This window comes from Sulfitobacter sp. THAF37, from assembly GCF_009363555.1.
GTDB lineage: Bacteria > Pseudomonadota > Alphaproteobacteria > Rhodobacterales > Rhodobacteraceae > Sulfitobacter.
The window spans coordinates 952225-1065904 of record NZ_CP045372.1; the positions used below are offsets into that span (position 1 = coordinate 952225).

Annotated in this window: 112 protein-coding genes (2 of these 112 running past the window's edge); 54 read left to right on the forward strand and 58 right to left on the reverse strand. The window is 61.5% G+C overall.

Annotated features, from left to right (window positions below; genetic code table 11):
- Positions 1-68, forward strand: partial view of a cupin domain-containing protein gene (locus FIU94_RS04740; RefSeq protein ID WP_152464680.1) — the 3' end only. It extends 484 nt beyond the left edge of the window; only the last 68 of its 552 coding nucleotides appear in the window; its start codon lies beyond the left edge, outside the window; the stop codon is at positions 66-68.
- A gap of 73 nt (positions 69-141) precedes the next feature.
- Here the strand turns inward: FIU94_RS04740 and FIU94_RS20850 are convergent, their stop codons facing one another.
- The 4 genes from FIU94_RS20850 to FIU94_RS04755 form a co-directional block, all read right to left on the reverse strand.
- A complete protein-coding gene (locus FIU94_RS20850) occupies positions 142-279 on the reverse strand; it encodes a hypothetical protein (protein WP_172975852.1) in 138 nt (45 codons plus the stop codon).
- A 376-nt stretch (positions 280-655) separates the two neighbouring features.
- Positions 656-2374, reverse strand: a complete 1719-nt coding sequence (locus tag FIU94_RS04745) for a sensor histidine kinase (RefSeq protein ID WP_152464681.1) — start codon at positions 2372-2374, stop codon at positions 656-658.
- A gap of 2 nt (positions 2375-2376) precedes the next feature.
- Positions 2377-2934, reverse strand: coding sequence for an RNA polymerase sigma factor (locus FIU94_RS04750; RefSeq protein ID WP_152464682.1), 558 nt, complete (start codon positions 2932-2934; stop codon positions 2377-2379).
- A complete protein-coding gene (locus tag FIU94_RS04755) occupies positions 2927-3091 on the reverse strand; it encodes a NepR family anti-sigma factor (protein WP_172975853.1) in 165 nt (54 codons plus the stop codon). The genes FIU94_RS04750 and FIU94_RS04755 overlap by 8 nt, the downstream gene beginning before the upstream one ends.
- Before the next feature lie 107 nt (positions 3092-3198).
- Here FIU94_RS04755 and FIU94_RS04760 point away from each other — a divergent pair, with 107 nt between their 5' ends.
- From FIU94_RS04760 to FIU94_RS04770, 3 genes are all read left to right on the forward strand, one after another.
- Positions 3199-4008, forward strand: coding sequence for a response regulator (locus FIU94_RS04760; RefSeq protein ID WP_152464683.1), 810 nt, complete (start codon positions 3199-3201; stop codon positions 4006-4008).
- Between the two features lie 146 nt (positions 4009-4154).
- Positions 4155-4490 (forward strand): YqjD family protein, encoded by a 336-nt coding sequence (locus tag FIU94_RS04765; RefSeq protein ID WP_254702614.1) that lies wholly within the window; start codon positions 4155-4157, stop codon positions 4488-4490.
- The gene (locus tag FIU94_RS04770) at positions 4490-4855 is read left to right on the forward strand and encodes a hypothetical protein (RefSeq protein WP_152464684.1); all 366 of its coding nucleotides are present in this window, start codon (positions 4490-4492) and stop codon (positions 4853-4855) included. Before FIU94_RS04765 ends, FIU94_RS04770 begins: the two co-directional genes overlap by 1 nt.
- Here the strand turns inward: FIU94_RS04770 and FIU94_RS04775 are convergent.
- Complete coding sequence (locus tag FIU94_RS04775) at positions 4824-5183, reverse strand: hypothetical protein (protein ID WP_152464685.1); 360 nt, start codon at positions 5181-5183, stop codon at positions 4824-4826. The genes FIU94_RS04770 and FIU94_RS04775 overlap by 32 nt on opposite strands.
- An 87-nt stretch (positions 5184-5270) precedes the next feature.
- On the opposite strand from FIU94_RS04775, the gene FIU94_RS04780 reads away from it, so the two are divergent.
- Complete coding sequence (locus FIU94_RS04780; RefSeq protein ID WP_152464686.1) at positions 5271-5999, forward strand: Crp/Fnr family transcriptional regulator; 729 nt, start codon at positions 5271-5273, stop codon at positions 5997-5999.
- Positions 6000-6015: 16 nt separating this feature from the next.
- On the opposite strand, the gene FIU94_RS04785 is transcribed toward FIU94_RS04780, so the two are convergent.
- On the reverse strand, positions 6016-6987 hold the full coding sequence (locus FIU94_RS04785; protein WP_368407143.1) for a YihY/virulence factor BrkB family protein: 972 nt from the start codon (positions 6985-6987) through the stop codon (positions 6016-6018).
- Positions 6951-7796: a formate/nitrite transporter family protein gene (locus FIU94_RS04790; RefSeq protein WP_152464688.1), complete on the reverse strand. Its 846-nt coding sequence runs from the start codon at positions 7794-7796 to the stop codon at positions 6951-6953. The genes FIU94_RS04785 and FIU94_RS04790 overlap by 37 nt, the downstream gene beginning before the upstream one ends.
- A 131-nt stretch (positions 7797-7927) precedes the next feature.
- On the opposite strand from FIU94_RS04790, the gene FIU94_RS04795 reads away from it, so the two are divergent.
- Both FIU94_RS04795 and FIU94_RS04800 read left to right on the forward strand, forming a co-directional pair.
- Complete coding sequence (locus tag FIU94_RS04795; protein ID WP_152464689.1) at positions 7928-9199, forward strand: aminotransferase class V-fold PLP-dependent enzyme; 1272 nt, start codon at positions 7928-7930, stop codon at positions 9197-9199.
- Positions 9200-9210: 11 nt separating this feature from the next.
- Positions 9211-10488, forward strand: a complete 1278-nt coding sequence (locus tag FIU94_RS04800) for an acetylornithine deacetylase/succinyl-diaminopimelate desuccinylase family protein (RefSeq protein ID WP_152464690.1) — start codon at positions 9211-9213, stop codon at positions 10486-10488.
- Between the two features lie 39 nt (positions 10489-10527).
- Here the strand turns inward: FIU94_RS04800 and FIU94_RS04805 are convergent, their stop codons facing one another.
- Positions 10528-11796 carry an Hsp70 family protein gene (locus FIU94_RS04805; protein ID WP_254702615.1) on the reverse strand — a complete coding sequence of 423 codons (1269 nt, stop codon included), beginning with the start codon at positions 11794-11796 and terminating at the stop codon, positions 10528-10530.
- Between the two features lie 123 nt (positions 11797-11919).
- Here FIU94_RS04805 and FIU94_RS04810 point away from each other — a divergent pair, with 123 nt between their 5' ends.
- The gene (locus FIU94_RS04810) at positions 11920-13398 is read left to right on the forward strand and encodes an ABC transporter substrate-binding protein (protein WP_152464691.1); all 1479 of its coding nucleotides are present in this window, start codon (positions 11920-11922) and stop codon (positions 13396-13398) included.
- A gap of 69 nt (positions 13399-13467) precedes the next feature.
- On the opposite strand, the gene FIU94_RS04815 is transcribed toward FIU94_RS04810, so the two are convergent.
- The 3 genes from FIU94_RS04815 to ubiE are packed head-to-tail and all read right to left on the reverse strand — an operon-like array spanning position 13468 to position 16675.
- Complete coding sequence (locus FIU94_RS04815; RefSeq protein WP_152464692.1) at positions 13468-14358, reverse strand: cation diffusion facilitator family transporter; 891 nt, start codon at positions 14356-14358, stop codon at positions 13468-13470.
- A 40-nt stretch (positions 14359-14398) separates the two neighbouring features.
- Positions 14399-15931 carry a 2-polyprenylphenol 6-hydroxylase gene (gene ubiB / locus FIU94_RS04820; protein ID WP_152464693.1) on the reverse strand — a complete coding sequence of 511 codons (1533 nt, stop codon included), beginning with the start codon at positions 15929-15931 and terminating at the stop codon, positions 14399-14401.
- Positions 15932-16675, reverse strand: coding sequence for a bifunctional demethylmenaquinone methyltransferase/2-methoxy-6-polyprenyl-1,4-benzoquinol methylase UbiE (ubiE, locus tag FIU94_RS04825; RefSeq protein WP_152464694.1), 744 nt, complete (start codon positions 16673-16675; stop codon positions 15932-15934).
- Between the two features lie 101 nt (positions 16676-16776).
- On the opposite strand from ubiE, the gene mutM reads away from it, so the two are divergent.
- From mutM to FIU94_RS04940, 23 genes are all read left to right on the forward strand, one after another.
- Positions 16777-17628, forward strand: a complete 852-nt coding sequence (gene mutM, locus FIU94_RS04830) for a bifunctional DNA-formamidopyrimidine glycosylase/DNA-(apurinic or apyrimidinic site) lyase (protein ID WP_152464695.1) — start codon at positions 16777-16779, stop codon at positions 17626-17628.
- 64 nt (positions 17629-17692) lie between these two features.
- Complete coding sequence (locus tag FIU94_RS04835; protein WP_152464696.1) at positions 17693-18469, forward strand: enoyl-CoA hydratase; 777 nt, start codon at positions 17693-17695, stop codon at positions 18467-18469.
- A gap of 186 nt (positions 18470-18655) precedes the next feature.
- On the forward strand, positions 18656-18919 hold the full coding sequence (rpsT, locus tag FIU94_RS04840) for a 30S ribosomal protein S20 (RefSeq protein ID WP_152464697.1): 264 nt from the start codon (positions 18656-18658) through the stop codon (positions 18917-18919).
- Between the two features lie 515 nt (positions 18920-19434).
- Positions 19435-20796, forward strand: a complete 1362-nt coding sequence (gene dnaA / locus FIU94_RS04845) for a chromosomal replication initiator protein DnaA (RefSeq protein WP_152464698.1) — start codon at positions 19435-19437, stop codon at positions 20794-20796.
- 146 nt (positions 20797-20942) lie between these two features.
- Positions 20943-22061 (forward strand): DNA polymerase III subunit beta, encoded by a 1119-nt coding sequence (dnaN, locus tag FIU94_RS04850; protein WP_152464699.1) that lies wholly within the window; start codon positions 20943-20945, stop codon positions 22059-22061.
- Positions 22062-22119: 58 nt separating this feature from the next.
- Positions 22120-23217 carry a DNA replication/repair protein RecF gene (gene recF / locus FIU94_RS04855; RefSeq protein WP_152464700.1) on the forward strand — a complete coding sequence of 366 codons (1098 nt, stop codon included), beginning with the start codon at positions 22120-22122 and terminating at the stop codon, positions 23215-23217.
- A complete protein-coding gene (locus FIU94_RS04860) occupies positions 23214-23834 on the forward strand; it encodes a LysE family translocator (RefSeq protein WP_152464701.1) in 621 nt (206 codons plus the stop codon). The genes recF and FIU94_RS04860 overlap by 4 nt, the downstream gene beginning before the upstream one ends.
- A gap of 78 nt (positions 23835-23912) precedes the next feature.
- Positions 23913-26327, forward strand: coding sequence for a DNA topoisomerase (ATP-hydrolyzing) subunit B (gene gyrB, locus FIU94_RS04865; protein WP_152464702.1), 2415 nt, complete (start codon positions 23913-23915; stop codon positions 26325-26327).
- Positions 26328-26729: 402 nt separating this feature from the next.
- On the forward strand, positions 26730-27935 hold the full coding sequence (gene pcaF, locus FIU94_RS04870; RefSeq protein WP_152464703.1) for a 3-oxoadipyl-CoA thiolase: 1206 nt from the start codon (positions 26730-26732) through the stop codon (positions 27933-27935).
- A gap of 25 nt (positions 27936-27960) precedes the next feature.
- Entirely contained in the window at positions 27961-28959 is a 999-nt protein-coding gene (gene paaA / locus FIU94_RS04875) for a 1,2-phenylacetyl-CoA epoxidase subunit PaaA (protein ID WP_152464704.1), read from the forward strand.
- Between the two features lie 69 nt (positions 28960-29028).
- Complete coding sequence (paaB, locus tag FIU94_RS04880; RefSeq protein ID WP_082899434.1) at positions 29029-29373, forward strand: 1,2-phenylacetyl-CoA epoxidase subunit PaaB; 345 nt, start codon at positions 29029-29031, stop codon at positions 29371-29373.
- A 29-nt stretch (positions 29374-29402) separates the two neighbouring features.
- Positions 29403-30125 carry a 1,2-phenylacetyl-CoA epoxidase subunit PaaC gene (paaC, locus tag FIU94_RS04885; protein ID WP_152466950.1) on the forward strand — a complete coding sequence of 241 codons (723 nt, stop codon included), beginning with the start codon at positions 29403-29405 and terminating at the stop codon, positions 30123-30125.
- Positions 30119-30586, forward strand: a complete 468-nt coding sequence (paaD, locus tag FIU94_RS04890; protein WP_152464705.1) for a 1,2-phenylacetyl-CoA epoxidase subunit PaaD — start codon at positions 30119-30121, stop codon at positions 30584-30586. The genes paaC and paaD overlap by 7 nt, the downstream gene beginning before the upstream one ends.
- 9 nt (positions 30587-30595) lie before the next feature.
- Positions 30596-31660: a 2Fe-2S iron-sulfur cluster-binding protein gene (locus FIU94_RS04895; RefSeq protein ID WP_152464706.1), complete on the forward strand. Its 1065-nt coding sequence runs from the start codon at positions 30596-30598 to the stop codon at positions 31658-31660.
- Between the two features lie 9 nt (positions 31661-31669).
- Positions 31670-33694 (forward strand): phenylacetic acid degradation bifunctional protein PaaZ, encoded by a 2025-nt coding sequence (gene paaZ, locus FIU94_RS04900; protein WP_152464707.1) that lies wholly within the window; start codon positions 31670-31672, stop codon positions 33692-33694.
- 7 nt (positions 33695-33701) lie between these two features.
- Positions 33702-34472 carry a PaaX family transcriptional regulator C-terminal domain-containing protein gene (locus tag FIU94_RS04905; protein ID WP_254702616.1) on the forward strand — a complete coding sequence of 257 codons (771 nt, stop codon included), beginning with the start codon at positions 33702-33704 and terminating at the stop codon, positions 34470-34472.
- Positions 34473-34525: 53 nt separating this feature from the next.
- On the forward strand, positions 34526-35140 hold the full coding sequence (locus FIU94_RS04910; RefSeq protein ID WP_152464709.1) for a ribonuclease D: 615 nt from the start codon (positions 34526-34528) through the stop codon (positions 35138-35140).
- Complete coding sequence (locus tag FIU94_RS04915; RefSeq protein ID WP_152464710.1) at positions 35137-36099, forward strand: SIS domain-containing protein; 963 nt, start codon at positions 35137-35139, stop codon at positions 36097-36099. The genes FIU94_RS04910 and FIU94_RS04915 overlap by 4 nt, the downstream gene beginning before the upstream one ends.
- Before the next feature lie 5 nt (positions 36100-36104).
- Entirely contained in the window at positions 36105-36713 is a 609-nt protein-coding gene (gene lptC / locus FIU94_RS04920; protein ID WP_152464711.1) for an LPS export ABC transporter periplasmic protein LptC, read from the forward strand.
- A 5-nt stretch (positions 36714-36718) separates the two neighbouring features.
- On the forward strand, positions 36719-37213 hold the full coding sequence (lptA, locus tag FIU94_RS04925) for a lipopolysaccharide transport periplasmic protein LptA (RefSeq protein WP_152464712.1): 495 nt from the start codon (positions 36719-36721) through the stop codon (positions 37211-37213).
- The gene (lptB, locus tag FIU94_RS04930) at positions 37213-37971 is read left to right on the forward strand and encodes an LPS export ABC transporter ATP-binding protein (RefSeq protein WP_152464713.1); all 759 of its coding nucleotides are present in this window, start codon (positions 37213-37215) and stop codon (positions 37969-37971) included. The genes lptA and lptB overlap by 1 nt, the downstream gene beginning before the upstream one ends.
- 250 nt (positions 37972-38221) lie before the next feature.
- Positions 38222-38785: a ribosome-associated translation inhibitor RaiA gene (gene raiA, locus FIU94_RS04935; protein ID WP_152464714.1), complete on the forward strand. Its 564-nt coding sequence runs from the start codon at positions 38222-38224 to the stop codon at positions 38783-38785.
- 45 nt (positions 38786-38830) lie between these two features.
- Positions 38831-39295, forward strand: coding sequence for a PTS sugar transporter subunit IIA (locus FIU94_RS04940; RefSeq protein WP_152464715.1), 465 nt, complete (start codon positions 38831-38833; stop codon positions 39293-39295).
- Between the two features lie 7 nt (positions 39296-39302).
- Here the strand turns inward: FIU94_RS04940 and FIU94_RS04945 are convergent, their stop codons facing one another.
- The 9 genes from FIU94_RS04945 to cysQ form a co-directional block, all read right to left on the reverse strand.
- On the reverse strand, positions 39303-40730 hold the full coding sequence (locus tag FIU94_RS04945; protein ID WP_152464716.1) for a nodulation protein NodH: 1428 nt from the start codon (positions 40728-40730) through the stop codon (positions 39303-39305).
- Between the two features lie 3 nt (positions 40731-40733).
- Complete coding sequence (locus tag FIU94_RS04950) at positions 40734-42431, reverse strand: beta-1,6-N-acetylglucosaminyltransferase (protein ID WP_152464717.1); 1698 nt, start codon at positions 42429-42431, stop codon at positions 40734-40736.
- Entirely contained in the window at positions 42428-43438 is a 1011-nt protein-coding gene (locus FIU94_RS04955; RefSeq protein ID WP_152464718.1) for a glycosyltransferase family 2 protein, read from the reverse strand. The genes FIU94_RS04950 and FIU94_RS04955 overlap by 4 nt, the downstream gene beginning before the upstream one ends.
- Positions 43439-43480: 42 nt before the next feature.
- On the reverse strand, positions 43481-44722 hold the full coding sequence (locus FIU94_RS04960; protein ID WP_152464719.1) for a glycosyltransferase: 1242 nt from the start codon (positions 44720-44722) through the stop codon (positions 43481-43483).
- On the reverse strand, positions 44682-45665 hold the full coding sequence (galE, locus tag FIU94_RS04965; protein ID WP_152464720.1) for a UDP-glucose 4-epimerase GalE: 984 nt from the start codon (positions 45663-45665) through the stop codon (positions 44682-44684). The genes FIU94_RS04960 and galE overlap by 41 nt, the downstream gene beginning before the upstream one ends.
- A gap of 20 nt (positions 45666-45685) precedes the next feature.
- Positions 45686-46579, reverse strand: a complete 894-nt coding sequence (gene galU, locus FIU94_RS04970; RefSeq protein WP_152464721.1) for a UTP--glucose-1-phosphate uridylyltransferase GalU — start codon at positions 46577-46579, stop codon at positions 45686-45688.
- Positions 46580-46695: 116 nt separating this feature from the next.
- The gene (locus tag FIU94_RS04975; protein ID WP_152464722.1) at positions 46696-47931 is read right to left on the reverse strand and encodes a glycosyltransferase family 2 protein; all 1236 of its coding nucleotides are present in this window, start codon (positions 47929-47931) and stop codon (positions 46696-46698) included.
- Entirely contained in the window at positions 47928-48728 is an 801-nt protein-coding gene (locus tag FIU94_RS04980; RefSeq protein WP_152464723.1) for a 3-deoxy-manno-octulosonate cytidylyltransferase, read from the reverse strand. The genes FIU94_RS04975 and FIU94_RS04980 overlap by 4 nt, the downstream gene beginning before the upstream one ends.
- Positions 48728-49525: a 3'(2'),5'-bisphosphate nucleotidase CysQ gene (cysQ, locus tag FIU94_RS04985; RefSeq protein WP_152464724.1), complete on the reverse strand. Its 798-nt coding sequence runs from the start codon at positions 49523-49525 to the stop codon at positions 48728-48730. The genes FIU94_RS04980 and cysQ overlap by 1 nt, the downstream gene beginning before the upstream one ends.
- A gap of 114 nt (positions 49526-49639) precedes the next feature.
- Here cysQ and FIU94_RS04990 point away from each other — a divergent pair, with 114 nt between their 5' ends.
- The 4 genes from FIU94_RS04990 (at position 49640) to radC (ending at position 54744) form a co-directional block, all read left to right on the forward strand.
- On the forward strand, positions 49640-50464 hold the full coding sequence (locus FIU94_RS04990) for an ABC transporter permease (RefSeq protein WP_152464725.1): 825 nt from the start codon (positions 49640-49642) through the stop codon (positions 50462-50464).
- Positions 50465-50735: 271 nt separating this feature from the next.
- Positions 50736-52655 (forward strand): molecular chaperone DnaK, encoded by a 1920-nt coding sequence (dnaK, locus tag FIU94_RS04995; RefSeq protein WP_152464726.1) that lies wholly within the window; start codon positions 50736-50738, stop codon positions 52653-52655.
- Between the two features lie 81 nt (positions 52656-52736).
- Complete coding sequence (gene dnaJ / locus FIU94_RS05000; RefSeq protein ID WP_152464727.1) at positions 52737-53900, forward strand: molecular chaperone DnaJ; 1164 nt, start codon at positions 52737-52739, stop codon at positions 53898-53900.
- A 94-nt stretch (positions 53901-53994) separates the two neighbouring features.
- Complete coding sequence (radC, locus tag FIU94_RS05005) at positions 53995-54744, forward strand: DNA repair protein RadC (protein ID WP_152464728.1); 750 nt, start codon at positions 53995-53997, stop codon at positions 54742-54744.
- A 20-nt stretch (positions 54745-54764) separates the two neighbouring features.
- Here radC and FIU94_RS05010 read toward each other — a convergent pair whose 3' ends face one another.
- From FIU94_RS05010 to secA, 3 genes are all read right to left on the reverse strand, one after another.
- A complete protein-coding gene (locus FIU94_RS05010; protein WP_152464729.1) occupies positions 54765-56327 on the reverse strand; it encodes a substrate-binding domain-containing protein in 1563 nt (520 codons plus the stop codon).
- Positions 56328-56346: 19 nt separating this feature from the next.
- The gene (locus FIU94_RS05015) at positions 56347-57357 is read right to left on the reverse strand and encodes a hypothetical protein (protein WP_152464730.1); all 1011 of its coding nucleotides are present in this window, start codon (positions 57355-57357) and stop codon (positions 56347-56349) included.
- Between the two features lie 115 nt (positions 57358-57472).
- Entirely contained in the window at positions 57473-60184 is a 2712-nt protein-coding gene (gene secA, locus FIU94_RS05020) for a preprotein translocase subunit SecA (protein WP_152464731.1), read from the reverse strand.
- A gap of 170 nt (positions 60185-60354) precedes the next feature.
- On the opposite strand from secA, the gene FIU94_RS05025 reads away from it, so the two are divergent.
- The 5 genes from FIU94_RS05025 (at position 60355) to FIU94_RS05045 (ending at position 64910) form a co-directional block, all read left to right on the forward strand.
- On the forward strand, positions 60355-61203 hold the full coding sequence (locus FIU94_RS05025; RefSeq protein WP_152464732.1) for a peptidylprolyl isomerase: 849 nt from the start codon (positions 60355-60357) through the stop codon (positions 61201-61203).
- A gap of 3 nt (positions 61204-61206) precedes the next feature.
- Positions 61207-62433: a bifunctional glutamate N-acetyltransferase/amino-acid acetyltransferase ArgJ gene (gene argJ, locus FIU94_RS05030; RefSeq protein ID WP_152464733.1), complete on the forward strand. Its 1227-nt coding sequence runs from the start codon at positions 61207-61209 to the stop codon at positions 62431-62433.
- Between the two features lie 18 nt (positions 62434-62451).
- Positions 62452-62850 (forward strand): 8-oxo-dGTP diphosphatase MutT, encoded by a 399-nt coding sequence (gene mutT / locus FIU94_RS05035; protein ID WP_152464734.1) that lies wholly within the window; start codon positions 62452-62454, stop codon positions 62848-62850.
- A gap of 339 nt (positions 62851-63189) precedes the next feature.
- A complete protein-coding gene (locus FIU94_RS05040) occupies positions 63190-64107 on the forward strand; it encodes a diacylglycerol kinase family protein (protein WP_152464735.1) in 918 nt (305 codons plus the stop codon).
- A complete protein-coding gene (locus FIU94_RS05045) occupies positions 64104-64910 on the forward strand; it encodes a metallophosphoesterase (RefSeq protein WP_152464736.1) in 807 nt (268 codons plus the stop codon). Before FIU94_RS05040 ends, FIU94_RS05045 begins: the two co-directional genes overlap by 4 nt.
- 6 nt (positions 64911-64916) lie before the next feature.
- Here FIU94_RS05045 and infB read toward each other — a convergent pair whose 3' ends face one another.
- The 6 genes from infB to pip all read right to left on the reverse strand — a co-directional run bounded on the left by infB (position 64917) and on the right by pip (position 72202).
- Entirely contained in the window at positions 64917-67388 is a 2472-nt protein-coding gene (infB, locus tag FIU94_RS05050) for a translation initiation factor IF-2 (RefSeq protein ID WP_152464737.1), read from the reverse strand.
- 9 nt (positions 67389-67397) lie between these two features.
- Complete coding sequence (locus FIU94_RS05055) at positions 67398-68018, reverse strand: RNA-binding protein (RefSeq protein ID WP_152464738.1); 621 nt, start codon at positions 68016-68018, stop codon at positions 67398-67400.
- A gap of 22 nt (positions 68019-68040) precedes the next feature.
- Entirely contained in the window at positions 68041-69657 is a 1617-nt protein-coding gene (gene nusA, locus FIU94_RS05060; RefSeq protein ID WP_152464739.1) for a transcription termination factor NusA, read from the reverse strand.
- Complete coding sequence (rimP, locus tag FIU94_RS05065) at positions 69657-70238, reverse strand: ribosome maturation factor RimP (protein WP_152464740.1); 582 nt, start codon at positions 70236-70238, stop codon at positions 69657-69659. The genes nusA and rimP overlap by 1 nt, the downstream gene beginning before the upstream one ends.
- Positions 70239-70373: 135 nt before the next feature.
- On the reverse strand, positions 70374-71234 hold the full coding sequence (locus tag FIU94_RS05070) for an ABC transporter substrate-binding protein (protein ID WP_152464741.1): 861 nt from the start codon (positions 71232-71234) through the stop codon (positions 70374-70376).
- A complete protein-coding gene (pip, locus tag FIU94_RS05075; protein ID WP_152464742.1) occupies positions 71231-72202 on the reverse strand; it encodes a prolyl aminopeptidase in 972 nt (323 codons plus the stop codon). The genes FIU94_RS05070 and pip overlap by 4 nt, the downstream gene beginning before the upstream one ends.
- Before the next feature lie 48 nt (positions 72203-72250).
- Here pip and ubiG point away from each other — a divergent pair, with 48 nt between their 5' ends.
- On the forward strand, positions 72251-72997 hold the full coding sequence (gene ubiG / locus FIU94_RS05080) for a bifunctional 2-polyprenyl-6-hydroxyphenol methylase/3-demethylubiquinol 3-O-methyltransferase UbiG (RefSeq protein WP_152464743.1): 747 nt from the start codon (positions 72251-72253) through the stop codon (positions 72995-72997).
- Here ubiG and FIU94_RS05085 read toward each other — a convergent pair.
- Genes FIU94_RS05085 through FIU94_RS05100 form a run of 4 tightly spaced genes read right to left on the reverse strand, consistent with a single transcriptional unit; the run spans position 72984 to position 75305 of the window.
- The gene (locus tag FIU94_RS05085; protein ID WP_152464744.1) at positions 72984-73418 is read right to left on the reverse strand and encodes a MarR family winged helix-turn-helix transcriptional regulator; all 435 of its coding nucleotides are present in this window, start codon (positions 73416-73418) and stop codon (positions 72984-72986) included. The genes ubiG and FIU94_RS05085 overlap by 14 nt on opposite strands.
- Before the next feature lie 12 nt (positions 73419-73430).
- On the reverse strand, positions 73431-74273 hold the full coding sequence (locus FIU94_RS05090) for a carbon-nitrogen hydrolase family protein (RefSeq protein WP_152466951.1): 843 nt from the start codon (positions 74271-74273) through the stop codon (positions 73431-73433).
- Positions 74273-74530 carry a glutaredoxin 3 gene (gene grxC, locus FIU94_RS05095; RefSeq protein WP_152464745.1) on the reverse strand — a complete coding sequence of 86 codons (258 nt, stop codon included), beginning with the start codon at positions 74528-74530 and terminating at the stop codon, positions 74273-74275. The genes FIU94_RS05090 and grxC overlap by 1 nt, the downstream gene beginning before the upstream one ends.
- 40 nt (positions 74531-74570) lie before the next feature.
- Complete coding sequence (locus tag FIU94_RS05100) at positions 74571-75305, reverse strand: ComF family protein (RefSeq protein ID WP_152464746.1); 735 nt, start codon at positions 75303-75305, stop codon at positions 74571-74573.
- Between the two features lie 11 nt (positions 75306-75316).
- On the opposite strand from FIU94_RS05100, the gene FIU94_RS05105 reads away from it, so the two are divergent.
- A complete protein-coding gene (locus tag FIU94_RS05105) occupies positions 75317-76135 on the forward strand; it encodes a methyltransferase domain-containing protein (RefSeq protein WP_152464747.1) in 819 nt (272 codons plus the stop codon).
- A 52-nt stretch (positions 76136-76187) separates the two neighbouring features.
- The gene (gene hemH, locus FIU94_RS05110; protein WP_152464748.1) at positions 76188-77234 is read left to right on the forward strand and encodes a ferrochelatase; all 1047 of its coding nucleotides are present in this window, start codon (positions 76188-76190) and stop codon (positions 77232-77234) included.
- Between the two features lie 101 nt (positions 77235-77335).
- On the opposite strand, the gene FIU94_RS05115 is transcribed toward hemH, so the two are convergent.
- Together FIU94_RS05115 and FIU94_RS05120 are read right to left on the reverse strand one after the other, a co-directional pair.
- A complete protein-coding gene (locus FIU94_RS05115) occupies positions 77336-77518 on the reverse strand; it encodes a hypothetical protein (RefSeq protein WP_152464749.1) in 183 nt (60 codons plus the stop codon).
- Positions 77519-77659: 141 nt separating this feature from the next.
- Positions 77660-78271 carry a L,D-transpeptidase gene (locus tag FIU94_RS05120; RefSeq protein ID WP_152464750.1) on the reverse strand — a complete coding sequence of 204 codons (612 nt, stop codon included), beginning with the start codon at positions 78269-78271 and terminating at the stop codon, positions 77660-77662.
- 169 nt (positions 78272-78440) lie between these two features.
- Here FIU94_RS05120 and FIU94_RS05125 point away from each other — a divergent pair, with 169 nt between their 5' ends.
- A complete protein-coding gene (locus FIU94_RS05125) occupies positions 78441-78950 on the forward strand; it encodes a CAP domain-containing protein (protein ID WP_152464751.1) in 510 nt (169 codons plus the stop codon).
- 19 nt (positions 78951-78969) lie between these two features.
- On the opposite strand, the gene FIU94_RS05130 is transcribed toward FIU94_RS05125, so the two are convergent.
- From FIU94_RS05130 to FIU94_RS05160, 7 genes are all read right to left on the reverse strand, one after another.
- The gene (locus tag FIU94_RS05130; protein ID WP_152464752.1) at positions 78970-79467 is read right to left on the reverse strand and encodes a murein L,D-transpeptidase family protein; all 498 of its coding nucleotides are present in this window, start codon (positions 79465-79467) and stop codon (positions 78970-78972) included.
- Between the two features lie 114 nt (positions 79468-79581).
- The gene (locus FIU94_RS05135) at positions 79582-80802 is read right to left on the reverse strand and encodes a class I SAM-dependent RNA methyltransferase (protein WP_152464753.1); all 1221 of its coding nucleotides are present in this window, start codon (positions 80800-80802) and stop codon (positions 79582-79584) included.
- A 39-nt stretch (positions 80803-80841) separates the two neighbouring features.
- Positions 80842-82671, reverse strand: a complete 1830-nt coding sequence (locus tag FIU94_RS05140) for an ABC transporter ATP-binding protein (protein WP_152464754.1) — start codon at positions 82669-82671, stop codon at positions 80842-80844.
- The gene (locus tag FIU94_RS05145) at positions 82668-84515 is read right to left on the reverse strand and encodes an ABC transporter ATP-binding protein (protein ID WP_152464755.1); all 1848 of its coding nucleotides are present in this window, start codon (positions 84513-84515) and stop codon (positions 82668-82670) included. Before FIU94_RS05145 ends, FIU94_RS05140 begins: the two co-directional genes overlap by 4 nt.
- Before the next feature lie 164 nt (positions 84516-84679).
- Positions 84680-85858: a CCA tRNA nucleotidyltransferase gene (locus tag FIU94_RS05150; RefSeq protein WP_152464756.1), complete on the reverse strand. Its 1179-nt coding sequence runs from the start codon at positions 85856-85858 to the stop codon at positions 84680-84682.
- On the reverse strand, positions 85834-86433 hold the full coding sequence (locus FIU94_RS05155) for a CoA pyrophosphatase (RefSeq protein ID WP_152464757.1): 600 nt from the start codon (positions 86431-86433) through the stop codon (positions 85834-85836). Before FIU94_RS05155 ends, FIU94_RS05150 begins: the two co-directional genes overlap by 25 nt.
- Positions 86423-87421, reverse strand: coding sequence for an Hsp33 family molecular chaperone HslO (locus FIU94_RS05160; RefSeq protein ID WP_152464758.1), 999 nt, complete (start codon positions 87419-87421; stop codon positions 86423-86425). The genes FIU94_RS05155 and FIU94_RS05160 overlap by 11 nt, the downstream gene beginning before the upstream one ends.
- A gap of 76 nt (positions 87422-87497) precedes the next feature.
- On the opposite strand from FIU94_RS05160, the gene FIU94_RS05165 reads away from it, so the two are divergent.
- Entirely contained in the window at positions 87498-87944 is a 447-nt protein-coding gene (locus FIU94_RS05165) for an NUDIX domain-containing protein (protein WP_152464759.1), read from the forward strand.
- A 7-nt stretch (positions 87945-87951) separates the two neighbouring features.
- Here the strand turns inward: FIU94_RS05165 and FIU94_RS05170 are convergent, their stop codons facing one another.
- Positions 87952-89232 (reverse strand): PP2C family protein-serine/threonine phosphatase, encoded by a 1281-nt coding sequence (locus FIU94_RS05170; RefSeq protein ID WP_152464760.1) that lies wholly within the window; start codon positions 89230-89232, stop codon positions 87952-87954.
- A gap of 150 nt (positions 89233-89382) precedes the next feature.
- Here FIU94_RS05170 and FIU94_RS05175 point away from each other — a divergent pair, with 150 nt between their 5' ends.
- On the forward strand, positions 89383-89727 hold the full coding sequence (locus FIU94_RS05175; protein WP_152464761.1) for an Hpt domain-containing protein: 345 nt from the start codon (positions 89383-89385) through the stop codon (positions 89725-89727).
- Between the two features lie 11 nt (positions 89728-89738).
- Here the strand turns inward: FIU94_RS05175 and ilvA are convergent, their stop codons facing one another.
- Entirely contained in the window at positions 89739-90971 is a 1233-nt protein-coding gene (ilvA, locus tag FIU94_RS05180; RefSeq protein WP_152464762.1) for a threonine ammonia-lyase IlvA, read from the reverse strand.
- Positions 90972-91099: 128 nt separating this feature from the next.
- Here ilvA and FIU94_RS05185 point away from each other — a divergent pair, with 128 nt between their 5' ends.
- Positions 91100-92326, forward strand: coding sequence for an argininosuccinate synthase (locus FIU94_RS05185; RefSeq protein ID WP_152464763.1), 1227 nt, complete (start codon positions 91100-91102; stop codon positions 92324-92326).
- Positions 92327-92473: 147 nt separating this feature from the next.
- On the opposite strand, the gene FIU94_RS05190 is transcribed toward FIU94_RS05185, so the two are convergent.
- The 9 genes from FIU94_RS05190 to FIU94_RS05230 all read right to left on the reverse strand — a co-directional run bounded on the left by FIU94_RS05190 (position 92474) and on the right by FIU94_RS05230 (position 101524).
- Positions 92474-92887 carry a hypothetical protein gene (locus FIU94_RS05190; RefSeq protein ID WP_152464764.1) on the reverse strand — a complete coding sequence of 138 codons (414 nt, stop codon included), beginning with the start codon at positions 92885-92887 and terminating at the stop codon, positions 92474-92476.
- A gap of 71 nt (positions 92888-92958) precedes the next feature.
- Positions 92959-93654: an HAD family hydrolase gene (locus tag FIU94_RS05195; protein WP_152464765.1), complete on the reverse strand. Its 696-nt coding sequence runs from the start codon at positions 93652-93654 to the stop codon at positions 92959-92961.
- A 15-nt stretch (positions 93655-93669) separates the two neighbouring features.
- A complete protein-coding gene (locus tag FIU94_RS05200) occupies positions 93670-94788 on the reverse strand; it encodes an aminotransferase class V-fold PLP-dependent enzyme (protein WP_152464766.1) in 1119 nt (372 codons plus the stop codon).
- Between the two features lie 38 nt (positions 94789-94826).
- A complete protein-coding gene (locus FIU94_RS05205) occupies positions 94827-95621 on the reverse strand; it encodes an ATP-binding cassette domain-containing protein (RefSeq protein WP_152464767.1) in 795 nt (264 codons plus the stop codon).
- The gene (locus FIU94_RS05210) at positions 95618-96487 is read right to left on the reverse strand and encodes an ABC transporter ATP-binding protein (protein WP_152464768.1); all 870 of its coding nucleotides are present in this window, start codon (positions 96485-96487) and stop codon (positions 95618-95620) included. The genes FIU94_RS05205 and FIU94_RS05210 overlap by 4 nt, the downstream gene beginning before the upstream one ends.
- Complete coding sequence (locus FIU94_RS05215) at positions 96484-97335, reverse strand: ABC transporter permease (RefSeq protein WP_152464769.1); 852 nt, start codon at positions 97333-97335, stop codon at positions 96484-96486. Before FIU94_RS05215 ends, FIU94_RS05210 begins: the two co-directional genes overlap by 4 nt.
- Entirely contained in the window at positions 97328-98338 is a 1011-nt protein-coding gene (locus tag FIU94_RS05220) for an ABC transporter permease (protein WP_152464770.1), read from the reverse strand. Before FIU94_RS05220 ends, FIU94_RS05215 begins: the two co-directional genes overlap by 8 nt.
- 58 nt (positions 98339-98396) lie before the next feature.
- Entirely contained in the window at positions 98397-99902 is a 1506-nt protein-coding gene (locus FIU94_RS05225) for an ABC transporter substrate-binding protein (protein WP_254702617.1), read from the reverse strand.
- A 53-nt stretch (positions 99903-99955) separates the two neighbouring features.
- Positions 99956-101524: an NAD(P)/FAD-dependent oxidoreductase gene (locus FIU94_RS05230; RefSeq protein WP_152464772.1), complete on the reverse strand. Its 1569-nt coding sequence runs from the start codon at positions 101522-101524 to the stop codon at positions 99956-99958.
- Positions 101525-101634: 110 nt separating this feature from the next.
- On the opposite strand from FIU94_RS05230, the gene FIU94_RS05235 reads away from it, so the two are divergent.
- From FIU94_RS05235 to FIU94_RS05260, 6 genes are all read left to right on the forward strand, one after another.
- Positions 101635-102426 (forward strand): cyclase family protein, encoded by a 792-nt coding sequence (locus FIU94_RS05235; protein ID WP_152464773.1) that lies wholly within the window; start codon positions 101635-101637, stop codon positions 102424-102426.
- Between the two features lie 3 nt (positions 102427-102429).
- The gene (locus FIU94_RS05240; RefSeq protein WP_152464774.1) at positions 102430-103992 is read left to right on the forward strand and encodes an NAD(P)/FAD-dependent oxidoreductase; all 1563 of its coding nucleotides are present in this window, start codon (positions 102430-102432) and stop codon (positions 103990-103992) included.
- Entirely contained in the window at positions 103989-104465 is a 477-nt protein-coding gene (locus FIU94_RS05245; protein WP_152464775.1) for a MarR family winged helix-turn-helix transcriptional regulator, read from the forward strand. Before FIU94_RS05240 ends, FIU94_RS05245 begins: the two co-directional genes overlap by 4 nt.
- A 12-nt stretch (positions 104466-104477) precedes the next feature.
- On the forward strand, positions 104478-106628 hold the full coding sequence (locus FIU94_RS05250) for an indolepyruvate ferredoxin oxidoreductase subunit alpha (RefSeq protein WP_152464776.1): 2151 nt from the start codon (positions 104478-104480) through the stop codon (positions 106626-106628).
- Positions 106625-108214 (forward strand): indolepyruvate oxidoreductase subunit beta family protein, encoded by a 1590-nt coding sequence (locus FIU94_RS05255; protein ID WP_216643257.1) that lies wholly within the window; start codon positions 106625-106627, stop codon positions 108212-108214. Before FIU94_RS05250 ends, FIU94_RS05255 begins: the two co-directional genes overlap by 4 nt.
- Positions 108215-108303: 89 nt before the next feature.
- Positions 108304-108612, forward strand: coding sequence for a hypothetical protein (locus tag FIU94_RS05260; RefSeq protein WP_152464777.1), 309 nt, complete (start codon positions 108304-108306; stop codon positions 108610-108612).
- Between the two features lie 86 nt (positions 108613-108698).
- Here the strand turns inward: FIU94_RS05260 and FIU94_RS05265 are convergent, their stop codons facing one another.
- Positions 108699-109829 (reverse strand): aminotransferase class I/II-fold pyridoxal phosphate-dependent enzyme, encoded by a 1131-nt coding sequence (locus tag FIU94_RS05265; RefSeq protein ID WP_152464778.1) that lies wholly within the window; start codon positions 109827-109829, stop codon positions 108699-108701.
- A gap of 25 nt (positions 109830-109854) precedes the next feature.
- Here FIU94_RS05265 and FIU94_RS05270 point away from each other — a divergent pair, with 25 nt between their 5' ends.
- Positions 109855-110613 (forward strand): MBL fold metallo-hydrolase, encoded by a 759-nt coding sequence (locus FIU94_RS05270; RefSeq protein WP_152464779.1) that lies wholly within the window; start codon positions 109855-109857, stop codon positions 110611-110613.
- Positions 110614-110616: 3 nt separating this feature from the next.
- Here FIU94_RS05270 and FIU94_RS05275 read toward each other — a convergent pair whose 3' ends face one another.
- From FIU94_RS05275 to pcaH, 4 genes are all read right to left on the reverse strand, one after another.
- Entirely contained in the window at positions 110617-111339 is a 723-nt protein-coding gene (locus FIU94_RS05275) for an SDR family NAD(P)-dependent oxidoreductase (protein WP_254702618.1), read from the reverse strand.
- A 230-nt stretch (positions 111340-111569) separates the two neighbouring features.
- The gene (locus FIU94_RS05280) at positions 111570-112406 is read right to left on the reverse strand and encodes a 3-keto-5-aminohexanoate cleavage protein (protein ID WP_152464780.1); all 837 of its coding nucleotides are present in this window, start codon (positions 112404-112406) and stop codon (positions 111570-111572) included.
- A 9-nt stretch (positions 112407-112415) separates the two neighbouring features.
- Complete coding sequence (gene pcaG / locus FIU94_RS05285; RefSeq protein ID WP_152464781.1) at positions 112416-113030, reverse strand: protocatechuate 3,4-dioxygenase subunit alpha; 615 nt, start codon at positions 113028-113030, stop codon at positions 112416-112418.
- Positions 113031-113032: 2 nt separating this feature from the next.
- Positions 113033-113680, reverse strand: partial view of a protocatechuate 3,4-dioxygenase subunit beta gene (gene pcaH / locus FIU94_RS05290; RefSeq protein WP_152464782.1) — the 3' portion only. It continues 96 nt past the right edge of the window; only the last 648 of its 744 coding nucleotides appear in the window; its start codon lies beyond the right edge, outside the window — the gene reads right to left on this strand; its stop codon occupies positions 113033-113035.

Below are 113680 nucleotides of genomic sequence, written 5' to 3' on the forward strand. Positions count from 1 at the left end.
ACCGGTTCAAGAATGTGGGGGACGACGTCTGCGAGATCGTCAGCGCCTGCACACCCCCGAGTTTTTGAAGTGGATGCAAAGAACGGCGCGGTATGCCGCCGCGCCGTTCTTTGTCTTTGATTGGTGGTCTGTCGACCGAGCCTATCTATTTGCGGTCCCGTTGCGATCTTGCTTCTCCTCGAAACTTCGGCTCTTGCTGCCGCCCGAGGTCATCGCAACGATAACAATCGCTGCCAGGGTAAGTACGGCCAAGCCACCAAGGAACAGATCGGCATTCATATCATGTCCTTCCAGTAGCTGTGTTCATGGATCAAACTGCGCTGCAGCATGAATGGTTCCCGACCCCGGCATGATGTTGCCATCGTGCCACATAGACGCCAGGCGCCGCCTAGGTCGTGTTGCCATTCATTGTCGATCAAACGCGCGAGACGGATTTTGCCGCTGGCGCCCTGATGTGAGCGCAGCAATGTGATCATTGGAAGCGAACATCCGGGATGGCAGAGGCAAAATCCGCCGCGCCCCGAAGGGGTTTCGCCAAAATTGCCCATTTCTGCGTTAAGAGAGCTTGAAATAGCTGGCTATTCCTTCGCTCTCTTGCCTGGAACTGCGCAATTTTGGACTGAAACGGGTGGCCGAAAATGAATGTCAACACGACCTAGTAGTCATACACCTGCTTTGCGGCTTTCGGAACGTGGAAGGTCACTTTCAGCGCGTAGTTGGTTTCGTCGCTCTCTATCTCCACGTGCCCGTTCAATTGCCGGGCGAATGCTTCGATCAATCTCGACCCGAGGCCAGTGCCCGGTTCGGCAGCCCCCTCACCGATCGTATTGCTGACGGTAAGCTGGGCCAGTTCGGTATCGGTCTGACGCAATGTCGCGGAAAGATGCGCATTTGGTGAGGATTGTGGCAGATATTTCAGTGCATTGGTGATCGCTTCGGAAGTCAGCAACGTCAGCGGCGCGGCATCGTCCGCGTCGATGCTGATCCGTTCGAAGTCCAGGGTGATCTCTACATGCGATTTCGGGCCCAAGCCAACCTTGAGCAGCTGACCCACCACTTCGTTCAGCAATGTCTTGGCGTCCACTCGGACCAGGTTGTCATCTTGGTAGAGGTTCTTGTGTACTGTCGCGAGGCTAAGAATACGTTCCTGAAGACGCCGGAGCACAAACCGCGCATCAGCAGTCTTTGCCTGCCGGATCTGCATGTTCATGATCGACGAAATCAGCTGAAGGTTGTTTTTGACCCGATGATGCACTTCCTTCAGGAGGATGTTCTTTTCGCGCAGGCTATCTTCCAGCGTCGCCTCGTCACGCAGGATGGATTCCGCCATCGCGACAAAGGCCGTCTCCATTTCCGCCAGTTCGGTCGGGATCGACGGCGCCAGCGTATCCCGGGGCAAGGTCCGGCTAAGCGCGAACCGCCGCATCTGCCGACCCAGCTTGCGTATGTGACTGATGGCAAGCCGGTTCAGCGCCCAGAAGGCCACGATCAGGCTGGCGGCCCACATTGCAACCGGCAACAGGGTGCTCAACCTTGTCATCAGGTTCATCTGCAAAAACGGTGTATCCTCCGGCCAGACGCTCATCGCGTATACGGTATCCGGGACGATGGGCAGCACCGCATAGGCGCGGTTGACCCCATCGCTATTCTCCGCGAAGAACACCTTTGACTCAGTGCCCGCAAAGACCGACAGGGCAATGTTCTGCGGCATCTCAACACCTGAGACATCCATCCCGCGCTCGGATGTCAGAACGTCACCTTCGGCATTGAAAGTGACCATCGCGAGTGGGGTCAGGGAAAGGCGCGGCTCCTCCTCGGCCTGGATCAGAGATTCAGAAATTGAAATCGCCAGAAAGCCGACGAGTTCTTCACCGTTTTCCACTGGGACATGGACCACGGTGACTGCCTTGCCCGACACGGCGCCCACGTCGATGCTTGATGCGCCCCTCGTGCCATTTTCCTTGGCCGCTCTGAACCAAGCGCGGTCGGACAAATCTCCCACATCCCCCGACGAAGAACATTCCATCCTGCCGTCCATCCAGACGAAACCGATGACCTCGTAATTGCGGGTTTCATTGCGGTACTGGCGCAGCACCTCGCTGCATTCTGCCGGGTCATCGACGAAAAGCCGGACCATGGCGCTGAGGGCGTCTGCTGCACCAAAGGCTTCCTGAAGCACCCGCCGCTCTGCGGAGGATGCCTGTTCGGTCACGGCAAGCAGGGAAAGCTCGGCGCTGGTCTGGTTCTGCTTTGAAATTTCCCAGGTCTGGACAATAGCAATCAGCCCGATTGGCATCAGGGCAAGCGACAGGAAGAACAGGACCCTGACCGCCAATCCCTTGAGCAATCCACCGGAGACGAACCCGGACGTCATCTCTAGAAACTTGCAACCTTGGAGGAAGAAATCACCGACATGGTCGCATCGTCGGTCATCTCAAGTGACTCGTTTTCTCCATGTTCCATCAGCTCGGCCAGCTGCGCCCGCGCGCGGTTCACACGGCTTTTGATGGTACCGACGGCAACACCACACATGTCCGCCGCTTCCTCGTAGGAAAATCCCGAAGCGCCGATCAGCAGCAGGGCCTCACGCTGTTCAACCTTCAATTTGCCCAGTGCCTTGCGAAAATCGTTCATCTGCATGTGCCCATCGTGGGCTGGTTTTTCCGCCAGGCCTTCTGTGAACACGCCATCCACGTCGGCAACCTCGCGCTTGGATTTGCGGCGGGAGGAATAATAGGTATTGCGAAGAATGGTGAAGAGCCAAGCGCGCATATTCGTGCCGGGTTCAAATTTTTCGATGTTCGTCCACGCCTTTACCAAGGTGTCTTGGACCATATCGTCCGCCAAAGAGCCGTTTCGCGTCAGACTGATTGCAAAAGCACGCATGGCAGGCAGGTGCTGCACCAACTCATCGCGAGGGGACGTTTCACTCATTTTCAGAACCGCGCTGCGACTCTTGCTGCTTTAGCTTGCTTAGCAAGTCCTTGAACCGATCCGGGATTCCCTCTTCAAGCGTCTCGTTGAAAACCCGTTTCAGGTTTTCGTCGATCACGCTCTCGCGATCCTCTTTCTTGTCAGAATTCACAAACATACCTCTGGTTCTTCGGCCTTTGCAGTCTATATTTTATACCCACACTGGAACCTAACCTGTCCAAGCTGCGTTTGGTTCCAAGAATTATCAAATAAAGGACTGCCGAAATGAGTGATGCCAATGAGCCACGAAGCATCAGTGATGAATTGGGAGAAAACATTCCGTACCTGCGCAGGTTCTCGCGCGCAATGACCGGCAGCCAGCAAAGCGGCGATATGTTTGCCGCTGCTGCGCTTGAGGCAATCCTGGCCGACCGATCTGTTCTTGACGGAACGGATGTGCGAACCGGCCTGTTCAAGGTCTTGCACGGCATCTGGTCAAGCGCAGGTGCCCCGGTTGAGGAGGGCGAAAGCGGTGCGCGGGCCAAGGCGCAGGATCGACTTGCCGCGCTGACCACCAACTCCCGTGAAGCTCTCCTGCTCCACACGATCGAAGGTTTCTCGTTCTCTGGCATCGCGCAGATCATTGGCGTCGAACAGAGCGAAGCAGAACAGCTTGTTGATATCGCCCGCCGGGAAATGGCGGACAGCGCGACCGGCTCGGTGATGATCATCGAAGACGAAGCTATTATCGCGATGGATATCGAAAGCATCGTGGCTGATATGGGCCACCGCATCACCGGCGTTGCGCGCACCCGCGACGAGGCTGTCGCGCTGGGTCGCAAGGATGTGCCTGACCTCATCCTCGCCGATATTCAACTGGCGGATAATTCGTCCGGCATTGACGCCGTCAACGACATCCTGACGGAGCTGGGCACCCGACCGGTGATCTTCATCACCGCCTTTCCCGAACGCCTTCTGACGGGCGACAAACCCGAACCGGCCTTCCTGATCTCAAAGCCCTACACGGTCGAGCAGGTGGTGTCTTCGGTGTCTCAGGCGATGTTCTTCTCTTCAACAGAAACTCTGAACGCCTGAAGCTATCGCGCCACCCGGTGCCACCCCGTCTATCAACTTCGAAAAGCCCCGCCACACCGAGCGGGGCTTTTGCTTGTTTCGGAACAAATGGGCGCGGCACACGTTGGTTGGGCGACACTCGATCAAAACTGATAAAGGAGAATATCATGTCGAACGTGACCAAAGCGATGCCTTCAAAAGCGGCTGACGAAATCAGCAAGGCAGGGAAGGTGACTGTCGACGATCTGTCGGTGCAACTGCAGGTCCTCAAGGACGACATTGCGGCGCTGACGTCCACCGTGGGTTCCTACAGCCAGGAACGCGCATCCGTCGCACGCGACACGGTGCAACAGAAAGCTTCTGAACTCAGCACGTCGGCTCAGGCCCGCGCGAAGGAAGGTCAGAAACAAGCCGAAGACTTTATCCGTACGCAGCCTGGGACGGCGATCGGTATCGCAGCCGGCGCTGGCTTTCTGATTGGTCTGCTGACGGCACGTCGCTGATGTTTGACCACCTTGCGCACAAGGCCCAGATCAAGGCAGCCCAGACCGCTCAGACCGCTGTGCTTGGTCTGGGCGCGTCTTTGCTGCTGGCCGTCGGGATTGGTTTTCTGACGACCGCCTTTTGGATTTTTCTCGTCAGCATTGCGGATGCACTCATTGCCGCGCTGATCATCGGCGCACTGTATGCGGGTGCGGGTATGATTATGCTCGCGGTGATGTCTGCAAAACGTCGTGCGGCTCAGCGGCAGCTTGAACGGATTGAACTTGAGAAACAGACAGGCTCTGATCTGCAAGGAACCATTCAGCAGCTGATTTTGGCATTTGTCACCGGAATCACGGCTGGTCGGACTGGCCACCGAGGGTAGCAGCGATCAGTCCATGGGCGCTGAAGGGCTTCGAAAGGTAGACGGCATCACGCGTTGCATCGGTTCCTTCGAACCTCTCTTCGCCGATAATGACAAGTCGCCCGACGGACGACATCTGCATCAGGAACTCCGCATCCTCCTTCCGATTTTCGGTCGAGGTAGCAAAGACCACGGTCAGCTCGGACATCTGGTTGGCATCCAGAAGGTTTTTGCGCAGAGCGGCCAAGCTTTCGCATTCAATCACAGTCTCGGCTGCACTTTCACTCCACAAGGCTTCGCAGATGTCAGCACGAACAAAGGGATCCGGTTCGTAAACAAGGTAATGCATGGCTTTCCGAAGTCTGGTCCAAAACGCCCAGATACAACAGCGCCGACATGGCTGCATTAAACTATGACATAACAAGGTGCTGATCAGATGGCCACGAAATGTAGGAACTGCCCGCTCCGGCAAAGAGACCTCTTCGTTGACTTTTCTCCCGAGGAGGTTGAATTCATGCAGAAATTCAAGGCCGGGGAGCTGACCATCGCACCCGGCACCCCGATCCTGCTTGAAGGTTCGAACGCACCACAATTGTTCACTGTTCTGTCAGGCATGGGAATCAGGGACAAGACGCTCGAAAACGGCGACCGTCAGGTCATCAGCTTTGTGTTCCCCGGTGACTTTCTCGGATTGCAGGCCAGCCTGATGGGCAAGATGGGCCATTCCGTTGAGGCCCGCACGCCGATGAAGCTTTGCGTCTTTGACCGTTCGGAGTTCTGGAGCTACTTTCGCGCCCACCCCAGCCGTGCATTCGATGTGACCTGGCTTGCCGCGATTGAAGAACATTTTCTGGGTGAAACGGTCGCGACCCTGGGGCAGCGCACTGCGACCCAAGCTCTGGCATGGGCCCTCGTCAAGGTCTATCAGCGCGGCTACGCCCTTGGCTTGGTCGACAACCATCAGATGGATTTGCCTTACACGCAGCGTGATCTGGCCGATGCGCTCGGGCTCTCTCTTGTCCATACCAACAAGACCTTGGCCAAACTCCGCGAAGCGCAACTCGTATCATGGTCCAGCGGGACGCTGCACGTCATGCAACCGGACGCATTGGCCGAACTCGCAATGACGTCGTGGGACACGTTGCCGCCCCGTCCCCTTATGTAATCCGACATCCCAAAGGTTAACCGTTTTCAGGAACTTCGACGAATTCATCGGCTACGACTGCACCGCGACGCCCGACCGGTCGGGGCGGACCAATGGTCGAATCCTCCTTGGTCCGAAGTTCGATCTGGGCGTTGAGAGAGGCACCAAACAGCACGAGAAAGCTGGAAATCCAGAGCCAGATCAGCATGGCGATAACCGCCCCGATAGAGCCGTAGACCTGGTTATAATTTCCGAAATTCGAAACGTAGTAGGAAAACCCCACCGACAGGACCGCCCACAGAAGGACAGCGAGCACGGCACCGGCGGATAGCCAGGGCAGACGCGCCGCCCTTCGGTTCGGGCCGAACCTGTACAGCACACCGACCCCCGCAAACAGGACGACGATGGCGATGACCCAACGCAGCAGCTCGACCACCAGCGAAGCGAACGGCCCGAGCGGGAAGAAAGCCAGCAACACCGGCGCGATCACCAGGGTCAACAGCGCAACGATTCCCACCAGAACCAGCATCATTGTCAGCATGAGCGCCCGCAGGTAGTGCCAGGCGGTATTCCGGTTGCGCTGCTTGTAGACGTTGTTGAGGCCAATCATCATCGCCCCGACACCGGCCCGCGCGGACCAAAGGGCAAAGCACAACGACAACAGCCCTGCCCAACCCAGGGTTTCCGTGCTGGCCGTGATCAGGGACGTCACCTGCACACTGATGATTTCGTAAACGTCGTTGGGCAGAAATCCCCGCATTTTCTCTAGCTGCGGCAACACCACCGCCGCGTCCGAAATCATACCAAGCAGCGCGATCAACGCGGCGAGCGCCGGAAAAAGAGAGAGCATCGCAAAGAATGCCACCCCAGCTGAAATCAATGAAATGTCATTCTCTGCAATGTGCTTCAGGCTCGCCCGGAAGGCATCCCAATACAGGCGACCCCGGCTTGGAAGCCTATGTGATCCCATGTTCAGCCTTCCTCCACGTCGTCGCGGACCTGCCCCCATGCAACGAGGGAAAAGATGATTGTTCCGCCGATGATGTTACCCGCCAACACCGGCAAGAAAAACCCGAAGATTGCCTGCATTCCCGCCAGCTCACCCCGCAGCAGCAGAACCGCCATCTCGACAGAGCCCGCGACGATGTGGGTGAAATCGCCCGCTGCGATCAGCCAGGTGAACGTCAGGATCAGGAAAAATGCTGCTTCATCCGCTTGTGGCAGCATCCATACGATCAATGCCACGATCACCCCAGCCGGTATCGCGCGCCAGAAACTGTCTCCTGCGGCCATGCCTGTGGCGTGTTCCGATAGCGATATGACGGCGACCATGACTTCGGCCGGGATCGCTGAAGTAAAGACGAACAGCGCACCCGCCGCAAAAGCTCCGATGACGTTCGCGGTCAGCACGATCGCCCACAGCCGGGTCATGCAAAAGAACGAATACACCGACCGCTGCTGCATGATTGGCAGAACGGTCGTTATCGTGTTTTCCGTGAAAAGCTGCATGCGGCCCATGATCACCGCCAGAAAACCCAGGGAATACCCCAGATTCTCAAGCAGGGGGCGCCAGGACGTATCGGGCAGATGCGCACGAAAGATCGCTTCGCCCAGTACCGACAGACTGATGAGCATACCCGCAGCGATGCCCGACCAGATCAGCGACCGCTTGGTTCGCGCCAGTTCCTCCTCACCCTCTCGGCGGATGACTTCGTAGATCATGCGTGGCGACAGGGCTGCCGCCTCGTTTACAGACTTTTCTTCTTCGGCATCTTCCACGTCCACAGCGTGGCTATGCCTCTGTATCAGGGGTGCCATCTCAGCCATCCTTTTAGAGTGTTCCCGAGGCAAATAGCGCATTCCGGCAGGCTGGACAGTCCTTGTACGGAATTGCGGGCTAGTCTTCTGGCCATGAAACCTGCAAAACATGCCCGAGCGAAAGGAAAATCATGTCACCTCACCCTGAAAGTCTCAGCACTGAAATCCGTTCCCGGTTCGCGCATGTCGAAAGCTGCCCGTTCGCTGGCCCGCGCATCTTTTTCGAGAACGCTGGTGGCGCGCTGACGCTGAACTCTGTGGTGGAAACCTCGGCCAGGTTCGCGGCGATCCCGGACAACCAGGGACGGGACAACGCGGCCTCCGCCGCCCTGGTCAAGGTTATCGCGGATGCCCGCGCCGACATGGCTCTGTTCTTCAACACGGCGTCGGGGCGGTTCTTTGTGGGTGAATCCGGCACCGAGCTGCTGTTCCGGTTGATCCGCACGGCCGTCATGGGGCAATCCCCCCGCGGTGCCGTCATCGGCTCGACGGTTGAGCATCCGGCCTCGCGCAGCGCGGCGCAGCACTGGGCGCGGCAGGCGGGGGTGGATTACATCGCCGTGCCGCATGACGATGCCACGGGCCGGGTCTCTGCCGACGCCTATGATCAGATGATGCGCGAAGACGTGCGCGTTGCGACCATCCTGCATACGTCGCCGGTCACCGGGATCGCCAATGATGTGGCCGCAATCGCCAAGACCATCCGGGCCAAGGCGCCGGAAGCCTTTATCATAGTGGACGGCATCCAGCACGCCAGCCACGGGCGCATCGACATTGCCGCCTACGACATCGACGGGTATGTCGTCTCTCCCTACAAGATGTTCTCTCGCCACGGATACGGGGTGGCGTGGGCGTCGGATCGGCTGACCGGGCTGGACATCGAGACGCTGGCGGGCGGACCGGCCGGCAACTGGGAAATGGGCACGCGGGATACCGGGGCCTACGCCACCTTTTCCGATGTGGTCCGGTACTTCGAATGGCTGGGTGGCGAGACATCGGAGTCCGAGACACCGCGCGACCGGATTGTTGCCGCCGGGGCCAGCATTCACGACCACGAACAGGCCCTGACCGATGCCCTGCTGCACGGCGCGGGAAATCTGCCCGGCCTCGCCAGCCTTGATGGCGCGACGATCCTGGGCGGTACCGACAATCCGGACCGCGAAGGGCTGGTCTGTTTTGCGCTCGACACTCTGCCTGCAGACCGGATCGTCGAAGGTCTGAACGCCAGCGGTATCCGAACCCATATCCGCCGCGCCGATCACTACTCGGGCAACGTCTTGTCCCCGCTTGGTCTTGACGCCGCGGTGCGGGTCTCTTTGTGTCATTACAATACGCTGAGCGAGGTGCGCGCGTTTCTGTCGGCGATACAGGAGATGACCTTGCCAAACTCCGCGAACCAGTGAACGGTGCGGAAATGGACACCAGATTGCACCAAGCCATCGAGGACAGGCGCGACGACCTGATCGCGCTGACCCAGGACCTGATCCGCATTCCCACGCTGAACCCTCCGGGCACCGACTACCGCAAAATCTGCGAGTACCTGGACAAACGCCTGCGCGGGCGCGGGTTCGAAACCGAACTGATCCGCGCCACCGGCACTCTGGGCGACAGCGACAAATATCCGCGCTGGAACATCGTCGCGCGCAAGGCCGGAAAACGTGCTGGCGACTGCGTGCACTTCAACAGCCACACCGATGTGGTGGAGGTCGGCGCCGGCTGGACCTACGATCCCTTCGGCGGCGACATCGCGGATGGCAAGATTTACGGGCGTGGGGCCTGCGACATGAAGGGTGGCCTCGCCGCCTCCATCATCGCGGCGGAGGCCTTCATCGAAACGCACCCGGACTTTGCCGGAGCGATCGAGATTTCCGGCACGGCGGACGAGGAAACCGGCGGCTACGGCGGTGTCGCCTACCTGGCCGAGCAGGGCTATTTCAACCCGAGCCGCGTACAGCATGTCATCATCCCAGAGCCGCTGAACAAGGATCGCATCTGCCTGGGACATCGCGGCGGCTGGTGGGCCGAGATCGAGACAAAAGGCGAGATCGCCCATGGCGCGATGCCTTTTCTGGGCGATTGCGCCGTGCGCCACATGGGGGCGGTCCTGCAGGAATTCGAAGACAAACTTTTCCCGGCAATGGCGGCGCGGTACACCGATATGCCGGTGGTGCCGGAAGGGGCGCGACAGTCCACGATGAACATAAACTCGATCCACGGTGGCGAACCGGAGCCGGAAGAAGGGTTCACGGGCCTGCAGGCCCACTGCGTGCCCGATAGCTGCCGTATCGTCATCGACCGCCGTTTCCTGATCGAAGAGACGCTGGACCAGGTCCGCGACGAAGTGACCGGACTGCTGGAAGGTCTGCGTGCCACCCGCGCAAACTTTGATTTCGAACTGACAGAACGAAACTCGGTCCTGCCCTCGATGACCGACCGGGATGCACCCGTGGTCCGCATGGTCGCCGACGCGATCAAAAAGGTGATGGGCAAGGCGCCTGAGTATGTCGCCTCCCCCGGCAGCTACGACCAGAAGCACATCGACCGGATCGGCACCCTGAAGAACTGCATCGCCTACGGGCCGGGCGTGCTGGAGCTGGCCCACAAGCCGGACGAATGGATCGGCATTGACGACATGATCGACAGTGCCAAGGTCATGGGCGCGGCGCTGGAAAGCCTGCTGCTGAAGGGCTAGGCTCTGGCCCCAGTGCCACAGGATTAATGGGGCCAGAGCCTAGGCGTCAAACGCCGTGGCTGCGCCGATGGCCAGCCCGTCGACAATCGCAGTCAGGGCGGCACCCCGGTGAATTTCGGCCTCGGGCACGCGCGCTTTCAGAACGTCGACGACCACCTGCATCAGACTGGATCCACCGACAAAAATCACCTTGTCGACCTGATCCGGCGCCACCCCGGCTTTGGCCATCACATCGGAAGCAGCCGCGCCGATTTCATCCGCGATGGGGGCCAACCGCGCCGTCATCCAGTCACTGGGCAAGGGCAACGTGGCACCGGGTTTCAGCATTCCGACCTTGACCACCGGGTCGGTGACACCCGGTGTGTTCGCCATGATCTTGCCCGCCTCGACGGCAAAGGCCAGATCGTGACCCAGCTCTTCTTCCAGGACCTTGACCAGACGGCCCAACCGCTTGGGATGCACCGCGAATTTCTCAAGTTCTGCCGCTGCCTTGCGGGTGTCCGGCCCGTAAAGAAACGGGATCTTGGCCCAGGTGGCGAGGTCATTGAAGATGGCATTCGGCGCAATATGCGTGTCATTGCCAAAGGCATGGCGGATCGGGCTGCCCATGCCCAGCTGCGGCATCACGCGCCCGATACTGAGGGCGCGGTCAAAATCCGTGCCGCCGACGCGCACACCGTGGCTGGCCAGGATGTCGATCCCCGCTGTGCCCTTCTGCCGGAACAAGGTGAAATCCGATGTCCCGCCGCCGATGTCCACCACCAGAGCCAAGTCACCGGGAGAAAGGATCGCCCGGTTGGCCAAGGCCGCGGCCTCGGGCTCGTTCATGAATTGAACCTCGGTGAAACCAGCCCGGCGATAGGCCTCTTGCAGGTCCAGCAGTGCCTGCGCATCCCGCTGCGGATCAGCGGAATGAAACCGCACCGGCCGCCCCGAAAACGCACGATCATACACCGTGCCGGTCGCCGCCTCCGCCCTGCGCTTCACCTCCGCCAGAAACCGGGCGACGATATCGACGAAGTCCAGCCGCTCGCCCAGCAACATCCGGCTTTCGCGCATCAGCCGTGTGCCCAAAAGGCTTTTCAGCCCGCGCATATAACGGCCTTCATCACCGGCCAGCAGGGCTTGGCTGGCGCGCTCCCCCACAATCATCTTTTGGGCATCAAAGTCGAAGAACACCGCTGTCGGCACCGTCTCGGCGTCTTCCTCCAGCGGAATCAGATGAGGTTTGCCATCCACAATAATTCCGGCGGCAGAGTTCGACGTGCCAAAATCAATACCCAGTGCCGCCGACATGTGCTCATCCATCCCAGAATCCAGAGGCGGCTGACTAGGCCCTCCCGGGGCGAAAGGCAACTGCCACATCAAGAACGCTGGCAAGACGCAATCGGATTGGCTAGCCTTCGTTCATAACCAATAGGGGAGACCAAAATGCTACACCTTCGCCACCTTCTGCTCGGCGTCGGCACCGCCGCCCTGATGGCGGGCGCCGCCGCGGCCAAGGACGACATCACCGTCGCGCTGCAGCTCGAACCGCCGCACCTGGACCCGACATCGGCTGCGGCCGGGGCCATCGATTCCGTGCTCTATTCCAACGTGTTCGAAGGGCTGACGCGCTTCATGTCCGACGGCTCCGTCGTGCCGGGTCTTGCCGAAAGCTGGGACATCTCCGATGATGGATTGACCTATACCTTCAAGCTTCGCGAAGGCGTCACATTTCACGATGGGTCCGCGATGGACGCGGAAGATGTAAAATTCACCCTCGACCGCATCATCGCCGAAGACAGCGCCAATGCGCAAAAGGCGCTCTATTCGGCCATATCAGAGGTCAACGTGATCGACCCCGCGACCGTCGAGGTCAAGCTGAGCGAGCAGAACGGCAGCATGTTGTTCAACCTTGCCTGGGGTGACGCAGTGATCGTCGCACCCGAAAGCATCGACAACATCAAGCAGCAACCGATCGGGACAGGCGCCTTCAAGTTCGACAGCTGGACGCAGGGCGACAGGATCGTGCTGTCGAAAAATCCCGACTACTGGGGTACACCCGCGCACCTTGAATCGGCGACGTTCAAGTTCATCTCCGACCCCACCGCCGCCTTTGCCGCGATGATGGCCGAGGATGCGGATGTCTTCGTCGGTTTCCCGGCGCCCGAAAACCTGCCCCAGTTCGAGGCTGATCCGCGTTTCCAGGTCATCGTCGGCTCGACCGAGGGGGAAACAATCCTGTCCACCAACAACACGCGCGCGCCCTTCGACAACGTGAAGGTGCGCGAGGCGATGGCCCATGCGATTGACCGGCAAGCGATCATCGACGGCGCGATGTTCGGCCTTGGCACCCCCATCGGCACACATTTCGCCCCGCATAACCCGGCCTACGTCGACCTCATCTCGATGAGCGAATATGACCCGGAAAAGGCCAAGGCGCTGCTGGCCGAAGCGGGCTTCCCCGACGGGTTCGAAACCACGCTGCACCTGCCGCCCCCCTCCTACGCCCGGCGCGGTGGAGAGATCATCGCCGCACAGCTTGCTGAAGTCGGCATCAAGGCGGAAATCACCAACGTCGAATGGGCGCAATGGCTGGAAACCGTTTTCAAGGGCAAGGATTTCGGCCTGACCATCGTCAGCCATACCGAGCCGATGGACATCGGGATCTATGCCAACCCTGATTATTACTTCCAGTATGACAAGCCAGAGCTTCAGGAACTGATGAGCGAGCTGAACAGCACCACGGACCCGGACAAGCGGAAACAGATGCTGGGCGACGCGCAACGGATGATCTCTGAGGATTACGTAAACGGCTACCTCTTCCAACTGGCGCTGCCCACCGTGGCGAAAGTCGGGATCGAAGGTCTGTGGGAAAACGCGCCGACCCAGGCAACCGACCTGACGGCGGTCAGCTGGACGGAATGACCTGAAACAAACCCGAGACGCGATAGAGCCCCGGCTTCAGCCGGGGCTTTTTCACATCTGGCGGAGCCGTTAATCGACGATGAAGATGCCGGTGCTTTTCAGCTTGTGCTCGGGCTCCACATGTATGGTGATCTGCGCCTCGCCCAGTTCGGCGCGCAACCGGGCTTCGACCCGGTCGCAGATCTCATGCGCCTCAAAGACCGAGATTTCCCCGGGGACGACCAGATGAAAGTCGATAAAGGTGATCGCTCCTGCGTGCCGCGTGCGCAGGTCATGAGCCTGCGTGGCACCGCCAGCCTCGGTCGCAATGATGTCGCGTATCTGTTTGAGTTCGCTGTCCGGTACGGCCTCGTCCATCAGACCGCTGAGCGATTCCTTTACCACCTTTGAACCCGACCACAGGATGTTCAGCGCCACGACCACCGCCATCAGCGGGTCCAACAGCCACACCCCGGTCGCATAGGCCAGCAAGATACCGATGGCCACGCCAAAGGATGTCAGGACATCGGTGAACAGATGCCGGCCATCCGCCACGAGCGCCGGCGACCTGTATCTGCGCCCGCGAGAGATCAAGAGCCAGGCCCAGACCCCGTTGATCGCCGTCGCACCAAGGTTGATCGCCAATCCCTCGACCGGTGCATTCAGCGCGCGCGGCGTGGCGAAGGCATGGAAGGCTTCGTTCAGGATGATCAGTGCGGCGACGATGATCATCACCCCTTCCAGTACCGCGCTGAAGAACTCGGCCTTGTGATGGCCGAAGGGATGGTTCGTATCCGCAGGTCGCGCCGCCACGCGTATCGCGATCAGCGCGGCAATGGCCGTGGCGACGTTGACCGTGCTTTCCAGCGCGTCTGAAAACAGCGCCACGGAACCGGTGATCCAATAGGCAATCGCCTTGAGCAGCAGGACCACAATGCCAATCGCAATACTGCCTGTCGCCAGTTTCAACGTGGGGGTCATTGTGCCGTCCGCCTTGTTTGCTTGCCGCGATCTTCGCGGATCAGGTCAGAGCTTCGACCAGCGCGATCAATCCCGCCATCGCCGCGGCCCCGCCCAGCGCCGACAGGACGATCCACCGCTTGCGGGTAGGGCGCAGGATGGTCGTCTCGTTGCTTTGCCGCAACAGCGCCGCCTCTACCAACCCCGGCAACCGGGGCCCGAACCGCGCCAGAACCTGCGCGGTGCTGGCCAGATCGCTGATCACCGCCGCCGGGCCGATGGATTTGGAAATGTAGTTGCTCACAATCGGGCTGGCGACTTCCCAGATGTTGATGTGCGGGTTCAGGGACCGTGCCACCCCTTCGACCACGACCATGGTGCGCTGCAGCAGGATCAGTTCGGTCCGTGTTTCCATGCCGAAGCGTTCGGTGACTTCAAACAGATACGTCAGCAGCCGTGCCATCGAGATACGGGTGGCGTCCATGCCGAAGATGGGTTCGCCCACCGCGCGCAGGGCGCGGGCGAATTCGTCCACATCTTTGTCCGCCGGGACATACCCCGCCTCGAAATGCACCTTGGCCACCCGCAGGTAATCGCGGCGGATGAACCCATAGAGAATCTCGGCATAGACGCGGCGGGTATAGGCATCGATATGGCCCATGATCCCGAAATCATATGCAATGATGTCGCCGTTCGGCGCGACCTTCAGATTACCCTGATGCATGTCGGCGTGAAAATAGCCGTCGCGCAGCGCGTGGTTCAGGAACAATTGCAGCACCCGGCTGCTGAGCACCGCCCGGTCATGGCCCGCCGCGTCGATGGCATCGTTGTCGCCCATCGGCACACCGTCGGCCCAACCCAGCGTCATCACCCGCCGGGCCGACAGGTTCCACTTGATCTGAGGCAGCTGAAAACCATCGTCGTTCTTGGTGTTCGCAGCAAACTCCGACGCGGCGGCGCTTTCCAGCCTCAAGTCCAGCTCACCCCGGACGACACCGTCGAAATGTTCGATCACTTCCATCGGACGCAGCCGCCGCGACCCGGGCGAGAAAAGCTCGACCATGCGGGCGGCGAGATAGAAGGCATCGACATCTTTTCGAAATGCCCGTTCAATGTCGGGGCGCAACACCTTGACCGCGACCTTCTCGCCGGTATCCGCCAGAGTTGCCTTGTGGACCTGCGCGATGGAGGCGGCGGCGACGGGTTCGCTGAAGTCGGAAAACAGCTCATCCAGGGGCAGACCCAGTTCGCGCTCCACCTCAGCCTTGGCCACCTCGATGGAAAAGGGCGGCAGCTTGTCCTGCAACACCCGAAGCTGTACCGCCAGTTCATCGCCCACCACGTCAGGGCGGGTGGACAGCACCTGCCCGAACTTGATGTACGCCGGTCCCAGCGCCGTCAGTGCCCTTGTCGCAGGCGGCATGGACGGATCGCCCTTGTAGCCCAGCCATTTGAACGGCAGCCCCAGCGCCCGCGCCACAAACCGCAAGGTTGGCGTTGCTTCGAAGGCATCCAGTACCAGGTTCATCGCGCCCGTGCGCTCAAGCGTGGCACCGGTGCGGATCAGCCGCCATATATTGTGGGGCCCGCGCACCTACAGTTTCCAGCCGGAATGAAGCGCAGCGATGCCCATGGTCAGGTTGCGGTATTTTGCCTGTTCGAACCCCGCCGCGCGCACCATGTCCAGAAACGTTTCCTGATCCGGGAAATTGCGGATCGACTCCACAAGGTACTGATAACTGTCGCGGTCGTTCGCGATCACCTGCCCCATGCGGGGAATCACGTTGAAACTGTACAGATCATAGGCCTTTTGCATCATCGGATTGGGCAACTGGCTGAATTCCAGCACCATCAGACGCCCCCCCGGACGCAGCACGCGGTAGGCTTCGTTCAACGCCTCCTGCGGTCGGGTCACGTTTCGGATGCCGAAGCTGATGGTGTAGACGTCAAAGCTGTTGTCGTCGAAGGGCAGGTTCATGGCGTCGCCAACCACCCAGTCCAGATGATCGGCCATCTGCGCCGCCTCGGCCCGTTTCCGTCCCTCGATCAGCATCCCTTCGGTCAGGTCGCAAACCGTGGCGTGGGCCTGCCCCGCCCGCTTTAGAAACTTGAATGACACATCGCCGGTGCCGCCGGCCATGTCGAGCAGCCGCTGACCTGCACGCGGCGCGAGCCAGTCCATCATCGCCTCTTTCCAGACCCGGTGGATGCCCATGCTCATCACGTCATTCATGACGTCATACTTGTTCGCCACATCGGAGAAGAGGGTCCGGACCATCCCGGCCTTTTCGTCCTCACGCACCGTGCGCGCACCGAAATGGGTGGTCTTGTCTGTCATGATCAGCGTCCCGATATTGTCAGTGCGGAGATATAGCTTACACACGCCGGATACAAACCGCCATTTGCCGCAGGTGCCCAGCGCCGGCGAAAGGACGCAAGATGCCAGAACTGCCCGAAGTCGAAACCGTGCGCCGCGGTCTTGCACCCGCGATGGAGGGGGCCGTGATCGAGCGGGCCGATGTGAACCGTCCCGACCTGCGCTGGCCCTTCCCCGCGGACATGTCCGAAAGGTTGACGGGGCAGCGCGTCGAACGCCTGCGGCGCCGCTCGAAATACATCCTGGCGGACCTCGGGTCCGGAGAATCGCTGCTGATTCACCTCGGGATGTCGGGCCGGATGCTGGTTTCGGGCGACCCGCTTGGCCAATTTGTTCACCATCACCCCGCGCCCGAAAAGCACGATCATGTGGTCCTGCACATGGCAAACGGTGCCCGGATCACCTTCAATGATCCACGCCGCTTCGGTGCCATGGACCTGATGCGGACAGCCGACGCCGACCGTCACAAACTGCTGGCCGCTCTGGGCCCCGAACCGCTGGGAAACGATTTCAACGAAGCGCATCTGGTCGCGGCGCTCAAAGGGCGGAACACCCCGATCAAGGCGGCGCTGCTGGACCAGCACGTCATCGCCGGACTGGGGAATATCTATGTCTGCGAGGCGCTTTACCGTGCGCGCATCCATCCGGCGCGCAAGGCCGGACGAATCTCGCAGAAGCGTGTGGCGGCTCTTGTTCCGATCATCCGCAACGTGCTGTCCGAGGCGATCGAGGCGGGCGGCTCGTCGCTGCGCGACTTCCGGCAGGCAGACGGAGAGCTGGGATATTTCCAGCACAACTTCGATGTCTATGGCCGCGAAAATGCCCCCTGTCGCACGCCGGACTGCACCCGGCCGATCAGACGCATCGTCCAGTCCGGGCGGTCTTCGTTCTATTGCGCTGAATGTCAAAGATAGCTTGAAACGTATCTTGCCCGTGTTATGCGTGACGGTCTGAGCGCAACGATAGAGAGACCCTCTGATGGCTTACGAAACGATCGTCGTGGAAGTGGAAAATCACGTGGCGCTGGTTACATTGAACCGGCCAGATGCCCTGAACGCTTTGAACGACGTCCTGATGTCCGAACTCGCCGACGCGCTGAAGAGCGCGCAGGAGAACGAAAAGGTCCGCTGCATCGTCATCACCGGCTCAGAAAAGGCTTTCGCCGCGGGCGCGGACATCGCGATGATGCGCGACAAGACCTTTGTCGAGGCGTTCAGCGGCGATCTCTTCACCGCCGAATCCGACCAGATCATGCGGGTGCGCAAACCCATCATTGCCGCGGTATCCGGCTACGCCCTGGGCGGCGGTTGCGAACTTGCCATGATGTGCGACTTCATCATCTGCTCGGAGACGGCGAAGTTCGGTCAGCCCGAGATAAACCTTGGCGTCGTCGCGGGCATCGGCGGCACGCAGCGGCTGACCCGGCTCGTGGGCAAGTCCAAGGCGATGGACATGAACCTGACCGGCCGCTTCATGGACGCCGAAGAGGCGGAGCGTTCCGGCCTGGTATCTCGCGTGGTGCCGGTGAAGAAGCTGATGGAGGAAACCATGGGCGCCGCCGGCAAGATTGCGGAGAAATCCATGATCTCCGTCATGGTGGTCAAGGAGGCGGTCAACCGCGCCTACGAGGTCCCGCTGCGTGAGGGCCTGCTGTTTGAACGCCGGGTTTTCCATTCGCTCTTTGCGACCGAAGACCAGAAGGAAGGCATGTCGGCGTTCCTCGAAAAGCGTGAGGCGCAGTTCCGGGACAAGTGATACCGGCTGGCCCCGATGTGGCCGGATTGGTACACCGCTTTACAACCCTCTGCATTTACCGCTATAGGCGGCCCGATACATGCGCGTGCAGCCCGCTCAGGCTAGAATCACCTTCCCGGTACGTCCGGCACGGGTTTGGCGTCACGCGCCTTGAACCGAAATTGAAAAACCCGAAGGCTGATCCTCATGGCAAACACAGTACAATCCAAGAAACGCGCACGTCAGAACGAAAAGCGTTTCCAGATCAACAAGGCACGCCGGTCGCGCATCCGCACACACCTGCGCAAGGTCGAGGAAGCGATCGCATCCGGCGACAAGAATGCTGCGACCGAGGCGCTGAAGAACGCCCAGCCCGAGCTGATGCGTGGCGTGAGCAAAGGTGTGTTTCATAAAAACACCGCATCGCGAAAAATGTCGCGGCTGGCATCCCGGGTCAAAGCACTGGCTTGATTTTCCCTTCGGCAGCCGGTCGAATCGACTATCTGCTTGAAACATAAGGCGTCGCTCTGCGGCGCCTTTTTGCTGTCCGCAGAGCTGAAAATCTGGCCACAGATTCTTTGCTGACAAAAGAACGAGTCAAGGCGGAAGATATGTTGAAGCGGCTGTGCAGTACTTGCTACCTACGTAGAGCGATTCATTTCGCGTGGGGGGACAGGCCTTTGAGACAGGTGCTTCCGGCTTCGGACAGTACCTTTCCGGGACGCAGATCGTGGCGGTCATACCGCTCGCTTTCTGTATTGCGAATGTAGCTGCTGCCGCGTTTGCCCTGTCCGTTTTGATACGGACGGCTTTTGCCAAGACCGATGCGCCCGGGCGCACCGATTGGCGAAATCCTAGATGAAAATGGTCCAGTTACCGGGCCGGTTGCCGTTTGGGACCGGACAGGTGGCCTGTATTCTGGATCGAGTGTGGTGCCGGACTGCTCCGGCGCTTGGTTGAAACCTGACTTGGGACAAATTTTGGAAATGACGCAAGATCAATGGGGCGAGATCAGACAGCGGCTGCTAAAGACAGTTGGGCAAAACAACTTTACCACCTGGATCGAACCGATGGAGGCTGGCGAGGTGGCCAATGGTATCGCCACCCTTCATGTACCGACGAACTTCTTCGGCAATTATGTCAGCCAGAATTTCTCGGACCTGATCCTGCACGAGATCAACGCGGAAGGCATCGAGGTTTCCCGCCTGAATTTTACCCTTCAGCAACGCGCCGCGAATGACGGCAAGGTTCCGTCCGATCCTCCGCGCAAAACGCATGCCCCCGCCAAAAGCGAGCCGACCAATGTCATGGTAACCGCCCCCCTTGATCCGCGTTTCAGTTTCGACAACTTCGTGGTCGGCAAACCCAACGAGCTGGCACATGCCGCCGCCAAGCGCGTGGCCGAAGGCGGCCCCGTCACCTTCAACCCCCTGTTTCTGTATGGCGGTGTTGGGCTGGGTAAAACGCACCTGATGCACGCGATCGCCCGCGAACTGGCCGAACGCAAACCGCAGATGAACGTGCTCTACCTCTCGGCGGAGCAGTTCATGTACCGCTTCGTTCAGGCTCTTCGCGACCGCAAGATGATGGACTTCAAGGAAATCTTCCGATCCGTGGATGTTCTGATGGTGGACGACGTTCAGTTCATCGCCGGCAAGGATAGCACACAGGAAGAGTTCTTTCACACGTTCAATGCCCTCGTGGACCAGCGCAAGCAGATCATCATCTCGGCCGACCGTGCACCGGGCGAAATCAAGGACCTTGAGGACCGCGTGAAGTCGCGCCTGCAATGCGGGCTGGTCGTGGACCTGCACCCAACGGATTACGAACTGCGCCTCGGCATCCTGCAAAGCAAGGTAGAAGCGCAGCGCGAACTCTATCCAGACCTTCAGGTTCAGGATGGCGTGCTCGAATTCCTGGCCCACAGGATCACGTCGAATGTTCGGGTCCTGGAAGGCGCGCTGACCCGCCTTTTTGCTTTCGGATCGCTGGTCGGACGCGAGATCAACATGGAACTGACCCAGGATTGCCTGACCGACGTGCTGCGCGATTCCGAACGCAGGATCTCGGTCGAGGAAATTCAGCGGAAGGTGTCCGAACATTACAACATTCGCCTGAGCGACATGATCGGGCCGAAGCGCCTGCGCAGCTACGCCCGACCGCGCCAGGTGGCGATGTACCTGTGCAAGCAGATGACCAGCCGGTCGCTGCCCGAGATCGGTCGCCGCTTTGGCGGGCGGGATCACACGACGGTCATCCACGGCGTGCGCCGCATCGAAGAACTCAAGCTGACCGATGACCAGATTGCCGAGGATCTGCAGCTGCTTCGCCGCGCGCTGGAAGCCTGATCGCGGCAACCATGCCACGACCGCCAGGTAATTGAGGGGCCCTTGCGGCCCCTCTTGCATTTGGTCCGTCAAGGCATGAAAAGTCTTGTTAAAACGAGGGAACCGGGTAGTTTGCCCGTCCCGACGGGTCTGACGGAGAAGCCATCATGAAATTCAGCATCGAACGTGCCGCATTGCTCAAGGCGGTAAGCCAGGCCCAATCCGTCGTCGAGCGGCGCAACACCATTCCGATCCTCGCGAACGTCCTGATCGAAGCGGACGGCAGCGATGTTTCTTTCCGGGCCACCGACCTGGACATCGAGGTTGTGGACAAGGTGGCTGCTCAGGTGGAACGCGCGGGCGCGACCACCGTGTCGGCCACCTTGCTGCACGAGATCGTCCGAAAGCTGCCCGATGGGGCGCTTATCAACCTGACTGCGGACAGCGCCGCAGGCCGCCTGACCGTCGAGGCGGGCCGCTCGAACTTCAGTCTCGCGACCCTCCCGCGGGAGGATTTTCCGGTCATGGCATCGTCGGAATACGCATCGAACTTCAGCGCCCCCGCACCTGTGCTTCGCCGCCTTTTCGACAAGTCGAAATTCGCCATCTCCACCGAGGAAACCCGGTACTATCTGAACGGCGTCTACATGCACGTTGCCGATGGCGATGACGGCAAGACGTTGCGTTGCGTGGCAACGGACGGCCACCGGCTGGCCCGTATCGACGCCGAACTGCCCGAAGGCGCGGCGGAGATGCCCGGCGTGATCGTTCCGCGCAAAACGGTGGGCGAGCTGCGTAAGCTGCTGGAAGACGATGACATGAAGATCGCCGTATCCGTGTCCGAGACCAAGGTGCGCTTTGCCACGCCCGAGATCACCCTGACATCCAAGGTCATCGACGGCACCTTCCCCGACTACACCCGCGTCATTCCGCAGGGGAACACCCGCAAGATGGAAGTGGACGCCGCCGAATTCGCACAGGCCGTGGACCGTGTGGCAACCGTCAGTTCGGAACGATCCCGTGCGGTCAAGCTGCAACTGGACGAGGATCGCCTGATTCTGTCCGTGAATGCCCCCGACAGCGGCGCCGCCGAAGAAGAGCTTGCCGTCGCTTACGGCGACGAACGTCTGGAGATCGGCTTCAACGCGAAATACCTGCTGGAGATCGCCAGCCAGGTGGACCGCGAGAACGCCGTGTTCCTGTTCAACTCCTCCGGTGATCCGACGCTGATGCGCGAAGGAAACGACATGTCTGCGGTCTATGTCGTGATGCCAATGCGTGTGTGACGCGCCGGAGTTTTCGAAAACTCCGGTCCGATATTTTCGAAAATATCGGCGCTGATCCATGACCGGATTGTTCCTGTCCCAGCTGACACTGTCTCACTTCAGGTCGCACCGCCGCAGCCTGATGGACTGCGACGCCCGCCCCGTGGCGCTGCACGGGCCCAATGGGGCGGGCAAGACCAACATCCTGGAAGCGATTTCATTGTTTTCACCGGGCAGAGGTCTGCGCCGGTCCAGTGCGCAGGACATGACCCGCAGGCCCGAGGCGCTGGGCTGGAAGGTGACGGGCATCCTGCATGTGCGCCAGCAGATCCACGAAGTCGAAATCTGGTCCGAGGGCGGTGCGGCACGCCAGACCCGCATCGACGGCAAGCTCGCCGCGCAGAACGCCCTGGGCCGCATCGCACGGGTCCTGTGGCTGATCCCGGCGATGGATCGGCTGTGGATCGAAGGGGCCGAGGGCCGCAGGCGCTTTCTGGACCGTATGACGCTCAGCTTCTTGCCAGACCACGCCGACCATGCACTGCGGTATGAAAAGGCCATGCGGGAACGCAACCGCCTGCTCAAGGACATGGTGCGCGAACCGTCCTGGTATCTTGCCTTGGAAAGCGCGATGGCCGAGGCCGGCGCGGCGATCAACGCCAACCGGCAGAACGCACTTCGCGCCATCGCAGAGGCGCAGACACAGGCCGAGACCGCCTTTCCCACCGCCACCCTCGACTTGCAATCCGAGATGCCGCAAACCGCCGAAGGGCTGCGTCAGGCGCTTGCCGACAACCGGATGCGCGACCTGGCGGCGGGCCGGACGCTCATCGGCCCCCACCGCGCCGATCTCGACGGCGTATACGCGGCCAAGGGGGTGCCCGCCCGCGATTGCTCCACCGGGGAACAGAAGGCGCTTCTGGTCTCCCTCATCCTGGCCAACGCCCGGGCGTTGACGGCAGATTTCGGCGCGCCGCCCCTGCTGCTGCTCGATGAGGTCGCGGCCCACCTCGATGCTGCCCGACGGGCCGCGCTGTACGATGAGATTACCGCGCTGGGGGCGCAGGCCTGGATGACAGGAACCGGGGTTGAACTGTTCACGGACCTTGGCAATCGCGCGCAGGTGCTGGAGGTGACAGAGTCCGAAGGTGTGTCGGCGGTCGGCACGCCTGAATGACCATCCCCTATCACGACCTCCTGCTCTATGCCGGCGCGATGGTGGCGCTGTTTGTCACCTCCGGCCCGGTCATGGTGGCGATGATGGCACGGGCGATGTCGGGCGGCTTGCGCGCGGCATGGCCGCTGGCCCTGGGCGTGTCGACCGGCGATCTGCTCTGGCCGCTGATGGCGGCACTGGGGATCACATGGATCCTCGCGGTATTCGACGTCTTCATGGTTGTCCTGCGGGGCGTGGCCTGCCTTGTCTTTCTGGTGATGGGCCTCATGTTGATCCGGCACCGGGATGCCGCCCCGGACCGCGACAGCCGCCTGACACGGCCCGGCATGTGGGCCGGATTTGTCGCCGGTGTCATTGCAATTCTGGGCAATCCAAAGGCGGCGCTCTTCTATGTCGGCGTCTTGCCGGGCTTTTTCGACCTGCGCAGTGTCACCTGGCAGGACCTGACGGCAATCGTCGCGGTTTCCGTTGTCGTGCCCCTGATCGGGAACCTCATCCTGGCCGCTTTCGTGGGCCACATCCGCGGCCTTCTGACCGATCCCCGCATCCTGCGGCGGATCAACCTGGTTTCCGGCGCGCTGCTGATCTGCGTCGGGCTTCTGATCCCCCTGGTCTGACACAAAATCTTGTGTCAGGCGCGTGACATTCTTCCCTGAAAACACTATAAATCGGGCAAAAGAAAAAGGTTTTCCCGAATGTCCGAGACTGAGCAGATGCCCGAAGAATACGGCGCAAATTCCATCAAGGTTCTCAAGGGCTTGGAGGCGGTCCGCAAGCGCCCTGGCATGTACATCGGCGACACCGATGACGGGTCTGGCCTGCACCATATGGTGTACGAGGTCGTGGACAACGGCATCGACGAGGCGCTGGCCGGGCACGCGGACGCCGTGACCGTCACCATCCACGACGATTCTTCCGTTTCCGTCAGCGATAATGGCCGCGGAATTCCCGTTGGCATCCACGAAGAAGAAGGCGTTTCCGCAGCCGAAGTCATCATGACCCAGCTGCACGCGGGCGGTAAATTCGACAGCAACAGCTACAAGGTGTCAGGCGGTTTGCACGGCGTCGGCGTATCCGTTGTCAACGCGCTGTCCGACTGGCTGGAATTGCGCATCTGGCGCGAGGGCAAGGAACACGTCGCGCGCTTCGAAGGCGGCTTCACGACCGAACACCTCAGCATCGTCGGGCCGACCGACCGTACCGGTACAGAGGTCCGCTTCATGGCCTCCACCGAGACGTTCTCGAACCTCGACTACAGTTTCGAGACGCTGGAAAAACGCCTGCGCGAACTGGCATTTCTGAATTCGGGGGTGCGGATCATCCTGCGCGACGAACGCCCGGTCGAGGCTTTGGAAACAGAGCTTTTCTACGAAGGCGGTGTGAAGGAATTCGTCAAGTATCTGGACCGGCACAAGTCATCCGTGATGCCCGAACCGATCTTCATCACCGGAGAGAAAGACGACATTGGCGTCGAAGTGGCGATGTGGTGGAACGACAGCTACCACGAGAACGTGCTGCCCTTCACCAACAACATCCCGCAGCGCGACGGCGGCACGCATATGGCCGGTTTCCGGGGCGCGCTGACGCGGACGATCAACAATTACGCGCAGTCCAGCGGCATCGCGAAGAAGGAAAAGGTAAGCTTCACCGGCGACGACGCCCGCGAGGGTCTGACCTGCGTGCTGTCGGTCAAGGTGCCGGACCCCAAGTTCAGCTCGCAGACCAAGGACAAGCTGGTCTCCTCCGAGGTGCGCCCTGCGGTCGAAGGTCTGATGAACGAAAAGCTGGCCGAATGGTTCGAGGAGAACCCGAACGAAGCCCGCATTGTCGTCGGCAAGATCATCGAAGCGGCCCACGCCCGCGAAGCGGCGCGCAAGGCACGTGATCTGACCCGGCGCAAAACGGCGATGGACGTGAACTTCCTGGCTGGCAAGCTCAAGGATTGCTCGGAAAAGGACCCCTCCAAGACCGAAGTGTTCCTGGTCGAGGGTGACAGCGCCGGCGGATCGGCCCAGACCGGTCGCGACCGGCAGACCCAGGCGATCCTGCCGCTGAAAGGCAAGATCCTGAATGTGGAGCGTGCCCGCTTTGACCGGATGCTGGGAAGCCAGGAGATCGGCAACCTCGTCATGGCGCTTGGCACCGGGATCGGCCGGGACGAGTTCAACCTCGACAAACTGCGCTATCACAAGATCGTCATCATGACGGACGCCGACGTGGACGGCGCGCACATTCGGACACTGTTGCTGACGTTCTTCTACCGCCAGATGCCCGAACTCATTGAACACGGGCACCTCTACATCGCGCAGCCGCCGCTCTACAAGGTCACGCGCGGCAAGTCCGAGGTCTATCTCAAGGACCAGGCCGCGATGGAGGATTACCTGATCGAACAGGGCATCGACGGGGCGATGCTTCGGCAGGGCAACGGAGAAGAAATCACTGGCCAGGACCTGGCCCGCGTGGTTGATCTCGCCCGCCAGATGCGCCGCGTGCTTGAGGCGTTCCCGACCCACTATCCCCGACACATCGTTGAACAGGCGGCGATCGCCGGGGCCTTTGTATCCGGCGCCGTGGATCGCGACCTGCAAGGTGTGGCCGACAAGGTGGCCAAGCGGCTGGACCTGATCGCGCTGGAATACGAACGCGGCTGGCAAGGCCGGATCACCCAGGATCACGGCATCCGTCTGGCCCGCATCCTGCGCGGTGTCGAAGAGGTGCGGACACTGGACGGCAAGATGCTGCGTTCCGGCGAGGCAAAGAAATCCGGAACCTTCACCCAGCACCTGCAGGATGTCTACGACCTGCCTGCAACGCTTGTGCGCAAGGACCGGTCGCAGCTGATCCACGGTCCGATGGACCTGCTTGAGGCGGTCCTCGCTGAAGGTGAAAAGGGACTGTCGCTGCAGCGTTACAAGGGTCTTGGGGAAATGAACCCTGATCAGCTGTGGGAAACCACACTGGACCCAGAGGCACGTACCCTTCTGCGCGTCAAGGTGGAGGACATGGCCGAGGCCGATGACCTGTTCACCAAGCTGATGGGCGATGTGGTGGAACCACGCCGCGAGTTTATCCAGCAAAATGCGCTAAGCGTCGAGAACCTGGATTTCTGATCTCGTGTAGGATCGCGCATAATCGTGCGCGGTCCTCATAATTTACGCGAATTCCGAAAGGGGTAGGCAAAGAGCTTCCCCATCCGGGCCTCGCACTGCCTTAACGATATCAAGGAAATGACCCCGACCTTCGAGACGGGTTCGCTTTGCCTGTGGAAATGATGACCTGATGGGTTGAACTGTCTTTCCACCAGACAGTGCCTGTCGTTGCGAGCGCAGGTGAGAAAGCCGGATCATCTGACATTGGCACCTCTGTCATCGTTCAGGCCCCATACCTGCGTCCTATCAGAGCGGCGGATCAGCCAAAGCGTTACAGAATTATCCCCAGGATGCACATTCCGTAACATTAATCTTGTTTCGAATCGCATCCGGCGCTAGATTCCCTCGAAAGAGGAGAACTTCATGCAGGCTTTCATCTGCGACGCACAGCGTACCGCCATCGGTCGTTTCGGCGGTGCACTGTCATCCGTCCGCGCTGACGATCTGGCAGCGGCGCCCATCTCGGCACTCATGGCGCGAAATCGCGATGTGGATTGGTCGCGCGTGGATGACGTGATCCTGGGCTGCGCCAATCAGGCTGGCGAAGACAACCGGAACGTGGCGCGTATGGCCGCATTGCTGGCTGGTCTGCCGGTTGATGTGCCGGGTGCGACCATCAACAGGCTCTGCGCCTCCGGGATGGATGCCGTTGGCGCTGCTGCGCGTGCAATTCGCGCAGGCGACATCGACCTTGCCATCGCCGGTGGCGTCGAAAGCATGACGCGCGCACCCTTCGTCATGCCCAAGGCCGAAACCGCCTTCTCCCGCAGCAACGCTGTCTATGACACGACCATCGGCTGGCGGTTCGTGAATCCCAGGATGAAGGCTCAGTACGGCGTCGACTCCATGCCAGAGACCGCCGACAACGTTGCCGCCGACTTTGATGTCAGCCGCGCGGATCAGGACGCCTTTGCCCTGCGCAGCCAGGAACGCTGGGCGGCGGCCGATGCAGCAGGTGTCTTTGCCGATGAAATCACTCCGGTCACGATCCCCCAGCGCAAGGGCGATCCGATCGTCGTGGACCGCGACGAACATCCGCGCCCCCAGACAACGGGCGAGGCGCTGGGCAAGCTGCGCGCCATCAACGGGCCGGACCTGACCGTGACCGCTGGCAACGCCTCGGGCGTGAATGACGGTGCGGCCGCGCTGCTGATCGCATCGGAACAGGCAACCAGGGATCATGGCCTCACGCCCATCGCCCGCGTGGTCGCCATGTCCGCGGCGGGTGTTGAACCGCGCATCATGGGTATTGGCCCGATCCCGGCCTGCAAAAAGGTGCTCGCCCGCGCCGGTCTGACCATCGACCAGATGGACGTGATCGAACTGAACGAGGCTTTCGCCTCCCAAGGGCTCGCGACGTTGCGGGCGCTCGGCGTACCGGACGATGCGCCGCATGTGAACGCAAATGGCGGGGCCATCGCTATCGGGCACCCCCTGGGCATGTCCGGCGCGCGTCTGGTGATGACAGCGGCGCTGCAACTGAAACGCACGGGCGGACGTTATGCCCTGTGCACCATGTGCGTGGGGGTCGGACAAGGTGTTGCGCTGATCCTCGAACGCACAAGCTGAACTTCAACCTGAAAGGACGGATTGCATGTATGCACAGATGATCAAGTCTACCGGTAAAGGCGTCAAATCCCTTGACGAGATGGACCCGGACGAGCGCGCCTTTCAGGAACGCATCGACGCGGGCGGCAAGATCGAACCAAAAGACTGGATGCCGGACGGCTACCGCAAGAATCTGGTCCGCCAGATTGGTCAGCACGCCCACTCCGAAATCGTTGGTCAACTGCCCGAAGGCAACTGGATCACCCGCGCGCCGACGCTTGAGCGCAAGGCGATCCTGCTGGCCAAGGTGCAGGATGAAGCTGGCCACGGGCTCTACCTCTATTGCGCGGCGGAAACGCTGGGCGTGACCCGCGATCAGATGACCCGTGACCTGCTCTCGGGAAAGATGAAGTACTCTTCGATCTTCAACTACCCGACCCTGACATGGGCCGACATGGGCGCCGTGGGATGGCTGGTCGACGGTGCCGCAATCATGAACCAGGTGCCGCTGCAGCGCACGTCATACGGGCCCTACGCCCGCGCGATGGTGCGGATCTGCAAGGAGGAATCCTTTCACCAGCGTCAGGGTTTCGACATCATGATGAAGATGGCCAGGGGCACTGAGGCGCAGCGCAAGATGGCGCAGGATGCGCTGAACCGGTTCTGGTATCCCTCGCTCATGATGTTCGGCCCTTCGGACGCGGAGTCGGTGCATTCCGCACAATCCATGGCCTGGAAAATCAAGATGAACACCAACGATGAGCTGCGTCAGAAGTTCGTGGACCAGACCGCGCCGCAGGCGGAATACCTGGGCCTAACGATTCCCGACGACAAGTTGAAGTACAACGAGGAAACCGGGCACTACGACTTCTCCGAACCTGACTGGGATGAATTTTTCGACGTGCTCAAGGGCAACGGGCCCTGCAACACGGAACGGCTGGAAGCGCGCAATCGCGCCTGGGACGAAGGCCGATGGGTGCGCGAAGGCCTGCTGGCCCATGCCGAGAAGAAGAAGAAGCGGAACGCGGCAATCGCGGCGGAATGATCCAAGACACGCTTTCAGGCCGGACACGCCCGAAGTGTCCGGCACCGATCCAGAACAGGAGGACGCCAGATGAGCAGCCCTGAATCCAGCCCATATTCCGACACCGATGCCGCGCCCCACGGCAAGGCGAGGGCAACCGAATGGCCCCTTTGGGAAATCTTCATCCGCGGCCAACACGGGTTGAGCCACCGGCATGTGGGCAGCCTGCACGCAGCCGACGCCGAGGGCGCGATCAAGAACGCGCGCGATGTCTACACCCGCCGCAACGAAGGCGTCAGCATCTGGGCCGTTCCGGCCAGCGCCATCGCCGCCTCGTCCCCGGAAGAGAAGGGCGCGCTTTACGAACCGGCAAACGACAAGGTCTATCGCCACCCGACCTTCTTTGACATTCCCGACGAAGTGGGGGCGATGTGAGCGACGCGCAGTTCGAATTTCTGTGCCGGATGGGGGACAATACCCTGGTCCTAGGGCACCGCATCTCTGAATGGTGCGGCGTGGCGCCGGTGCTTGAAGAAGACATCGCACTGGCCAACACCGCGCTGGACCTGATCGGGCAGACGCAGCTTTGGCTCGGGCTGGCGGGCGAGGCAGAGGGCAAGGGCCGTGACGCCGACCGTCTCGCCTTTCATCGCGATGTCTGGGATTTCCGCAACCTGCTGCTGGTCGAACAGCCCAACGGCGACTTCGGTCGCACCATGATGCGCCAGTTCCTGTTCGACGGCTGGCATCTGGCGCAACTCAAGGGGCTGATGGCATCCAGCAACGACCAGATTGCGGCGATCGCGGAGAAATCCGTGAAGGAAGTCACCTATCACCTTGAGCGGGCCACCGACACGGTGATCGGTCTGGGCGACGGCACGGAAGAAAGCCACGACCGCATGCAGGCCGCGCTGGATCGTCTCTATCCTTACGTCGGCGAAATGTTCATCGCGGATGCAGTTGACGACGAGATGGTCAGCGCAGGCATTGCGCCCGATCCGGCGTCCCTGCGGCCCGGATACGACGCGCTGCTGGACGAGGTCCTGAGGGAGGCGACATTGACGAAACCGGAAGACGACTTTGCCCACAAGGGCGGGAAATCCGGTGCGCGGCATACCGAACATCTGGGGCACATGCTGACCCAGATGCAATGGTTGCAACGGGCCTACCCGGACGCCACATGGTAACGCAAAGACCTTCGGTAGAGACTGTTTGGGCCTGGCTTTCCGCCGTGCCCGACCCGGAAATCCCTGTCATTTCCCTGACCGATCTGGGCATCATCCGTGATGTGCAATGGCAGGACGATATGCTGGAGGTCACGGTCACGCCGACCTATTCCGGTTGCCCGGCCACCAGCATCATCAACCTCGACATCGAGACCGCATTGCGCGCGAAGGGGGTCGAGAAACTGTCCCTGAAAAGGCAGTTGTCCCCCGCCTGGACCACCGATTGGATGACCGATACCGGCAAGGCCAAGCTTGAGGAATTCGGCATTGCCCCACCCCGTCCCGCTGGCGGGCCACAACACTGCCCGCGCTGCAAATCAACGCAGGTGGAAAAGATCAGCCAGTTTGGCTCGACCCCCTGCAAGGCGCAGTGGCGCTGCCAGTCCTGCCTTGAACCCTTCGACTATTTCAAATGTATCTGAGGCACTGAAATGAGCCAGTTTCACCCCGTAACAGTGACTGATATTCACCACACAATCCGTGATGCCGTGGTGCTGACGCTAGAACCGGAAAACCCCGAGGCGTTTTCCTTTACCCAAGGCCAGTACCTGACATTTCGTCAGGATTTCGACGGTACCGAGCTGCGCAGGAACTACTCGATCTGCGCCGGTTTGGACGACGGCAAGTTGCAGGTGGGGATCAAGAAGGTCGATGGCGGTGCCTTTTCCACCTTCGCCAATGAGACGCTCAAGGTCGGCGATACGCTGCATGTCATGCCACCTCAGGGCAAGTTTTTCACAGCATTAGAGCCTGATCGCGCCAAGAACTACCTTGGTTTCGCGGGCGGGTCCGGCATCACGCCGGTTCTGTCGATCCTCAAGACAGTACTGAAACGAGAGCCTAAATCGACCTTTACGCTGGTCTATGCCAACCGCGCGGTAAACACGATCATGTTCCGCGAGGAACTGGAAGACCTCAAGAACCGCTACATGGGGCGGCTGACCATCATTCACATGCTGGAATCCGGGCAGGACATAGACCTGTTCACGGGCCGCGTGGATACTGACAAATGCGCCCGCCTCTTCCAGCAGTGGATCGACGTGGAAAGCATCGACACCGCCTTTATCTGCGGCCCCGAACCGATGATGCTGGCGATTGCCGAAAGCCTGAAAGGCCACGGGTTAGAGCATGATCAGATCAAGTTCGAATTGTTCAGCGAAAGCCAGCAGGGCCAGCTCGCCAAAAAGGAAATGGCCAAACGCAGCGAGGGCCGGAAGGGCACCGAGATCACTGTGATCATCGAAGGGGCCGAACGCAGCTTTACAATGCAAAAGGGTCAATCCGTGCTGGAAGCCGCGCTGGAGAACGGGCAGGACGCGCCGTTTTCCTGCAAGGCGGGCGTCTGCTCCACCTGCATGGGCAAGGTGCTGGAGGGCGAGGTCGAGATGATCAGCAACCACGCGCTTGAGGACTACGAGGTCGAACGCGGTTACGTTCTGACCTGCCAGTCCTATCCGCTGACCGACAAGCTCGTCATAGACTACGACACACATTAAGGAGCCGACATGCTCGACGTTTCCAGTTACGCCGCCGGACAATGGATCGCACCGGGGGCCGGTGCCCGCAACATCGCCAGCGCCATCACCGGAGAGGTGATCGCCCGTGCCGGAAACGACGCGCTGGATGTGCAGGCCATGCTGTCTTACGCCCGCGACACCGGCGGCCCGACTCTGCGCAGGATGACGTTTCATGACCGCGCACGGATGCTCAAGGCGCTGGCGGGCTATCTGAACGACCGCAAGCAGGCGCTTTACGACCTCAGCTACGACACCGGCGCGACCCTGTCAGATCACCGGATCGACGTCGACGGCGGTATCGGCACGATGATGGTCTTTGCCTCCAAGGGGCGGCGCGAGATGCCCGATGCGCATGTCTATCTGGACGGTCCCCCCGAACAACTGGGACGCGGCGGCCAGTTCTTCGGCCGCCACATCTGCACACCTTTGCAGGGTGTTGCGGTGCACATCAACGCTTTCAACTTCCCGGTCTGGGGCATGCTGGAAAAGCTGGCTCCGACCCTGCTGGCCGGGGTCCCCGCGATCGTGAAGCCCGCGACCGCCACCTGCTATGTGACCGAAGCCTGTGTGCGCATGATGTTGGACAGCGGGCTGCTGCCAAAGGGTGCCTTGCAACTGGTCAGTGGCGGCCTGGGCGATATGCTGGACCATCTCGACTGCCAGGATGCGGTCGCCTTCACCGGGTCCGCAGATACTGCTCTAAAACTGCGGGGGAACCCGAAACTGATGGAAAATTCCGTGCGCTTTGCGTCGGAACAGGACAGCCTGAACGCCTCCGTGCTCGGGCCGGACGCCGCACCGGGCACACCGGAATTCGACCTCTTCGTGAAAGAGGTCCAGCGCGAAATGACTGCCAAAGCCGGTCAGAAATGCACCGCGATCCGTCGCATCATGGTCCCCGAAAACCACGTCGGGGCTGTGCTTGAGGCAATCAGTTCCCGCCTTCTCAAGACCAAGGTGGGCGATCCACGGGCCGAGGACACCGGGATGGGCGCGCTGGTCTCGACCACGCAGCGGAACGATGTGCTGGAAAAAGCCGCAATGATCGGCGCAGAGGCAGAGCGGGTATTCGGCGATCCCGACAACTTCGACGTCGCGGGCGCTGACGCCACAAAGGGTGCTTTCCTACCGCCGATGCTGTTCTATTGCCGCGAGCCGGACACGGCCGAGCGCGTCCACGACACCGAAGCCTTCGGCCCCGTCGCCACCGTCATGGCTTACCGCGACCTTGACCACGCGATCGGCCTGTTGAACAGGGGCAAGGGGTCGCTCGTCGCGTCGGTCATCACCAATGACGGTGAAACGGCGCGCGCGCTGGTGCATGGGTCGGCAGCCTTCCACGGGCGGCTCTATTTCAACAACCGCGCTTCGATGAAAGAAGCGACGGGCCACGGTTCCCCCCTGCCGCACATGGTCCATGGCGGCCCTGGCCGTGCGGGCGGCGGAGAGGAGCTGGGCGGCATCCGGGGCGTAATGCATTACATGCAGCGCACCGCGATCCAGGGCAGCCCCGACATCCTGACCGCGATCGGCCAACAGTGGGTGCCAGGCGCCACAGAGATTTCCGACCGCGCGCACCCCTTCACACGGACCTTTGGCGACCTTGATCTGGGCGAGACATTCAATTCCCCGTCCAGAACCGTCACGCTCGATGATATCGAGACGTTTGCACATTTCACCGGCGATACCTTCTATGCCCACATGGACGATGAAGCTGCCCGGGCGAACCCGTTCTTTCCCGGCCGCGTGGCGCATGGGTATCTGCTGCTCAGCTTCGCGGCTGGTCTTTTCGTGCAGCCCGATCCGGGGCCGGTTCTGGCAAATACCGGGTTGGACAATCTGCGGTTCATGGAACCGGTGGCTGCGGGCGACAGCATCAAGGTGCGGCTGAGCGTCAAGCACAAGACACCGCGCAACGACGACTATGGTGAAGTGCGCTGGCATGTGACCCTGACCAATCAGGACGACAAGCCCGTCGCGGAATACGAACTACTGACGATGAATGCGTACTGAGGATTTCATGTCTCTGACCGCCCCCCTGCGTGCCGTGGGCGGCGGGCGGGTCTGGTCGCTTATGATCAGCCTCTTCGGGGATCTGGCGCAGGAAGAAGGCACCGCCATAGACGGGCCGGTCCTGTCGGCAATGATGACATTGCTGGAAGTACGACCCGAAGCCGCGCGCGTTGCGCTGCACCGGTTGCGCAATGATGGCTGGATCACTTCTGAAAAGGTCGGACGGATCAGCCACCACAGTCTGACCGAAAAGGGGCGGGCCGAAAGCGCCGCAGCGACACCGCGTATCTATGCCGCCCCCCCGGGCCCGTCCGAAGGCTGGCAGCTGGTGGTTTTGAAGGCGGCGGACCATCATTCCCCCACGGCGATGGCCGCCTACGGCTTTGCCGCGCTGGCGCCCCGCCTGTACGTCGGCCCCGCGAACACGCCTCCGCCACCCGATACGATGACCGCCACCGGAGAAATACCGCCAGCGTGGCTGCGCGAACAGCTGCGCGACGAATCGGTGGACAATGCCTATTCCGAACTCGCCCAAAGCCTCGAAAGCCTCGAAGAGGCGCTACCATCCTCCGACACCATATCGCCCCTCCAGACCGCCGTTCTCAGAGGTCTGATCGTACACAACTGGCGGCGACTGATTCTGAAGTTTCCCGTTCTGCCGCCGGAACTGAGCGATCCTGACGGGCCTGCCCGCCGGTCACACCTGAGGGTCGCGGCCCTGCTGGACCGGTTGCCGCGCCCCGCCGTGGGCGATCTGGCCGGGCAATCTGCCGCCTGACCCAACGTCTAACGCGCTTTCCCAAGCATCGCTGGCGGGATATAGAGTCTGTCATGACAAACACGTTACACCAGAACGACCTGCCCGACGGCCTGAACCTTGGTCCGGTCGTCGCCATAGACTGCGAGACGATGGGCCTGAACCCGCATCGCGACAGGCTTTGCGTTGTGCAGCTCTCTGCCGGCGACGGCAACGCCCACATGATCCAGATCGCCAAGGGCCAGACCGAGGCACCTAACCTTTGCCGGCTTCTGCAGGACCCCGATGTGCTGAAACTGTTCCATTACGGACGCTTTGACATCGCCGCGATGCTGAATGCCTTTGGCACGCTGACGGCGCCGGTCTACTGCACGAAGATTGCCAGCCGACTGGTGCGCACCTACACCGACCGTCATGGACTGGCAAAATTGCTTCAGGAATTGCTGCATGTCGATATCTCCAAGCAGCAGCAATCCAGCGACTGGGGGGCCGACAGCCTGACCGACGCGCAGCTCGACTATGCCGCCTCCGATGTCTTGCACCTTCACAAGCTGCGCGGGAAACTGGATGCCATGCTGGCCCGGGAAGGCCGCACAGAGATGGCGCAGGCCTGTTTCGACTTCTTGCCAATGCGGGCAAAGCTGGACCTGGCGGGCTGGCCCGACACGGACATTTTCGCACACTCATGAAGACACCTTTTCTCGATACCGCGAGACGGGTGATCCGCGCCGAAGCTGCGGCGCTGGAGACCCTGGCCGAGCGATTGGATGACCATTTCCGTTCCGCCATCGACCTGATGCGCACGTGCAAGGGCCGTGTCATTGTCACCGGCATCGGAAAATCGGGCCACATCGCCAAGAAGATCGCCGCCACACTGGCCAGCACCGGCACACCCGCGCAGTTCGTGCATCCTGCAGAAGCCAGTCACGGCGACCTCGGGATGATCACCGCCGCCGATGTGGTCCTGGCGATCTCGAACTCGGGGGAGGCCCCGGAGCTGAGCAACCTGATCGCCTATTCCAGGCGCTTCGACATCCCGCTGATCGGTATGACCAGCCGCCCCGACAGCGCCCTGGGCAACCAGTCGGACGTGATCCTGGCCCTGCCGCAGTTGGGCGAGGCCTGCGGTACCGGGGCGGTGCCCACCATCTCGACCACAATGACGCTGGCGCTGGGCGACGCCTTGGCGGTGGCCCTCATGGAAAACCGCGCCTTCACCGCCGAACACTTCCGCAACTTCCATCCGGGGGGCAAGCTTGGGGCGCAGTTCAGCCGGGTGCGCGATCTGATGCACACTGGCGATGCCGTGCCGCTGGTGCCCGAAGACGCAGGCATGGCGCGTGCCATTGAAGAGATCAGCACAAAGGCCTTTGGCGTCACGGGGGTGATCGACAATCAGGGGCGGCTGACAGGCGTGATCACCACCGGCGACCTGGGGCGGCACATCGAAGGATTGATGGCGCTCAACGCCCGCGATGTGATGAGCCGTGCGCCCGTCACGATCGGCCCGGACGATCTGGCGGAACGCGCCGTCGGGATCATGAACGCCCGCAAGATCAACTGCCTGATGGTCGTTGACCCCGCCGAGCCGGGCTTGCCTGCCGGGCTCTTGCATATTCACGACTGCCTGCGCGTCGGGCTGGGCTGAGTGCCATGCAAGCCGACCTCCATTCACGCATGGTGTCCCTTCTCAAGGTCCTGTTCCCGCTTCTGGCCCTTGCGCTGCTGTCGACACTTTTCCTGCTGTCCCGGAAAGTCGATCCGGATTCCGTGATTCCCTTTGCCGACAAGGAGATTCAGGACCGGCTGCGGGACCAGCAGGTGACTGGTCCGTTCTTCTCTGGCACCACCGCAGACGGCGACCAGATTTCCTTTTCCGCCGAAAAGCTGACCACCCCTCAGAACGAGGTGGGCGCAAACCGGGCCGAGGACGTGCGGATCGTGATGGATCTGGCAGGGGGCACAAATCTGACCCTTAACGCCAGAGTGGCCCATTTCGAGCTGCCAAAGGACCGCGCAGAGCTGGAAGGCAACGTCGTGATCGAGACATCCACCGACTACAGGATCGAAAGCGACCGCCTGACCACGCAGATGACGGAGCTGGACGTCCGCTCTCCCGGGCCGGTTCAGGCGCAGGGTCCGATGGGCACTCTGAACGCAGGCAGCATGACGATCGCCTCCCCTGAACAGGGGCAAGCCGCCCAATTGATTTTCAAAGACGGCGTGAAACTGGTATACAATCCGAAATTATCAGAAAAGTGACTGCCGTGAGACATCCAAGATTACTGTTGCTGCCCGTCTTTCTTGTCACGTTCGCCGGGTCCGTTCTGGCACAGGGCGCCAATGTCGCCTTTGGCACCATCCAACAGGATACCGATCAGCCGGTCGAAGTGACCGCCGACAACCTGTCCGTGGACCAGGAAACAGGCACCGCGATCTTTACCGGCAATGTGAAGATCGGTCAGGGCGAACTGCGCCTGACAGCTGCCCGTGTGCTGGTTGTTTACCGCGAACAAAACAAGGGCATCGCCCGCTTGGAAGCGACCGGCGGCGTGACCCTGGTTTCCGGCCCCGATGCGGCGGAATCGGATCGGGCGGACTACAACATCGACGACGGCACCATTGTCATGACGGGCAACGTGCTGCTGGCGCAGGGTCCCAGCGCCCTGTCCGCCGACAAGATGAGTATTCGCCTGTCCGACGGCACCGCAGAAATGTCGGGGCGTGTGCGGACGATTCTGCAGACAGGCACCGATAACTGATGCCGCCCCCCGGCCTGAAGGTCTCTCAGGGCAGTTCCGGCCTGAAGATCGAGCATCTGCGCAAGTCCTACCGCAAGAAGACCGTGATCCGGGACTTCTCGATGCATCTTGACCGGGGCGAGGTCGTGGCGCTGCTGGGGCCCAACGGTTCGGGCAAGACCACCACTTTCTACGCGGTGGCCGGGCTGGTGACGCCCGAGGGGGGCAGCGTGACGGTGGATGGCAAGGATGTGACCCTGCTGCCGATGTACCGGCGCGCGCAGCTGGGGATCGGGTATCTGCCGCAAGAGATGAGCATCTTCCGCGGCCTCAGCGTTCAGGACAACATCGCGGCAATCCTCGATATTTCCGTCCCGCATCGGCACAAGCGGCGCGAAAGGCTGGAGGCACTGCTATCGGAGTTCTCCATCGAACACCTGCGCCGCGCCCCTGCCCTTGCGCTGTCGGGGGGCGAACGCCGGCGGGTAGAGATTGCCCGCTGTCTGGCCGCGAACCCCAGTTACCTGCTGCTTGACGAACCATTTGCCGGGGTCGATCCGATCTCTGTCGGAGACATCCGGTTGTTGGTCGCTGACCTGAAGACCAGAGGCATCGGCGTGCTGATCACCGATCATAACGTACGCGAAACGCTGGAGATCGTGGACCGCGCCTACATTCTGCACGAGGGCAAGGTGCTGATGTCCGGCACGCCCGAGGAGGTCGTCCAGAACGAGAACGTCCGCCGCGTCTATCTTGGTGAGAATTTTCGGATTTCTTAATATTCAGTGAAGCGGCAACGGCGAAATTCGGCTTCCCGCCGCGCCTTGACCATTGACTTTGAAGTCCGTTCTTGGCCTCATAAAGGCATGGCAACATCGCGTTCCTGTTCAAGACGACTACCGCCTTCACACCAAGGCACGGTCAAGAACAACCCGGGCGCAGGGCCATTTTTCCGCATTTGAGCAATGTCATGCCCCGCCCCGGCGGCCTGCGCATCATTGCCCGAATAAGTGATAACAAGGAGAAGCTATGCGGTATCAAATCAGTGGCAAACAGATCGACATCGGCGAAGCACTGCAGACCCATGTTCAGCAGGAACTGGGCGCAGCCGTCGGAAAATATGCCGAGCGTCCGACAGACGCGCAGGTCGTCTTTTCCAAGTCGGGGCACGAGTTTGTTTGCGAGGCGACCGTCCATCTTTCCACCGGACTGAACGCATCCGCCAAGGCCCATAGTAACGAGATCTACAGCGCCTTTGATGCCTGTTGCGAGAAGATGGAAAAGCAGCTGCGGCGATACAAGCGCCGGTTGAAAGACCACCATCAGACCCGCGCCGAACCTGTTGAACTTTTCGGCGCGTCCTCGTATATCCTTGCCTCTACAGACGATTCTGACGCTCAGGAACCCGAAACTCTCCAGCCCATGATCATCGCGGAAATGCAGACAAAGATCGCAACCTTGTCTGTCGGCGAAGCTGTCATGCAAATGGAACTCGCAGGGTCTCCGGTGCTGGTGTTTCGCAAGGAAGGCAACGAGGGACTCAACGTCGTGTACCGCCGCGAAGACGGCAACATAGGCTGGATAGATCCCTGATCGAGAACCGGGAAAGCCCCGGAGACAAAGGGCAGGAACCACCGAATGGGACTTGGAAAACTACTCAAGCCGGAAGCGTTGAAGGTCGTGAATGCGGCCTCCAGCAAAAAGCGACTGATGCAGGACCTGGGTGATCTGGTCGAATCCGCGTACGGGTTCCAGTCCGATGTTGTGGTCGATGCCCTGATGGCAAGAGAGGCCCTCGGGCCGACGGGTGTGGGCCACGGCGTGGCCCTCCCCCATGCCCGGCTCGACGGGCTGGACTCCGTGGTGGGCGCCTTCATCCTTCTCGACCGTCCCGTTGATTTCGCTTCGGTCGATCGGCAGCCGGTGGACATCGCCTTTGCTCTCTTCGCACCAGAAGACGCGGGCGTCGAACACCTCAAGGCGCTGGCGCTGGTATCTCGCACCCTGCGGGATACCGCGATCTGCAGCAAACTGCGCGCGAACCCGGACCCGGCAACGCTCTATACGATATTGACCGAAGAACCGTCGGTGCAGGCGGCCTGAAGCGGCCCTACTTCCAACGCGTGAAACCGAAGGTGACATAGTCGCGCTGATAGGTCTGCGCGGCCAGCTTCTCGATTTCGTCGTCGTAGATGTCATCCAGCGTAAAAGGCTGATCCGCATCGGCCGCCGGAGGGTGCGGTGCATCGGATATACCGACGGTCGCCGCCAATTCGGGTAGCTCCTCGGCCATGTCGGTTTCGCGAATGATCCGGTCCGGCAGACACAGGTCTCCGAAACCCTGAATGGCCTGAGCCTGCGAACACCATGCCGCATCCACCCGGATCGCAGTCTGTCCGGCCAGATTGCCCTTGAGCCAGCCCAGAAACGCGGCAAAGGCAGCCCGGTGTTCCGCCACCCCGTAGGAATCGTCCGGGCCGTCTGACGGAAGCGGCATGTTGTAGCGCCGGATCATCGTCTTGCGGAGCTGCACGAAACTGCCCTTGCCGGTGGTCAGGATATGGCGGCAGAAGGCATCATGCGCACGGGCCAGCGGATGCCGGATCACGGTAAAACTGCGATGGCCGGGCTTGTCGCGCTTCCATTGCCGCAGGTCCTTCTGCGACATCTTGGAGCGCAGCGCCCCTCGCCCCACGCCGTCCAGCGCCGCCAGCCACTCCATGATCTCGACCCGCGGCGCGGACCTTAAGGGCAGATATAGCAGGGGTGCCTCCGCCGCCGCGACGTAAGATGGCACGTTCGGCCCTCTGCGCGGCTCGAAATTCGGCGTGCGGGTCAGGTCGAACCGATCCATCCGCGACAGCGCGCCGATCATCTCGTCGTAATTGCTGACCTTGGCGGATATCGGGCTGGGGTTCTGCTTTTTCAGGTTGGTGTCCAGCGCCTCAAGCGTCTCGTCCACGCCCAGATACCTGGCCAGCCCGTTCATCACATCAACGCTCTGCAGGTCTTCGTAGGCCACGTAGAAAGCGGTCTGGCCGCTGATCTGCAGACGATTCAGCAAAGTCACCTGAAACGTCTGCAAAGCTTCAAGATGCGCTTCGAACTCGGGCGCGTCAAAGACCGCCTGCGCCGCCTTATGGGCCTTGGCATCGGTCAGCTTCCACTGGCCTGTTTGTTGCGCGATCTTCCAGCTGACGTAGCTTTCGACCGGATTACGCGTCAGGATGATCTTGGCACATTTCGGATCGTCCATAATGGCATCGAACACGCGCGGATCGTGATCGTGGAAATAGCGAAAGCCGCTCAGCCGTGCGGTGTTGTTCCGCATGGCATCCAGCAGAAGACCGGGATCCCGGTCACGGGTATTCTGGTCGATGCCAAGGATCGGCTCGCTATGCGGGTATCCCAGGAAGTGCGGGTTGAACGCCTCGCCGTGGCAATTCACACCTTTGAAGGCGTTCAGGTTGCTTTCGAGAAAGTTCGATCCCGTACGCATTTCGGCGAACACGACGAAGATGTCGAATTTGTCGGTCATACCTTACTGCACCAGATAGGGTTTGCGTTGAGTTTTCTGGTTCAAAGCCATGCCGCGCTCGGCAGGGAAATCACCCATCAGGTAGGGATGCATCCCCTGGTTCTTGAGGTTCTGAAGGAATTGACCGAAACCGCTCAGGTCAACCATCTTTGGCGCTTCGGACAGGCGGCGCAGTTTGGTGCGTCCGATCTCATCCAGGATCCCCTGCAGGGGCTCCATCGGCGCTTCGATGAATTCGGCCATGGTCCAGATTCGCACCCGCGCCTTGGTGTAAGGCGACCGCAGCACATCCATGTGCTCGCTCTCGACCTTCTGCAGGTGCGCGGCGATGGTACGGATCTCGGCAAAGTCCAGATTCGACCGGAACAGCGGCACTGCCCAGGCCCCGGTAATCACAGACACCTGCGCGTTCGGATCCTTGGCCACGCGCCAGTTGATATCCTGGTTATCCGCCGGACCGAACTGGAAACACTGCCGTTCACCGCGCGTGTTCCAGATCAGGTTCGTCAGGAACGCCTTGCTGTTGTAGTCGCGCAGTGTGGGTGATTGCGAAAGCGCGCCGTTGATGGCTGACTGCCCTTCGGCGTAATGCACACCGTCTTTGGCGAAGAGGTGCCCGTGAACCCGTGCGCCGGTTGCCTTGGCCAGCCAGGGCTCGAAATTCTCGAACAGCTCGGCAAAGCCCTGAAACATGGAATAAGGCGCAGCGGTGACACCGTTTTCCCAATCCTCGTTCGGAAAACGGCTTTGCATATACAGGCCCGACCGACCGCGCGTCCGCCGTTCCACCGCCTTGGAAAAGATGCGGTCGATTTTGCCGGGGTTCGGCTCTGTCTTCTTCATCGCACCTGCCGCATCGGTCAGGAACGCCTGGTAAAGCCGGTCGGCGTAGGGCCAGATCTTGCGCGCCACGAAACAGTCCGAGCGGCGCAGCAGTTGGAGGTGATCATCGTAAAAGATGTGCGGTTTGCCCTGGAAGTCGAATTTGGACAAAGTCAGCGACCGGCTTTCGATCTTTTCCGAATAGAGCCGCGCGAGCGTTTGAAAATAGGCCTCGTCGGGGATCCAGACATGACGGAAATACCGATCATAAGTTGCCCGCTCGGGATCCTGAAGCACCGCGGTAAGGGTGCGTCGTGACAAGCACCACCATTGCGACCCCATATGAGGGACAATCCCGTTGGGCATCTTGCGTTTAAGGCCGATCGCCCGCTGGATCGCAACCGACTTGTCGAACAGATAGCGCCGCTTCTTCCAGGAAAACGGGAAATGCATGGTGAACCGCTCTTCGTCCAGCCCGCCGACGGTCCAGGGCACATCGGCGGTTGTCGCGCTTTCGATGAAGTCGGTGTTGGGCCGTTCGTCCAGATAGTCGATCAACTCCTGCACCGGGCGCAATGGCAGGCAGGAGCCGGAGGCAAGATAGACATGCTTGATCTGCGGGTAGCTGGCCAGCAGCAGTTCCGACGCGCTTTGCGAGGCGGCGACAATGCCCCATGTTCCCCATTCACAGCGATACCTGGCGCAGAACGACACGTTCTTCAGGTCCGAAAGCGCGGTCACGAATGTGTCGTAGGTCTTGCGCGGAACGCCTTTGTCCACGTGGATCACCACCGGGCAGCCAGCCGCAGACCAGTGCCGCGCCACCTGTTCAGCGCGGCCAAGCGCGGTATGCACCAGCATTGCGATACCGACCGTCATGCCCAGTTCCCCTTGGACATCAGGCCCAGAATCTCAAGCTGTCGCCAGTTGATGTAGCGTTCCGACCATTTGCACCAAAGCTGGGGGTCTTCCTTGAGCCGCTCGGCATAGGCCTTGTATTCGACCGATCCGGCATAGTGCTGCGATCGCTCCAGTTCTTCCGCGGCTTTGGCGCCGAAGGTGTCGATGAACTTGGCATGCAGTAGCACGCCCGAGGCCTTCTCGCCGCCCCATTCGTCGTAAACCTGGTTCAAACCGCGCGGCAACAGCATGTGGGTCGAGCTTACATAGGTATAGCGCCGGTCCCATTTCACCAGTGGCACCTTGTTCAGCGCAGGCGCCTTGTCCGGTGTTTCGGGAAAGAAAACGCGGGCGCGCGGACCGCCCTGTATCCAGAGGTTGGTGAAAAGATGGTTACGCGAAATCGTGTAATTTCCGCTGTCGAACCACGCGGCGATCTCTATCGGGTTCTGGCCGGGTTGGTAGGGCTGCTCGTCCAGCCGCCCCTTGGGATACATGTCCAGCAGCATGGCCGAAAACGACTTGATCGAAGATGCATCCAGCCAGTCGGTCAGCGCCCGCAGGGGGCGCGTATCGCAGAACGGATAGATCAGGAATTCATCGGGATCGACGGTCAGCGCCCAGTGGCCGTGGGCATATTTCCGGGCCAGCCAATTCAGCCAGTCCACCCCAAACCGCGCCCGCTTGTAACTGGCTGTCGTGCTCCAGACCGATACATCGGGCTGGTCCGCGAGATAGTCGAGCGATCCGTCGGTGCTGTCATTATCGACAAAGAAGAAATGGCCGATGCCCATGTCCCGGTAATAATCGAGGAAATAGGGCAGCCGGATACCTTCGTTCCGCTGGGTGCAGAACAGCAGCAGATCGTCGGGCCGGATTTGTCCGGTCCGGTTCGCGACCCGCTTCAGTTCACGCCGCTTGCGCAGGGCGCGGACGCGCCACCGCTTGCGCTGCACCCTCAGCCAGTATGACTGCAATACTCCCAATAACCGCCCTCTACCTTGCCGATCCGGCCGCGTTTCGAGGCGCTACCATCTTAACCTTAATACGGTCTTGAAGTGCTGGTCCCAATCGGGACCGACAAAGGACCCCGGACCTTCAGAACCTACCGGCTTTGACGCCCACTCTTTTATAACATTTATCCACAAATACCGATCCGAAACAGGTGCGTAAACGGCTTTCTCATGCAAAAATTCCCGCAACACATCCAGATCGTTGCATAAAACCCGCGTTCCAAGCTGCGCCGCCTCCAGCGGAGGCAGTCCAAAGCCCTCGGAAAGGCTGGGGAACAATGCGCCGGAGGCGCCCTGCACCAGCGCCGACAACGCGGCGTCGGTCAGACCTGAAATCTCCTGCACCGGGTGGTCGGGCGGCAGCGCGTCCAGACGGGCGAAGAGCGTATCATTGTTCCAGCCCCTGCTGCCGCACAGGAACAACGCCGGCGCAGATGGACCCATTTCGTCCCAGAGGTTCAGCAGAAAGGCGTGGTTCTTGCGCGGCTCCAGTGTTCCCACGGTCACGAAGTACGAGCCTGCGGGCGGCAGTCCTGCAGGAAGCGCGGAAGGGTCGGGCAACGCCAGGTCCGTCCCGAGGTGGGCCACCAATCCGGGAGGTACCCGGCCCATGCCTTTCAGAACCTGCTCGGCCCGGTCCCGCGTATCGTTGGAATTGTAGATCACCCGGTCGGCCCAGGTGCTGACCCTGCGCAGCTTGGCCTCGAAGGTTGCCACGGTGCCCTGACGCTGGAACTCGGGATGTTCCAGCGGGATGACATCATGCACCAGAACGTGAATCCGGCCTTTCGCCCCCTTGATCCCGCCCAGAACGCGGTCGGTCAGATTGCTATGCCCGACGTTGAAGTAGTCGAAGCCATGCGGGAAATGGCGCTGCAGAAGGCGCGGCAGGCTGGCCCGTCGCGCGCGCGCCACAGCCAGCCGCCTCACGTCGCTTTCGGCCCGTCGGACAGCCTGCGGACGACGCCGCGCCAGCCGGGACAGCAGATCGGCCCGGCCCCAATCATCCCGTCCTTCCACCCGGTCGAGAAAGCATGTAAGCCCGAATCGGTCCAGCAGGACGTAGCCCAGCGCGGTGCGCACTATGCCGAAACAGGGTGCCTCGTCGTGCAGAAACCTCCGCAGGTAGGCCAGTTCGACACGGTCCACGCCCGTGGCAACCCGCCCGGCGCGGCGCAGGCTGCGTGTCAGGTCGAGCAGCCGCACGGGGGCGACGTTATGAATCGTAGTGTCCAGTTTGGTGCCATCTCCACGCATCGGTGATCATCTGCCCGAGCGTGGAGCGATGCGGATTCCAACCCAGTTCAGTCTTGGCGCGTTGCGAACCCGACACGAGCTTGGTGCAATCACCGGCCCTGCGCGGCCCGGCCACATGCGGCACCTCGCGGTTGGTCACTTCGCGGCTGTGGTCCAGCACCTCGCGGACCGAAAACCCCGACCCGGTCCCCAGGTTGAAAACCCGGCTGCCCTTGCCGTCCTGTAACCATTTCAGCCCCAGAACATGTGCATCGACAAGGTCGCAGACATGCACGTAATCGCGGATGCATGTGCCATCCGCCGTATCGTAGTCGGTCCCGTGAATCGTCAGCGCATCGCGTTTGCCGGCGATGGCGTCCAGCATCAGCGGCACCAGATGCGTTTCGGGCTGGTGGAATTCCCCCACTTCGGCCTCCGGGTCCGCGCCCGCCACGTTGAAATACCGGAAGATCACGTGGCGCAGGCTGTCCGACACCTCGAAATCGCGCAGGATGTCTTCGATCGCCCGTTTCGACGCGCCGTAAGCGTTCAGCGGATACTGGGCCGAGTTCTCATCCAGCACCACATTGTCCTGATCGCCATAGGTCGCGCAGGTCGAAGAAAAGACGAAATCCCTGCACTCCGCCGCCACCGCCGCTTCGATCAGGGTCAACGACCCCGACACGTTGTTGCGCCAGTATTTTCCTGGCTGCGCCATCGCCTCTCCGACCTGGCTGAGCGCGGCGAAATGCATCACGGCGATGGGTTGGTAGGCCGCAAAGACTTCGTCCAGCCGGGTGCGGTCCAGAAGATCGCCCCGCTCGAACGGGCCGAACTTTACCGCATCCTGCCAGCCGGTTGCCAGATTGTCGTAAGTCACCGGCGTGAAGCCCGCATGTTTCAGTGCCTTGCAGGCGTGCGACCCGATATAGCCCGCGCCGCCGGTTACCAGGACATTGCGCATGATCGCCCTTTCCGATGCCGCTACTGCGCCGCCTTGTCTACCTGCATGATGCTGCTGAGATAGGAATGCAGATCTTCGCGCAGATCTTCCCGGGCAAGGCCAAAGGCGACAGTGGCCTGCAGGAACCCGGACTTGGAACCGCAGTCGAACCGCTGACCACGGAACCGGTAGCCGTAGACCGGATTGTCCTGCTCGATGTCGCGGGCGATGGCATCAGTGAGTTGAATTTCGCCCCCCGAACCGGACTTGAGCTGGTTCAGATTGCGCAGAACCGACGGTTCCAGGATATAACGGCCGATCACCGCCAGGTTGGAGGGCGCGTCTTCCGCCTTGGGCTTCTCGACCATGCCTTTGACCTTGACCATGTGTCCCATGTCGTCTGATACATCGAGCATCCCATAAGACGACGCGCGCTCCGGTTCCACTTCCATCGCGGCCACCATATTGCCGCCGGTTTCCGCATATGCCTCGACCATTTGTTGCAGACAGGGCTTTTCCGCCGCAATCACGTCATCGGGCAGCATGACGGCAAAGGGTTCGTTTCCGATCAGCCGCCGCGCACACCAGACTGCATGTCCCAGACCCAATGCCTTGTGCTGACGGATATAGGCAATCGCGCCGCTTTCCATGTTGGTATCCTGAAGAGCCTTGAGCAGATCGTCCTTGCCCTTCTTGCGCAGTTCCTGCTCCAGCTGGGGCGCGTGGTCAAAGTAATCCTCCAGCGCACCCTTGCCGCGGGACGTGACAAAGATGAACTCCTTGATACCGGCCGCGCGGGCTTCGTCGATGGCGTATTGGACCAGCGGTCGGTCCACCAACGTCATGATCTCCTTCGGTACCGATTTCGTAGCGGGCAGAAACCGTGTTCCCAGCCCGGCAACGGGGAAAATTGCTTTGGTGACCTTTTTGCGCATTTTGTCCTAAGTCCCTTGGAAGTGACACAAGCCGTCCTGTTCTACGTTTTTCCGTCAAGATATGATACAGAACGATCTAAGTAAAAAACCTTCCAGCGTTTCAAGCTGGCTCGCCTTCACTCTTCGCGCAATCCGCGCTGGCTCGCAACGCGGTTCTGTTCCATTTTCAACCGTCTCTTGCGCGAATTAATGCTCAAAAGTGGCATTTCACGGTCCGACTTTCCAAAAATTCCGCCGCTTTGCAGCCATGATCCGTCCGGCTCGAATGTGACTCTGTGATATCGGGCCGTAAGGGAAAGGCAGATCAGAGTGACAATCTCCCCGTTCCCGACACGCTCTGCGGCGATACGCCGGTCGCGGCGCAGGTGTATTGGCCGGGTCGGCATGACAGTGGCACGACGTGGCAACGACGGGAAAGGCTGAAACGGGGCCCGCGGATGCATGGCGATGCCTGCCGCACCTGGTGTCCGCGTGTTTCCCTCGGCATATCCTTCGTCCAGTCGCCGCATCAGGCGCCGGATCTGTACCGGGTCCAGAGGGCCGGAGACCATGTATTTCAACAGCCGCTGCCGTTCTGTCAGTCGCAGACGATCCCATTGCGCCCTGCGGTCGTCATGCGCCACATGTTTGCGCTGGAAAACGGCCCAGCTTGCGCCGATGTCGAACAGGTCTTTCGGTACCCGGTTGGCACCGCGCAGCGCGTTTGCTGCGAACCCGTGGTGCACCTCTGCCAGGGGAACGATCGCCGTCGCGTGACCGGCGCGTGCCAGTCGCATGTTGAGGTCAGTTTCGTCCAGAAAATAGTGAAATGCGGGGTCAAACCCGCCCAGTTCTGCCAGCACACACCGCCGGAAGGCCATATTCGTACCCTCGGTCTTGATTGCCCGGCCTCCCGGCGGATGCAACACAGTGGGTCGGCGCGGGTCCACCTCCAGCGGCTGAGCCTCTCCAAGGTGATCGAGACTGCGTGCACGCCATTGGAAGGAGATGCCATTGCGCCCCCGAACAAAACCGCCCATCGCCGCGACCTCGGCCCGGTACGCGGGCTGAACCAGATGTCGCAGCCATTGTGGTTCGGGCACCGCGTCATCGTCGATGAAGGCGACGATCTCGCCCGCGGCATGGTCAATGCCGAGGTTGCGGGCAGCCGAGATATTCGGCTCATCGAAGGGCAGAATCTTGAGGCTTTCGGCAAAGGGGGCGGCCCGTGCCATGTCGACACCGCCAGGATCGGCCACCACAACGACTTCGAAACTTGGATACTGCAGTTGCGAGACCCCCAGCAGGCTGCGTCGCAACGCGTCCGGTCGGCCCCGGCTGACGATCACGACACTGACGGTCGGGTCGGTCATTCAAGGCCCATCTGGGCCATCATGCCTTCGATCTTGGGCACATCCTCGGGATTGTTCAGCTCCCAGAAGGCCCGGCCCCGCGCCGCGACCTCGACACACAGAACCGCGCGCCCACACTCCATGAAGCGCAGCTGCTCCAGCCCTTCGAGCTGCTCCAGAGGTCCGACAGGCCAGGTCGGGTAGGCCGCCAGCGCGTCGGGCCGGTAGGCATAGACGCCAACATGATGAAAAACCGGGGTCTGGTCAGTCTCTGCATAGGCCACAGGGGTATAGGGAATGACCTCTTTCGAGAAATAGAGCGCCCTGTGATCCTGCGCAAACACCGCTGTTGTGCCGCCAACGCGACCCGCCTTTCGATCCGCCAGAAGGCTGTTCAGCGCGGCCCCGTCGCATTGCAGAACCGGGGTGGCGATTTCCGCTTCGGGCGCATCACGTAGCCCTTTGACCAGGCTTTCGACAAACCAGTGAGGCGTGAGCGGTGCGTCGCCCTGAAGGTTCACGACGATCTCGAAGCCCCCGCCCAGCGCCGCATGCGCTTCGGCGCAGCGTTCGGTGCCATTGGCGCAATCGGTCCCGGTCATGACGACTTCCGCCCCGAAGCCTTCCGCAGCCTGCCTGATCCGATCGTCATCCGTTGCCACAACCACCCGGTCGACCCCCTGAACCGCGCGGGCCGCCAGCCACGACCGTTCGATCAGGCTCTTCGATACCCCGCTTGCTCCCTTCAGCTCCGCCAGCGGTTTGCCGGGGTACCGTGTGGATGCGTAGCGCGCCGGAATTACGACCAGAACGGACATCAGGCGGGCTTCAGCCCGACACCCGGCGCGTGGGCGATGAAGAACGGGTTGGCAAACCCCGCCTTGCCATAGGTCAGCGGAGCATGATCATCGAAACGGACCACGGCACCGCCGGCGCCGCGCAGCACCGCATCACCAGCGGCCGTGTCCCATTCCATCGTGCGGCCCAGACGCGGATAGAGGTCCGCCTCTCCGGTCGCGACAAGGCAGAACTTCAGCGACGATCCCGCACTCTTCATGTCTTTGACCGCGTATTTCGAGATATAGTCGTCGGTCGCCTGATCACGGTGAGACTTGGACGCCACCACCATCAGCGCCGCATTGTCCGCGTCCGAGACCGAAATGGGCGTAACCGCACCAATCTTGTCCTTGTCGAAATCGCCGGCCTCCTCAACCGACTGGCCGTCGGCCTGGGTGAAGAACATCCGCGACTTCGCCGGAGCATAGACCACACCGCGAGTCGGCACGCCATTCTCGACCAGTGCGATGTTTACCGTGAAATCACCGCGCCGGTGAATGAATTCCTTGGTGCCGTCCAGCGGGTCGACGATCAGGAATGTATCCCCCTGTGCCGCATGCGTTTCAGCCTGCTCCTCCGTCACCAGAGCCACGTCGGGAAATGCGGCGCGCAGACCTTTCGAAATGACTGCGTCGGCCGCTTCGTCAGCGGCCGTCACCGGGCTGTCATCCGACTTGGCTTTGACATCGAAATCGTCCTGTCCGTAGATCTCCATGATCCTGTCACCCGCTTGCAGGGACAGTTTCCGCATCACAGTCACCAATTTTTCGTAGTCCATAATAATTTGCCTGTATCGCATTCGTTGATTAGTCGGATCGCCCCCCTTATGCTGCGCCACTAACGGAACAGCAAGAATTCCGTGAAAACATGGCCAGATCGGAAGGCATTCGAGATGTTCCAGTCCACACGCAAGCCGAAGGGCGGTTTCAGTTCCGCCATGGCAATGGCAGAGCTGGTCTACCACTCCGTCGTCCGATCCGTTCGCAAGCAGCACAACAACGCCTTTGTCGCGATTTTCACAAACATGTTGCAGGCGATCATGTTCGTCCTCGCGTTCTATGTCATGTTTTCCATCCTCGGCATGCGCGGCGCAGCCCTGCGCGGCGATTTTCTGATCTACATCATGTCGGGCATTTTCCTGTACCTGACCCACACGAAAGCCCTTGGCGCGGTCGCAGGTTCCGAGGGTCCGGCAAGCCCCATGATGCAGCACGCACCGATGAACACCATCATTGCCATCGCCTCTGCCGCCGTGGGGGCGCTGTACATTCAGGTGCTGTCGCTGTTCGTGATCCTGTTTGCATACCACGTGGCCTGGACCCCGCTAGAGATCGACCAGCCGATCGCGGCTTTTGGCATGCTGCTGATCGCCTGGTTCACCGGCTGCGCCCTGGGGCTGGTTCTGCTGGCGTTGAAGCCGTGGTTTCCCACGGTGGTCAGCATGTTCAGCATGGTCTACCAGCGCGCCAACATGATCGCGAGCGGCAAGATGTTCGTGGCCAACACCCTGCCCAGCTTCATGCTTGCAATGTTCGACTGGAACCCGTTGTTCCACGTGATCGACCAGTGCCGCGGTTTTGCCTTCATCAATTACAACCCGCGATATACGAACTGGGAATATGCCATGTGGGTTGGTCTGGCCTTTGTCGTGATCGGCCTGATGGGCGAATTCTACACCCGCCGACACGCTTCGCTCAGCTGGAACGCACGGCGCTGACCCACCGCGCATTGACGGGCAAAGTGTTCAAACACGCGCCCGAAGTCGCCTTCAGCCGCTTTTCGGACGCCCTTCCACGCAATTTGCAAAAAATGATGGCAGATTCCGCGTCGGCGCATCATGCGGACGGTTGCGAGGGCCCCGACCGCCCCCTATATACCCACCGAACCGCCGGATGCAGCCGTATCTGGTGTCACCGGATCGGGGCAAGGGTGCCGTAACGGGCCTGCGCTCCGTGTCATCGCCTTGAATAGTATAAGGGATCGAAAACATGGCCAAAGTAATCGGCATTGACCTCGGAACTACCAACTCCTGTATCGCCATCATGGACGGCAGCCAGCCCCGCGTGATCGAAAACGCGGAAGGCGCGCGCACGACACCTTCCATCGTGGCCTTCACCGACGACGAACGCCTCGTCGGCCAGCCTGCGAAACGCCAGGCCGTCACCAACCCTGAAAACACCATCTTTGGCGTCAAGCGCCTGATCGGTCGCCGCAACGACGACACCGATCTTGCCAAGGACCGCAAGAACATGCCGTTCGAAGTGATCGACGGCGGCAATGGTGATGCCTGGGTGCGCGCCAAGGGCGACAAGTATTCTCCCAGCCAGATCTCGGCCTTCATCCTCGGCAAGATGAAGGAAACCGCTGAATCCTACCTGGGCGAGGAGGTCACGCAGGCCGTCATCACCGTGCCCGCGTATTTCAACGACGCCCAGCGTCAGGCAACCAAGGACGCCGGCAAGATCGCGGGCCTCGAAGTGCTGCGGATCATCAACGAACCGACAGCCGCTGCGCTGGCCTATGGCCTGGACAAGGACAATTCACAGACGATCGCGGTCTATGACCTTGGCGGCGGCACATTCGACGTGACCATCCTGGAAATCGACGATGGTCTGTTCGAAGTCAAATCCACCAACGGCGACACGTTCCTCGGCGGTGAAGACTTTGACATGCGGATCGTCAACTACCTTGCCGACGAATTCAAGAAAGAGCACCAGGTCGATCTGACCCAGGACAAGATGGCGCTGCAACGCCTGAAAGAGGCGGCGGAAAAGGCCAAGATCGAACTGTCCAGCTCCAGCCAGACCGAGATCAACCAGCCGTTCATCTCCATGGGGTCCAACGGCCAGCCGCTGCACATGGTCATGAAGCTGACCCGCGCGAAGCTGGAAAGCCTGGTGGGCGACCTTATCAAGGCATCGCTGAAGCCTTGCAAGGACGCACTCAAGGATGCCGGTATCTCCGCTTCGGACATCGACGAGGTCGTTCTGGTGGGTGGTATGACCCGGATGCCGAAGGTCGTGGATGAAGTGACCAAGTTCTTCGGGAAAGAGCCGCACAAGGGCGTCAACCCGGATGAGGTCGTGGCGCTGGGCGCCGCCATCCAAGCCGGCGTTCTGCAAGGCGACGTCAAGGATGTTGTCCTGCTCGACGTGACCCCGCTGTCGCTGGGCATTGAAACCCTTGGCGGTGTCTTCACCCGTCTGATCGACCGCAACACGACGATCCCGACGAAGAAATCCCAGGTGTTCTCGACCGCCGAAGACAACCAGAACGCTGTCACGATCCGGGTCTTCCAGGGCGAGCGTGAAATGGCATCGGACAACAAGATGCTGGGTGCCTTCAACCTTGAAAACATCCCGCCTGCCCCGCGCGGCATGCCGCAGATCGAAGTGACCTTTGACATCGACGCCAACGGCATCGTGTCGGTGGGCGCGCTCGACAAGGGCACCGGCAAGGAGCAGAAGATCACGATCCAGGCGTCGGGCGGTCTGTCCGAAGAGGACATCGAAAAGATGGTCAAGGACGCCGAGGAGAACGCGGAATCCGACAAGGAACGCCGCGCGCTGGTCGATGCCAAAAACCAGGCGGAAAGCCTCATCCACTCGACCGAAAAGTCGCTGGAAGAGCATTCCGACAAGGTCGATCCGACCACCGTGGAAGCGATCGAACTGGCGATTGCCGCGCTCAAGGATGACTTGGAAGGTGACAGCGCCGACAAGATCAAGTCCGGCATCCAGAACGTGACCGAAGCGGCCATGAAACTGGGTGAGGCGATCTACAAGGCCGCGCAGGAGGAAGGCGATGATGTGGCAGATGCCGCTGACGAACAGCCTTCGCGCGGTGGCAACGACGACGACATCGTCGATGCCGAGTTCGAAGATCTCGACGACGACAAGCGCGCGTAATCCCGCGCGAGGGAACCAATGACAGGGCCGGTCCGATTCAGACGGGCCGGCCCTTCACGTTCCAGCAAAAGGACCTGATCCATGGCAAAACGTGATTATTACGACGTGCTTGGTGTCTCCAAAGGCGCTTCAGCCGACGAGATCAAGAAAGGCTACCGTCAGAAGGCCAAGGAATTTCACCCGGACCGGAACAAGGACAACCCCGATTCCGAGACGAAGTTCAAAGAGGCCAACGAAGCCTACGAGGTGCTCAAGGACGCAGAGAAGAAAGCGGCCTATGACCGCTTTGGCCACGCCGCATTCGAAGGTGGCATGGGTGGCGGCGGTGGCGGCGGGCGCCCCGGTGGTGGCTTTGGTGGCGGCCAGGGCGACTTTTCATCAGCTTTCTCGGATGTCTTCGACGACCTGTTCGGCGACTTCATGGGGGGGCGCGGCGGCGCAGGCGGTGGCCGTCGCGCGGCGCGCGGCTCCGACCTGCGCTACAATATGGGCATCTCATTGGAAGACGCCTACTCCGGCCTGCAAAAGTCGATCAATGTGCCAACGTCCGTGCAGTGCGGGTCTTGCGACGGCTCCGGCGCGGAGGGCGGCGCAGAGCCGACCACCTGCCCCACCTGTTCCGGCATGGGCAAAGTCCGCGCGCAGCAGGGTTTTTTCACTGTCGAACGGACCTGCCCCACTTGTTCGGGCATGGGTCAGATCGTCAAGAACCCCTGCAAAACCTGCCGCGGGGCGGGCCGGGTTGAAAAGAATCGCTCGCTCAGCGTCAACATTCCCGCCGGTGTCGAGACTGGCACCCGCATTCGCCTTGCTGGCGAAGGCGAAGCCGGAATGCGGGGCGGCCCTTCGGGCGACCTTTATATCTTCATCGAGGTGAAGGAACACGAGCTCTTCGACCGCGACGGCCCGAACCTGTTCTGCCGCGTGCCTGTATCCATGAGCACGGCAGCCCTGGGTGGGAACATCGAGGTGCCCACCATAGACGGGGGCCGCGGCCGTGTGCAGATCCCGGCGGGCAGCCAGTCAGGCCGCCAGATGCGCCTGCGCGGCAAAGGTATGCCACCCCTGCGCGGCGGCGGCACCGGCGACATGATCATCGAACTGGCGGTGGAAACCCCGGTCAACCTGACCAGCCGTCAAAAGGAACTGCTGAAGGAATTCCAGGACCTGTCGGCGGACAACAACCCTGAAAGCAGCAGCTTCTTTTCCAGCGTCAAAAGTTTCTGGGATTCGATGAAGAGCTAGCCAGCGGTTCGGATTTCTTTTGATCCGCTGGCGCCTCCCTGCGCGATCTCCATTCGTTTACCGATTGGTAACCAGAATCCGGTGATCTTGCGGGATGGACCAGTTCGACGAACAACCGCTCCCGTTTCTGCTGGATGAGGCAGCTGAAACCGTTCCGCTGACGGGCAAGCAGCCCTCTTACATCAAGGATCACCGCCAGCGCCTGCGCGCCCGTTTCATGGCGGGGGGCGCGGCGGCCATGCCCGACTACGAACTGTTGGAACTGGTTCTTTTCCGCGCCATCCCGCGCCGTGATGTCAAACCGCTGGCCCATGCGCTGATGCAACGCTTCGGCGATTTCAATCGCGTCGTTTCGGCCCCCGAGGCGCGATTGCGCGATGTATCGGGTGTGGGTGACGCGGTCATCGTCGAGCTTAAGATCGTCGAAGCCGCGGCGCAACGACTTGCCCGTGCCAAGGTGTTGAAACAACAGGTGGTTTCCAGTTGGGACGCGCTTCTCGACTACTGCCACACCACCATGTCCCACCGCGAGACCGAGCAGTTTCGCGTGCTCTACCTGGACCGCAAGAATGTCCTCATCGCGGACGAGGAACAGGCGAAGGGCACCGTGGATCATGTGCCGGTCTACCCGCGCGAAGTTGCGAAACGGGCGTTGGAGCTGAACGCGTCTGCGCTGATCCTCGTCCATAATCATCCGTCGGGCGACCCCACGCCTTCCGGGTCCGACATCGACATGACGGCGCAGATCGCAGCCGCTTGCAACGCCTTGGGCCTGACCCTGCATGATCACCTGATCATCGGCAAATCCACCGAGCTCAGCTTTCGGTCCGAAGGGTATCTCTAGCGACCCGGCCGCGCGTCAGCTCAGCGCACCCAGACTTCCACCCGGCGGTTCGCCTGCCGTCCCCAGGCGGTATCGTCACAGGCCATCGGCATTGCCTCGCCAAAGGCATCGACGCCCAGATCGACCCGTTCCAGGTTCGCGGTTACAGCCGCGGCGGATACCGCGCGCAGTACCGCTTCGGCGCGGCGCAGCGCGATATCGCGGTTCGGTCCGGCGGCGCCGTCGCCGTCGCTGAAACCAACAAACAGCATTCGCCTCGCGTCGTACTGGCCTTGCTCCAGCGCGCGGGCCAGCTGCTGCACATTCGACCGGCTTTGCGCGTCCAGCCGGATGGACCCGGCCTCGAACCGGAAGGACGTGGTCAGCCGCGCCATCGGTTTCAATGTCGCCGTCATGCGCTGCAGTTCCTGCAAGGAAATTTCCTTGCCCGCCACTGTGATCGCATTCGCGAACCGATTGCCTTGCTGCTCCACGACGATTTCCTCGGGGGCCTGATCCACAAAACCGGCGCGCCGGATGACATTCTGCGCGGCGGGACCCCGGGTAAATGCCAGGAATTCCCGCGCGATCAGGGGCAGGCGCCGGGCCGGGAAATACAGAAACATCGGCGCCGTGAGCGGATAGTCTTCGGTCTTGATCGTTCGCCGCGCGGCGTTGAGGTTGAAGCCGCAGGTGCCGCCCAGGGTCAGCACCATCGTGCTGCGCTGCTCGGCATAGCTGGTGATGCCAAGCGACAGGCTGTCGCGGGCGATGGCATCGGCCAGCGCGCCGGGCGTGGCATGGCGCACGATGTTGTCAGTCAGTGTAAGCTTGGCCGGTTTCATCACCTGATCGACGATCGCCTGGCTCAATCCGCTTGAGCCGTCCGGCAGATGCAGTTCGATAGGGGCATCCGGCCCGCCCAGGTCTTGCCAATTTGTCACCTCACCCGCAAAGGCGCGCGCCAGCATCAGGGGGGAGATCGTGCGCAGCGGATTGGTCGGAGCGACGACGGGCACGACGGCATCCAGTGCCAGAACCCGGCTTCGGTTCGCTCCTGTCAGGTCCCCCATCCCGGCCTCGCGGGCGTTGATACGCTCCTCGCGCCCGATCTCGCGCAGGGCCATGACGATATCGGCCTCGTCCGCCAGCAGATCGGCGAACCCCTCATCCGTATTGGTCGCGCGGAAAAAGAACCGCGCAGCGGGTTTCCCTGTGTCCCGGCGGGTCAGCAGGTAGGTGAATCGCGTCGGGTCGTCCGTGTCTTCGCGGGTCACATCGTAGTCGGCGCGCTGGCCGTAGGCATTGATCAGCGCGGGCATCAGGACGGCACCCATCGTTGCTGAGCCCGACAATTGCACCTCGGCGACAAAATCCTCCAGATTGGGGCACCCCGGCCCGGCGCACAGCACACCAGACCCATCGACCGTCAGCTCACCATAATCCGTCTGGACGCGGTAGAATTCGCCGTCGAACCCCAGCAACATACCGCTGAGTTCGACCTTGCCATCCCGCGAGGTCAGCGTGACATCCTGCGCGCTGGCAGGATGCTGCCAAATGAGAAAAAGTGCGGCGATGATCGCCGCACATCTGATCAAGATCATGAGACCCCAAGGTGCGGTATTACTTTCCCGCGACTTTCAGGTCTTGGAGCAGATTATTCAACACCAGAAAGCTGCCAACCGCGTCGCAGGGCGGCACCGACAGGATCAGATCCTGCGTCTTGATCTGACCATCGGCCTCAAGCTGAAGCGACTGTGCCTCCGCTTCGATCCCGCAATTGGCTTGCGTGATCTCTGCCTCTACGCTCAACGAGACTTTCCCGCTTTGCTCCGATGCGGCCTTGGGAAAGGTATAGACCTCGGCCAGCAGCGGGTCGGACACCATACTGTTGCCATGACGGGTCAACACGCCACTGCGCCCGATGACGGCGTCGGCGATTTCGCCCGGCGCGTCCCGCCAATGGTGGCCGGCATCGCCGTAGTTCGCGCCGAATTCGCGGGCATGGATCTCGAACCCGGCACTGCCTTTCCATTGCAAGACGGCGCGGTTGTAGTCGGCCAGTTCCTCGACCTTGACCTGCGCCACCGCGCCTTCACCATTGCCGAAGGCAAGGATGAACATCGCATCCTGCGTCAATGCAGGGACGGTTGTGTCGAGGATACCCTTGTCGTTCGTCGTCTCGGTAAAGATCATACCGTTATGGTGGACTGTCACCCGCTCGTTCGGCAGGCAAGCCGCCTCAAGCCGGAGATCGACCATGGCCGCGGCAACCGCATGGGCCTGCGCGGTGATGTCACAGGCCGGTGCCGGCGTCGCCGCGCCGGGTGTCGGAGGACCTTCCAGAACGCTTTGCGGTGCGCGGACCTTGATCAAATTCTCGTCCGGGGCGGAAACGGCAAACGCGGGCGTCTCGGGCAGGTCGTCATCGCCCTTGAACGCGGCCGACGTCAGCTTGATCTGCTGCACGTCCAGCATCGCGCTGGTGGCCTTGTCCTCAAGCGCCTTCGGCGCTGTGTCGCCTTGGTCGCCATACCTCTGCTTTGCCGTATCGGTGCTCTGCATGACAAAGCCGATACCGATGGCGCAAGCAAGCGTGCCCGCCACCGTCAGAATTTGCTGCTTTCGCATCATGCCCCTGTCCTCTCGAAAGGAATCGTTCAGGGACGTTATGCTGCGCAATCGGGGCTAGGGTATGACGCGACGGTGCGTGAAATTGGGCGAATCCGGGGCGCCGCCCCGGCGCCTGTCAGGACAGACGACCGTGGCAATGCTTGAATTTCTTGCCCGACCCACAGGGGCACGGATCGTTGCGGGACGGGTTGCCCCAGGTCGTCGGATCGTCCTCGACAAAGCCTTCGGCCACGGCAACCGGCGAAGCCGCGGGCACTTGCGGCTCCTGCTCGGCGTTTTCGGCGGCCTTCTGCATCGCCGCCTGACGTTGCGCGATTTCCTGCATGAAGGCGTTGCGCTCTTCTTCCGACATCGGCTGCGCCTGGGCCAGCTTCTGCGTCACATCCTGACGCAGACTGTCGAGCATGGTTTCGAACAACTGAAAGCTCTCGTTCTTGTATTCATTCAGCGGGTCGCGCTGCGCATAACCGCGAAAGCCGACAACGGACCGCAGATGTTCCAGCGTCATCAGGTGGTCGCGCCACTTGCCGTCAATGGATTGCAGCAAAAGCTGTTTTTCGATGGTGCGCATGTTCTCGGGGCCAAAGGCTTCGGCCTTTTGCGCCATCATCTTGTCAGTCGCTTCGATCAGGCGTTCGCGGATCACCTCATCGTCCACCCCGTCTTCCTCGCACCAGGCAATGATAGGCAGGTCGATGTTCAGCTGTTCGATCACCGCCGCATAGAAACCCTGCGTATCCCACTGGTCGGCATAGGTGCGGGGCGGCATGTAGGTGTCGATCAGATCGTCGATCACCTGGTGACGCATGTCGGTGACGATTTCATGCAGGTCATCCGCCTCCATGATGTCGCGACGCTGACCAAAGATGACCTTGCGCTGCTCGTTCATCACATCGTCGAATTTGAGCAACTGTTTGCGAATGTCAAAGTTGCGTCCCTCGACCTTGGCCTGGGCGCGTTCCAGCGACTTGTTGACCCAAGGATGGATGATCGCCTCGCCCTCTTTCAGGCCAAGTGTGGTCAGAACCTTCTCCAGCCGCTCGGAGCCGAAGATGCGCATCAGATCGTCTTCCAGCGAGAGAAAGAAGGAGGTACGCCCCGGGTCGCCCTGACGACCGGAACGACCGCGCAGCTGGTTGTCGATGCGGCGGCTTTCGTGGCGCTCGGAGGCCAGAACATATAGACCGCCCGCTTCCAGCACCTTCTGCTTTTCATCGGCGTGCTGCGCCGCGATCGACGCGCGGATCTGTTCCGGATCGGCCTCGGGATCCTTGTCCAGGGCTTCGAGCACCTTCAGCTCGACGTTACCGCCCAGCTGGATGTCGGTGCCGCGCCCGGCCATGTTGGTGGCGATGGTCACAGCGCCCAGCTTGCCCGCGTCCGCGATGATCTGGGCTTCCTGCTCGTGCTGGCGGGCGTTCAGAACATTGTGTTCGATCCCCGCCGCGGTCAGCAACTGGCTAAGCTGTTCGGATTTCTCGATGGAGGTGGTGCCGACAAGGCAAGGTTGCCCCTTGGCATTCGCTTCCTTCACCTTCTCGATCATCGCATCGTATTTTTCCTGAACCGTGCGATAGACGGCGTCGTCCTCGTCGACGCGGGCGATGGGCAGGTTCGTGGGCACCTCGACCACACCCAGACCGTAAATTTCCTGAAATTCTTCGGCTTCGGTCAGCGCGGTGCCGGTCATCCCGGCCAGCTTGTCATAAAGCCGGAAGTAGTTCTGGAAAGTGACGGAGGCCAGCGTGACGTTCTCGGGCTGGATGGTGGTGCCTTCCTTGGCCTCGATTGCCTGGTGCAGCCCGTCCGACAGACGACGACCCTGCATCATGCGACCCGTGAATTCGTCGATCAGCATGACCTCGCCGTCGCGCACGATATAGTCCTTGTCCTTCAGAAACAGCTTGTGCGCGCGCAGGCCCTGATTGACGTGGTGTACGATGGTCGTGCTTTCGGGGTCATAAAGGGTCTGGCCCTCTTCCAGCAGCGACCGGGCGCGCAGCTGTTCCTCAAGGAACTCGTTGCCTTCGTCGGTAAAGGTGACATTGCGGGTCTTTTCGTCCAGCTCGTAATGTTCGGGCTGCAACAACGGAATGACCTTGTCGATGGTCACATACATCTCTGAACGGTCCTGCGCGGGGCCCGAGATGATCAGAGGTGTTCGCGCCTCGTCGATCAGGATACTGTCGACCTCGTCCACGATGGCAAAGTTGTGCTTCTTCTGCAGAATCTCGCTCAGGTTCGACTTCATGTTGTCGCGCAGGTAGTCGAAACCAAGCTCATTGTTGGTGGCATATGTGATGTCAGCCTCATATGCAGCGCGCTTGGCGTCTTCCGGCATCTGGGACACCGCGGCGCCGCAGGTCAGGCCCAGTGCATTGAACACCTTGCCCATCCAGTCCGCATCACGTTTCACGAGGTATTCGTTAACGGTCACGACATGCACGCCCTTGCCGGACAGCGCGTTGAGATAGGCCGCCAGCGCGGCGGTCAGGGTCTTGCCCTCGCCTGTCTTCTGCTCCGAAATATTGCCTTGGTGCAGAAAGATCGCCGCCATGAGCTGCGTGTCGAACGCCCGCAGACCCAGTGTGCGGCGCGCCGCCTCCCGGCAATTTGCGAAAGCCTCGGGCAGAAGATCGTCCAGGCTTTCGCCGGACATGGCGCGTTTGGCCAATTCTTCCGTCTTGTCCTTGATGGCGGCATCGCTCAGCTTTTCGAACTCGGGTTCCAGCGCGTTGATCTTTTCGACCAGCGGGCGCGTCGCCTTGATTTTACGATCGTTTGGCGTGCCAAACACCTTCTTGGCGATTGTTCCGATACCCAGCATGTGCTCTCCAGCCGATTTTCCTTGTCAGGCAGCGATCTGCTTGCCCACCGCCCAGTCAGACCATAGATGTACGGGTGAATGCCTGAGCCTTGCCTTTTAGGCGATGTAAGGGCCGCACATAACACTGTCAATGTAGCAGCCCCCTGCGGGGCTTAACGATAGGACAATCCATGCATAAACGACTCACATTCGTGGCCGCCCTGGCCGTTTCCACCTGCCTCGGCCTGCCCACGGCCGCACAGGATACGCCGCAGCTCGATACCGTCGTGGCAACGGTCAACGGGACCGACATCACGCTGGGCCACATGATCATCGCGCGGGCACGCCTGCCCGAGCAGTATCAGCAGCTTCCCAACGAAGTGCTCTTCAAGGGCATCCTTGAGCAACTGGTGCAGCAAACCGCCCTCAGCGATACGTTCGAAGGTGATCTTCCGCCCCGCGTGGAACTGTCGCTCGAAAACGAAACCCGTTCGCTGAAAGCAGGCGAGGTGATTGAGCGCATTATGGCCGAGCCGCTGGACGAAGCAGATGTTCAGGCTGCCTATGACGCGGAATACACCGGCGCAGAGCCGGAGAAGGAATTCGATGCGTCCCACATCCTTGTCGAGACTGAGGAAGAGGCCAAGGCCGTGAAGACGCAGCTCGACGAAGGGGCCGACTTTGCCGAGGTCGCGCGCGAGAAATCCACTGGCCCCTCCGGTCCGGGCGGCGGCGCGCTGGGATGGTTCGGCAAGGGCATGATGGTCCCGGCGTTTGAAAACGCCGTGATGGACATGGAGCCGGGCCAGGTGTCCGACCCGGTCGAGACCCAGTTCGGCTGGCACGTGATCAAACTGAACGATGTGCGCGACAGCGAAGCGCCCGAGCTGGAAACGGTACGCGAGGAGATCGAGCTGCAACTGCGTCAGACCCGCGTGCAGACCGCCATCGAGGAGATCACGGCAGAAGCCGAGGTCGACCAGTCCGCCGCCGAGGGAATCGATCCTTCGGTTCTGAACAACATCGAATGGCTGGAGTAAGCCTTGGGCAAGATCACGCAAGTTTCCCCGCTGGCGCCCGCGGCCTTTCCGGATCTGCCGGTCATTGACGGCGTTCGCTTTGCCACCGCGTCAGCGGGGGTCAAGTACCAGGGCCGGACCGACGTGATGTTGGCGGTCCTGGCGCCGGGCACCTCTGTTGCCGGGGTCTTCACACGGTCCAAGACGCGGGCGGCGCCTGTGCTGGACTGCCAGGAGAAAATTGGTGCCGCGTCCGAGGCGGGCGCGGCCATTCTGGTGAACTCCGGCAATGCCAATGCCTTTACCGGGAAGAACGGAGTTGCCTCTGTCAAGGCAATCACTGCCGCTGTCTCTGCGGCCTGCGATGTGCCCGAGGCGCGGGTCTTCACTTCTTCGACTGGGGTGATCGGCGAACCGCTGCCCCATGACCGTGTGACGGCCAGCCTTGCGGACCTCACGGCGGAGCTGGAGGCGGGCGGCATCGCCGCGGCGGCCAAGGCAATCATGACCACCGATACCTTTCCCAAGGGCGCACAGGCAGAGGTAGAGATCGACGGCAAGACCGTCAGGATCGCGGGCATCGCCAAGGGGTCCGGCATGATCGCCCCCGACATGGCGACGATGCTGGTTTATATCTTTACCGACGCCCACTTCGACCAGAGCGCCCTCCAGGAGGCTGTCGCAGAAAATGCGGACAAGACCTTCAACTGCATCACCGTGGACAGTGACACTTCCACCTCCGACAGCGTGATCGTCGCGGCAACCGACACGTCGGGCGCGGACGCGACCGGCAACGCGGTCTTTGCGGACGCGCTGCACGGCGTGATGCTGGACCTCGCGCATCAGGTCGTGCGCGATGGCGAAGGCGCGACGAAGTTTGTCGAAGTCACCGTATCCGGTGCCGCGTCGGACGCCGATGCCAAGACACACGCCATGGCCATCGCCAATTCACCCCTGATCAAGACCGCCATCGCCGGAGAAGACCCGAACTGGGGCCGTGTCGTGATGGCCATCGGAAAATCCGGTGCCGAAGCCGACCGGGACCGGTTGTCGATCCGGTTCGGGGAGGTCGAGGTGGCCAAGGACGGTTGGCGCAGCCCCGACTACTCGGAAGAGGCCGCAGCCGCACATATGAAGGGCGAAGAAATCCGCATCGCCGTCGATCTCGGCCTTGGCAAGGGGGCCAGCACCGTCTGGACCTGCGATCTGACCCACGGCTACATCGCGATCAATGCCGACTATCGGTCCTGAGCGCGTGGAAGAGCGTTGGTGAAAGTCGTACTTGTCTCTGCCGTCGCCCTGATCGACATTGACGGCCGCGTTCTGATCGCGCAGCGGCCGGAGGGCAAGGCGATGGCAGGCCTTTGGGAATTTCCCGGCGGCAAGGTCGAACCCGGCGAGACACCCGAGAACGCCTTGATCCGCGAACTGGAGGAAGAGCTGGGGATCAACACCTGGGCCTCCTGTCTCGCGCCGCTGACGTTTGCCAGCCACAGCTACGACACGTTCCATTTGCTCATGCCGCTGTATGCCTGCCGCAAGTGGGAGGGCACGCCGATGTCAAAAGAGGGCCAGTCGTTGAAGTGGGTTCGCGCAAACGATCTGCGAAATTACCCCATGCCAGCCGCGGACATACCGCTCATACCCATTCTGCGGGACTGGCTGTGAAACAATAATGCGCACATGCCCGTAATTTGCGCATTAATATTAAGCTTTTGTGAAACAATTCAGTGGAGTCTGCAGAATTGTTTGGTAAGCTTATCCCATCTTTCTGGGGAGGAAGCGGTATGTTGCGGACAATAACGATCGGATCCAGTATATCCGTGCAGGGAATTTTTGTCGGGAATACGCCGAACGGGCTGATGACCGTTCAGGTGGATGACAAGATTTATTCGGGAAAGCCGGTAAATCGTTCCAACTGATGAAAAATTTCCCTCGCTGACGAACTTCGCTCTGTATTGGGCGTTCTGCTCTGGGGCATGAGCCCCTGACAAACAGGGGCAGGATATGTCAGGCCAGCGTACAATCGTCATTGTCAATGCCGCCTCCGGGAACTTGGATGGCGACGCCAAGGTCGCGACCATTCGCGACGCGTTCACCTCGCGCGGCGAGTCTGTCGATTTTGCCAGGGTGCAGGACTATGACAGTGTTGAAGCCGCCGCAAAAGCTGCGCTGGCAGAGAGTGATGCGCGCCTGGCCGTGGCGGGCGGCGATGGCACGATCTGCGGTGCGGCTTCCGTACTTGCGGGCAGCGGTCGTGATATCGGTATCATTCCTGCGGGCACCTTCAACTATTTTGCCCGGTCGCTGGGTCTGCCCGAAGACACCGACGCCGCGGTCGAAGCCATGCTGAACGGCACCCCGCGTGAGGTCAACGTGGCCACGGTAAACGGGCGCATGTTCCTCAACAATGCCAGCATCGGCGCATATGCCGCGATCCTCCAAACCCGGGAGGGGACGTACAAACGGTGGGGACGCAGCCGGCTCGCTGCCTATTGGTCTGTGCTGAAGACGCTTGTGACCTTTCGCGCGCCCTTGAAGTTGACGGTGGAGATCGACGGCCAGCAGTATATCCGCCGGACACCGCTGCTTTTCGTGATCAACAATGCCTACCAGCTGAACGAAATGGGACTGAACGGAGCAGAGGCCATCGCAGAAGGTGAACTTGTGACGCTGATTGCCCCGAATTCAGGTCGCCTGGGCCTTCTGCGACATGCAGCGGCGCTGGCACTTGGCATTGCGAAACCGGAAACGGACTACGAAATGGTCAGTGGGAAAACCATAGAAATCTCCATGAAGCGCAAGCGCCGTCCAGTGGCCCGCGACGGCGAAATTACACGCATGGGCGGGCCCTTTACCATCCGCCACGCACCCAACCCGCTGCGCATCCTCGTTCCTTCTGCCGACGCCACTGCGGTCCGATGACCCGGCTTGTCCATCTGTCCGATCTGCATTTCGGCAAGGACCGTGCCGACCTGATCCAGCCACTCCTCACCGTGCTGGAAAACTTGCAGCCGGATCATGTGGCGATTTCGGGCGATCTGACCCAGCGCGCCCGAAGTCAGGAATACGAAAGCGCGCGCGCCTTTATCGACCGGATAGATGCCCCGGTTCTGTGCGTCCCGGGAAACCACGACATCCCGATCCACCGTCCACTGACGCGGCTTTTTCGGCCCTTCGGGAATTATCGCAAATACATCTCGTCCGATCTGACCCCAAGCGTCGAAACGGCTGAAATGGTGATGGTCGGCTTGAATACGGTCGACCGCTTTCAATGGCAGGCGGGGCGACTTTCGGCACTGCGGCTGCGCCGCGCCTGCACGGCGATGGGGGCCGCCCCCGCGCACAAGCTGCGGGTTCTGGTCGTCCACCATCCGCTGGAACATCCCGAAGGCGTGAGCAAGAAGCCGATCCCGGGCGCCGCAGAGGCGCTTGAGCGGCTGATCGGATGCGGTGCGGACCTGATCCTGTCGGGGCATCTGCATCTGTGGCACGCGGGCGAATTCGCCCACCGCGCAGGGGAACACGACCGCCGGAATGCGGTCCAGCTGCATGCGGGCACCAGCCTGTCGTCGCGGGTCCGCGGGGAACCGAACGACTTCAACGTGATCGACATCCTGGACAGATCAGTTCAGGTCGCCCGCCAGAGCTTCGACGAAAAGACAGGAGCTTTTGAAACGACAGAGACCCGGCAATTCAACCGGGCCTCCGACATTTCTCGAAGCTGACAGTAATCAGCTGAGCGTGCGGGTGACTTCCTCACGTTCGAAGATCTCGATCACGTCGTCCGGGCGGACGTCGTCGTAGTTCTCGAACGCCATGCCGCATTCCTGGCCCGACTGCACCTCAGCGACCTCGTCCTTGAAACGCTTCAGGGTCTTCAGCGTGCCCTCGTGGATAACCACGTTGTCGCGCAGCAGACGCACCCCGGCGGACCGGCGCGCCACGCCTTCTGTCACCAGACAGCCAGCGACCTTGCCAACGCCCGTGACCTTGAAGACTTCCTTGATCGTTGCATAACCAATGAAGTTTTCCTTGATCTCGTTGCTGAGCAGGCCAGAGGCCGCAGCCTTCACGTCATCGACAAGGTCATAGATCACGGAGTAATACCGGATTTCCACGCCCTTCTGGTTGGCTGTGTTACGGGCCGACGCGTTGGCACGCACGTTGAACCCCATGATCGGCGCCCCAGAGGCTTCGGCAAGACCCACGTCGGTTTCGGTGATCGCCCCGACGCCGGAGTGCAGAACGCGCACGCGAACTTCCTCGTTGCCGATCTTTTCCATCGCCTGAACGATTGCCTCGGCGGACCCTTGGACGTCTGCCTTCAGCAGGATCGGCAGTTCGCTGACATCCTCGTTCGCCTTGGCATTCGCCATGAGCTGTTCCAGCGTCGTGGCGGCACCGGCTGCGGCGCGCTTGTCCTTGGCGGCTTTTTCGCGATACGCCGCGATCTCGCGCGCCTGCGCCTCGGTCTCCGTCACGTTCAGCACGTCGCCCGCTTCGGGTGTGCCGTTCAGGCCAAGCACCTCGACCGGCACCGACGGCCCGGCCTCTTTGACACGTTCCCCGGCGTCGTTGATCAACGCACGGACCTTGCCGTACTGCTCACCCACGACAAAGATGTCGCCCTGACGCAATGTCCCGGTCTGAACCAGAACGGTTGCGACCGGCCCGCGACCCACATCAAGCTGCGCTTCGATCACGGCACCAACCGCGGCGCGGTTGGGGTTCGCCTTGAGTTCAAGGATTTCCGCCTGCAGCGCGATGGCTTCAAGCAGCTCGTCCAGACCCTGACCGGTAGTGGCGGATACTTCCACATCCTGAACGTCGCCCGACAGCTTCTCCACGATGACCTCGTGTTGCAGCAGGTCGGTGCGGACCTTGTCCGGGTTCGCCGCCGGCTTGTCGATCTTGTTGATCGCCACGATCATCGGCACTTTTGCCGCCTTGGCGTGGTTGATCGCCTCAATCGTCTGCGGCATCACGGCGTCATCCGCCGCCACGACCAGAACGACGATGTCCGTCACCTGCGCCCCGCGGGAACGCATCGACGTAAAGGCCGCGTGACCCGGTGTATCGAGGAAGGACAGCACGGCACCGGTATCGGCCGTGACCTGGTAGGCCCCAATGTGCTGAGTGATGCCGCCAGCTTCGCCTGCAACGACCTTGGCGTTGCGGATCGCGTCCAGCAAGGATGTCTTGCCGTGATCGACGTGGCCCATGATCGTGATGACCGGCGGACGGGGTTTCAGATCTTCCGCCTTGTCCTGGACTTCCTTGATCACGTCTTCCACGTCCGCATCCGACACGCGGACAACCTTGTGGCCGAATTCCTCGATGATCAGTTCGGCTGTATCCGCGTCGATCGTCTCGTTCTGCGTGACCATCATGCCGTTCTGCATCAACGCCTTGACTACGGCACCGACCTTTTCGGTCATGCGGCTCGCCAGTTCGGAGACCATGATGGCCTCTGGCAGCTGCACCTCGCGCACGACCTTCTCGCGCTCGACCGAACCGCCCAAGGCCTTCTGACGCGCGCGCTCCTGCTTGCGCTTCATCGCGGCCATTGACCGTTGGCGGCCACCTTCGCCGCCGGTCAGCGCCTGATTGACAGTCAGCTTGCCCGAACGGCGGTTGTCGCCGCCGCGGTTCTTCTTGTTGGTTTCCTCGCGGTCGCGCTCCGTCTTGCGGGCGGGCTGCGCGGGCGCGGCCTTGTTGTTGGGCGTGCGCGCCACGGCGGGTTCCGCCGGAGCGGCGGCTGCGGCCTCCGCAGCGGCGACGGCGTCGCGCTGCTTCTTGGCTTCTTCCTCGGCCTTGGCCTTCAGCGCCTCTTCGCGCTCTTTTTCCTCGCGCTCTTTCTCTTCCTGCTCGGCCCGGCGGCGTTCGCGCTCTTCGGCGCGCGCCTTTTCCTCGGCTTCGCGGGCAGCAGCCTCTTCGGCTTCGCGGGCCTTGGCAGCCTGCACAGCCCTCAGACGGCGGTCCATTTCGGCATCCGTGATCCCGGCAGGGCGCTTTGACGGATCCCCCACCGGAGAACCGCCCGCACCTGATTTGCCAGCACCCGGTTTGGGCACCACAACGCGCTTGCGCTTGGTCTCGACCACAACGTTCTTGGTCCGCCCGTGGCTAAAGCTCTGCTTTACGTTACCCGGACGCGCGCTGCCGCGCAGACCCAATGTTTTCTTGCCGTCACTATCGCTCATCTAGCTCGTCTATCCTTTCGACTGGCCCTTGCCAGTCTCGATTTTGCGCACGCCTTTAAGTCGTTGGGCTTCCTCTACAACACGTAGCGTGAGTCCACCAGAGGCGAGCGCCCCATGTATCACAGTTTGACGTCCGAAAGCCAAACCCAATTCATTTGCCGTCAGCCAACCAATGTAGTGGCCATAGTGCGGCGTGCTCAATTTGCTCTTGCCGCGGCCCGATCCGTCAGACGCCTGGATCAAGACCTCCGCCTCTTCATTCTGCAGCCAGGCCTTGACCTTTTCGTACCCCGCAACGGCACCACCGCCCTTGCGCTGCAACGAGATCAGATCGACGACGCGCCGGGCCAGCTGCCGCTCCACTTCCTCGATCAGGCCATCAGGCACGATGACCTGCTGCTTCGCGGAACGCGAGAAGAGCTTTTTCTTCACCGCCTGTTCCAATGCAGCCCGGTCCGCGGAGACATAAATGCCGCGACCGGGAAGCTTGCCCATGATGTCGGGCACGACCTGCTGGTCCGGACCCACCACAAACCGCACAAGCCCGAACTTCGGCTGCACCTCTCCCGTGGAGATGCATTTGCGTTCGGGACCGTCCGACCGGTCCTTGGATGCGCCACCGCGACCCATCAAGTGCCCCCGAGGCCTGAAATCAGGCCTCGGCCTCCTCGACGGTTTCGCCTTCGTCTTCATCTTCGTCCGCGGTCAGATCCTCGGGATCGACCCAGCCCAGCATGACCCGGGCGGTCATGATCATGTCCTGCGCCTCTTCGAGGGTGATGTCAAAGGGCTCCAGCGTGCCTTCGTCCTTGACCCGTTCACCGTTGACCGTGGTCCAGCCCCCGGCGATTTCCCAGTCGGCGCAGGTCGCGAAGTCTTCCAGCGTCTTCACATCGTCTTTTGCCAGCGCCTCTATCATTTGGGGGGTCAGACCTTCGAATTCAACCAGGCTGTCCTCGACACCCAGCGCGCGGGCCGCTTCCAGCGCCGCCTTGTTCTGCGCTTCCAGCACGTCACGGGCGCGGGCCTGCAGTTCATTCGCGGTGTCCTCGTCTACTCCGTCGATGACCAACAGCTCGTCGATCTCCACATAGGCGACTTCTTCCAGGTTGGTGAAGCCTTCGGAAACCAGCAGCTGGGCAAAGAACTCGTCCAGGTCCAGGTTGTCCATGAACAGCTTGGTCCGCAGCTCGAACTCCGCCTGGCGACGCTGGCTTTCCTGCTCTTCGGTCATGATGTCGATGTCGAGACCGGTCAGCTGCGACGCCAGACGCACGTTCTGACCGCGACGGCCGATGGCCAGCGACAGCTGTTCTTCCGGAACGACGACTTCGATCTTGCCTGCTTCTTCGTCCAGAACAACCTTGGAGACCTCTGCAGGTTGCAGCGCGTTCACAAGGAAGGTCGGCTGGTCTTCGTTCCACGGGATGATGTCGATCTTCTCGCCCTGAAGCTCGTTCACCACGGCCTGCACGCGGGAGCCGCGCATACCGACGCAGGCACCGACCGGGTCGATGGACCCGTCATAAGAGATCACGGCAATCTTGGCGCGTGAACCGGGGTCGCGGGCGACGGCCTTGATCTCGATGATGCCGTCGTAGATTTCGGGCACTTCCATCTTGAACAGTTCAGCCATGAACTCGGGCGCGGTGCGCGACAGGAAAATCTGCGGGCCGCGCTGTTCGCGACGCACGTCCTTGATATAGACCCGAATGCGGTCGTTGGGGCGATAGCTTTCGCGGCCGATCTTCTCGTTCCGGCGCAGGATCGCCTCGCCCGCACCCACGTCCACGATGACGTTGCCGTATTCTTCACGCTTGACCATACCATTGATGATGGTGCCCGCGCGATCCTTGAATTCCTCGTACTGACGGTCCCGTTCCGCTTCGCGAACCTTCTGCAGGATCACCTGCTTGGCCGATTGCGCGGCGATCCGGCCCATCTCGACCGGGGGGACTTCCTCGACCAGCGTGTCGCCTACCTTGGGGTCGTCCAGATACTGCCGGGCCTGTTCCACGGTGAACTCGGCCTGGTAATTCTCGAACTCCTCATCCTCGACCACGGTGCGCACACGGGTAAAGGTCGCGCGACCGGTCTTGCGGTCGATGGACACCCGGATGTCCATCTCAGCGCCGTAGCGGGACTTTGCCGCACGGGCGAGCGATTCTTCCATCGCTTCGACCACGAGGCCGGGGTCGATCATCTTTTCACGCGCTACCGCTTCCGCGGTTTGCAGCAGCTCCAGCTGGTTGGCAGATGTAATGGCCATTAGTCTTCTCCCTCAGCAGACCCGTCTTCGGTCTGAACTTCATCGAAATCTTGTTCGTTCAACGCACCAGCCGCCTTGCGCTGGCGCAGCATTTCCTTGATCAGCTCGTCGGTCAAAACCAGCTTGGCATCAGACAGCCAGCTGAAATCGAGCCCGATGGTACCTTCGTCGACGTTGATCAGGACCTCGTTGCCCTCGACCCCGGCCAGTTCGCCCTTGAAACGGCGGCGTCCGTCGATCAGCTCGTCCGTCTCCAGCTTGGCCTCGTAGCCTTCGAACATGTCGAAATCCTTGAGCCGCGTCAGCGGGCGGTCGATGCCGGGGCTGGAGACCTCAAGCGTGTATTCATCCAGAATCGGGTCCTCGACATCCAGAACGGTGCCGATGGCCTGATTGATCAGCGCGAGGTCATCCACCTCGATCCCGCCTTCGGGCTTGTCGGCCATGACCTGAAGGGTCGTGTTCTTGCCCGACATCAGGCGCACACGCACCAGCTCAAACCCCATGTCCTCGATCACCGGGGTGATGATCTCGGCCATGCGGCGGTCAATGGCGGCTTTTGCTATCAGATCGTTGGACATGGTTCCTTCAGGCACAAAAAAACGGGCGCGCGGCCCGTGTTCAAGATCGGTGGAGCGTTTGGTGTGGACCCTAACGCGCCGCTGTTGAAGACCATATACGCCTGCTTGCGGCCAATCGCAAGGGGCCAACAGAATTCAGGCAAACCACCAGCGTTCCGCCGCACGCAGGTTGTCCAGCGGACGCAGGGCGCTGACCTGCGTGGGTTGCGCAACCGCGGCGCTGACGGCCTGAACCGGCTGACGCGTGTCGGGCATCAGATGAATATCCGGCAAGCCGGACAGCCCCCCCGCATCTGTGATATCCACCGCGTCCACCATGTATTCGCTCAGTGCCTGGCCGCGCACGGATTCAGAGGGGATCGAGGTCAGCTCGACTTCGTCGAACCAGCCGGCGGTGCCGTCGCGGTAATGGCTCGCGACCCGGGTGGCCAGCACCTGTTGACCCGGCCAAAACCGGCGCATCCGGTAAAGCCCGGTGCCGATGCCCGCATCCAGCGCATGGGCGGGCCGGATCACGTATTCCGGACCGGACAGCAACATTGGCAAACCGACGTTGGGCCGCTCCAGCGTGATTCTCAGTCGGTCGGCGCCGGGCGCGCTGATCTCGCCCGCCACGCGCCCCCGCAGGCTGGCAACAGCATCCGCAGCCGTAAAGGCGGCGCCGTCATGAAACGGCACACCGGGCCGCAGGTCGAAGTCCCAGATTCGCGCATCGGCGGAGGCCTTCCAGCCCAGCGCGAGTTCCGCCCGCAGGGTGCCGTCGGCGGCAACTTCGGTCAGGGTGTCGTAGATCAACCCCTGCCGGGCCACCTGCATGAACAATCCGTCACCCTGCACCCATGAATCGCTTCGTGCCCCGCCGGAAAGCGCCATCCGCAACCGCCCTCCGCGCGCCGGAACGCCCGCCGCGCCGACGCCCGTGGCCGCCAGCAACGCCACCGCCGCCGCGCTGGAAAACACCGCCCGGCGGTCAAGGAGAGGCGACCGGCGGCTCATCTGCTGGCGATCCTGTCCATCGTGCGCACCAGTTCCGCGCTGATCCCCGGTTCGGAAAGCGCATGCCCCGCGTTGCGCACCATCGTCAGCTCGCAGGCGGGCCAGCGGGACGCGATGCGATGGGCGCTGACGGGCGGGCAGATCATGTCGTACCGCCCCTGAACGATGGTTCCGGGGATATGGGCAATGCGCGGCATGTGTTCGATGATCTGGCCGTCGAACTCAAGAAACCCGCCATTGGTAAAGTAATGATTCTCCAGTCGCGAGAAAGCACGGGCGTAGTCCGAAGGCCCTTCGTGCGCGGCGCCGGATGAGTGGATGGAGGCCAGCGCATTCTCCCAGGCCGCCCAGGCGCGGCCGAACCGCTGCTCCGTCGGCAAATCGCCCGAGAACAGACGCCGGTGATAAGCCGCGATCAGATCGCGCTGTTCCTCTTTCGGGATCAGCGACACGAACCGGTCCCAGACCTCCGGCCAGAATTTCCCGGCACCGCCGCCATAAAACCAGTCCAGCTCTGCCTGCGTCATCAGGAATACGCCGCGCAGCACCAGTTGCCGCACCGCGTCAGGATGGGTCTGGGCATAAACCAGCGCCAGCGTCGCCCCCCAGGACCCGCCAAAGACGATCCAACTGTCGATCTTCAGCGCGGTGCGAATCAGCTCGATGTCGGCAACGAGGTGCCACGTGGTGTTGTCCGTGACACTCGCATGAGGCCGCGACCGCCCGCAGCCGCGCTGATCAAACAGAATCACCCGGTAGACGGAGGGATCGAAATAGCGCCGCATCGACGGGCTGCAGCCGCCGCCGGGCCCGCCGTGAAACACGACGACAGGGATACCGTCCGGGTTGCCGCATTGCTCGTAATACACCCGATGGCCCTGCCCGACCGACATCATGCCCTGATCGAACGGGTCGATCGGCGGATAAAGATACTGCGTCGCGCGCTTTTGGTCGGGAAACTTATCCATGAGAGACCTATATAGGGGTCAGCACCACAAGAACATAGGGAGCGGAAAATGCAAACGTCTCGAACAACCGTCGATCCGTCGGAAATCTCGAAATTCGAGGCGATGGCAGCCGAATGGTGGGACCTCAACGGCAAATTCAAGCCGTTGCACATGCTCAACCCCTGCCGTTTGGACTATATCACCAGCCAGATTGCAGGTGAATTCGACCGGGACCTGAAGACCGACTCACCTTTCGGGGGCCTGCGCATTCTCGACATCGGCTGCGGCGGCGGCCTCCTGGCCGAACCGATGGCCCGACTCGGGGCCGATGTGGTCGGTGCCGACGCCGCCGAGGGGAACATCCCGGTCGCCCGGATCCATGCCGAGCAGTCCGGCCTTTCCATCGACTACCGCCACACCACCGCCGAGGCGCTTGCCGACGCGGGTGAAGCATTCGACGTTGTCCTGAACATGGAAGTGGTCGAACATGTCGCATCCCCCATCGACTACCTCACCGCCTGCCACGACCTGCTGAAGCCCGGCGGCCTGCACATCTGTTCGACGATCAACCGCAACCCCAAGTCCTACGCCATGGCCATCGTCGGCGCCGAGCACATCATGCGCTGGCTGCCTAAGGGCACCCATGAATGGTCCAAATTCATCACTCCGGACGAATTGTTCGACCTGTTGCGGCAGGCGGGTCTGGAACCGGTGGACCGCAAGGGATTCGTCTTTAACCCCTTGTCGTGGTCGTGGCGACTGTCCGACAAGGATCTGAGCGTGAACTACGTGACGGCCAGCGTCAGGAAAGCTTGATCCGGATTTCACGCAGAATCGGCAGGGCCGCGCGGGTCTGGTTTTCGCCCAGGCTTTCCACCACCTCGTTGATCATAGGGGCAATGGCCGCGACCGCATCGTCGCGCGCCTGACGGCCTGCCGGGCTGATCGCGACCATCTTGCGGCGGGCATCGTCCCAGTCGGGCCGGATGTGGACATATCCCGACCATTCCAGCTTTGTCAGTGTATTGGTCATTGCTCCGCGCGTTACGCCAAAGCGTTCCGCCAGTCGCGCGGGGCTGCTTTCATCGCCATGCCAGGCCAGGTGATTGAGCACGGAGAAATGAGAAATCTCCATCCCCTTCGGCAGGACCCGGGTCAGACGGCTGCGCACGGCGTGATCCGCTGCCAGCAGTTCGCTGAACAGCATGATCGCAATTGTCTGACTGTCATCGCTCATCCATTGACCCGGTCAAGAGTTCACTTGAGGCGGGTCAAAGTCCCGCGCGTTCGTCAGGCTGGGTACCTTTCCCCGCGCCCTGTCGACATCATCCATATCCAGGGTGAAATTGTAAACGCCGGGTGCGACGCCCGCATCCAGCAGCACCTCGCCCCACGGCGAGACGACAAGGGAATGACCGTAACAGTCACGGGTCTTGTGCGCGGCGCTCGCGTGGGTGCCGGTCTGAGCGGGAGCGATCACGAAACACCCCGTCTCGATGGCGCGCGCGCGCAGCAACGCGTGCCAGTGGGCCGCCCCCGTCACCGGAGAGAACGCCGCAGGCACCGTAACGATCCGGGCACCGGCCCGCGCCAGCGCATTGTAGAGCAGCGGAAACCGCACGTCGTAACAGACGCTCATCCCGATGCGACCGAACGGCGTATCGGCAACCACCGCCTGCGCGCCCGGCCTGTAACCGGCGGATTCGCGGTAGGTCTCCGTCTCGTTGATCTGCACGTCGAACATGTGGATTTTGTCGTAGCGCGCCACGATCTCGCCCTTGGGGTCGATCAGGAAGGACCGGTTGGCAAAGCGGCCATCGGCATCCCCGGTCTTCAACCCGAGCGAGCCGAGCAGCAGCCAGACGCCCGCCTCCGCCGCCGCCTTCCGCAATGCGGCGAGCGTGATGTCGTCCGTTTCGTGCATCAGCACGTCTTGCTGGTGCGCCCTGCTGGTGGAAACGCAGTTCGTCACCTCCGGAGTCAGGATGAACTCTGCCCCCGCGGCAACGGCTTCGCCAAACATGGCCAATGTTTGCCCAAGATTGCCGCTGGGGTCGTCCGAGACGTTAAGCTGCAGGATCGCGCCCTTCATCATGCGGCCAACATGCCATCCAGCTTACCCTCGCGCTCCAGCGCATAAAGCTCATCGCACCCGCCAACGTGGGTGTCCTCGATGAAAATCTGCGGCACGGTTCGGCTGCCGTTCGCCCGCTCGATCATCTCGGGCTTGCGGTCCGGATTGGCCAACACGTCCACCTCGGAAAAGCTGACGCCCTTCTGGGTCAGCAACCGCTTGGCCGCGTGGCAGAAGCCGCAAAGCGGCGATGTATAGATCTCGACAGATTTCATGTCTGGCCCTTTCTCAACAAAATAGGTGCTTGAGCCTGACTTAAGTGTCTTTGACCACGCGCGCCAGTGTTACCACACATACCTGACCGGACCCGGCGGCCAGACAGGCCGCTGTCGCGGCGGCCAGAGTGGCGCCCGAGGTCATGACGTCGTCGACCAGCAGAACAGGGCGCGACCGCACCATCGTACGCCGCGCGGGGTTCAGGCGAATGGCGTCCTGCAGCGCGTCAAACCGCGCCTCCCGCCCCAGCCCGTCCAGCGATGGCGTTGCGCGGTGACGTTGCAACAGGTCGGGACACCAGGTTCGAGCGGACTCTCGGGCAATCGCGCGGGCCAGCAGGGCGGACTGGTTGTAGCGGCGCGATGCCATGCGACGCCAATGCAGCGGAACCGGCACAATCAGCGTGTCCTCCCGCAAGAGCGGTTGGGCCGCCGCTGCCATCCAGCAGCCTGCTGGCCGCGCGATCTCCTGCCGGTCGCCATGTTTAAGCGCCAGAACCAGCCTGCGGCCGGTATCCGCGTACAGCACCGCGGCCCGGCCCTGCGCCCAGGGTCGCGGGCTTTGCAGGCAGGCGTCACAGGCAAGCACATCAGTCCCGGCCATCCCCGGAAGCGGCGCCCCACACATGTCGCAGATCGTGCTCCCGATGAATGCGACGCCGCGCCAGCATGGGCCGCACAGGCCATAGTCACTGCCAACCACATCGCCGCAGGACAGACAGCGGGCCGGATAGACAGCGTTCAACCCGGTTTGCAGTCTCTCCAACAACGGCATATTGGTCCCCCATGACCACCCCGGCCCCCCTGACCGACCAGATCGCATTGGAATTCCGCCGCGCACGCGCGCAGCCGGAGGCACTGTTCCTGCACCAGCAGGCCATAGACGAGATCCAGGATCGGCTCGCGATGGTTAACAAGTCGTTTACCGACGCCGCCGTGGTCACGGATTTTCCCGGTGTGTGGGCCGCTGCCTTCCCCGACGCAGCAGTTGCACCTGTGACCGATACACTGCCCTTTGGCGTACAGGCGCATGACCTGGTGATGCACGCCATGGCGCTGCACTGGACAAACGATCCGGTCGGCCAGCTGGTTCAGTGCCGCCGCGCGCTGCGGCCCGATGGGCTGTTCATAGGCGCCGCTTTCGGCGGACAGACACTGCAGGAACTGCGGGCCTGTCTGGGGCAGGCGGAGGTTGCGGTGACAGGCGGGATATCCCCGCGTGTCGCCCCGATGGGCGAATTGCGCGACATGGGTGGGCTGCTCCAACGGGCGGGCTTTGCACTGCCGGTGGCGGATTCGGTCCCCCTGACGGTGTCGTATCGCGACGCCTGGGCCCTGATGCGCGACCTGCGGGCGATGGGCGAGGCCAACGCGCTGCACGCGCGGTTGCGCACGCCCACCGCCCGCAGCGTCCTGAACGCTGCCGCAGACCTGTATCAGACCCATTTCAACGATGGCGAAGGCCGGGTTCTGGCCACGTTCGAGCTGGTCTTTCTGACCGGCTGGGCACCCGATGACAGCCAGCAGAAACCGCTCCGTCCAGGGTCGGCCCAGCAAAGGCTGGCGGATGCGCTGAACACGGATGAGACAAAGTTGCGCAATTGACCCTGCGGGAAATCCGGGTATTTCAGCACAATACGTTGACCAAGGACAGATCATGCAAGCCGCGCGCCCGCCACATGCCAACGCCGACCACCCCGCTGTTCCAAAGGAACGTGTCGGCGTTCTGCTGGCCAATCTCGGCACGCCGGACAATTACGACTACTGGTCGATGCGCCGTTACCTGGGCGAATTCCTGTCGGATCGCCGGGTGATCGACTACTCTCCCTGGCTGTGGCAACCGCTGCTGCAACTCGTCATCCTCAGCAAGCGCCCCTTCTCCAGCGGTGCCGCGTACAAGAGCATCTGGAACGAAGAGGCCGGGGAAAGCCCGCTGATGACCATCACCAAGGCGCAGACCGCCAAGATGGAAGCGGTGCTGAAGGCGCGCTACGGCGACGATGTCATGGTCGATTACTGCATGCGGTACGGCAATCCATCGACGCAGTCCAAAGTCGCCGCGATGACGAAGGCGGGCTGTACCAGGATCCTGTTCTTCCCGTTATACCCGCAGTACGCCGGGGCAACCTCCGCGACGGCCTGCGACGCATTCTTTGCCGCGCTGGGCAAGGAAAAATGGCAACCCATCGCGCGGGTGGTGGAGCCCTATTTCGACCGTCCCGACTATATCGAGGCATTGGCCCAATCCATCGAACGTGCCTATGCTGCCGCCTCGAAGCGCCCCGATATCCTCATCTGCTCGTACCACGGGCTGCCGATCCGCTACCTGATGGAGGGCGACCCCTACCACTGCCAGTGTCAGAAGACGACGCGCCTGCTGAAAGAGCGGCTGGGCTGGGACGACACCCGAATCATGACGACGTTCCAATCGAAATTCGGCCCCGAAGAATGGCTGCAACCCTACACGGTTGAGGAAGTCGCAAGGCAGGCGGAAGCGGGCAACAAGACCATCGCCGTCTGCGCGCCCGCCTTTTCGGCCGACTGCATAGAGACGCTGGAAGAGATCAACGAAGAGATCAGGGAAAGTTTCGAGGCCGCGGGGGGAGAGGATTTTACCTATATCCCCTGCCTTAACGACGACGACGCCCATATCGACGCATTGTCGAACGCCGTTCAGGAGAACCTGAAGGGTTGGCTGGACTGACCGGCTGAAGCTCCGTCAACCGACGCCAGAAATCTCGTAGTTCGGGCAACAAAAAAGGCGGTGTAGAACACCGCCTTTTTCGATTTGGTCGTCGCTTTGACTTAGTCAGCTGCGACTGCAGCAGCCACAACGGCCAGCAGGATCAGCGGAACCAGAACACCGGAGGAAGAAGAAGTTGCTTCTTCAACGATGACGGGCGCTTCAACGATCGGCTCTGCCAGCGAACCGGCGTATGCAGTCGAAGCAGCAGCTGTCAGAGCAGCGGCGAGAACGAGTTTTTTCATAGTATAACCTCCAGAAAAGGCGTGTTGCACAGATATGCAAACACGCACCCAAGACTTACCTCGTAAAACTTTGTAAACAGCATAACCGTGGGATTGCAAACCCGGATTCCGTTTCACCGCTCTACATGCCGGGAAATGTCGTCAAATAAGCAACACCTGCGTGCCCACCTTGGCCATCTCGTACAGCTCTTCGATGTGCTGGTTATAGAGGCCGATGCACCCGTTGGAAGACTTGCGTCCGATCTTGCGCGTGTCGTGCGTGCCGTGAATGCGGTAGTAAGTCCAGCTGAGGTGCAGCGCGCGGGTGCCCAGCGGGTTGTCTGGGCCGGGGCCGACATAGTCGGGCCACTCCGGGTTGCGCTCTTTCATCGACGGTGTCGGACGCCAGTCGGGTTCGGGGTCCTTCAATGTCACCCGCGTACGGCCACGACGGGTCAGATCCTCTGTCAGCGGCACGGAGGACGGGTACAATTTGTAGATGCTCTGGTCTTCTGACCAGAAATGCACCGCGCGGCTGTCGATATCGACCAGAATCGCGCCGTTCCGGGTGTTGTCGAAATAGGGCTGCCAATCCAGCATCCGAAAGCTCGAAATATTCCGACGCACAGACTCGTTCAGGTCGCGTTCGGTCTGGGTCGTCGCCGGCGAGTTGAGGCCGGTCGTGGACTGGGCGAGGGCGGGGGCGGCAATCATCGCTGCGGAACCCGCAAGGAACGCGCGACGGCTACCGAATTTGTTGTGCTTGTCGGACATTATCATGTCTCCATCAGAAAGCATTTAGGGAATTGTCCAAGATATATGACCCAACAGTCTCAGTATCAAATCAAAGACCTGTCATCAGGCGAGGTAACGCCGATGTGGGTTTGATCTGCAACGCCGTCCGCTGTAGGAGAGGCGAAACACAAACCCGTGGAGCTATGCCGTGATCCGTATTCTGTCCGTCCTGATGGCGTTCTGCCTTGCCCTGTCAGCCTGTGCGCCCGCCGCACCCCAACTGGGCAGCGACGGCAAACCGTTGCCCAAGGCATATCGGATTCGCGACAGCGAAACCGGCAAGGTCCAGTTTCGGATGCTCGATGCCGTCAATGCCCTGCGCGGCGCTGCCGGACAACAGCAAGTGCAGCTGGATCCACAGCTGAACGCCGCCGCGGCGACCCATGCCCGCGATATGTCGGTGCAGAATCGCCCCTGGCACTTCGGTTCCGACGGGTCTTCTCCGGTCGATCGCATCAACCGCGTCGGCTACCAGGGCGGCCTCGTTGGCGAAACCATTTCCGAAACCTACGAAACAGAGCTGGAAACGCTGGCGGCCTGGATGGATCAGCCCGACACCCGGCGGGTGATCATGTCACCCGACGCGCGCAACATGGGGTTTGCCTGGTTCCAGGAAGCAGGTGGGAAGCTTTGGTGGACACTGGTGATGGGGAACTGATCAACAGTTCCCCCACCCATCACGGGTTCAGCAGGATCGGCGTGCCGTCCCGCACCATCGCATAGATGTTTTCGATATCCTTGTTCCGGACCGCGATGCAGCCCCAGGTCCAGTCGCCCTTGTCCTTGCGCGACGGGTCCTTCTGACCGTGGATAAAGATGTCGCCGCCCGGCTTCTCACCCAATTCTTCGGCCCGCTGGCGGTCCAATTCGTTCGGATATGAAATCCCCAGCGACAGGTGAAACCTGCTGTTCGGGTTGCGGCGGTCGATGACGTAGGTGCCTTCGGGCGTCTTGCCGTCGCCTTCGATCTGCTTGTGACCGACAGGGGCAAAGCCCAGCATGATATCATATTCCTCAAGCACCCGGTCGTGGTGCAACAGCCACATCCTGCGGTCCTGCTTGTTCACAACGACGTAAGTTACTTCCGGGCCGTTATAGCGTTTGAATTTGCTGCTGCTGCACGCACCCAGCGCGACAAGCGCCGTGCCCCCCAAAATGAGTGTTCTGCGTTTCATCCGATTCTGTCCTGCCTGACGGGTCAAATTTATCTTTGCCTCTCGCTATCACATACCCCAAATTGCGCCGTTCAAAAAGTGGTGAGTCGCAACCAACCCCGCAGCTAGGCGTCTTTACACCGGCTTGGAGAAACAGGCGGCAAGTTCCGTATGGGGGGACCAGCGGAACTGATCCACCACCTGAACCCAGTCCAGCGTATAGCCAGCGCCAACCAGGGTGGCAGCGTCGCGGGCAAAAGTCACCGGGTTGCAAGAGACATAGGCGATCCGGGGCACATCCGTCCTGACGATCTCTGCCACCTGCCGTTCGGCCCCTGCGCGCGGCGGGTCGAGCACGATGGCGTCGAACCTCGACAATTCGTCCGGCAGCATCGGGCGGCGATACAGGTCGCGTGCCTCGGTACTGACGGGTTTCAACCCTTCGGCCAGGCGCCATCCCTGGTCCAGAGCCTCCAGCATTTCCGGCACGCCCTCGACCGCGTGCACGCGCGCCGTGTCTGCCAGCGGCAGCGTAAAGGTGCCGCATCCGGCAAAGAGGTCGGCGATTCGCGCCGCCGGGCCGACCGCCTCTTTCACCGCGTCACACAGAGCCGCCTCGCCATGGCGGGTCGCTTGCAGGAAAGCGCCGGGCGGCGGCAGAACGTCAGCCTTGCCGAATCGCTGCACCGGGCGAAGCCGCATGGCAATGGTTTCGCCATCCCAACTCAGCCGGGCCAGGCCCAGCGCCTCTGTCGCCTGCGCCAGGGTGTGACGCAAAGGACCATCCAGGGGTTTGCCCTGTGACACGCTCACATCCAGGCCCGCATCGCTTAGCGTCACGGTAACGGCCAGCGCCGCCTTGCGGCTGGTGCCGATCAACGCCAGATGTGCCGCAATGTCGAGCCCACCCGTCAGGTCAGGGTGCAACAGCTTGCAGTCCGGAATTTCGATGATGACGTCCGATGCCCGACCGTGAAAGCCTGCCATCGCGCTCTTTTTCGTCCGCCGTGCGGCGAAAGTCGCCCGGCGACGCGACTGCGCGGGCGACGTGACGATCGGCCTGAGTTCGGCGTCCACCCCCTGCGCGCCAAGAGAGCTGCGGACGAACTCCTGTTTCCAACCCGCCACGAAATCGTCCGAGGCATGTTGCAACTGGCATCCGCCGCAGGACTTGAAATGACGGCAGGGAGGCGCGACACGTTGATCCGACGGCTCCAGGATACGCACATCCGTCAGGGTGTCATTCTGGACGGTACCGCTGACCGTCTCTCCCGGCAGCGTCATGGCTGCGTAAAGCGGTCCTTCCGCGATGCCGTCGCCGTGATGGCCCAGCCGAATGATGCGATGTTCTGTCATGCCAGCGCCATACCCCCTGCGCGCGGCAGGAAAAAGAGGTTATTCCGCCGCCTCCAGGTCGAGAAAGCCGCCCGATTGCCGGTGCCAGTAGCGCGCATAGAGACCGTCTGCGGCCAACAGGCTTTCGTGGGTCCCCTGTTCGACCACCCGTCCCCCGTCCATGACGATGATCCGGTCCATGTCGGTCAGGGTGGACAGGCGGTGCGCCACGGCCAGTACCGTCTTGCCCTCCATCACCCGCGCCAGTGCCGACTGGATCGAGGCTTCGACCTCGCTGTCCAGCGCACTGGTCGCCTCGTCCAGGATCAGGATCGGCGCATCCTTCAGAATTGCCCGCGCCAGCGCGATCCGCTGACGCTGGCCGCCTGACAGTTTGACGCCCCTTTCGCCCAGATGCGCATCATAGCCCGCGCGGCCCTTGTGGTCCTTCATGTTCTCGATGAAGTCATGCGCCTCGGCCTTGCGGGCCGCCGCGATCACCTCTTCGAAGGTGGCGTCGGGCTTGCCGTAACGGATGTTGTCGAACGCTGAGCGATTGAACATCGCAGTCTCCTGCGTGACCATGCCGATCTGCCTGCGCAGGCTTTCCTGCGTCACCCGGGAAATGTCCTGTCCGTCGATCAGAATATGGCCCTTTTCCAAGGTATAGAGCCGCAAAAGCAGTGAAACCAGGCTCGACTTCCCCGCACCGGATGCACCCACGACACCCAGCTTTTCCCCGGGCGCGATGGTCAGGTCCATGTGTTCGACCCCGCCTTCGCCCCGTCCGTAAGTATAGCGCACATCGTCGAAGACGATGCCGCCCTCGGGGACCTCCAGTTCCGTCGCGTCGGGGGCGTCCAGAAGGGTCTGCGCCGGCGTCAGTGTCCGCATCCCGTCCTCCACCTCGCCCACATTGGCGTAAAGCGTCATCAACGTGAAACTGACCCATCCCGTCATCTGCGCCAACCGCAGCGAAACGGCACCCGTCGCGGCGATGTCGCCCGCAGTCACCAGACCAAGAGACCAATACCACAGCGCCCCGCCCACCAGCAGCACCGGCAGCAGACCTGCGATGGTCATCAACCAAAAGCGGAAGGACACGCTGACTTTGCCAAATGCGATCCCCGTGTCGCGGAAACGGCTCATCGACCCCAGCGCCGCGCGGTCTTCGTGGTCGGCGTGGGCAAACAGCTTGACGGTCTTGATGTTGGTAATGGTGTCGACGACCTGTCCCGTCACCATCGCACGCGCGGCAGCCCGCGCCTTGGACCGGGCCCGCACGCGCGGCATATAGCGCCGGATCAGGTAGACGTAGCCGACCATCCAGACGACCAGCCCCAGCGCGATCCGCCAATCGACGGTGCCCAGCAGCATCACCGCCCCGACAAAGGACGCCAATGCGAAAAGGACCGTGTGGATCATCTCGATCACCACATCGGTCAGGGCGCGGCCTGTCTGCATTTCCTTTTGCGAAATACGCCCGGCGAAATCGTTGTCAAAGAAGGACACCGCCTGACCCAGTGTGTAGCGGTGCAATCGCGACAGCACGAGGTTGAAGACATTGGGCCCGATTACGATGGACTGCATGAAAGAACTGGCACCGAAGATCGCCGGACGCAGGATCACGAAGAACGCCAGTGACAGCAGCAATACCCCGGTCTGATCCTGGAACACCGTCCCCGCGTCGGACGCCAGCGCGGCATCCACCACCTTGCCCAGGATCAGCGCCGCCATCACCTCGACCACCCCGGCGATGATCGACAGGATACCTGCGGTGGTCAGCGCCGGACCGGACCCCTTGAGCGTCCAGCGGAAAAACCCCAGCAGGTGCTGGGGGGGCGGGCTGTCACTTTTCGAGAACGGGTCTATCCAATCGGCAAGTCTCACTCGGGGGTCTCTTCCATATCCATCGCCAAGAAGCCGCCAGACTGGCGGCCCCAAAAATCAGCATATAGTCCGCCCCGCGCCAAAAGCGCATCATGGGTTCCGTCTTCGACAATATCGCCTTGATCCAGAACGATAATCCGATCCATTTCGGCAATCGTGGACAGCCGGTGCGCAATCGCGATCACGGTCTTGCCGGCCATCATGCCATATAGCGTTTCCTGGATCGCCGCCTCCACCTCGCTGTCGAGTGCGCTGGTCGCCTCGTCCAAGAGCAGGATCGGTGCGTCCTTCAGGATCACCCGCGCCAGCGTTATCCGCTGCCGCTGCCCGCCAGACAGCTTCACACCACGCTCGCCCACGCGCGAATCGTAACCGGTCCGCCCTTCCGGGTCGCTAAGGTCCAGGATGAAATCATGCGCCTGCGCCTGCTTTGACGCTGCGATCATCTGTTCTTCAGTCGCGTCGGGATTGCCGTATTTGATGTTGTCCCGCACCGAACGGTGCAGCAGGGAACTGTCCTGCTGAACCATGCCGATCTGTCTGCGCAGGCTGTCCTGCCGCACCTTCGTCATGTCCTGTCCGTCGATCAGGATCCGCCCCGATTCCGGGTCGTAGAACCGCAGCAGCAGCTTCACCAGGGTCGATTTTCCCGCACCGGACCGACCCACAAGGCCGATCCGCTCACCGGGCTTGATCGTCAGCGAAATGTTGTTCAGTCCACCCGATGTCCGACCGTAGTGGTGGGAAAGCCCCTGAATCTCGATCTTGCCCTCCGTCAGACGCAACGGTTCGGCATCCCTGTGGTCCGTCAGCGTCACGGGCTGCGCAATGGTTTCCATCCCTTCCGCGACCACGCCAAGCTCCCGGAAGAACGACGACAGCGCCCACATGATCCAACCGGTCATGGAGTTCAGTCGCAGTGTCAGCGCCGCAGCCGCCGCAACAACGCCGACGCTGGCCTCGCCCGCCATCCACAGCGCCATGGCCCAGCCCACAACACCGACAATCAGAAGGCCATTCAAGGTCACAAGGACAACGTCCATGATGGTAAACAGCCGCATTTCCTTCTGGAAAGTGCGGCGCGAGTTCTCGATCGCCTCCTTGGCAAACCCGACTTCCAGGTCGTGATGGGCGAACATCTTGACCGAATGGATGTTCGTATAGGCATCCACCACCCGGCCAGTCACCATGGACCGCGCGTCCGACGCCGCCTTGGATGCCGGACCGATGCGCGTGACCGTCCATTTGACCAGCGCGGCATACAGCGCGAACCAGACCAGAAGGGGGATCAACAGCCGCCAGTCGGAGGTCGACAGCAGGATCGCGGCGCCGATCATGTAGGCCAGCGCATAGGACATCGCATCGAAAGCCTGAAACACCACCTCGCCCGCCGCGGGCGGTGTCTGCATGATCCGGTTGGCGATCCGACCGGCAAAATCGTTCTCGAACCAGCCCACGGACTGGCGCAGCACATGGCGGTGCGCCCGCCACCGGATCAGCGTGCCAAAGTTCGGCAGAATGGTATTGTTCAGCAAGGCCACGTCAAAACCCTGCAGGATGGGCCGGAGCAGAAGCACAAAGATCGCGACGCAGATCAGCTCCGTCCCGTGGTCGGCCCACATCTGCGCTGGGTCCTTGTCGAGCAGGTCCACGAGACGACCCATGTAATAGATCAGCCCGATCTCGATCGCGGCAACCACGACGGACATGAAGGCGGTCAGCAGGAATATCCGTTTGAATGGCACGGCGTAGTCCCGCAGGAACGGCCATAGCTTGCTTGGGGGGGTATCCGTCTCTTCGTAAGAGACATACGGGTCGACGAGATTCTCAAAAAAACGAAACATGGCAGGGCCTCGGGGCAAGGACGAAAAATGTACCGGCCCGCGGCGCGCGCCAGTCAGGAAATCGGTTACGACAGCGTCAGCTGAACCAGATCCCGCGGTACATTTTACAACCCTCCAATTCGATGCATTTACACGTATTCGAAACGGCCCATTCTGTCGAGACCTCAAAATGTACCAAGCAATTCTTCGCGGCTCAGGACGAAGCCCGAGGCGATCCAGGCCCGCTCCAGTGCGTCGAGCCGGGCCCCCAGGGCGGCTCCCTGATAATCTGGCATGAGGTCCCGGGCGGAAACTGGAAATTGCGCTTGCGTGCCGGTCTCGATCGTCTCTGACCAGCCGCTTTCGGGTGGCGCGCCATTCAATGCGCAGCGCATCAGCATCGCCTGTTCGGCGATCTCGCGTCCGTGGCGGTAGGCGACTTCGGCCAGCGGCGGCCCCGACCACCCCACTTCGGACAAGAGCGCCATGTGCCGCGTAGTCGCCTTGCTGAGCCTCAGCCGCGCAGCGATGTCATCTCCGCCCAGCGCGGCCAGTCGTCCCCGCCAGTCCGGTGTGATGCGGCATTCCGTTTCCAGATGCACGTAGGGGGCAAGGAACCTGTCGTCGCTACCGGGCAACACCGCCGCCAGAACCCCGACCTCCCGCATGGCCGCAACGGCCGCCGACGGATCCGGCGCAGCCAGCAGCTTGGACATTTCCTGCCCCACACGCTCTGCCGAAAGCGTCTCTAACCCGCCGATATTCATAGCAATGCTGGCCAGGGTGTCGGCATCGAACCCGGCCTGCCGATCTGCATAATAGGCCCAGAACCGGAAATACCTCAGGATACGCAGGTAATCTTCCCGGATCCGTGCGTCGGGATCCTGAATGAAACGAACCCGCCGCGCCAGAAGATCAGCCATCCCCCCAAGCGGATCAACAACAAGGCCCTGCGGCGTGGCATAAAGGGCATTCATGGTAAAATCCCGCCGCAGCGCATCGTCCGCGATGTCCCGCGAAAAGGCCACGACCGCCCGCCGCCCATCCGTCTTCACGTCCCGGCGAAAGGTAGTGACCTCAAACGGTCTGCCATCCTGCACAACCGTCACTGTGCCGTGGTCGATCCCCGTAGGGACGGCGCGCATCCCGGCGGCTTCGACAGCCTTTATGGTTTCGTCGGGCGTGGCATCGGTGGCCATGTCCACATCGCTTGCCGGGGCATGCAGCAGCGCGTTGCGCACGCAGCCACCGACAAAATAGACGGCAAAACCGGCCTCCTGCATCGCACGGCAGACCGCCTGCGCGGCGGGGTCCGTCAGCCAGGCGGTGCCGGCCGGAATCAGGTGTTCATCCGCTCTGTCCATTCGCGCAACATACGCGCTGTTGCGCCCCAAATGTAATAGGGTCCGTAGGGCACAGTAAAGTAATGGCGCAACGACCCGCGCCAGCGGCGCGACTGCACCCGGTAGTTGGCCGGGTCCAGTACATGAGCCAGCGGGACGGGAAACACCTCCGCGACTTCGCCAGGTTCGGGGACAATATCGAATCTGTCTCTGACTAGGCCGATAACGGGGGTCACGGCAAAACTGGTGACAGTGGAATGCAGCGGCAGAGTGCCCAGAACCTCGACATTTTCAGGGTGCAGGCCGATCTCCTCATGCGCCTCACGCAGGGCCGCTGCGATGCTGTCGGCGTCGCCGGGGTCCTGCTTGCCACCGGGAAATGCGATCTGTCCGGGATGATGCTTGAGCGCGGAGGAGCGTTTGGTGAGCAGCAGCTCAAGCCGGTCGTTCACCACCTGGATCGGGGCAAGCACACCCGCCGGGCGCGACACGCGGTCCGCAGGCAGCACGACTTCGGGGTTGAGGTCGAAATCCGATGTGACCGCGCCCGGATCGCGCAGGGCGTCACGGATGCGGTCGATCTGGTCAGCTTTCACTGCGTGCTTCCGCCTCGAAGCCGACGGTGGCCGGGTCAAGTTCGTAGTGCGCGCCGCAGAATTGACAGTCCGCGGTCACGATCCCTTCGTCCGTGGTCATCTTTTCGATGTCGCGTGCCGAGTAGATGGACAGGCTCTGCCGTACCTTGTCTTCCGAGCAGCTGCAGCCGAAGCGAACCGCCTGTGCGTCGAAAACCCGGGGCTGTTCCTCGTGAAACAGCCGCAACAACAGATCCGTCGGCGGAACGCTGGGCCCGATCAATTCCAGGTCTTCGACCGTGTCGAGCAGGATATTCACGCGGTTCCAGTTCTCTTCGTCTTCGCCGTGTACGAGGTCCTGCGCCTGCAACACCTCACCCGACCCCTCGCCCTTGGCGGCAAAAGGTGACGCCTTGGGCATGTGCTGCAGCATCACGCCGCCCCCACGCCAATGTTCCGCCTCCTCCGGGCCGGAAGATCGGCCAAAGCTGAGAGAGAACCGTGTCGGCAGCTGCTCTGACTGCGCAAAATATGCTTCGGCGCAGGACGCAATCGAACTGCCGCTCAAGGGCGTGATCCCCTGGTAGGGTGTCATCCCCTTGCCCTGGTCGATCATGATTGCAAAATAGCCCTCGCCGACCTGATCGAAGGGTGCGGAATCCGTCAGCCTGTCCCTGTCAAAGCTTGCATAGGCTCTGATACGGGCCGATTTGCCTTCCGCCTCGGGCGCGTAATAATCGGTGGCGATCATCCGCACCGCCCCTTTCGATTGCACCTGAAGCGACAGCTTCCACCGCAATTTGACGGTCTGGCCGATCAGCGCCGTCAGCAATGCCATCTCTGCCACCAGCGCCTCGACCTGCGGCGGATAGTTGTGCTGGCTCAGAACCCCTTCCAGCACACCATCCAGCCGGGCGACACGTCCCCGAATGTTCGAATGGTCCAACTGAAACGGCAATACGCTGTCGTCCCAGGCGATCTTGTTTCCTGGCAGAGAGGGAGAGGTCATGGGGTTTCCTTGTCGCGGGTCGCTTGGCATACCGCGTCTATATAGGCGCGGCAAGCCGGTGATAAAGGGGACGGTCATGATCAGACGAATGGGAACGCCACCGCAAAGAAACGTGACCTATCGGTTGCGGCCCGGCGCCTATGCCATTTTGCCACTCAAGAACCGGTTCCTGATGACCGCGCAGATAACACCTGAAATCGACGTTCAACTGCCCGGTGGCGGGATTGATCCGGGCGAATCGCCCCTGCAGGCCCTGCACCGCGAAGTGCAGGAGGAAGTAGGCTGGCGCATCGCGGCGCCGCGCAGGCTGGGCGCTTTCCGGCGTTTCGTCTATATGCCGGAATACGATCTCTGGGCCGAAAAGCTTTGCGCGGTATACGTCGCCCGCCCCGTCCGCCGTATTGCAGAGCCGATCGAGCCGGACCATGTCACTTTGGTGCTGTCCGCCTCAGAATGTGAGGAAAGCCTGGGCAATGATGGCGACCGGATGATGTTCCGGCGATACCTCGGGCTGCGCAGCTAGGCCACCCCTACCCCGTCGCGGGGTCGTTGCGCTGGAACATGATCCCGGACAGATCATCGGGAAAATCGGACGCGCCGGCAAACTCCGACAGCTTCCACAACAAGCCTGACAGAAAGGCCTCGTCGTGCATGCCACCCAGGCTGTCGACGATGGCGGTCAGCCCCTCCTCCCCCAGCATTTTTCCAGACGCATCGGGGCACTCCGTAAACCCGTCCGACAGGATCAACAGCCGATCCCCCGGCGCCATCTGGATGTCGAACTGCTGGTAGGAAGCGCCGCTCATCAACCCCACAGGGAAACCCCCGGTGCCGAACTGTTCGATCTCGCCGGTGTTTCTGCGGATCAACGGATGCGGATGCCCCGCCTGGGCGATCTGAACAAGCCCGCTGTCCAGGTCCACATTTGCCAGCATCAAGGTAAAATAATGCTCGGTATCCATCTCGTTCAAGACAAGCTCGTTGATGGCATGAATGGCCTCTGCGGGTGGACGCGGGATCAAATCGCCCCATTTATCCCGTGTCAGAGCCACATTCTGCTCGGGGCTGGCCGACGACAGGTAGCCCGCCAGTCGCGCCGTCATCAACGCCGAGCTGATCCCGTGCCCTGACACGTCGATCCCAAACAGCCCCAGCTTGCGCGGCCCCGCTTCAAAGAATCCGACCAGGTCGCCGCCGACGTGTCCGCTGGACCTCAGCATCAGTGACAGCGTGCCACCGCGAAATATCCGATGCCGCTCTGGCAACAGGGATTGCTGCAGCTTCTTGGCCTCCTGCAGGTCCTTGTCCAGTGAATCGTAGAGGTTCTGAAGCTCGGTCAATGTCTCGCGGATCACGTGGTTACTGCGTGCGAGTTCGCGCTGGATGTCGATGATGCGTTCGCCTGCCTGGATGCGCGCACGCAATTCGTCAAAATCCACCGGTTTCGACAGGAAATCATCCGCGCCGGAGTGCAGCCCTACCGCCACCTCCGCCTTTTCACGCTTGGAGGTTAACAGGATGAAATAGGCATAGCGATCGCCGGATAGCTCCCGAAACGCCCGGCATAGATCCAGCCCGTTCATGCCCGGCATCATCCAGTCGCTGAGCACCATGTCGGGAAAGCTCTGCCCACTCTGGCGCAGCGCCTCTTCGCCCGAGGCCGCTTCGATCACGTCGTATCCCCATTTCGCCAACTTCCCGGTCAAGAGCCGCCGCTGAAGACGACTGTCATCGACGACAAGGATACGGGTCCTGGCATCGGTGCGGTCGGGCTGCAACCTGTTGGGCTGGATCGCGGTGAAATTGCGCATGTTGGCCGTGTGTTTGGAGTCTGAGCATGAACCGTTACAGCGATAGAGGTTAAGCGCCGCTGAAAGTTAAAAACCGCATCAATCCGCGCCGGAGCACGGCAGTATTTCTTAACCCTTGCGCGGGAACATTGTCGGCACGGGAGGTGCGGCATGATTGATTGGCAGCAGGTGACGACATTGCGCGACGACGTCGGGCCAGAGGATTTTGACGAGATCGTCGCGCGTTTTCTGCAAGAGGCGAATGAAACGACCCGGAAGCTTGCCGCGGCCTGCGACCCCCATCGGCTTGAGGAAGACCTTCATTCGCTCAAGGGCAACGCGCTGAACCTCGGCTTTTCCGCACTGTCCGATCTGTGCCAACGGGGGGAAATATCTGCGGCAGGGGGCACTCTTGACCCTGATGACCTGGGGCAGATTCTGTCGTGCTATGATGCATCCAGACAGAGCTTTCTTGACTGGTACGGCGCCAGCGGGGCAGCACAGACCGAATTCTAGGGTTCCAGACCTCAGATCACGAATTGCGCCAGCGTTTCGTCGTTGGTGATGTCGGTATAGGTGAACCCCGCCTCGTCGATACGCTGAAACATCGCTTGAAAATTCTCGGGCTTGTCCGTCTCGATCCCGATCAGGACAGAACCGAAGTTGCGCGCCGATTTCTTCATGTATTCGAACCGTGTGATGTTGTCGGCGGGGCCGAGCCGGTCCAGGAAATCGCGCAGGGCACCGGGGCGCTGCGGCAGTCGGAGGATGAAATACTTCTTCAGCCCCGCATATCGTTGCGCACGTTCCTTGACCTCGGGCAGCCTTTCGAAATCGAAATTGCCACCAGAAGCGATGCAGACCACGGTCTTGCCCCTGATCCGATCGGTCAGATCGCCCAGCGCCTCGATCGCCATCGCTCCTGCGGGTTCCAGCACGATCCCCTCGACATTGAGCATCTCGACGATCGTCTGGCAAATGCGGTCCTCGGGCAAATCCATGACGTCATCAGGTGACACATCCGACAGCCGCGCAAAGGTGCGCGCGCCAATTCGGGCCACCGCCGCCCCGTCGACAAATGAGTTGATCGGCGACACATCCACCGGCTTGCCCTCAGCCAGGGCAGCGGCAAGGCTCTTGGCGCCAGAGGGTTCGACAAAGGTATAGGCGCAATCCGTACCGAAATAGCTGCGCGTACCGGCGGACAGACCGCCACCCCCGACCGGCAGGATGATACGGTCCGGCACCCGGCCCAGCTCCTGCTCTATCTCGACTGCAACCGAGGCCTGCCCCTCGATCACATCCTCGTCGTCGAAGGGCGACAGGAAATGTGCGCCTTCCTGGGCGCAGAATGCCTGCGCGGCGGTCAGCGTCTTGTCAAAGTAGTCGCCCACCAGCCGCACCTCGACACTGTCGCACCCGAACATCCTGGTCTTGAGGATCTTTTGCTCCGGCGTGGTCACGGGCATGAAGATTACGCCGCGCACCCCGAAGTACCGGCACATGAAGGCAACCCCCTGCGCATGATTGCCCGCCGAGGCGCAGACGAACAGCCCCTGGTCCGGAATGGCCTTGCGCATCGCATTGAAAGCGCCGCGCAGCTTGTAAGAGCGGACCGGGCTCAGGTCCTCGCGCTTGAGCCAGATGTCCGCATCAAAGCGCGCCGACAGCAATTCGTTTCTCAAAAGCGGGGTCGGAGGAAACACCTGACGCATTTTTGCGGTGGCAAGGGTCGCCATCGCCTGGAAGTTCTCTGTCATGTCATCTGTCTCCGGCCTGCGTCCCAATTCGATATGCGCGCTGGCGGCACAGGTCAACGCGGCAGGCCGATCTTGCCCGCGCCCGGAAAACCCGGTACCTCGCCATGCAAGTCAGAAAGGAACAACCCATGTCCGCGCCCAAGAAAGTCGTGCTCGCCTATTCCGGCGGCCTTGATACCTCGATCATCCTCAAATGGCTTCAGACCGAATACGGCTGCGAGGTTGTCACCTTCACCGCCGATCTCGGCCAGGGCGAGGAACTGGAACCCGCCCGCAAGAAGGCTGAACTGCTCGGCATCAAACCCGAGAATATCTACATCGAGGACGTCCGCGAAGAATTCGTCCGCGACTTTGTTTTCCCGATGTTCCGCGCCAATGCGCTTTATGAGGGGCTTTACCTGCTCGGGACCTCCATCGCGCGGCCCCTGATTTCGAAACGTCTGGTTGAAATCGCGGCCGAGACCGGTGCCGATGCCGTCGCCCACGGCGCGACCGGAAAAGGCAACGACCAGGTCCGTTTCGAACTGGCAGCCTATGCGCTGAACCCTGAAATCAAAGTCATCGCGCCCTGGCGTGAATGGGATCTTGGCAGCCGGACCAAACTGCTGGAATTCGCCGAGGCAAACCAGATTCCGATTGCCAAAGACAAGCGGGGCGAGGCGCCGTTCTCTGTCGATGCGAACCTGCTGCACACGTCGTCCGAGGGCAAGGTGCTGGAAGATCCAGCCGACGAAATGCCCGATTACGTCCTTCAGCGGATTACACGGCCCGAGGATGCCCCGGACGAGCCCGAGATGGTTGAAATTACCTTCGAAAAGGGTGACGCCGTCGCGATCAATGGCAAAGAGATGAGCCCGGCCACCATCCTCACGAAGCTCAACGAGCTGGGCGGCAAACACGGGGTTGGCATTCTCGACCTCGTCGAAAACCGCTTCGTGGGTATGAAATCCCGTGGTATCTACGAGACCCCCGGCGGCACGGTCCTGTTGGAGGCGCACCGCGGGATCGAACAGATCACGGTGGATTCCGGTTCCGGCCATCTCAAGGACAGCCTGATGCCGCGATACGCCGAACTGATCTACAACGGCTTCTGGTTCTCACCAGAGCGCGAAATGCTTCAGGCCGCCATCGACAAGAGCCAGGAACACGTCAGCGGCACCGTGCGTGTAAAGCTGTACAAGGGCTCGGTCCGCACCGTCGCCCGCTGGTCCGATCACAGCCTTTATTCCGAAGCGCATGTCACCTTCGAAGACGACGCAGGCGCCTACGACCAAAAGGACGCCGCTGGGTTCATCCAGCTGAACGCATTGCGCCTGAAACTGCTGGCTGCCCGCGACAAGCGCGTGAAGGGCTGACCCTTGCCGCTTTGACGGGTGTGGCGGCGTTTCAACCACCGATAGCCTGCAGGCATGAAAAAGGGCCCGGATCTGATGACCCGGGCCCGTCACTCATTACGGCACTCTTTAAAGTACAATAACCGGAAACTCGTTACGCGACTCGTATCACTCGGCGGTCACAACCTTCATGACGAGGTTGCCATCCGGCTTGATCGGTCCGTCTTCGGTGGCGCCGAGCGTGTATTCGAATACGCCCGTTTCCATGCCACCTGCTTCGGAGTGAACCATCAGCATCAGCATGTCGCCCGATGCGACCTCTTCCTGAAGGATCGCTGCGACATCCATGTTCTCGCCACCGCGCAGGGGGGCGTAACCTACAACAGGTCCCGGCTTCATGTCGGCATCGGTGCGGTGCACCACCAGCCAACCGTTCTCACCGGCCACGACCTTGTCCGCGCTGACAATACCGTTCGACACATCCTGATCGGATGCCTCGACCATCGGCGTGGCATGCGCTGCGGCAAAAGCCACACCTGCGGTCAGGCTTAGTGCAACAATTGAACTCGTGACATACTTCATTTTCGTCTCCCTATCGCTGTGTGTCCGAAGCTACGGTGGGGGAGTTGCAGAAGTTTCACGAAAACTGAGTTTTATTTTCCGAGCCGCTGATTCCACAATTTTTCGTAGTGCGGCATGGCCCTTTCGGCGAGCTTGGCCTGATCGGGGTCAAGCGCGGGCAACGGCCCCTCGGCCCCGGCAAAGCCCGTGCTCTGATGAACCGCACCGTACCAGTGGCTGGCCCAGATGCCGTCTTCGACCCGCGCACCGGCGGGCCAATTCAGCATCGCGGGATCAAACGGCAGGCCAATCGCGTCACAAAGCCCGCGCAACGCCTTTTCCGGATCGGCACGAATGTCGTTGCTGTCGATCACCAGGCCTCCGACCTGATCGAACAGCCGGGCCTGCTGGACATAACCGATGTCGTCCAGCGTCAGCGTGCCCCGCTTGGCCGCATAGCTGGCAATGACCCGCGCCGGATGGCGCAACAAGTGAACATGCACGCACCCGTCGGCCCAGTCCATCGGAACGCCCGGCAGCATATGGTGCGGCATATGCTTCATATAAAGGTGCGGCGCGCCGTTGCTCTTGCAGGCTTCCGCCACCTTCAGCGGGTCGCGTTCATGATGCGCGATAATCTCGTCCCGCATCGGATGATCCAGCCCGGTCCGTTCGAGGTAAACCGCGTAGAATGGTTCGTCCATGATCGCGAAATCGGCCCGTGCGCCGAAACTGTACATCATCGCCGTGCTCAGGTTGCGCGGCCCGGACCACATCGCGATGCGCATCGGTTCAATCCTGTCTCAGGTCAGTGCCGCAATCCCGTCAAACAGGCGCGCGACATGAGTATCGTTCGTCATGGCTCCGGGCGAAATGCGAAGGATACGCCCCCTGGCATCTACGTGAACGGCTCTGTCCCGCAGCCCGTCCACGAGTTTGACAGGATCACTGTCCGTCGGCAATTGCAACATGACCGAACCACCCCGGCTGCTTTCCTGTGCCGGGCTGGCCAGGGGCAGCTTCATGTCCTGCGCACCTTCGATGACCAGCCGGGTCAGGGCGCGGTTCTGGTCCAGCAGCCCGGTCTGCGCGGCATGCCATTTCAGCGCCGGGATCGACCCGAGGCAGGCCAGCACGGATGGCGTGCCATGATCGAACCGGCGCGCATCGGGGGCGTAATCGAATTCGTCGAGGTCCCATGCAAAGGGATTCTCCTGCGAGAACCAGCCGCGCAATTCCGGTGCGCACCGCTCGATCAACGCCTTGCGCATCTGGATGATGCCCCCCCCGGGCGTTCCGCAAAGCCATTTGAGCGACGTCGACACCACGAAATCCACCGGCGTGTCGGCGACCGAGAACGGCACGATTCCAACGCCCTGGGTCAGATCCAGCCCGACGATCGAGCCCATGCGCGCGCCATGCGCGCGCAATGCGTCGACATCACAGCGATGGGACGCCGTCGACGTGACGAACGTCAGCAACGCCAGTCCAACCTCCGGCCCCCACGCCGCGATCATGTCCTCGTCACGGACCCAGAATTCCCCCTGTCGCACCGGCACGGTTTCCAGGGTATATCCCAGCCGGTCCGCCATGCCGTTCAGCAGGAAATGCAGTGAGGGAAAGCAATCCGCCCCCACCAGCACCTTGCGGCCCCGCAGATGTTCGGCGGGCAACCCCCCCAGAACGGAGAACAGCGCCGTCGTCACATTCTCAGAGGAGGTCAGTGTATCCTCTGGCGCGTCGATCACGTTCCGCCACAGGTGCAGAAACTCCGCCCGCGCCGTCAGCACCCGCGGCCATTGCGCATCGTCAGGCCGGCCCCAGTCCTCCGCGAAGACCGAAAGGGCGGCTGCCATATCCTCTGCCTTGCCGGGATACTGGCCGATGGAATGGTACAGAAAATAGGCAGGATCAGCGGTCATATCAGTCTCTAATCAGGTGGTTTCGGAGAGATTTTTGGTCATAGCCACTTCTGGAATGGATCCGGCAGGGGAATGGCCTGCAACAGCTCCTGCGTATAGCGTGCCTGCGGCGCGTCGAACAGGGCCGCCGTCTCGGCCTCTTCCACGATGACGCCCTGGCGCAGAACGATCACACGATCACACAGACGCCGGATCACCGACAGATCATGACTGATGAAGGCCAGCGTGAGGCCAAGATCCCGCACCAGTTCTTCCAGCAGGTTCAGCACCTGCGCCTGCGACGACACATCCAGCCCGGAAACGATTTCGTCAGCCAGGATGAAGTCTGGGCGCAGGGCAATGGCACGCGCGATCCCGACCCGCTGGCGCTGACCACCCGACAATTCGTGCGGATAGCGTCCGGCAAAATGAAGGGGAAGACCCACCATATCCAGTGCCTCGTCCACGCGGCCTCGTATCCCGTCGAAACCGTGCAACCGAAGCGGCCCCGCGATGATGCCCCCGACCCGCCGCCGCGGGTTGAGTGACGACATCGGGTCCTGGAATATCATCTGAAACCGCCGCCGCAGCGGGCGCAGCGCGGTTTCGCTTAGATGCGTGATGGTCTGTCCATCGAATACGATCTCACCCCCGGTCGGCTCCAGCAAACGCAACATGGCGCGACCCAATGTCGATTTGCCCGAACCGGAGCCGCCGACGATCCCGACCACGGCGCCCTTGGGGATGTCAAAGGTCAGCCCCTTCAGGATCTCTATCCGTGGCGTTGGCCCCAACAACGGTTTGCGCGTCATGTCGGGCAGGGACAGGTGCAGGTCCTTGATCTGGTAGATCATCGCGCGCGCCTCGCGTCGTGTTCGGCGACTTCGGCCTCGACCGCGGCAATCACATCCCGGGACACCGGCGCGAGACTGCCCTTCGGGTCGGTATAGGTCGGCGTCGCCGCCAGCAGCGCCGCGGAGTAGGGATGGATCGGCCGCATGAAGAAACGCTGCATTCGTGCGTTTTCAACCACTTTGCCTGCGTAGAGCACGCTCAACGTATCGCAGACCTTTGAGACGACCCCCAGATCATGCGTCACGAACAGCAACGCGGTGCCGTGCCGGGTCTGCATCTCAGAGATCAGGCGGATGATCTGCTTTTGCACCGTGACGTCCAGCGCCGTCGTCGGCTCGTCCGCGATGATCAGCCGGGGTTCCGCAGCAAAGGCGGAGGCGATCAGTATGCGCTGCCGCATGCCGCCAGACAGTTCGTGCGGGTAGGTGCGCATCACCCGTGCGGGGTCGGGAATATGCACCTCTTCCAGCAGGTCAAGCGCGCGGGCTTCGGCGGCCTTGCGGCTCCAGCCCAGGATATCCACCAGCCTTCGGGTGATCTGTGGTCCGATCCGCTTTGACGGGTTCAGGGCGGTCAGCGGGTCCTGCGGGATCAACGCAGCCGTGGCGCCGATGCGCCTGCGCCGCTCGGCGGCGGACAGGGCCATCAGGTTTGTCCCGTCCAGCCAGATCTCGCCTCCCGTCACCTCCAGTGCGCGGGGCAAGGTGCCCAGCACCGCCTTGCCGATCATCGACTTGCCCGCGCCGGATTCACCCACCAACCCGTGCACCTGCCCGGCGGCGACCTCCTGCGAAACCGCACGCAGTATGGGCGCGCCGTTTTTCAGGCGCACCGTCAGATTGCGGATGGACAGAAAACCGGTCATCTCAGCACCGGATCGAAGCGGTCCTTCAACCCCTCGCCCAGTTGGGAAAAGCTGAGCACCGTCAGAAACAGCGCGATCAGCGGAAAGACCAGCACCCACCATGCCTGGTGCACCGATGTTCGGCCCTCGGCGATCATGCCGCCCCAGGTCGGGCTATCGGTCGAGATCGACAGGTTCACAAAGGACAGGATCGCCTCAACGATGACGGCAATACCCATCTCCAGCGTCAACAGGGCCAGAACGGTCGGCAGCACGTTGGGCAGGATCTCTGTCAGCATGGTGCCCAGCTGCCCGCGTCCTGCAACCTGCGCGGAGGCGACGTAGTCCATCGCGCCCTGGCTCATCGCCTCGGCCCGGACCACCCGGGCAAAACGCGTCCAGTCGATCACCACGATGGCGATGATGATCGACCACAGCCCCGGCCCCAGCACGGCGATCAGCAGGATCGCGAAAAGCACCGGCGGAAAGGCCATCCAGATGTCTACGAAACGGCTGATGATCCGGTCCGGCCAGCCGCGATAATACCCTGCAATCAATCCCAGCGTCGCGCCGATGATACAGGTCAGCGTCCCGGCGACAAGCGCCACCACCAACGCGAGCCGCGCGCCGTACAGCATGCGGGACAGGACGTCCCGGCCCAGCGAATCCGTGCCCAGCCAATAGCCCGGCTCTGTCCCCGCCTGCCAGAATGGGGGCAGCCGACCCAGGAACAGGTCCTGCATGAGCGGGTCCTTGGGGGCAATCCAGGGCGCAAACACCGCCGCCAGTATCAGCAGGGACAACCAGCCGCCCGAAAGCCACAACCGCGCCCCGATCGGGCGGCGCACATCGCCTCGCGCATCACGCATGGCGCAACCTCGGGTTCAGGACGACGTACAGCATATCGACGGCGAGATTGACGAGAGTGAACAGCAGCGCGAAGAGGATCACGATCCCCTGTATCAGGGGCAAATCCCGGTTGATCACCGCGTCAATGGCCATATTGCCAAGCCCCTCGTAGCTGAAAAGGCGTTCGATGATTACGGTCCCGCCGATCAGAAAGGTAAACTGTACTCCCACCAGTGTCAGTGTCGGCAGGATCGCGTTCGGCAGGGCCTCTCGAATGATCACATGGTTCTCGGCGTATCCCTTTGTCCGCGCCAGCGTCACGTAATCGAGGTGCATGGTCTCTTTCAGCGACTGCTTCAACAGTTGCGAGATGATCGCCGCGAGCGGAATCGCCAGCGCCAGCGCCGGCATGAACATATGGGCGGCCAGATCGGCGATAACGTCGAAGCGCAACCGCGCGATGGCTTCGAACAGGTAGAAGTTGGTGCTGAAATCGATGTTGAGCGAAGGCGAGATGCGTCCCGAGATGTGGAAAACGGGCCAGAGCACCCCGAACAGCAGGATCAGGACCAGCCCCCACAGGAAATCCGGAATGGACAGGGCCATGCCCGCGGTAACATCCACCGCTCCTTCGGCCGTGCCGTCCCGAAACCGCGTGCCGATCAACGCCATGGTCCCACCCATCGCCACCGCCAAGAGCAGGGCGACGAAAGACAGCTCCAACGTGGCGGGAAGCCGATTCAGAACCAGCGTCGAAACCGGTTGCCGCAACGAAATCGACGTGCCGAAATCGCCTTGCAGCACACCGCTGAACCAGATGATGAACTGGCCGAAAATCGACTTGTCGAAACCGTACTGGGCCTCAAGCCGGGCAATGTCGGCATCGGTCGCCCCGGGCGGCAGCATCATGGCGATGGGGTTGCCCGGCACGACGCGGATGACGACAAACACGATCACCGCCACGCCGAACAGCGTGATGGCGGTGGTCAGCAACCGCAGGAAGATGGTGCGCAGAAATGCCATTCAAACCCGAAAAAAGGGGTGGGGCCGCGCAGACGACCCCACCAGTCAGGGAGAGCCGTCAGGCCCGCTTCATCAGGTGCGGCAGCAGCGCGCCCGACCGGTGCGGTGTTACCTTGACACCCGACACCGACAGGATCGGTTGAACATACTGCAGCAGCGGGATGACCTCGGCATTCTCGGCGACCAGGCGATCCACGCCTTTCCACCCTTCGATGCGTTTCTCCTCGTCCGCTTCAGCCCAAAGCGGAAGAATGGCATCGAAGGTTTCCTGCCCGTCCCAGACCGAGTGCGGAGAGGGGCCGAACATGGCGAACCCGGTCGAAGTGGTCGGGTCGCCAACCGAATTGCCCCAGTTGTAGAACGCAGCAGGGGCCAATGTATCCGCAGCGCGCAGTTCATAGTGTTTGGCGATCTCGTAAACTTCGATCTCGGCTTCGATACCGACCCGCCGCCAGAGACCGACGATGGCCTGAACCATCTCGTAATCCTTTGGCTTGAAGCCGCGGGTGGTCTGGATCTTGAACTTTACCGGGTTGTCGGGACCGTAGCCGCTTTCGGCCAGAAGCTGCTTGGACAACTCGGGGTCGTAGGGAACCTTGATCGTCTCGTCGTAGGCAACGTAATCCGGTGTCTGCAGGGTGTCGATCGGGATACCGTAACCGGACAGCAGCCGTTCGATGATCAGCGGCTTGTCGATCGCATGGGCCGCCGCCTTGCGGACATTGGGGTCGGTCATCACGTCGATGTCGTTGAGAAAGATCATACCGATGTCCGAAACCGGCTCGGCCACGCCGTCGATCCCGTCCTTTGCCTTCAACCGGTCGAATTCCTCATAGGGCACTTCAAGCGTCACATGAGAATTGCCTGACTCTATCTCGGCCACGCGGCTGGCGGCATCGGTCACGAACTTGATCGTCACCGTCTTGAACTCCGGCGCACCGCCCCAGTAGTTTTCGTTGGCCTTCAACCGGACGAAGGCGTTGCGCTCGAACCGGTCGACCATGTAGGGGCCGGTACCGATCGGTGCCTCCTCGAATCCTTCGGCTCCCACTTCCTCGTAGTACTTCTTGGGCAGAACATAGCCGGTGAGAAAGCTCATCCACTTGAAGAAGGTGGGTTCATATTCTTTCACATCCGCGGTGACGCGGTTGCCGTCGGCGACGATGTTCTCGACCTTGCCCCAGATGAACTGGATCGGGTTGCCGGTATCCGGGTTCGCCGCCCGTTGCAGCGACCACGCGACATCCTCTGCGGTGAAGGGATCGCCGTTGTGCCAGGTGACGCCCTCGCGCACATCCATCCACAGCTTGGTATTGTCCTCGTTCCAGCCCCAGTCGGTGATCAGGCCGGGACCAAACGACAGGTCCGGTTCCTGGTGAATGTACAGATCGTACACGGATTGGTAGATCCCCTGGATCGTCGGGTTGACCGCCGAAGGCCCGACCGTGGGATCCCAGCTGGGCAGGTTGACGTTATAGGCGATCACCAGTTCCTCGATCTCCTGCGCAAAGCTGGGCAGGCCGATGGTGGCAAAAGCGGCAGCCGCCGCCGAAGACTTGAGCAAGCTTCTTCTTGAAAGTGACATTGTTGTTCCCCTGTTGATCTGGATTTTTCCAGTTAGTTTCCGGCAAGTTTTCTGGCCAGGAGGGTGCCGGGCCCTGCCCCTGTGCCGCCACCGGGCCAGACTGCGGCGCCGGTGAGATAAAGATTTCGGATTGGAGTCGTCCCGTCGGCATAGCCACGCGCCGGACGGTTGATGAAATGCTGATGCAGATGATGGCTGCCGCAGACCTGATCGCCGCCCACAAGGTTCGGATTGTCCGCCTCGAACATGTCGGGTGTTACGACATGTTTTCCGATGATGTGGTCGCGCGTTCCGGGGGCGTAACGCTCCAGGATATCAAGGGCGCGGTCTGCAAAGGGCTCTGCCGTATCCTGCCAGTTTCTGGCATCAATGCCGCCAGCCGCGTCACCCCTGATCTGCCCCGGTGCCATGCGGACCTGAAGCCACAGGATATGTTTGCCCTCCGGCGCACGCGACGGGTCGACCACTGTTGGCTGACCGCAGACGATCACCGGTTCGTCCGGCAGCAACCCCGCCTTGGCCTGGGCATAGGTGCGTGCCATCTGGTCCATCGACGGTGCCAGATGCACATAGGCAAATCGTTTCAGCTCGGGCGCAGGCCACTCCGGCAATTGATCCAAAGCCAGATGGATCATCATCGTACCCGGCGCGTGCTGGAACGTCTCCATCGCCCGTTCGTGGCGTGGATCGCCCGTCCCGCCCGTCAGCCTGAGCAACCCCGCTGGCGAGACATTGGCGATCACCGCCTTTTCGGCGCGCACCACTGTCTCGTCAGCCAGCACGACGCCAATCGCACGCCCCCCTGCCTGTTCGATATGACGGACCTCAGCACCGCAGGTGACTGACCCGCCTCGCGCCTCTATCATCGAGATCATGGCACCGGTAATCGTGTCTGCACCGCCTTGTCCCAGCACCATGCCAAACGCCTGACCGGCCATCGCCTCAAGGTAGGGGAACACCGCGCCGCCCGCGATGTCAGGGGCGAAATCAAGATGCATCCCCCATGCCGCCAGCGTCGCCTTGACCTGATCGTGTTCGAAGGTCTGGTCCAGCCAGGCCCGGGGCGACGTCATCAGGAACCGCGCGAGGTCCAGCGCGCCGGGGCTGCCGCGCTTCCACATGGTCTTGCCCATGAGCATGCCCAGCGCCCGCATGTTCATCGGACTGCCCAGCACGCCAAGGATCGCTTCGGCATCGGCTGGAAAGCTCTCGGTCAGGCGCTTCCATGCCTCTGCATCCGCCTGGGAAAAACCGCGTATCCGCGCGGTGGTCAGCGCCGCGTCGTTCGACACACCCAGCCAGCGCCCATCGGGAAAGAGACTGGCAAAGGGGTTGGCGGTCGGTGCAAAGGAAAGCCCGTGTTTCGCCAGTTCGGCCCCATGTTGCTGGTGAAACGCTGACCCCGCGAACAGCGACAGGTTCATCGCCGCCCAGTCGTGGCGAAAGCCCGGCAACGTGTACTCTCCTGTCTTGACCGCACCGCCGGGCACCGCGTTCTGTTCATAGACCGCAACCTTCCAGCCGCGCGCCGCGAGGTGGCACGCGCAAGCGAGACTGTTGTGACCAGCCCCTATGATAATCGCGTCGGGATTCTCAGCCATTTGGTCTGCGCTCCTTGAACAAGATAATTGCAAACGCATGTAATTTTGTCTAGCATTGATTCATCTACTATAGCGTGAAGCCAATCACGCAGATCCAGGGAGACGATCAAATGAATGCAACTGATGTTGTAAGCAACCTAGGGGCGATGCTGGCCTCTGGCGGTGTCGAGGTGGTGGATTGCACCGGCATTCTGGGGCCCAACACACCCATTCTGCAACTGCCGCCGGACTTTGCCAAGAACACGCCAAAAGTCGAAATTCACAAGATTTCGGAGTATGACGACGACGGCCCGTTCTTTGCCTGGAACTGGATGGTGCTGGGTGAACATACGGGCACCCACTTCGATGCTCCGCACCATTGGGTCACAGGCAAGGACCACGCGGACGGCTATACCGACAAACTGGACGTCCAGCGCCTGATCGCGCCGGTCAACGTGATCGACTGCTCCAAGGAAGCGGCCGAGGACGAGGATTTCCTTCTGACCGCCGACCATATCAAGGAATGGGAAAAAGAGCACGGAGAGATCAAGGAAGGCGAATGGGTCGTGATGCGCACCGATTGGGATTCGCGCGCGGATGACGAGGGGAGATTCCTCAACGCCGACGAAAATGGCCCGCACAGCCCCGGCCCGACCCCGGAAGCGATCGAATATCTGCTGGGCAAGAAGATTGTCGGCTGGGGAACCCAGTGCATCGGCACCGATGCCGGCCAGGCCGGCGGGATGGAACCGCCCTTCCCCGCGCATAACTTTCTGCACCGGGACAATTGTTTTGGCCTCGCATCCCTGGCCAACCTGTCCAAGCTGCCGGCAAAGGGCGCCGTGCTGATCGCTGCGCCACTGAAGATCGAAAACGGCACAGGCAGCCCGATCCGTGCGCTGGCACTTGTACCCAAGGGTTAAGGGGTGGCGACGGTCGATCATCTGATCATCGGATCGGGTATCAACGCCCTGGTCGCGGCGGCCATGCTGTCGCGGAAAGGCGACAGTGTGTTGATGATCGAACGCGAAGACCGGATCGGGGGCTGCATGTTCACCTCCGATCAGGTCACGCTGCCGGGGTATCATCACGATGTCATGGCGGCGACATTCGTTCTGTTCCTGACCGGGCCAGCCTATGGCGCACTGGGCGAAGACCTGGCAAACCACGGGCTGGAGTTCTGCCATATCTCGCACCCGACCGCCGTTCTCAGGCCGGACGGCAGCGCGCTGACCCTCACAATGGACCGCGACAGCAACATCAGGACCTTCAACAGCCGTGGCGCAGGTGATGGTGATCAACATGGCGCGGATGTGGGAAAGGTCGAAGAGGACGCAGCGTTCCTGTTCGCCCTTCTGGGTCAACCGCTCTGGTCCGGAAAAACGGCTCTGTTACTGGCAAAACAGGCATGGAAGCGGGGTCTTGGCCCGCTCAAGACCTGGTTCGGGGAAGCGTTGGAGCCGACCCGCGGCTGGCTTGAGACGCGCTATCAAAGCGCCGATGTGCAGGCTCTCTGGGCGCCGTGGGTGCTGCACGTCGGCCTGACGCCCGAAGCCAGCTACAGCGGTCAGATGACCCGCGTGATCGCATTTGCGCTGGAGGCCGCGGGCGCGCCCGTGGTCAAGGGCGGCGCGGGACAGGCCGCTGCCGCATTCTTGTCTCTGATAAAGGCGAATGGCGGCGAAGTCCGCACCGGGGTGGAGGCCGCCAGCATCCTTACAGAGGGCGGCAAGGCCATCGGTGTGCGCACCATGCAAGGCGAGGAACTGTTGGCCCGCAATGTGATCGCCAGCACGGCGCCCGGCCAGCTTTACGGCGATCTGCTCAAGGCGGAAACACTGCCCGAACCGACAAAGAAGTTTCGACATGGCCGGGGCAATTTCCAGCTCCACTATGCGCTTGACGGACCCATAGAATGGGATGCCGAAGGGCTGGAGGATGTCGCGCTGATCCACCTCGCTGACGGGATAGATTCAGTGTCCAAGTCCAGCAACGAGGCGGAACGGGGCATGTTGCCGGAAACGCCAACGATCTGCGTCGGGCAACCTCACCGGCTGGACCCGACCCGCTGCCCCGAGGGCAAGGCCATCCTGTGGCTGCAAATCCCCGATGCGCCCCGCGTGATCAAGGGCGACGCGGCGGCAGAGATCGACACCACCCCCGACTGGACCGAGACCATGCGTGAAGCCTACGCCGACCGCATCGAAGGCATCCTGAAACGACACATCCAGAACTGGGATGCCATCCGGCTCGAACGCAGGGCCTATTCCCCTGCGGATCTTGAAGGCATGAACATCAACCTCGTTGGCGGCGACCCCTATGGCGGTGCCTGCACAATCGACCAGTTCTTTGTCTGGCGCCCCTACGCCACGCAGTCTAACAACGCCACGCCGATCAAGGGGTTGTACCATATCGGTGCATCGACCCATCCCGGTCCCGGCCTGGGCGGCGGTTCGGGCTTCAACATTGCGAAAGGTCTGGGCGCATGAAGCAACAGGACACGGAAAAGGACGCGCTCCGACTGGGTGAAATGGGTCTGGAGAATTTCGCCCCCTACCTGATGAATCGCATAATTGGCCGATACAATGCCTCCCTTTCATCCGAAATGGCGGAACTGGGGCTGACGACCCCGCAGATGCGGTCTCTGGCGGTGCTGTCCGTCATTGACGGAATTCTAATCCGCGAACTTGCGGTCTATGCCGTCGTGCAACAATCGACACTCAGCCGCGCCCTGGACGCGCTGGCAGTCTCCGGCCTGGTCCGCCGCGAGACGGACGAGAAAGACAGCCGCGCCACACGGGTGTTCCTGACGGACGCGGGACGCGAAGCCTACGACAGGCTATGGCCCCATATGTCCGCCTCTTATGAGGCGATGTTCAAGGGGATCAGCCCGGCCGAGCAGCGCAACTTTGTCGCCACGCTCCAGACCATGCTGCGCAACATACGGAAACACGACTTTTAAGAGGGTACTTCGATGGCTGAACGATCCTTCAAGGCGGAAGTAGAACACCTGCGCAAAGGCAACGGTGATGTTTTTACCGGTGAGGGAATCCTTGCGATCACCAAGGCGCTGCTGGAAAACGGCGTCGGATACGTGGGCGGCTATCAGGGCGCGCCGATCTCTCACCTGATGGACGTTCTGGCCGACGCGGAGGAACTGATGGCCGAACTCGGTGTGCGGTTCGAGGCCAACGCCTCCGAAGCGGCCGCCGCCGCGATGCTGGCGGCATCGGTCCACTACCCGATCCGCGGCGCGGTGACATTCAAGGGTCCGGTCGGCGTCAATGTCGCGTCAGATGCCTTGGCCAACCTGTGTTCGTCCGGCGTGAACGGCGGCGCGCTGGTGATCGTCGGAGAGGATTATGGCGAAGGGTCCTCCATCATGCAGGAACGATCGCATGCCTTTGCCATGAAGTCGCAGTTCTGGATGCTGGACCCGCGCCCCAACCTGCCCAGCATCACCAAGGCGGTCAAAGACGGGTTCGAGCTGAGCGAGGCATCGAACACCCCCGTCATGCTGATGGTGCGGATCCGGTCCTGTCACGTCACCGGCAGCTTTGAAACCAAGGACAACGTCCCGCCCCCGCTGACGGTGAAACAGGCCATCGCGAACCCGCAATCGGATTTCAACCGCGTCGTCCTGCCGCCGATGAGCTACATGCACGAACAGGACAAGATCAAGAACCGCTGGCCCGCGGCGGAAAAGTTCATCGTGGAAAACAAGCTGAACGAACACTTCGGCCCGAAGGACGCCAAGATCGGCATCGTTGTGCAGGGCGGCATGTACAACGGCCTGATCAGGGCGCTGCAACGCCTGGGGCTGGCTGATCTCTTTGGCCGGACCGACGTGCCGATCTATTGCCTGAACGTCACATATCCCCTTGTCAAAGACGAATTCGACGATTTTTGCGAAGGCAAGGACCATGTTCTGGTCGTCGAGGAAGGGCAGCCCGAACATATCGAACAGCATCTCGGCTCATTCCTGTACAAGGCAGGGCGCCGCCTGAAGCTGTATGGCAAGGACGTACTGCCGATGGCGGGCGAATACACCGGGCAGGTCATGCTGGACGGCGTGACCGGATTCCTCAAAGCCGCAGCGCCCGACATGTTGCCGGGAAAGGTCCGCGCACCGAATGCCGAAGAACCCAAGATCCCGGACCTGAGCAAGACGGTACCGATCCGGCCCCCCGGTTTTTGCACCGGTTGTCCGGAACGGCCCATTTTTGCGGGGATGAAGCTGGTTGAACAGGAATTGGGCAAGCACCAGATCACCGGCGACATCGGCTGCCACCTGTTCGGGTCGCTGCCGCCGTTTGAAATCGGCGGCGCGACGATGGGCTACGGGCTTGGTCCGGCATCCAATGCCGCTTTCGACGGGGGCGGTGAACGCAGGGCGATCTCCATGCTGGGTGACGGTGGCTTTTGGCACAACGGGCTGTCGTCCTCGATCGGGAACATGGTGTTCAACAAATCCGACAATGTGGTCGTGATCGTGGACAACTACTATTCCGCCGCGACCGGCGGGCAGGACGTGCTGTCATCCCGTGCACACAACGATACGAAGGCCACCAACAACCCGATCTCCGGCGCGCTAAAAGGCGTCGGCGTTGAATGGATCAGGCAGATCGACCACACCTATGACGTAGGCAAGGTGCGCGACACCCTGCGCGAGGCGCTGACCACCGATTTCAAGGGACCGAAGGTCATCGTCGCATCGTCCGAATGTATGCTGAACAAACAGCGGCGCGAAAAACCGTTGCGCAACAAGGCCATCGGCGAAGGCCGCCGCGTCGATGTGCCCCGGTTCGGCGTGGACAGTGACATTTGCACCGGGGACCACGCCTGCATTCGCCTGTCCGGTTGCCCGTCACTGTCGCTGAAACGGCTCGACGATCCGTTGCGCGATGATCCCGTCGCGCATATCGACCAAACCTGCGTCGGCTGCGGCAACTGTGGCGAGGTAGCAGATGCCGCTGTGCTTTGCCCGTCTTTCTACCGCGCCGACGTGGTGCACAACCCCGGCGGCTTCGAACGTTGGCGCGCCGGCTTTCGGGGCAGGGTCATCTCCTGGCTGCAGGCGCGACGCGATGCCAGACGCCTTCGCCTGACGGGGGCACCGACATGAACATGGTCCTTCAACAAAAGACACCCGACCCACACTTGGGGGGGATCATCAAGCTGGCCGTCATGGCGGTCGGCGGTCAGGGCGGTGGCGTGCTGACCAACTGGATCGAGGCGCTGGCGCGATCACAAGGGTACGCGTGTCAGGCCACGTCTGTCGCGGGGGTCGCCCAGCGCACCGGGGCCACGATCTACTACGTGGAAATGGCGAAAAAATCTGAATTAGAGCCTGTTTTTGCCTTGGCCCCTGCCGGGGGCGACGTCGATGTTCTGATCGCCGCAGAGATGATGGAGGTGGGACGTGCGGTGATGCGCGGTTTCGTGACGCCGGACCGGACCACGCTGATCGGTTCGACCCACCGTGCCCTGGCCGTGTCAGAGAAGATGACCCCCGGCGACGGCATCGCGGACGCCGACGAGGTCCGCGCCGCTGCCGAGATGGCATCGCAGAAACTGATCCTCGCGGACATGGACGGACTGGCTGTGGCGCAAGGGTCCGTGATCTCGTCCAGCCTGTTCGGCGCCTTGGCGGGATCGGGCGCGTTGCCCTTCCCACGGGAAGCTTTCGAGGACGCGATCCGCGCCGGGGGAAAAGCTGTCGACACCTCGCTGAAGGCTTTTGCCGCAGGCTACGACGCCCCCCAGAACGGTGCCGACACCGCCGAACGACCTCAGAAGGGCAAAGCGCCAGAACTCACCGGGCCCGTGCAGCAAAGCGGCACCAACCCAAGGCAGGACGTCACCGAGCTGACCGGGCCACCGCAAGAGATCGAGCGTTGGAACGCGCTTCTGCACCGGGCCAAATCCCTGCCGGAACCTGTAGCGGACATGGCGGCCAAAGGCTTGATGAAGGTGGTCGATTTTCAGGACTGCGCTTATGGTGAAACCTATTTGACGCATCTCGACCGGATCGTCGCCGTGGACAACGCGAATGAGAACTGGCTGCTCAGTGCAACGGCCGCGAAATATATTGCCAATGCCATGGCCTACGACGACATCATTCGTGTCGCCGACCTCAAGACCCGGGCCCCCCGAATGGCGCGTATCCAGGCCGAAATGGGCGCAACGGACGATCAGCTGCTGGAGCTGACCGAATTCTTCCATCCGCGCGCCGAAGAGATCGTGAGCCTGCTTCCCGCGCGGATCGGTGCCAGGTGGGAGGCCAACCCCAAACGCATGGCGCTGGTGGACCGCATTTTCAACAAGGGTCGACGCTTGCGCACGCACTCCCTGCGGTCCTTCGTGATGCTGCACGTTCTGGGTGGTCTGAAGGGGTATCGCATGAAGACCCGCAGGCACGAGGTAGAGACCGCACATATGGCCCAATGGCTGGAGGACAGCCTTGCCCCGCTGGGCGAAGACTACGCTCTGAGCGTCGAGCTGCTCAAGAACCGGCGGCTGATCAAGGGATACTCCGACACCCACGCTCGTGGCCTGACGAAGTTTGCGACGGTCATGAATGCAGCCGCCCTTTTGAGGGGGCGCAAGGATGCCGCGGAGTGGATGAACCGCCTGCGGGAAGCCGCCCTGCAGGACGCCGAAGGCAAGGCCTTGGACGGCGCGATCCGAACTGTCCGCAGCTTTGTTTGACTTAGGCCATGCCCGCCCTCTGGACCGGGCAACCAAAGGTTGGTATTTCTCGTTGATGTACAAGTTTAACGAGTATTTGGCCCTAAATCATGAATACCCCCCGCACCGAAAAGGACGCGAATGAGCCGCGTTTTTCGGATACCGAACCCGCGCTGATGACCTGTTACCGGGAACTGGCATATATTACCGCCGCTCTCATCGATAGGGAAGCCGAAGTGGAAGAACAAGCCCGACGCATCAACGCCCTGGAGGTGGAACTGACGCAGATGCAGCATGCATTGGGTCACGCACAGGGTATCGTACACTACCATCTGACAGAACAGGAAGCCATGCGGACAAGCAGGTCCTGGCGGCTGATGGCCACGATCCGAAGACTGGGCCGGGTGTTTGTCAGATAACCACCGAAAAACACGCCGGACGGCGCTGACGGGTTACCGGCAGGCCGTCCTATGGGCGACGATGCCAAAATCCTGCTATGTTCGGCCTATGAGGCTCCCCAATTTTTCAATGCTTCTCCAACCCGGTCCAAACCCTTGTGCAGATTGACCTCGGCGCCGCCCCCTACGCCCAGTCGGATATGGTCTGGTTGATCGTAGGCGCTGCCCGGCAACAGGAAGGTGCGGTATGGCTCTTGCAGCAGTAGCCGCGCGAAGGAATCGCTGTCGATCCCGGCGGGCAAGCGCGCCAGCCCTATAAGACCGGCCCTTGGCGGCACCCAGGTCAGACCCGGCTGCGAGTCCACCCAGGCATTCATTTCCGCGAGGTTCGCCGCACCTTCTTTGCGTGCCTTCTTCATCGCGGGCTGGTACCGCGCCGGCCTGAGCGCGATTTCGGCAATCACCTCTCCCATGATGTTCATGATCTCCGAGCTGTTTTCGCGCAGAATCACGGCATCCATGATCAATGCCGCATCCCGGCAAATCATCCAGCCCGTGCGCAACCCCTGCAGGCCCAGCGCCTTGCTGACCGACCCGGTGGTGATCCCCTTTTCGTACAGCCCCGCAACCGATGGCGCGCGGGGTCCGTCCCATTCCAACCCCGCATAAACTTCGTCCACCAGCAGCCAGGCACCGACACCGGACGCGATGTCCACCAGTTCATCCAGCTGGGCCGCGGACAAAAGGTCGCCCGTCGGATTGTTCGGGTTGGTGACAAAGATCATCCGCGTCCGTTCGGATACAGCATCGCGCAGACGGTCGAGCGGCAGGTGCCAGCCGTCGCTTTCCTGGCGCGTCACCTTGACGATTTTCGCGCCGATCGCCTTGGCCAGAACCTCGGCCTGCGGCCAGCCAGGGGTTTCGATGACGATCTCGTCTCCGGGCTGAAGCAGCTGCATGATCGCAAGGTAGTTGGCCTCCGCCGCACCGGCGGTGATCAGCACGTCCTCGGTTCGGCACCGGCCGTGAAGCCCGGCCTGCGACAGAACATGAGACCGCAGTTCTGGCAGACCCCTGAAATCACGGTTGTTCCAATCCAGCGACAGCTTCGGATCCAGCGCGTCCAGATAGTCGCCCAGCACCGGAGATCCGGAAAGGGAAAAGCCGACGATGGCCTCCGGCTCCGCATCGGTGGTTTCCAGCAGGTACTGAAACAATGTGTGAATCTTGACTTTCATGCGCCGCCCCTGGCTAATCGCGAACATGGATAAACCGATCACGCTCCGAGGCAAACCGAAACGTCTGGCCGTGCTTGATTACGGTCTCTTCGAGGTTCACGCAGGCCCCCGCACCATCGGCATCTGCGGTTTTGTCATCCAGACCGACGCGAACGAAGTGGTCCTGATCGACACGGGGTTTCCCCGGAAGTACGCCATCGACGCAGAGGCGGCGACGGCGGAGGACGATCTGGGCAGCTTCGGGCGCGTTCTGTCTGTGACCGAAGAAAACCTGCCCGGCCCGCAGCTTGCGAAACTGGGGCTGAAGAAATCGGACATCACCCTGATGATCCAGAGCCATACCCATATCGACCACGTGGGCGACATGGCAGGCTATCCCCATGCGCCGATCCTGATGTCGGCTGCCGAACGGGCCCTGCCCAGACCGCTCTACTGGTCCGGGAAACAGGCGATGGACTGGCCGGACAGGGACTATCGGCTGGTCCGGTCGGATATGCTGCTTGGCCCGGGGTTCGAGGTGCTGCATTGTCCCGGGCACGCACCGGGGCAGCTGGCGTTTATGGTTGAGCTGCCCGAAACCGGCTGGGTGCTGCTGACATCGGACGCGATCAGTCGGGCGTCGGAGATCGACGAGAAATTCGCGGGCTCCTGGGACGAGGAACAGGCGATCTTTCACGGGGACCGCCTGATGGCGCTTGCGCGCGCGCGTGACGCATTGGTGATCTATGGGCACAGCCCCGAGCAATGGCCGGACCTGCGCAAGGCGCCGAATTGGTTCGAATAGAGCCTAACGCACGTCTCTTCCCTGGTTCAGAATGATGACATTGCCGCTGGAGACGTCCCCGGCAGGCGAAATCAGGAACCCGACCCAGGCGGCGATCTCGGACGGTTGCATCGCCCGTCCATGCGGCATCTGGGAAATCGCCTCTGCCAGCACCTCTTTGCTGACCACGTTGAACAGCGGCGTTTCCGTCATGGCGGGCGCGATGGAATTCACCGCGATCTTTTCGGTCGCGTAGCGCCGCGCCAGATCCTTGGTCAGGGTGTCGAGCGCGGCCTTGGATGCGCGGTAATGCGGCGGGTCGAAAGCGTCGAAATTATAGGCCCCGTTGGAAGAGATATTGACGATCTTGCGCACACCCGGGCGGCCCTGCATCAACTTGATTGCCGCCTGACAGCAGTGGAACGCACCGGAGAAATTCAGCGCCATCTGTTTCTCGAATTCGTCCTCGGGAATGTCGGGAAATTCGGACATGAAGCAGGTGCCGGCATTGTTCACCAGGGCGTCGATGCCGCCGTGGCCGTCGGCAATGTCGGCAAAGGCCCGACCGATGGAGGCGGGATCCGTCATATCGGTCTTGATGCCGAGAAAGCCGTCGGTCGCCATGTCCATCAGGCCAGCCTCGTCAATGTCCAGGCCGACGACACGAAACCCGTCGCCCAGCAATTGCGCCACGATAGCGCGCCCCATGCCACCTGCGGCACCCGTGACGACTGCAACCTTGTTCACATCGTTCCTCCCTCTGGATACGGCGGTCCGACCGCCCGGACCCGGATGTAAACGCGTGTATCACGTCGATGCAAGAAGCGCCCATGTCAGGCCGCCCCTGACAGGTCTCTCATCAGGGCGTCACGGGCCGACCTGCCCTTTGATCGGCCCGCCGCACCTGATCGCCGATGTCGGATTGAGGTATTTTTGGCATAAAGAAGCGGGCGGTCGTGCGCCGCCCACACGGCTGGTCAGATGGTCTGGCGCAGGCCAAGGATCTGGCGGGCGTCCTGCCAGGTGGCGACGGGGCGTTCGTATTTTTCGCAGATTTCAGCCGTGCGTCTGACCAGCGCGGCATTCGACGGTGCCAGCGTGTGCCGATCCAGCCGGATGTTGTCTTCCAGGCCGGTACGGGCATGGCCGCCGCTGGCGATGGCCCAGTCGTTCAGGACAATCTGGTTCGGGCCGATTCCGGCGGCACACCACGGCGCATCCGCACCGAACAGCCGCTTGACGGTTTTCAGGTAGAAATCGAATACCTCCCGGTCCACCGGCATCGCGTTCTTCACCCCCATCACGAACTGGACATAGGGCAGTTCCTTGATCTGTCCCTTGCGGTGCATTTCGGCGGCACGAAAGATGTGGCTGAGGTCAAAGGCCTCGATCTCCGGTTTGACGTCATGGACGATCATCTGGTCGGCCAGCCATTCCACCAGGTCCGGCGGATTCTCGTAGACGCGCGTGGGGAAGTTGTTCGACCCGACCGACAGTGACGCCATGTCGGGCCGCAGAGAAAGCATTCCGCCCCGCGCCTGCCCCGCACCCGACCGTCCACCTGTCGATAGCTGCACGATCATGCCGGGACAGTGCTTTTCCAGCCCCTCTTTCAATGCCGCGAACCGGTCCGGGTCGCTGGTCGGGGTCTCGTCATCGTTGCGCACGTGGCAATGGGCGATGGTCGCGCCAGCCTCAAAGGCCTCTTGCGTGCTTTCGATCTGTTCAGAGACCGTCACAGGGACCGAAGGGTTGTCCGCCTTGGTCGGAACAGACCCGGTGATGGCGACGCAGATAATACAGGGTTGGGTCATGCAGATGCCTCAGATATCGAAGAATATGGTTTCTTTCGGGCCCTGCAGGTGAATGTCAAAACGATAGACGCCCTCCGCTTCCCTTTTGGCGAGCAGGGTCGACACACGGTTCTGATGTTCGATCCCGCTGAGCAGCGGGTCCGCGGCATTCGCTTCCGTCTCGTCTTCGAAGTAGATGCGCGTGTGCAGACCGATGTTGATGCCCCGCGCGACGATCCAGGCCGTGATATGTGGCGCCTGCAGGCGGCCATCCGGCATCGGAACCGCGCCGGGCTTCACCGTGTCAAAGGTGAATTGGCCGGTCTCCATGTCGCCCGGGGACCGCCCCCAGCCGGAAAAATTCGGGTCTGCCTTGCCGCGCGTTTCATTGGCAGAGGGGAACAGTCCCGCCGCGTCGGGCTGCCAGATTTCGATCATCGCGTCGCGCAACGGTGTGCCGGTGCCGTCAAAGACCGTCCCCTTGATCACGATTTCCTGTCCCTGGACGGGACCGGTCTTCATGGCTGTTCCCAGATCACCGCCATAAACCGCGATCCCCGTGAAATTCGGCGTGCAGCCGATATGCACATAGGGTCCTGCGGTCTGGCTGGGGCTTTCCCTAAGGTAATCGAGTTTCTGTCCCATGGTCAAAGCCCCTCCACCCGGTTTTCGAAATAGGTTTGCCGCCGTCCGCGCAAGACGATGTCGAATTTATAGGCGCGCGCGTCCATCGGCACCGTGCGGTGCATGTCCAGCGGCGCGGTCAGCTGGTCGATGGCCTCCTGCGATTTCAGAACACCCACGATGGGGCAAAGCGGGATGAGCGGATCGCCCTCGAAGTACATCTGCGTGATCAGCCGCTGGGCGAACCCGTGACCGAAGACCGAAAAGTGAATATGCGCCGGACGCCAGTCGTTCATGCCGTTGGGCCAGGGATATGGTCCCGGCATCACCGTGCGAAATTCGTAAGACCCGTCTTCCCCTGTGATCGTCCGCCCGCAGCCGCCGAAGTTGGGGTCCAGTGCCGCCTGATACTTTTCCTTCTTGTGCCGATAGCGCCCGCCGGCATTGGCCTGCCAGAATTCCAGCAATGCACCGGGCACCGGGCGGCCCATCTCGTCCAGGACACGGCCATGCACGATGATGCGCGGGCCGATCGCGCTTTGCCCGGACTGGGCAAAATTATGGATCAGATCATTGTCCAGCGCCCCGAGCATGCCATGGCCGAAAACCGGCGAGGTTTCTTCGCTCAGCGTGGTTGGAAAAGACAGCAGCGCCGCCTGCGGACTGCGCTT

Excerpts from the sequence above, each read along its gene's own strand:
- raiA (WP_152464714.1), top strand. The coding sequence starts at position 38,222 with ATGCGGTATCAAATCAGTGGCAAACAGATCGACATCGGCGAAGCACTG.
- FIU94_RS04750 (WP_152464682.1), bottom strand. The coding sequence starts at position 2,934 with ATGAGTGAAACGTCCCCTCGCGATGAGTTGGTGCAGCACCTGCCTGCC.
- FIU94_RS04990 (WP_152464725.1), top strand. The coding sequence starts at position 49,640 with ATGTTCCAGTCCACACGCAAGCCGAAGGGCGGTTTCAGTTCCGCCATG.
- FIU94_RS04980 (WP_152464723.1), bottom strand. The coding sequence starts at position 48,728 with ATGTCCGTTCTGGTCGTAATTCCGGCGCGCTACGCATCCACACGGTAC.
- FIU94_RS04790 (WP_152464688.1), bottom strand. The coding sequence starts at position 7,796 with ATGGCACCCCTGATACAGAGGCATAGCCACGCTGTGGACGTGGAAGAT.
- FIU94_RS04780 (WP_152464686.1), top strand. The coding sequence starts at position 5,271 with ATGGCCACGAAATGTAGGAACTGCCCGCTCCGGCAAAGAGACCTCTTC.
- hemH (WP_152464748.1), top strand. The coding sequence starts at position 76,188 with ATGCAAGCCGCGCGCCCGCCACATGCCAACGCCGACCACCCCGCTGTT.
- dnaN (WP_152464699.1), top strand. The coding sequence starts at position 20,943 with ATGAAATTCAGCATCGAACGTGCCGCATTGCTCAAGGCGGTAAGCCAG.
- paaD (WP_152464705.1), top strand. The coding sequence starts at position 30,119 with ATGGTAACGCAAAGACCTTCGGTAGAGACTGTTTGGGCCTGGCTTTCC.
- FIU94_RS05210 (WP_152464768.1), bottom strand. The coding sequence starts at position 96,487 with ATGACCGGTTTTCTGTCCATCCGCAATCTGACGGTGCGCCTGAAAAAC.
- pip (WP_152464742.1), bottom strand. The coding sequence starts at position 72,202 with ATGGATAAGTTTCCCGACCAAAAGCGCGCGACGCAGTATCTTTATCCG.
- FIU94_RS04950 (WP_152464717.1), bottom strand. The coding sequence starts at position 42,431 with ATGACGGTCGGTATCGCAATGCTGGTGCATACCGCGCTTGGCCGCGCT.
- rimP (WP_152464740.1), bottom strand. The coding sequence starts at position 70,238 with ATGTCCAACGATCTGATAGCAAAAGCCGCCATTGACCGCCGCATGGCC.
- FIU94_RS04910 (WP_152464709.1), top strand. The coding sequence starts at position 34,526 with ATGACAAACACGTTACACCAGAACGACCTGCCCGACGGCCTGAACCTT.
- FIU94_RS05195 (WP_152464765.1), bottom strand. The coding sequence starts at position 93,654 with ATGCGCATCGCGATGTGGTCCGGGCCGCGCAACCTGAGCACGGCGATG.
- ubiE (WP_152464694.1), bottom strand. The coding sequence starts at position 16,675 with ATGACAGACAAGACCACCCATTTCGGTGCGCGCACGGTGCGTGAGGAC.
- FIU94_RS05185 (WP_152464763.1), top strand. The coding sequence starts at position 91,100 with ATGTCCGCGCCCAAGAAAGTCGTGCTCGCCTATTCCGGCGGCCTTGAT.
- lptC (WP_152464711.1), top strand. The coding sequence starts at position 36,105 with ATGCAAGCCGACCTCCATTCACGCATGGTGTCCCTTCTCAAGGTCCTG.
- FIU94_RS05175 (WP_152464761.1), top strand. The coding sequence starts at position 89,383 with ATGATTGATTGGCAGCAGGTGACGACATTGCGCGACGACGTCGGGCCA.
- FIU94_RS04795 (WP_152464689.1), top strand. The coding sequence starts at position 7,928 with ATGTCACCTCACCCTGAAAGTCTCAGCACTGAAATCCGTTCCCGGTTC.
- gyrB (WP_152464702.1), top strand. The coding sequence starts at position 23,913 with ATGTCCGAGACTGAGCAGATGCCCGAAGAATACGGCGCAAATTCCATC.
- dnaK (WP_152464726.1), top strand. The coding sequence starts at position 50,736 with ATGGCCAAAGTAATCGGCATTGACCTCGGAACTACCAACTCCTGTATC.
- FIU94_RS04800 (WP_152464690.1), top strand. The coding sequence starts at position 9,211 with ATGGACACCAGATTGCACCAAGCCATCGAGGACAGGCGCGACGACCTG.
- FIU94_RS05115 (WP_152464749.1), bottom strand. The coding sequence starts at position 77,518 with ATGAAAAAACTCGTTCTCGCCGCTGCTCTGACAGCTGCTGCTTCGACT.
- FIU94_RS04805 (WP_254702615.1), bottom strand. The coding sequence starts at position 11,796 with ATGGATGAGCACATGTCGGCGGCACTGGGTATTGATTTTGGCACGTCG.
- FIU94_RS05130 (WP_152464752.1), bottom strand. The coding sequence starts at position 79,467 with ATGAAACGCAGAACACTCATTTTGGGGGGCACGGCGCTTGTCGCGCTG.
- FIU94_RS04775 (WP_152464685.1), bottom strand. The coding sequence starts at position 5,183 with ATGCATTACCTTGTTTACGAACCGGATCCCTTTGTTCGTGCTGACATC.
- ubiG (WP_152464743.1), top strand. The coding sequence starts at position 72,251 with ATGCAAACGTCTCGAACAACCGTCGATCCGTCGGAAATCTCGAAATTC.
- FIU94_RS05200 (WP_152464766.1), bottom strand. The coding sequence starts at position 94,788 with ATGACCGCTGATCCTGCCTATTTTCTGTACCATTCCATCGGCCAGTAT.
- secA (WP_152464731.1), bottom strand. The coding sequence starts at position 60,184 with ATGCTGGGTATCGGAACAATCGCCAAGAAGGTGTTTGGCACGCCAAAC.
- FIU94_RS05270 (WP_152464779.1), top strand. The coding sequence starts at position 109,855 with ATGGATAAACCGATCACGCTCCGAGGCAAACCGAAACGTCTGGCCGTG.
- paaZ (WP_152464707.1), top strand. The coding sequence starts at position 31,670 with ATGCTCGACGTTTCCAGTTACGCCGCCGGACAATGGATCGCACCGGGG.
- lptB (WP_152464713.1), top strand. The coding sequence starts at position 37,213 with ATGCCGCCCCCCGGCCTGAAGGTCTCTCAGGGCAGTTCCGGCCTGAAG.
- FIU94_RS05100 (WP_152464746.1), bottom strand. The coding sequence starts at position 75,305 with ATGCCGTTGTTGGAGAGACTGCAAACCGGGTTGAACGCTGTCTATCCG.
- FIU94_RS05045 (WP_152464736.1), top strand. The coding sequence starts at position 64,104 with ATGACCCGGCTTGTCCATCTGTCCGATCTGCATTTCGGCAAGGACCGT.
- dnaA (WP_152464698.1), top strand. The coding sequence starts at position 19,435 with ATGACGCAAGATCAATGGGGCGAGATCAGACAGCGGCTGCTAAAGACA.
- dnaJ (WP_152464727.1), top strand. The coding sequence starts at position 52,737 with ATGGCAAAACGTGATTATTACGACGTGCTTGGTGTCTCCAAAGGCGCT.
- FIU94_RS05235 (WP_152464773.1), top strand. The coding sequence starts at position 101,635 with ATGAATGCAACTGATGTTGTAAGCAACCTAGGGGCGATGCTGGCCTCT.
- nusA (WP_152464739.1), bottom strand. The coding sequence starts at position 69,657 with ATGGCCATTACATCTGCCAACCAGCTGGAGCTGCTGCAAACCGCGGAA.
- FIU94_RS05025 (WP_152464732.1), top strand. The coding sequence starts at position 60,355 with ATGCATAAACGACTCACATTCGTGGCCGCCCTGGCCGTTTCCACCTGC.
- FIU94_RS04815 (WP_152464692.1), bottom strand. The coding sequence starts at position 14,358 with ATGACCCCCACGTTGAAACTGGCGACAGGCAGTATTGCGATTGGCATT.
- grxC (WP_152464745.1), bottom strand. The coding sequence starts at position 74,530 with ATGAAATCTGTCGAGATCTATACATCGCCGCTTTGCGGCTTCTGCCAC.
- FIU94_RS04975 (WP_152464722.1), bottom strand. The coding sequence starts at position 47,931 with ATGACCGACCCGACCGTCAGTGTCGTGATCGTCAGCCGGGGCCGACCG.
- FIU94_RS04745 (WP_152464681.1), bottom strand. The coding sequence starts at position 2,374 with ATGACGTCCGGGTTCGTCTCCGGTGGATTGCTCAAGGGATTGGCGGTC.
- FIU94_RS05150 (WP_152464756.1), bottom strand. The coding sequence starts at position 85,858 with ATGGACAGAGCGGATGAACACCTGATTCCGGCCGGCACCGCCTGGCTG.
- FIU94_RS05255 (WP_216643257.1), top strand. The coding sequence starts at position 106,625 with ATGAACATGGTCCTTCAACAAAAGACACCCGACCCACACTTGGGGGGG.
- FIU94_RS04905 (WP_254702616.1), top strand. The coding sequence starts at position 33,702 with ATGTCTCTGACCGCCCCCCTGCGTGCCGTGGGCGGCGGGCGGGTCTGG.
- FIU94_RS05170 (WP_152464760.1), bottom strand. The coding sequence starts at position 89,232 with ATGCGCAATTTCACCGCGATCCAGCCCAACAGGTTGCAGCCCGACCGC.
- rpsT (WP_152464697.1), top strand. The coding sequence starts at position 18,656 with ATGGCAAACACAGTACAATCCAAGAAACGCGCACGTCAGAACGAAAAG.
- FIU94_RS05070 (WP_152464741.1), bottom strand. The coding sequence starts at position 71,234 with ATGAGCCGCCGGTCGCCTCTCCTTGACCGCCGGGCGGTGTTTTCCAGC.
- ilvA (WP_152464762.1), bottom strand. The coding sequence starts at position 90,971 with ATGACAGAGAACTTCCAGGCGATGGCGACCCTTGCCACCGCAAAAATG.
- FIU94_RS05250 (WP_152464776.1), top strand. The coding sequence starts at position 104,478 with ATGGCTGAACGATCCTTCAAGGCGGAAGTAGAACACCTGCGCAAAGGC.
- paaA (WP_152464704.1), top strand. The coding sequence starts at position 27,961 with ATGTATGCACAGATGATCAAGTCTACCGGTAAAGGCGTCAAATCCCTT.
- FIU94_RS05135 (WP_152464753.1), bottom strand. The coding sequence starts at position 80,802 with ATGACAGAACATCGCATCATTCGGCTGGGCCATCACGGCGACGGCATC.
- FIU94_RS05105 (WP_152464747.1), top strand. The coding sequence starts at position 75,317 with ATGACCACCCCGGCCCCCCTGACCGACCAGATCGCATTGGAATTCCGC.
- FIU94_RS05015 (WP_152464730.1), bottom strand. The coding sequence starts at position 57,357 with ATGATGCGAAAGCAGCAAATTCTGACGGTGGCGGGCACGCTTGCTTGC.
- FIU94_RS04940 (WP_152464715.1), top strand. The coding sequence starts at position 38,831 with ATGGGACTTGGAAAACTACTCAAGCCGGAAGCGTTGAAGGTCGTGAAT.
- FIU94_RS05215 (WP_152464769.1), bottom strand. The coding sequence starts at position 97,335 with ATGCGTGATGCGCGAGGCGATGTGCGCCGCCCGATCGGGGCGCGGTTG.
- infB (WP_152464737.1), bottom strand. The coding sequence starts at position 67,388 with ATGAGCGATAGTGACGGCAAGAAAACATTGGGTCTGCGCGGCAGCGCG.
- paaC (WP_152466950.1), top strand. The coding sequence starts at position 29,403 with ATGGGGGACAATACCCTGGTCCTAGGGCACCGCATCTCTGAATGGTGC.
- FIU94_RS05280 (WP_152464780.1), bottom strand. The coding sequence starts at position 112,406 with ATGACCCAACCCTGTATTATCTGCGTCGCCATCACCGGGTCTGTTCCG.
- paaB (WP_082899434.1), top strand. The coding sequence starts at position 29,029 with ATGAGCAGCCCTGAATCCAGCCCATATTCCGACACCGATGCCGCGCCC.
- FIU94_RS04770 (WP_152464684.1), top strand. The coding sequence starts at position 4,490 with ATGTTTGACCACCTTGCGCACAAGGCCCAGATCAAGGCAGCCCAGACC.
- FIU94_RS05090 (WP_152466951.1), bottom strand. The coding sequence starts at position 74,273 with ATGAAGGGCGCGATCCTGCAGCTTAACGTCTCGGACGACCCCAGCGGC.
- galU (WP_152464721.1), bottom strand. The coding sequence starts at position 46,579 with ATGCGCAAAAAGGTCACCAAAGCAATTTTCCCCGTTGCCGGGCTGGGA.
- FIU94_RS04810 (WP_152464691.1), top strand. The coding sequence starts at position 11,920 with ATGCTACACCTTCGCCACCTTCTGCTCGGCGTCGGCACCGCCGCCCTG.
- radC (WP_152464728.1), top strand. The coding sequence starts at position 53,995 with ATGGACCAGTTCGACGAACAACCGCTCCCGTTTCTGCTGGATGAGGCA.
- FIU94_RS04835 (WP_152464696.1), top strand. The coding sequence starts at position 17,693 with ATGGCTTACGAAACGATCGTCGTGGAAGTGGAAAATCACGTGGCGCTG.
- FIU94_RS05230 (WP_152464772.1), bottom strand. The coding sequence starts at position 101,524 with ATGGCTGAGAATCCCGACGCGATTATCATAGGGGCTGGTCACAACAGT.
- FIU94_RS05010 (WP_152464729.1), bottom strand. The coding sequence starts at position 56,327 with ATGATCTTGATCAGATGTGCGGCGATCATCGCCGCACTTTTTCTCATT.
- FIU94_RS05085 (WP_152464744.1), bottom strand. The coding sequence starts at position 73,418 with ATGAGCGATGACAGTCAGACAATTGCGATCATGCTGTTCAGCGAACTG.
- FIU94_RS05160 (WP_152464758.1), bottom strand. The coding sequence starts at position 87,421 with ATGACCTCTCCCTCTCTGCCAGGAAACAAGATCGCCTGGGACGACAGC.
- FIU94_RS05040 (WP_152464735.1), top strand. The coding sequence starts at position 63,190 with ATGTCAGGCCAGCGTACAATCGTCATTGTCAATGCCGCCTCCGGGAAC.
- FIU94_RS05265 (WP_152464778.1), bottom strand. The coding sequence starts at position 109,829 with ATGAAAGTCAAGATTCACACATTGTTTCAGTACCTGCTGGAAACCACC.
- galE (WP_152464720.1), bottom strand. The coding sequence starts at position 45,665 with ATGCGCAATGTCCTGGTAACCGGCGGCGCGGGCTATATCGGGTCGCAC.
- FIU94_RS05120 (WP_152464750.1), bottom strand. The coding sequence starts at position 78,271 with ATGTCCGACAAGCACAACAAATTCGGTAGCCGTCGCGCGTTCCTTGCG.
- FIU94_RS04785 (WP_368407143.1), bottom strand. The coding sequence starts at position 6,987 with ATGGGGGCAGGTCCGCGACGACGTGGAGGAAGGCTGAACATGGGATCA.
- FIU94_RS04915 (WP_152464710.1), top strand. The coding sequence starts at position 35,137 with ATGAAGACACCTTTTCTCGATACCGCGAGACGGGTGATCCGCGCCGAA.
- FIU94_RS05055 (WP_152464738.1), bottom strand. The coding sequence starts at position 68,018 with ATGGGTCGCGGTGGCGCATCCAAGGACCGGTCGGACGGTCCCGAACGC.
- cysQ (WP_152464724.1), bottom strand. The coding sequence starts at position 49,525 with ATGGACTACGAAAAATTGGTGACTGTGATGCGGAAACTGTCCCTGCAA.
- FIU94_RS04760 (WP_152464683.1), top strand. The coding sequence starts at position 3,199 with ATGAGTGATGCCAATGAGCCACGAAGCATCAGTGATGAATTGGGAGAA.
- FIU94_RS05220 (WP_152464770.1), bottom strand. The coding sequence starts at position 98,338 with ATGGCATTTCTGCGCACCATCTTCCTGCGGTTGCTGACCACCGCCATC.
- FIU94_RS04945 (WP_152464716.1), bottom strand. The coding sequence starts at position 40,730 with ATGACCGACAAATTCGACATCTTCGTCGTGTTCGCCGAAATGCGTACG.
- pcaF (WP_152464703.1), top strand. The coding sequence starts at position 26,730 with ATGCAGGCTTTCATCTGCGACGCACAGCGTACCGCCATCGGTCGTTTC.
- FIU94_RS04765 (WP_254702614.1), top strand. The coding sequence starts at position 4,155 with ATGTCGAACGTGACCAAAGCGATGCCTTCAAAAGCGGCTGACGAAATC.
- FIU94_RS05145 (WP_152464755.1), bottom strand. The coding sequence starts at position 84,515 with ATGTTTCGTTTTTTTGAGAATCTCGTCGACCCGTATGTCTCTTACGAA.
- FIU94_RS05165 (WP_152464759.1), top strand. The coding sequence starts at position 87,498 with ATGATCAGACGAATGGGAACGCCACCGCAAAGAAACGTGACCTATCGG.
- FIU94_RS04755 (WP_172975853.1), bottom strand. The coding sequence starts at position 3,091 with ATGTTTGTGAATTCTGACAAGAAAGAGGATCGCGAGAGCGTGATCGAC.
- mutM (WP_152464695.1), top strand. The coding sequence starts at position 16,777 with ATGCCAGAACTGCCCGAAGTCGAAACCGTGCGCCGCGGTCTTGCACCC.
- FIU94_RS20850 (WP_172975852.1), bottom strand. The coding sequence starts at position 279 with ATGAATGCCGATCTGTTCCTTGGTGGCTTGGCCGTACTTACCCTGGCA.
- FIU94_RS04960 (WP_152464719.1), bottom strand. The coding sequence starts at position 44,722 with ATGCGTGGAGATGGCACCAAACTGGACACTACGATTCATAACGTCGCC.
- pcaG (WP_152464781.1), bottom strand. The coding sequence starts at position 113,030 with ATGGGACAGAAACTCGATTACCTTAGGGAAAGCCCCAGCCAGACCGCA.
- FIU94_RS05190 (WP_152464764.1), bottom strand. The coding sequence starts at position 92,887 with ATGAAGTATGTCACGAGTTCAATTGTTGCACTAAGCCTGACCGCAGGT.
- FIU94_RS05260 (WP_152464777.1), top strand. The coding sequence starts at position 108,304 with ATGAATACCCCCCGCACCGAAAAGGACGCGAATGAGCCGCGTTTTTCG.
- recF (WP_152464700.1), top strand. The coding sequence starts at position 22,120 with ATGACCGGATTGTTCCTGTCCCAGCTGACACTGTCTCACTTCAGGTCG.
- FIU94_RS04860 (WP_152464701.1), top strand. The coding sequence starts at position 23,214 with ATGACCATCCCCTATCACGACCTCCTGCTCTATGCCGGCGCGATGGTG.
- FIU94_RS05245 (WP_152464775.1), top strand. The coding sequence starts at position 103,989 with ATGAAGCAACAGGACACGGAAAAGGACGCGCTCCGACTGGGTGAAATG.
- FIU94_RS05205 (WP_152464767.1), bottom strand. The coding sequence starts at position 95,621 with ATGATCTACCAGATCAAGGACCTGCACCTGTCCCTGCCCGACATGACG.
- FIU94_RS04895 (WP_152464706.1), top strand. The coding sequence starts at position 30,596 with ATGAGCCAGTTTCACCCCGTAACAGTGACTGATATTCACCACACAATC.